This is a genomic window from Burkholderia ubonensis subsp. mesacidophila (assembly GCF_002097715.1).
GTDB classification, from domain to species: Bacteria; Pseudomonadota; Gammaproteobacteria; order Burkholderiales; family Burkholderiaceae; genus Burkholderia; species Burkholderia mesacidophila.
On record NZ_CP020739.1, the window covers coordinates 345,552 to 460,894 of the forward strand.

At 65.0% G+C, this 115,343-nt stretch carries 94 protein-coding genes and 4 pseudogenes (2 of these 98 cut by a window edge); 63 read left to right on the forward strand and 35 right to left on the reverse strand.

Translation table 11 applies throughout. The features are described 5' to 3' along the window. The 19 genes from B7P44_RS33845 to B7P44_RS33935 all read left to right on the forward strand — a co-directional run. On the forward strand, positions 1-37 hold the end of the coding sequence (locus B7P44_RS33845) for an NAD(P)/FAD-dependent oxidoreductase (protein WP_084910384.1). It extends 1,301 nt beyond the left edge of the window; 37 of the gene's 1,338 nt are visible here — the last part of the coding sequence; its start codon lies beyond the left edge, outside the window; the stop codon is at positions 35-37. Between the two features lie 226 nt (positions 38-263). Next, the gene (locus B7P44_RS33850; protein ID WP_084910385.1) at positions 264-941 is read left to right on the forward strand and encodes a TetR/AcrR family transcriptional regulator; all 678 of its coding nucleotides are present in this window, start codon (positions 264-266) and stop codon (positions 939-941) included. A 169-nt stretch (positions 942-1,110) separates the two neighbouring features. After that, positions 1,111-2,400, forward strand: coding sequence for an acyl-CoA dehydrogenase family protein (locus B7P44_RS33855; RefSeq protein ID WP_084910386.1), 1,290 nt, complete (start codon positions 1,111-1,113; stop codon positions 2,398-2,400). Between the two features lie 270 nt (positions 2,401-2,670). Next, the gene (locus B7P44_RS33860) at positions 2,671-3,420 is read left to right on the forward strand and encodes an electron transfer flavoprotein subunit beta/FixA family protein (RefSeq protein ID WP_084910387.1); all 750 of its coding nucleotides are present in this window, start codon (positions 2,671-2,673) and stop codon (positions 3,418-3,420) included. Between the two features lie 16 nt (positions 3,421-3,436). Next, positions 3,437-4,369 (forward strand): electron transfer flavoprotein subunit alpha/FixB family protein, encoded by a 933-nt coding sequence (locus B7P44_RS33865; protein ID WP_084910388.1) that lies wholly within the window; start codon positions 3,437-3,439, stop codon positions 4,367-4,369. Between the two features lie 254 nt (positions 4,370-4,623). Next, positions 4,624-5,298 carry a histidine phosphatase family protein gene (locus B7P44_RS33870; protein ID WP_084910389.1) on the forward strand — a complete coding sequence of 225 codons (675 nt, stop codon included), beginning with the start codon at positions 4,624-4,626 and terminating at the stop codon, positions 5,296-5,298. 25 nt (positions 5,299-5,323) lie between these two features. Then, positions 5,324-6,355 carry a phosphotransferase gene (locus tag B7P44_RS33875; protein ID WP_084910390.1) on the forward strand — a complete coding sequence of 344 codons (1,032 nt, stop codon included), beginning with the start codon at positions 5,324-5,326 and terminating at the stop codon, positions 6,353-6,355. 59 nt (positions 6,356-6,414) lie between these two features. Then, on the forward strand, positions 6,415-7,179 hold the full coding sequence (locus B7P44_RS33880; protein ID WP_084910391.1) for an SDR family oxidoreductase: 765 nt from the start codon (positions 6,415-6,417) through the stop codon (positions 7,177-7,179). A gap of 7 nt (positions 7,180-7,186) precedes the next feature. Beyond that, positions 7,187-7,945, forward strand: a complete 759-nt coding sequence (locus B7P44_RS33885; RefSeq protein WP_084910392.1) for an SDR family NAD(P)-dependent oxidoreductase — start codon at positions 7,187-7,189, stop codon at positions 7,943-7,945. Between the two features lie 67 nt (positions 7,946-8,012). Beyond that, positions 8,013-9,275, forward strand: coding sequence for an acyl-CoA dehydrogenase family protein (locus B7P44_RS33890; protein WP_084910393.1), 1,263 nt, complete (start codon positions 8,013-8,015; stop codon positions 9,273-9,275). Positions 9,276-9,429: 154 nt separating this feature from the next. Beyond that, the gene (locus B7P44_RS33895) at positions 9,430-9,753 is read left to right on the forward strand and encodes a YdhR family protein (protein ID WP_084910394.1); all 324 of its coding nucleotides are present in this window, start codon (positions 9,430-9,432) and stop codon (positions 9,751-9,753) included. A 70-nt stretch (positions 9,754-9,823) separates the two neighbouring features. Continuing rightward, positions 9,824-10,720 carry a LysR family transcriptional regulator gene (locus B7P44_RS33900; protein ID WP_084910395.1) on the forward strand — a complete coding sequence of 299 codons (897 nt, stop codon included), beginning with the start codon at positions 9,824-9,826 and terminating at the stop codon, positions 10,718-10,720. A 300-nt stretch (positions 10,721-11,020) separates the two neighbouring features. Next, entirely contained in the window at positions 11,021-12,139 is a 1,119-nt protein-coding gene (locus B7P44_RS33905) for a branched-chain amino acid ABC transporter substrate-binding protein (RefSeq protein WP_407924054.1), read from the forward strand. 281 nt (positions 12,140-12,420) lie between these two features. Beyond that, positions 12,421-13,620 (forward strand): ABC transporter substrate-binding protein, encoded by a 1,200-nt coding sequence (locus B7P44_RS33910; protein WP_084910397.1) that lies wholly within the window; start codon positions 12,421-12,423, stop codon positions 13,618-13,620. Between the two features lie 45 nt (positions 13,621-13,665). Beyond that, positions 13,666-17,367, forward strand: coding sequence for a hybrid sensor histidine kinase/response regulator (locus B7P44_RS33915; protein WP_084910398.1), 3,702 nt, complete (start codon positions 13,666-13,668; stop codon positions 17,365-17,367). Between the two features lie 36 nt (positions 17,368-17,403). Beyond that, complete coding sequence (locus B7P44_RS33920) at positions 17,404-19,974, forward strand: EAL domain-containing protein (protein WP_084910399.1); 2,571 nt, start codon at positions 17,404-17,406, stop codon at positions 19,972-19,974. Between the two features lie 92 nt (positions 19,975-20,066). After that, positions 20,067-20,543 (forward strand): universal stress protein, encoded by a 477-nt coding sequence (locus B7P44_RS33925; RefSeq protein ID WP_084910695.1) that lies wholly within the window; start codon positions 20,067-20,069, stop codon positions 20,541-20,543. A gap of 117 nt (positions 20,544-20,660) precedes the next feature. Beyond that, positions 20,661-20,936, forward strand: a complete 276-nt coding sequence (locus B7P44_RS33930) for a DUF1488 family protein (RefSeq protein WP_084910697.1) — start codon at positions 20,661-20,663, stop codon at positions 20,934-20,936. Positions 20,937-20,966: 30 nt separating this feature from the next. Further along, complete coding sequence (locus tag B7P44_RS33935) at positions 20,967-21,206, forward strand: immunoglobulin domain-containing protein (protein ID WP_084910400.1); 240 nt, start codon at positions 20,967-20,969, stop codon at positions 21,204-21,206. Positions 21,207-21,266: 60 nt separating this feature from the next. Here B7P44_RS33935 and B7P44_RS33940 read toward each other — a convergent pair whose 3' ends face one another. Next, complete coding sequence (locus tag B7P44_RS33940; RefSeq protein ID WP_084910401.1) at positions 21,267-21,539, reverse strand: hypothetical protein; 273 nt, start codon at positions 21,537-21,539, stop codon at positions 21,267-21,269. Positions 21,540-21,797: 258 nt separating this feature from the next. On the opposite strand from B7P44_RS33940, the gene B7P44_RS33945 reads away from it, so the two are divergent. Next, a complete protein-coding gene (locus B7P44_RS33945; RefSeq protein ID WP_084910402.1) occupies positions 21,798-22,787 on the forward strand; it encodes a zinc-dependent alcohol dehydrogenase family protein in 990 nt (329 codons plus the stop codon). An 83-nt stretch (positions 22,788-22,870) separates the two neighbouring features. On the opposite strand, the gene fnr is transcribed toward B7P44_RS33945, so the two are convergent. From fnr to B7P44_RS33965, 4 genes are all read right to left on the reverse strand, one after another. After that, the gene (gene fnr / locus B7P44_RS33950; RefSeq protein WP_084910403.1) at positions 22,871-23,644 is read right to left on the reverse strand and encodes a fumarate/nitrate reduction transcriptional regulator Fnr; all 774 of its coding nucleotides are present in this window, start codon (positions 23,642-23,644) and stop codon (positions 22,871-22,873) included. Positions 23,645-24,097: 453 nt separating this feature from the next. Continuing rightward, the gene (locus B7P44_RS33955) at positions 24,098-24,931 is read right to left on the reverse strand and encodes a universal stress protein (protein WP_084910404.1); all 834 of its coding nucleotides are present in this window, start codon (positions 24,929-24,931) and stop codon (positions 24,098-24,100) included. Beyond that, positions 24,928-25,431: a universal stress protein gene (locus B7P44_RS33960; protein WP_084910405.1), complete on the reverse strand. Its 504-nt coding sequence runs from the start codon at positions 25,429-25,431 to the stop codon at positions 24,928-24,930. The genes B7P44_RS33955 and B7P44_RS33960 overlap by 4 nt, the downstream gene beginning before the upstream one ends. Before the next feature lie 216 nt (positions 25,432-25,647). Further along, positions 25,648-26,487 carry a universal stress protein gene (locus tag B7P44_RS33965; protein WP_084910406.1) on the reverse strand — a complete coding sequence of 280 codons (840 nt, stop codon included), beginning with the start codon at positions 26,485-26,487 and terminating at the stop codon, positions 25,648-25,650. Between the two features lie 260 nt (positions 26,488-26,747). On the opposite strand from B7P44_RS33965, the gene phbB reads away from it, so the two are divergent. The 3 genes from phbB to B7P44_RS33980 all read left to right on the forward strand — a co-directional run bounded on the left by phbB (position 26,748) and on the right by B7P44_RS33980 (position 30,457). After that, entirely contained in the window at positions 26,748-27,494 is a 747-nt protein-coding gene (phbB, locus tag B7P44_RS33970; RefSeq protein WP_084910699.1) for an acetoacetyl-CoA reductase, read from the forward strand. 11 nt (positions 27,495-27,505) lie between these two features. Further along, positions 27,506-29,317: a PHA/PHB synthase family protein gene (locus B7P44_RS33975; RefSeq protein WP_084910701.1), complete on the forward strand. Its 1,812-nt coding sequence runs from the start codon at positions 27,506-27,508 to the stop codon at positions 29,315-29,317. Positions 29,318-29,416: 99 nt separating this feature from the next. After that, positions 29,417-30,457: a zinc-dependent alcohol dehydrogenase family protein gene (locus B7P44_RS33980; RefSeq protein WP_084910407.1), complete on the forward strand. Its 1,041-nt coding sequence runs from the start codon at positions 29,417-29,419 to the stop codon at positions 30,455-30,457. A gap of 16 nt (positions 30,458-30,473) precedes the next feature. Here the strand turns inward: B7P44_RS33980 and B7P44_RS33985 are convergent, their stop codons facing one another. Together B7P44_RS33985 and B7P44_RS33990 are read right to left on the reverse strand one after the other, a co-directional pair. After that, positions 30,474-31,865 carry an MBL fold metallo-hydrolase RNA specificity domain-containing protein gene (locus tag B7P44_RS33985; protein WP_084910408.1) on the reverse strand — a complete coding sequence of 464 codons (1,392 nt, stop codon included), beginning with the start codon at positions 31,863-31,865 and terminating at the stop codon, positions 30,474-30,476. 192 nt (positions 31,866-32,057) lie between these two features. Further along, positions 32,058-32,249 (reverse strand): DUF2964 family protein, encoded by a 192-nt coding sequence (locus tag B7P44_RS33990; protein ID WP_084910703.1) that lies wholly within the window; start codon positions 32,247-32,249, stop codon positions 32,058-32,060. Between the two features lie 347 nt (positions 32,250-32,596). Between B7P44_RS33990 and B7P44_RS33995 the strand changes: the two genes are divergently transcribed. Next, positions 32,597-33,256, forward strand: a complete 660-nt coding sequence (locus B7P44_RS33995; RefSeq protein ID WP_084910409.1) for a dienelactone hydrolase family protein — start codon at positions 32,597-32,599, stop codon at positions 33,254-33,256. Positions 33,257-33,374: 118 nt separating this feature from the next. On the opposite strand, the gene B7P44_RS34000 is transcribed toward B7P44_RS33995, so the two are convergent. Next, complete coding sequence (locus B7P44_RS34000; protein ID WP_084910410.1) at positions 33,375-33,572, reverse strand: hypothetical protein; 198 nt, start codon at positions 33,570-33,572, stop codon at positions 33,375-33,377. A 280-nt stretch (positions 33,573-33,852) separates the two neighbouring features. On the opposite strand from B7P44_RS34000, the gene B7P44_RS34005 reads away from it, so the two are divergent. Further along, on the forward strand, positions 33,853-35,046 hold the full coding sequence (locus B7P44_RS34005) for an NnrS family protein (RefSeq protein ID WP_084910411.1): 1,194 nt from the start codon (positions 33,853-33,855) through the stop codon (positions 35,044-35,046). A 33-nt stretch (positions 35,047-35,079) separates the two neighbouring features. Here the strand turns inward: B7P44_RS34005 and zwf are convergent, their stop codons facing one another. After that, a complete protein-coding gene (gene zwf / locus B7P44_RS34010; RefSeq protein WP_084910412.1) occupies positions 35,080-36,555 on the reverse strand; it encodes a glucose-6-phosphate dehydrogenase in 1,476 nt (491 codons plus the stop codon). A gap of 193 nt (positions 36,556-36,748) precedes the next feature. Between zwf and B7P44_RS34015 the strand changes: the two genes are divergently transcribed. Both B7P44_RS34015 and B7P44_RS34020 read left to right on the forward strand, forming a co-directional pair. Beyond that, entirely contained in the window at positions 36,749-37,327 is a 579-nt protein-coding gene (locus tag B7P44_RS34015; RefSeq protein WP_084910413.1) for a TetR/AcrR family transcriptional regulator, read from the forward strand. A gap of 95 nt (positions 37,328-37,422) precedes the next feature. Then, positions 37,423-38,298: an SDR family NAD(P)-dependent oxidoreductase gene (locus tag B7P44_RS34020; RefSeq protein ID WP_084910414.1), complete on the forward strand. Its 876-nt coding sequence runs from the start codon at positions 37,423-37,425 to the stop codon at positions 38,296-38,298. A 68-nt stretch (positions 38,299-38,366) separates the two neighbouring features. On the opposite strand, the gene B7P44_RS34025 is transcribed toward B7P44_RS34020, so the two are convergent. After that, a complete protein-coding gene (locus tag B7P44_RS34025; RefSeq protein ID WP_084910415.1) occupies positions 38,367-38,906 on the reverse strand; it encodes a DUF6622 family protein in 540 nt (179 codons plus the stop codon). 251 nt (positions 38,907-39,157) lie between these two features. Here B7P44_RS34025 and B7P44_RS34030 point away from each other — a divergent pair, with 251 nt between their 5' ends. From B7P44_RS34030 to B7P44_RS38010, 7 genes and pseudogenes are all read left to right on the forward strand, one after another. Further along, positions 39,158-39,706: a hypothetical protein gene (locus tag B7P44_RS34030; RefSeq protein ID WP_084910416.1), complete on the forward strand. Its 549-nt coding sequence runs from the start codon at positions 39,158-39,160 to the stop codon at positions 39,704-39,706. A 177-nt stretch (positions 39,707-39,883) separates the two neighbouring features. After that, positions 39,884-40,966, forward strand: a complete 1,083-nt coding sequence (locus B7P44_RS34035; RefSeq protein WP_084910417.1) for a sensor histidine kinase — start codon at positions 39,884-39,886, stop codon at positions 40,964-40,966. A 1-nt stretch (position 40,967) separates the two neighbouring features. Next, positions 40,968-41,699, forward strand: coding sequence for a LytR/AlgR family response regulator transcription factor (locus B7P44_RS34040; protein ID WP_084910418.1), 732 nt, complete (start codon positions 40,968-40,970; stop codon positions 41,697-41,699). 144 nt (positions 41,700-41,843) lie between these two features. Then, positions 41,844-42,089 carry a FeoA family protein gene (locus B7P44_RS34045; RefSeq protein WP_084910419.1) on the forward strand — a complete coding sequence of 82 codons (246 nt, stop codon included), beginning with the start codon at positions 41,844-41,846 and terminating at the stop codon, positions 42,087-42,089. Further along, positions 42,086-43,936, forward strand: a complete 1,851-nt coding sequence (gene feoB, locus B7P44_RS34050; protein ID WP_084910420.1) for a ferrous iron transporter B — start codon at positions 42,086-42,088, stop codon at positions 43,934-43,936. The genes B7P44_RS34045 and feoB overlap by 4 nt, the downstream gene beginning before the upstream one ends. Beyond that, positions 43,933-44,256 (forward strand): DUF6587 family protein, encoded by a 324-nt coding sequence (locus tag B7P44_RS34055; protein WP_084910421.1) that lies wholly within the window; start codon positions 43,933-43,935, stop codon positions 44,254-44,256. Before feoB ends, B7P44_RS34055 begins: the two co-directional genes overlap by 4 nt. A 46-nt stretch (positions 44,257-44,302) precedes the next feature. Then, positions 44,303-44,482: pseudogene (locus tag B7P44_RS38010) on the forward strand (2-isopropylmalate synthase); the annotation flags it as partial. Here the strand turns inward: B7P44_RS38010 and B7P44_RS34065 are convergent. Both B7P44_RS34065 and B7P44_RS34070 read right to left on the reverse strand, forming a co-directional pair. Beyond that, positions 44,403-45,461 (reverse strand): LysR family transcriptional regulator, encoded by a 1,059-nt coding sequence (locus tag B7P44_RS34065; RefSeq protein ID WP_084910422.1) that lies wholly within the window; start codon positions 45,459-45,461, stop codon positions 44,403-44,405. The pseudogene B7P44_RS38010 and the gene B7P44_RS34065 overlap by 80 nt on opposite strands. Before the next feature lie 113 nt (positions 45,462-45,574). Continuing rightward, the gene (locus B7P44_RS34070; RefSeq protein WP_084910423.1) at positions 45,575-46,348 is read right to left on the reverse strand and encodes an AraC family transcriptional regulator; all 774 of its coding nucleotides are present in this window, start codon (positions 46,346-46,348) and stop codon (positions 45,575-45,577) included. A gap of 98 nt (positions 46,349-46,446) precedes the next feature. Here B7P44_RS34070 and B7P44_RS34075 point away from each other — a divergent pair, with 98 nt between their 5' ends. From B7P44_RS34075 to B7P44_RS34085, 3 genes are read left to right on the forward strand one after another with little or no spacing between them, the layout of a single operon-like run. Beyond that, positions 46,447-47,928, forward strand: a complete 1,482-nt coding sequence (locus B7P44_RS34075; RefSeq protein ID WP_084910705.1) for an efflux transporter outer membrane subunit — start codon at positions 46,447-46,449, stop codon at positions 47,926-47,928. A gap of 42 nt (positions 47,929-47,970) precedes the next feature. Further along, a complete protein-coding gene (locus B7P44_RS34080; protein WP_084910424.1) occupies positions 47,971-49,089 on the forward strand; it encodes an HlyD family secretion protein in 1,119 nt (372 codons plus the stop codon). Next, positions 49,086-50,669 carry a DHA2 family efflux MFS transporter permease subunit gene (locus B7P44_RS34085; RefSeq protein WP_084910425.1) on the forward strand — a complete coding sequence of 528 codons (1,584 nt, stop codon included), beginning with the start codon at positions 49,086-49,088 and terminating at the stop codon, positions 50,667-50,669. Before B7P44_RS34080 ends, B7P44_RS34085 begins: the two co-directional genes overlap by 4 nt. A gap of 50 nt (positions 50,670-50,719) precedes the next feature. Here the strand turns inward: B7P44_RS34085 and B7P44_RS34090 are convergent, their stop codons facing one another. The 6 genes from B7P44_RS34090 to B7P44_RS34110 all read right to left on the reverse strand — a co-directional run bounded on the left by B7P44_RS34090 (position 50,720) and on the right by B7P44_RS34110 (position 56,579). After that, entirely contained in the window at positions 50,720-51,529 is an 810-nt protein-coding gene (locus B7P44_RS34090; RefSeq protein ID WP_084910426.1) for a TlpA family protein disulfide reductase, read from the reverse strand. 162 nt (positions 51,530-51,691) lie between these two features. Continuing rightward, entirely contained in the window at positions 51,692-52,897 is a 1,206-nt protein-coding gene (locus tag B7P44_RS34095; protein ID WP_084910427.1) for a sugar transporter, read from the reverse strand. A gap of 45 nt (positions 52,898-52,942) precedes the next feature. Then, on the reverse strand, positions 52,943-53,566 hold the full coding sequence (locus B7P44_RS36950; protein WP_133118006.1) for a hypothetical protein: 624 nt from the start codon (positions 53,564-53,566) through the stop codon (positions 52,943-52,945). Positions 53,567-53,708: 142 nt separating this feature from the next. Continuing rightward, positions 53,709-54,743, reverse strand: a complete 1,035-nt coding sequence (locus B7P44_RS34100; RefSeq protein ID WP_084910428.1) for an extracellular solute-binding protein — start codon at positions 54,741-54,743, stop codon at positions 53,709-53,711. Next, positions 54,740-55,555, reverse strand: coding sequence for an ABC transporter permease (locus B7P44_RS34105; protein WP_231716856.1), 816 nt, complete (start codon positions 55,553-55,555; stop codon positions 54,740-54,742). Before B7P44_RS34105 ends, B7P44_RS34100 begins: the two co-directional genes overlap by 4 nt. Then, positions 55,539-56,579 (reverse strand): ABC transporter permease, encoded by a 1,041-nt coding sequence (locus tag B7P44_RS34110; RefSeq protein ID WP_231716857.1) that lies wholly within the window; start codon positions 56,577-56,579, stop codon positions 55,539-55,541. Before B7P44_RS34110 ends, B7P44_RS34105 begins: the two co-directional genes overlap by 17 nt. A gap of 142 nt (positions 56,580-56,721) precedes the next feature. Here B7P44_RS34110 and B7P44_RS34115 point away from each other — a divergent pair, with 142 nt between their 5' ends. The 7 genes and pseudogenes from B7P44_RS34115 to B7P44_RS34145 all read left to right on the forward strand — a co-directional run bounded on the left by B7P44_RS34115 (position 56,722) and on the right by B7P44_RS34145 (position 66,400). Then, the gene (locus B7P44_RS34115) at positions 56,722-57,795 is read left to right on the forward strand and encodes an AraC family transcriptional regulator (RefSeq protein ID WP_162296946.1); all 1,074 of its coding nucleotides are present in this window, start codon (positions 56,722-56,724) and stop codon (positions 57,793-57,795) included. A gap of 407 nt (positions 57,796-58,202) precedes the next feature. Beyond that, complete coding sequence (locus B7P44_RS34120) at positions 58,203-59,627, forward strand: response regulator c-di-GMP phosphodiesterase, NosR family (protein ID WP_084910432.1); 1,425 nt, start codon at positions 58,203-58,205, stop codon at positions 59,625-59,627. A gap of 59 nt (positions 59,628-59,686) precedes the next feature. Further along, positions 59,687-61,456 carry a histidine kinase gene (locus B7P44_RS34125; RefSeq protein ID WP_084910433.1) on the forward strand — a complete coding sequence of 590 codons (1,770 nt, stop codon included), beginning with the start codon at positions 59,687-59,689 and terminating at the stop codon, positions 61,454-61,456. Positions 61,457-61,704: 248 nt separating this feature from the next. Further along, on the forward strand, positions 61,705-63,174 hold the full coding sequence (locus B7P44_RS34130) for a UbiA family prenyltransferase (RefSeq protein WP_407924049.1): 1,470 nt from the start codon (positions 61,705-61,707) through the stop codon (positions 63,172-63,174). Between the two features lie 18 nt (positions 63,175-63,192). Next, positions 63,193-64,362, forward strand: a complete 1,170-nt coding sequence (locus tag B7P44_RS34135) for a hypothetical protein (protein ID WP_084910434.1) — start codon at positions 63,193-63,195, stop codon at positions 64,360-64,362. Beyond that, on the forward strand, positions 64,359-64,700 hold the full coding sequence (locus B7P44_RS34140; protein WP_231716858.1) for a small multidrug resistance protein: 342 nt from the start codon (positions 64,359-64,361) through the stop codon (positions 64,698-64,700). The genes B7P44_RS34135 and B7P44_RS34140 overlap by 4 nt, the downstream gene beginning before the upstream one ends. A gap of 467 nt (positions 64,701-65,167) precedes the next feature. Further along, a pseudogene (locus B7P44_RS34145) lies at positions 65,168-66,400 on the forward strand (trypsin-like serine peptidase). A 647-nt stretch (positions 66,401-67,047) separates the two neighbouring features. Here the strand turns inward: B7P44_RS34145 and B7P44_RS36955 are convergent. Further along, positions 67,048-67,356 carry a hypothetical protein gene (locus B7P44_RS36955; protein ID WP_157721136.1) on the reverse strand — a complete coding sequence of 103 codons (309 nt, stop codon included), beginning with the start codon at positions 67,354-67,356 and terminating at the stop codon, positions 67,048-67,050. Between the two features lie 62 nt (positions 67,357-67,418). Between B7P44_RS36955 and B7P44_RS34150 the strand changes: the two genes are divergently transcribed. Continuing rightward, on the forward strand, positions 67,419-69,197 hold the full coding sequence (locus B7P44_RS34150; protein ID WP_084910436.1) for a M61 family metallopeptidase: 1,779 nt from the start codon (positions 67,419-67,421) through the stop codon (positions 69,195-69,197). A 438-nt stretch (positions 69,198-69,635) separates the two neighbouring features. Here the strand turns inward: B7P44_RS34150 and B7P44_RS34155 are convergent, their stop codons facing one another. Further along, on the reverse strand, positions 69,636-70,073 hold the full coding sequence (locus B7P44_RS34155; RefSeq protein ID WP_084910437.1) for a glycine zipper domain-containing protein: 438 nt from the start codon (positions 70,071-70,073) through the stop codon (positions 69,636-69,638). A gap of 389 nt (positions 70,074-70,462) precedes the next feature. Between B7P44_RS34155 and B7P44_RS34160 the strand changes: the two genes are divergently transcribed. From B7P44_RS34160 to B7P44_RS34170, 3 genes are all read left to right on the forward strand, one after another. Continuing rightward, entirely contained in the window at positions 70,463-71,059 is a 597-nt protein-coding gene (locus B7P44_RS34160) for a cysteine hydrolase family protein (RefSeq protein WP_407924050.1), read from the forward strand. A gap of 655 nt (positions 71,060-71,714) precedes the next feature. Further along, positions 71,715-73,157 carry an alkaline phosphatase family protein gene (locus B7P44_RS34165; RefSeq protein ID WP_157721137.1) on the forward strand — a complete coding sequence of 481 codons (1,443 nt, stop codon included), beginning with the start codon at positions 71,715-71,717 and terminating at the stop codon, positions 73,155-73,157. A 373-nt stretch (positions 73,158-73,530) separates the two neighbouring features. Further along, the gene (locus B7P44_RS34170; RefSeq protein ID WP_084910440.1) at positions 73,531-75,729 is read left to right on the forward strand and encodes a TonB-dependent siderophore receptor; all 2,199 of its coding nucleotides are present in this window, start codon (positions 73,531-73,533) and stop codon (positions 75,727-75,729) included. 154 nt (positions 75,730-75,883) lie between these two features. Here B7P44_RS34170 and B7P44_RS34175 read toward each other — a convergent pair whose 3' ends face one another. From B7P44_RS34175 to B7P44_RS34190, 4 genes are all read right to left on the reverse strand, one after another. Further along, positions 75,884-76,447, reverse strand: a complete 564-nt coding sequence (locus tag B7P44_RS34175) for a flavodoxin family protein (protein WP_084910441.1) — start codon at positions 76,445-76,447, stop codon at positions 75,884-75,886. Positions 76,448-76,628: 181 nt separating this feature from the next. Beyond that, the gene (locus B7P44_RS34180; protein WP_231716859.1) at positions 76,629-78,764 is read right to left on the reverse strand and encodes a peptidase domain-containing ABC transporter; all 2,136 of its coding nucleotides are present in this window, start codon (positions 78,762-78,764) and stop codon (positions 76,629-76,631) included. A gap of 47 nt (positions 78,765-78,811) precedes the next feature. After that, positions 78,812-80,071 (reverse strand): HlyD family secretion protein, encoded by a 1,260-nt coding sequence (locus B7P44_RS34185; RefSeq protein ID WP_084910443.1) that lies wholly within the window; start codon positions 80,069-80,071, stop codon positions 78,812-78,814. 49 nt (positions 80,072-80,120) lie between these two features. Continuing rightward, the gene (locus tag B7P44_RS34190; RefSeq protein WP_084910444.1) at positions 80,121-81,452 is read right to left on the reverse strand and encodes a TolC family outer membrane protein; all 1,332 of its coding nucleotides are present in this window, start codon (positions 81,450-81,452) and stop codon (positions 80,121-80,123) included. Positions 81,453-81,991: 539 nt separating this feature from the next. On the opposite strand from B7P44_RS34190, the gene B7P44_RS34195 reads away from it, so the two are divergent. From B7P44_RS34195 to B7P44_RS34220, 6 genes are all read left to right on the forward strand, one after another. Continuing rightward, positions 81,992-82,957: a fimbrial protein gene (locus tag B7P44_RS34195; protein WP_157721138.1), complete on the forward strand. Its 966-nt coding sequence runs from the start codon at positions 81,992-81,994 to the stop codon at positions 82,955-82,957. Between the two features lie 694 nt (positions 82,958-83,651). Next, the gene (locus tag B7P44_RS34200) at positions 83,652-84,227 is read left to right on the forward strand and encodes a fimbrial protein (RefSeq protein WP_084910445.1); all 576 of its coding nucleotides are present in this window, start codon (positions 83,652-83,654) and stop codon (positions 84,225-84,227) included. A 107-nt stretch (positions 84,228-84,334) separates the two neighbouring features. Further along, positions 84,335-85,093, forward strand: a complete 759-nt coding sequence (locus B7P44_RS34205) for a fimbrial biogenesis chaperone (protein WP_084910446.1) — start codon at positions 84,335-84,337, stop codon at positions 85,091-85,093. A gap of 386 nt (positions 85,094-85,479) precedes the next feature. Beyond that, positions 85,480-87,864, forward strand: a complete 2,385-nt coding sequence (locus B7P44_RS34210) for a fimbria/pilus outer membrane usher protein (protein ID WP_231716860.1) — start codon at positions 85,480-85,482, stop codon at positions 87,862-87,864. 329 nt (positions 87,865-88,193) lie between these two features. Beyond that, complete coding sequence (locus B7P44_RS34215; protein WP_084910448.1) at positions 88,194-88,871, forward strand: response regulator; 678 nt, start codon at positions 88,194-88,196, stop codon at positions 88,869-88,871. A gap of 90 nt (positions 88,872-88,961) precedes the next feature. Then, the gene (locus B7P44_RS34220) at positions 88,962-92,024 is read left to right on the forward strand and encodes an ATP-binding protein (protein ID WP_084910711.1); all 3,063 of its coding nucleotides are present in this window, start codon (positions 88,962-88,964) and stop codon (positions 92,022-92,024) included. A 68-nt stretch (positions 92,025-92,092) separates the two neighbouring features. Here the strand turns inward: B7P44_RS34220 and B7P44_RS34225 are convergent, their stop codons facing one another. Beyond that, positions 92,093-92,527, reverse strand: a complete 435-nt coding sequence (locus B7P44_RS34225) for a DUF1090 family protein (RefSeq protein WP_084910449.1) — start codon at positions 92,525-92,527, stop codon at positions 92,093-92,095. 304 nt (positions 92,528-92,831) lie between these two features. On the opposite strand from B7P44_RS34225, the gene B7P44_RS34230 reads away from it, so the two are divergent. The 3 genes from B7P44_RS34230 to B7P44_RS34240 all read left to right on the forward strand — a co-directional run bounded on the left by B7P44_RS34230 (position 92,832) and on the right by B7P44_RS34240 (position 97,942). Next, on the forward strand, positions 92,832-93,953 hold the full coding sequence (locus B7P44_RS34230; RefSeq protein WP_088511407.1) for an ISAs1 family transposase: 1,122 nt from the start codon (positions 92,832-92,834) through the stop codon (positions 93,951-93,953). Between the two features lie 337 nt (positions 93,954-94,290). Then, positions 94,291-94,497 carry a hypothetical protein gene (locus tag B7P44_RS34235; protein ID WP_407924051.1) on the forward strand — a complete coding sequence of 69 codons (207 nt, stop codon included), beginning with the start codon at positions 94,291-94,293 and terminating at the stop codon, positions 94,495-94,497. 382 nt (positions 94,498-94,879) lie between these two features. Continuing rightward, complete coding sequence (locus B7P44_RS34240) at positions 94,880-97,942, forward strand: ATP-binding protein (protein WP_084910451.1); 3,063 nt, start codon at positions 94,880-94,882, stop codon at positions 97,940-97,942. Positions 97,943-97,953: 11 nt separating this feature from the next. Here B7P44_RS34240 and B7P44_RS36960 read toward each other — a convergent pair whose 3' ends face one another. After that, a complete protein-coding gene (locus B7P44_RS36960; RefSeq protein ID WP_133118004.1) occupies positions 97,954-98,322 on the reverse strand; it encodes a hypothetical protein in 369 nt (122 codons plus the stop codon). Positions 98,323-98,766: 444 nt separating this feature from the next. On the opposite strand from B7P44_RS36960, the gene B7P44_RS34245 reads away from it, so the two are divergent. Then, positions 98,767-99,054, forward strand: coding sequence for a hypothetical protein (locus B7P44_RS34245; protein ID WP_084910452.1), 288 nt, complete (start codon positions 98,767-98,769; stop codon positions 99,052-99,054). A gap of 529 nt (positions 99,055-99,583) precedes the next feature. Here the strand turns inward: B7P44_RS34245 and B7P44_RS34250 are convergent. The 3 genes and pseudogenes from B7P44_RS34250 to B7P44_RS34260 form a co-directional block, all read right to left on the reverse strand. Continuing rightward, a complete protein-coding gene (locus B7P44_RS34250) occupies positions 99,584-100,765 on the reverse strand; it encodes an ISNCY family transposase (RefSeq protein ID WP_084910453.1) in 1,182 nt (393 codons plus the stop codon). A 435-nt stretch (positions 100,766-101,200) separates the two neighbouring features. Next, a pseudogene (locus B7P44_RS36965) lies at positions 101,201-101,329 on the reverse strand (IS6 family transposase); the annotation flags it as partial. Positions 101,330-101,449: 120 nt separating this feature from the next. Further along, positions 101,450-103,036, reverse strand: coding sequence for a glycosyl hydrolase family 18 protein (locus B7P44_RS34260; RefSeq protein WP_084910454.1), 1,587 nt, complete (start codon positions 103,034-103,036; stop codon positions 101,450-101,452). Positions 103,037-103,818: 782 nt separating this feature from the next. Between B7P44_RS34260 and B7P44_RS37690 the strand changes: the two genes are divergently transcribed. The 4 genes from B7P44_RS37690 to B7P44_RS34275 all read left to right on the forward strand — a co-directional run bounded on the left by B7P44_RS37690 (position 103,819) and on the right by B7P44_RS34275 (position 106,239). Further along, entirely contained in the window at positions 103,819-103,953 is a 135-nt protein-coding gene (locus B7P44_RS37690; protein WP_221625178.1) for a ribbon-helix-helix domain-containing protein, read from the forward strand. Positions 103,954-104,052: 99 nt separating this feature from the next. Then, positions 104,053-104,481, forward strand: a complete 429-nt coding sequence (locus tag B7P44_RS34265; protein ID WP_017335769.1) for an Xre family toxin-antitoxin system antitoxin — start codon at positions 104,053-104,055, stop codon at positions 104,479-104,481. Next, on the forward strand, positions 104,478-104,951 hold the full coding sequence (locus B7P44_RS34270) for an RES family NAD+ phosphorylase (RefSeq protein WP_084910455.1): 474 nt from the start codon (positions 104,478-104,480) through the stop codon (positions 104,949-104,951). The genes B7P44_RS34265 and B7P44_RS34270 overlap by 4 nt, the downstream gene beginning before the upstream one ends. Before the next feature lie 274 nt (positions 104,952-105,225). Beyond that, on the forward strand, positions 105,226-106,239 hold the full coding sequence (locus B7P44_RS34275; RefSeq protein WP_084908730.1) for an IS110 family RNA-guided transposase: 1,014 nt from the start codon (positions 105,226-105,228) through the stop codon (positions 106,237-106,239). 312 nt (positions 106,240-106,551) lie between these two features. On the opposite strand, the pseudogene B7P44_RS34280 reads toward B7P44_RS34275, so the two are convergent. Together B7P44_RS34280 and B7P44_RS34285 are read right to left on the reverse strand one after the other, a co-directional pair. Then, a pseudogene (locus B7P44_RS34280) lies at positions 106,552-108,033 on the reverse strand (ISNCY family transposase); the annotation flags it as partial. A 365-nt stretch (positions 108,034-108,398) separates the two neighbouring features. Beyond that, the gene (locus B7P44_RS34285) at positions 108,399-109,820 is read right to left on the reverse strand and encodes a S53 family peptidase (RefSeq protein WP_157721140.1); all 1,422 of its coding nucleotides are present in this window, start codon (positions 109,818-109,820) and stop codon (positions 108,399-108,401) included. A 1,001-nt stretch (positions 109,821-110,821) separates the two neighbouring features. On the opposite strand from B7P44_RS34285, the gene B7P44_RS34290 reads away from it, so the two are divergent. Further along, a complete protein-coding gene (locus B7P44_RS34290) occupies positions 110,822-112,039 on the forward strand; it encodes a hypothetical protein (protein ID WP_133118003.1) in 1,218 nt (405 codons plus the stop codon). Positions 112,040-112,074: 35 nt separating this feature from the next. Here the strand turns inward: B7P44_RS34290 and B7P44_RS34295 are convergent, their stop codons facing one another. The 4 genes in view from B7P44_RS34295 to B7P44_RS34310 are tightly spaced (at most 13 nt apart) and all read right to left on the reverse strand, a layout consistent with a single transcriptional unit that may run on beyond the window. After that, positions 112,075-113,046 carry an alpha/beta fold hydrolase gene (locus B7P44_RS34295; RefSeq protein ID WP_084910458.1) on the reverse strand — a complete coding sequence of 324 codons (972 nt, stop codon included), beginning with the start codon at positions 113,044-113,046 and terminating at the stop codon, positions 112,075-112,077. Between the two features lie 6 nt (positions 113,047-113,052). Further along, entirely contained in the window at positions 113,053-113,472 is a 420-nt protein-coding gene (locus tag B7P44_RS34300; RefSeq protein ID WP_084910459.1) for a PaaI family thioesterase, read from the reverse strand. A gap of 13 nt (positions 113,473-113,485) precedes the next feature. Beyond that, complete coding sequence (locus B7P44_RS34305) at positions 113,486-115,303, reverse strand: fatty acyl-AMP ligase (RefSeq protein WP_084910460.1); 1,818 nt, start codon at positions 115,301-115,303, stop codon at positions 113,486-113,488. After that, a protein-coding gene (locus B7P44_RS34310) for an amidohydrolase family protein (RefSeq protein WP_084910713.1) crosses the window boundary here: on the reverse strand, positions 115,300-115,343 show its 3' portion. 943 nt of this gene lie beyond the right edge of the window; the window shows 44 of its 987 coding nt (coding positions 944-987); the start codon falls outside the window, past its right edge — the gene reads right to left on this strand; its stop codon occupies positions 115,300-115,302. The genes B7P44_RS34305 and B7P44_RS34310 overlap by 4 nt, the downstream gene beginning before the upstream one ends.

Genomic DNA, 115,343 nt, shown 5'->3' on the forward strand with positions numbered 1-115,343 from the left:
TGTGAATCGCAAGGCGCGCGCCGCCGCGCGGGGGTAGCAATGCGCGCGCCGGCTGGGTGCACGGAACGGACGACACTGGTCATCAGGCCAGCTGGCTCCCGGCCTGTCGAAACGAAGGAGAACCGAGCGCCCGGACAGGCCGACGGGGTGTAAGCCGCTTGTTGGAAAATGCGACCGGCATCGGGTATAGTCATCTGCGCCCGCCGAAACGCGGGCGCCTTGATTTCGACGAGGCCGGAACGCCACCATGACGACGGAAAGCGATGACAGTGCCTATTGAGCAGCGCAGCAGCAGGAAACCGCGCACATCGAGCGCAGCAGCATCCGCAGCGAACGGTACCGACGGTTTGCGGGCCCAGGGCCTGCGCACACGCAACACCATCATTCGCGTTGCCAGAAAGCTCCTGCTCGACGGCGGCCCGCTGGAATTCTCGCAGCGCGCGGTCGCCGCCGCCGCGGGAATCAGCGTCAGCAACCTCCAGTACTATTTTCCGACGCGGCCGGCCGTCTTGCGGGCGGTCATCGCACCGGTCGTCGAAGGGTATCTGAACGACCTGAAGCAGGCGATCGACAACGACACGTCGCCCCACGCTGCGCTGGATGCGATCATGAAGCGATCGCTTCGTGATGCGAAAGACATCAAGTACACGACATTGTTCAGGCACTTCCTGTCGTTTGCAGCGACCGATCCCGAGTGCGCCCAGCTGCTCAAGGAATGGTACGACACGCTGTCGCACGATCTCGCCCAGCTGATCCGCGCCGTCAATCCGGCATGCGGTGCAGCCGAGAGCAGGCAAATCGCGTCGCTGCTCATCGCGCTGGCCGACGGGCTGGCGCTGCAATACGGCACGGGGCGCGACGCGCAGCCGCCCGAGGCGCGCTACATGGAGACCGCGCATTACCTCGTGTACGGGAAGCCGCCGAGCGCCAAAGGCAAGTAGCGGTCGAGCGCGTCGGCGGCATCCGCAAGAGACAGGGGAATACCCTGTCTTTTTTTTCGTTCTCGTGTTTGTCATCATGACCTATGTTTGGTAGTAAGTACTAGGCTTGGAATGGCCGGCGGCATCCGCTATCCGGCCGTCATGCTTCCATGTGAGGAGGAGAACCGAGATGATTCGTCTGAATAAATCCGTGGGCTTGCCGACGGTCGGGCTGACCGGTTTCGAGACGCCGCTGACCGAAGAGGAAAGTGCGATCCAGAGCACGGTGCACCGCTTCGCGCGCGACGTGCTGCGGCCGATCGGCAAGGAGCTCGACCGCATGTCGCCCGAGGAGGTGATCGCGCCCGGATCGCCGTACTGGGCCGCGATGATGGAGAGCGCGAAGCTCGGGCTCGATCCGCAGCTGATCGCGCAGTTTCCGCCGGAGGTCGCGATCCGCATCGAATCGCTGATCGGCGAGGAGCTCGGCTGGGGCGATTCGGGCCTCGCCGTGTCGCTCGGCGCCGCGACCATGCCGCTGATGATGGCGCAGTCGGTCGGCAACCCGGAACTGATCGACATGTGTACGGGCAAGGTCGGCTGCTGGATGAACACGCAGCCCGATCGCGGCTCGGACGCCGCGATCCTGTATCGCCCGGAACTCAGCGCCAACGGCAAGCAGCCGACCGGCAACGTCACCGCGAAGGTCGGCGCCGACGAGATCGTGATCAACGGCCAGAGCTCGGCATGGGTGTCGAACGGCTCGGTCGCGCAGGTCGCGCTCGCGTACATGGCGGCGGACTACGGCGACGGCTTCTACGGCAGCGGCGAACAGGGCGCGTTCACCCACGGCATCGGCATGATCGTTCCGCTCGACCTGCCGGGCGTGTCGCGCGGCAAGCCGCTCGACAAGATCGGCCAGCGCGCGTTGCCGCAGGGCGAGATCTATTTCGACAACGTCAAGGTGCCGAAGCGCTTTGCGGTCGCGCTGAAAGACGAGTACCTCGGCAACCTGGCGTCGACCTGGTCGTACGGCGGCACGCACATGTGCCAGGTGTTCGTCGGGGCGGCCCGCGCGGCGTTCGAGCTTGCGCTCGCGTATTGCCACGAGCGCAAGCAGGGCGGCGCGCTGCTGATCGACCACCAGATGACGCATCTGCGCCTGGGCGAGATGCTGCGCCGGCTGGAGATGGCGCGCGCGATCGCCCGCCGCAGCCTCGCCTTCTCGCGGATGGCGCCGCAGGGCCACCCGTACGCGACCGCGCAGGCCAAGGTGAGCGTGACCGAGGAAGCGATGAAGATCACGCATGAAGCATTCCAGCTGTTCGGCGGCAACGGCACCACGCGCGAATTCCCGATCGAGAAGCTGTTCCGCGACGTGCGTTCCGCATTGATCGAAGACGGCGAGAACTACGTGCTCACGTCGCGCCTCGGCGTGCTCGCAGGCAAGCTCTATCAGGAAGGTTGGGCGCGCGAATAAGGACCGCGCGTTCGTGGCAGGGCTTCCGGCCGGTGCGAAGCCGGAGCCCTGGTGAATAAGATCAGGAATTCGTAGTAACTGGCGATTCGCCGTGTTCGCGCGGCTTGGCATCGCGCGTCTGCGCAGGACGTTTTCGTCAGGCTCCGCCTTCCCGGGACGACTATTCGCCGAGCACCGGAACGGCCGCGCGCAATCGCTCGCGTTTCCTGACGCTGGAGCAGGCGCGGGCGGCGGACGAACCCGATCGACGCAATTGAATCAGGAGAAGCGATGAAAGTGCTGGTGGCGGTGAAGCGCGTCGTGGATGCGAACGTGAAGGTGCGCGTGAAGGCGGATGAATCGGGCGCCGATCTCGCGAGCGTGAAGATGTCGATGAACCCGTTCGACGAGATCGCCGTTGAAGAAGCGGTGCGCCTGAAGGAAGCGGGCGTGGCGACGGAAATCGTCGCGGTGTCGGTCGGCGTCGCGCAAGCGCAGGAAACGCTGCGCACGGCGCTTGCGATCGGCGCGGATCGCGCGATCCTCGTCGAATCGAACGACGGCGTCGAGCCGCTCGCCGTCGCGAAGATCCTGAAGGCGCTGGTCGACAAGGAGCAGCCGCAGCTGGTGATCCTCGGCAAGCAGGCGATCGACGACGATTCGAACCAGACCGGCCAGATGTTGGCTGCGCTGGCGGGCCTGCCGCAGGCGACGTTCGCGTCGAAGGTGACGATCGCCGACGGCCGTGCGACCGTTGCGCGTGAAGTCGACGGCGGCGCGGAAACGCTGTCGCTGACGCTGCCGGCCGTGGTCACGACCGACCTGCGCCTGAACGAGCCGCGCTACGTGACGCTGCCGAACATCATGAAGGCGAAGAAGAAGCCGCTGGACACGGTGAAGCCGGAAGACCTCGGGGTCGACGTTGCGCCGCGCCTGAAGACGCTGAAGGTGGTCGAGCCGCCGAAGCGCGCAGCCGGCGTGAAGGTGCCGGACGTGAAGACGCTGGTCGAGAAGCTGAAGACCGAAGCCAAGGTGCTGTAAGAGGGAGCGGAAAGAAATGACGATTCTGGTGATTGCAGAACACGACAACGCGTCGATCAAGGCCGCGACGCTGAACACGGTGGCGGCGGCGCAGAAGATCGGCGGCGACATTCACGTGCTGGTCGCGGGCCACAACGCACAAGCCGCTGCGGATGCGGCGGCGAAGATCGCAGGCGCCGGCAAGGTGCTGCTGGCCGACGCGCCGCAACTGGCCGCAGGCCTCGCGGAAAACGTCGAGGCGACCGCGCTGAACATCGCGAAGGATTACTCGCACATCCTCGCGCCGGCGACCGCCTACGGCAAGAACATCGCGCCGCGCATCGCGGCGAAGCTCGACGTCGCGCAGATCTCGGACATCACGGCGGTCGATTCGGCCGACACGTTCGAGCGGCCGATCTACGCAGGCAACGCAATCGCGACCGTGCAATCGAGCGATCCGGTGAAGGTGATCACGGTGCGTGCGACGGGCTTCGATCCGGTTGCGGCCGAAGGCGGCAGCGCAGCGGTCGAGAAGATCGAAGCCGCGGCAGACGCAGGCAAGTCGCAGTTCGTGAGCCGTGAAGTGACGAAGCTGGACCGTCCGGAGCTGACGTCGGCAAGCATCATCGTGTCGGGCGGCCGAGGTCTGGGCAGCGGCGAGAACTACACGAAGGTGCTGGAGCCGCTGGCCGACAAGCTGCAGGCGGCGCTGGGCGCATCGCGCGCCGCGGTCGACGCGGGCTACGTGCCGAACGATTATCAAGTTGGCCAGACCGGCAAGATCGTCGCGCCGCAGCTGTACATCGCGGTCGGCATCTCGGGCGCGATCCAGCACCTGGCGGGCATGAAGGATTCGAAGGTGATCGTCGCGATCAACAAGGATCCGGAAGCGCCGATCTTCAGCGTCGCGGACTACGGCCTCGTCGGCGATCTGTTCACGCTCGTGCCGGAGCTGGCGGCCGCGCTCTGACCGCACGCGCGACGCGTGCAGTCGTGACGTCACCGGTCGGGTGCGGCGCAACGAAAGGCGAGCCGCAGGTTGCGAGCCCTGTCATGAAAACGGTTCCACGCGTCGTGCCGATCGACTTCCAGCCGCTCACCCCAACGCTGCTCCCGACCGGTCACTCGGGAATTCACATCATGAATACTGGTCGATTCAACAAATAAATTTCAAAAATGCACGCCCGGCCGCTAATCTGAACGCCACACTTGGATGAGCATGCGATGGCTGAACTCTATCTGGTACGGCACGGACAGGCGTCGTTCGGCACGGAGAACTACGACCGGCTCTCCGCGCTCGGCGAACGGCAAAGCGTCTGGCTCGGCGAATACTTCGCGCAGCAGGACATCGTGTTCGACCGCGTGATCTGCGGCACGCTGGCGCGCCACGCGCAGACGGTCGACGCGATCCTGCGCGGGATGGGCCGCGAGGACGTCGGCTGCGACCGGCATCCGGGCCTGAACGAATACGACTTCGAAGGGCTGTTCGCCGCGGCCGCCGCCGACTATCCGGAGCTCGCGCGGCTCGCGGCCGGATCGATGAAGGAGCATTTCCGCGCGCTGCGGCAACTGCTGCAGCTGTGGTCGGAGGACATGCTGAGCGGGCCCGTGCCCGAAACGTGGGCGCAGTTCCAGCAGCGCGTCGCCGACGCGCGCGCCGCGATCCGGCAAGGCGGCGGGCAGCGCGTGCTCGCGGTGAGCTCGGGCGGGCCGATCGCCGTCACCGTGCAGCAGGTGCTCGCGGCGCCGCCGTCGAGCGCGATCGCGCTGAACCTGCAGATCCGCAACAGCGCCATCTCGCAGTATTTCTTCAACGCCGATGCGTTCAACCTGGCGTCGTTCAACGGCATCCCGCATCTGCAGGACCCCGAACGACATGCCTTCCGGACCTACGGCTGACCCACCTCACGGAACGATCGCGACGATGACGAACTCACCGCAGCAACTCGATATCGCCAGGCTGACGCAGTATCTGGAACAACACATCCCCGGTTTCGAGGGGCCCGTCGACGCGGAGAAGTTCGCCGGCGGCCAGTCGAACCCGACCTTCCTGCTGAACGCGAAGAGCGGCCGCTACGTGCTCCGGCGGCAGCCGCCGGGCGAGCTGCTGAAGTCCGCGCATGCGGTGGACCGCGAATTCCGGATCCTCACCGCGCTGTCGGGCACCGCCGTGCCGGTCGCGCGTCCGTATCACCTGTGCGAGGACCGCGACGTGATCGGCAGCCTGTTCTACGTGATGAGCTACGAGGACGGACGGATCTTCTGGAGCCCCGCGCTGCCCGACCTGCCTAAGGCTGATCGCGCGATCTGCTACGACGCGGTGCTGCAGACGATGGTCGCGCTGCACGAGGTCGACGTCGACGCGGCCGGCCTGTCCGACTACGGGCGTCCCGGCAATTATTTCGAGCGCCAGATCGGCGTGTGGACGAAGCAGTATCGCGCGGCGGAAACGGAGCGGCTCGACGCGATGGAGACGCTGATCGACTGGCTGCCGAAGGCTTGCCCGGCCGACGCCGGCCGGCCGGCGCTCGTGCACGGCGACTTCCGGATCGACAACCTGATGTTCGAGCGCGACAGCTACCGCGTGAAGGCGGTGCTCGACTGGGAGCTGTCGACGCTCGGCAATCCGCTCGCCGATCTCGCGTATTTCTGCATGTGCCTGCGGCTGCCGTCCGCCGGCAACGTGCCGGGGCTCGCAGGCGAGGATCGCGACGCGCTCGGCATTCCGCACGAAGCGCAGATCGTCGCGCGCTATTGCGCGCTGCGCGGCATCGCGCCGATCGAGAACTGGCATTTCTATCTCGCGTTCAGCTTCTTCCGGCTCGCCGCGATCGCGCAGGGCGTGAAGGCCCGCGCGCTGAAGGGCAACGCGTCGAGCACGAAGGCGCGCGAAGTCGGCGAAATGGCGGGGCGGCTCGCCGAGGAAGCCGTGCGCGTGATCGACGCCCATCGCTGAACGACCTGAAGCCGACGCGGCACGCGCCGCGCGCACATACATACATGGAGGAGCAATAAATGGCAACGAATCTGTTCGACCTGACGGGGAAGATCGCGCTCGTGACCGGCGCGAGCCGCGGGATCGGCGAGGAAATCGCGAAGCTGCTCGCGGAGCAGGGTGCGCACGTGATCGTGTCGAGCCGCAAGATCGACGACTGCCGCGCGGTCGCCGACGAGATCGTCGCGGCGGGCGGCAAGGCCGAGGCGCTGGCCTGCCACGTGGGCCGGATGGAGGACATCGCCGCCGCGTTCGAGCAGATCCGAGGCAAGCATGGGCGCCTCGACATCCTCGTCAACAACGCCGCCGCGAATCCGTACTTCGGCCACATCCTCGATACCGATCTCGCGGCCTACGACAAGACCGTCGAGGTGAACATCCGCGGCTATTTCTTCATGTCGGTCGAGGCCGGCAAGCTGATGCGGGCGCAGGGCGGCGGCGCGATCGTCAATACCGCGTCGGTGAACGCGCTGCAGCCGGGCGACCGGCAGGGCATCTACTCGATCACGAAGGCGGCGGTCGTCAACATGACGCGCGCATTCGCGAAGGAATGCGGGCCGCTCGGGATTCGCGTGAACGCGCTGCTGCCGGGACTTACGAAGACCAAGTTCGCCGGCGCGCTGTTCGACGATCCGTCGATCTACGAAACCTGGAAGGCGAAGATTCCGCTGCGCCGTCACGCGGAGCCGCGCGAAATGGCCGGCACCGTGCTGTACCTCGTGTCGGACGCGTCGAGCTATACGAACGGCGAGTGCATCGTCGTCGACGGCGGCCTGACGATCTGAGCGCGCGATGAGGCTCGACAGCTACGCAGGCCAGGTCGCGCTGATCACCGGCGCCGCGAGCGGCTTCGGCGCGCTGCTGGCGAGCGAGCTCGCGGCGACGGGCGCGCGGCTCGTGCTCGGCGACCTGAACGCCGACGGGCTCGAACGCGCGGCCGCGCCGCTGCGCGCGGCGGGCGCGGAGGTGGTCGCGCAGCGCTGCGACGTGCGCGTGGAGGCCGACGTCGCCGCGCTCGTCGGTGCGGCGGTTGCGCGCTTCGGCCGGCTCGACGTCGGCGTGAACAACGCGGGCATCGCGCCGCCGATGAAGGCGCTGATCGACACCGACGAAGCCGATCTCGACCTGAGCTTCGCGGTCAATGCGAAGGGTGTGTTCTTCGGGATGAAGCACCAGATCCGCCAGATGCTCACGCAGGGCGGCGGCGTGATCCTGAACGTCGCGTCGATGGCGGGCCTCGGCGGCGCGCCGAAGCTGGCCGCCTATGCGGCGTCGAAGCACGCGGTCGTCGGGCTCACGAAGACGGCGGCCGTCGAATACGCGCGCCGCGGCATCCGCGTGAACGCGATCTGCCCGTTCTACAGCGCGACGCCGATGGTGACCGACAGCGACATCGGCGACAAGCAGGATTTTCTCGCGCAAGGCGCGCCGATGAAGCGCCTCGGCCGGCCGGAGGAAGTGGTCGCGACGATGCTGATGCTGTGCGCAAAGGAAAACGCCTACATGACCGGCCAAGCCGTCGCCGTCGACGGCGGCGTGTCGGCCCTCTGAGGACGCGATCAGGGTTCCGATCAGTCGATAGCCGGGAAATTCACCCCCTCATTTCAGGACCAGAAACATGAACTTCGAATACTCGCCCAAAGTCAAGGAAATGCAGGCGCGCCTGCTGGCGTTCTTCGATCAACACATCTATCCGAACGAGCATCGCTTCGAACAGGAGGTGGCCGCGAATCGCCGCGCGGGCAATGCATGGGTGCCGACCACGGTGATCGAGGAACTGAAGCCGCTGGCGCGCGAAGCGGGCCTGTGGAACCTGTTCCTGCCGCGCTCGTCGCGCGCGCCGGAAGGCCTGTCGAACCTGGAATACGCGCCGCTCTGCGAGATCATGGGCCGGGTGCCCTGGGCCGCGGAAGTGTTCAACTGCTCCGCGCCGGACACCGGCAACATGGAGACGCTCGAACGCTATGCGTCCGACGCGCTGAAGGACCGCTGGCTCGAGCCGCTGCTGCGCGGCGAGATTCGCTCGGCGTTCCTGATGACCGAGCCGGCGGTGGCGTCGTCGGACGCGACCAACATCGAATGCCGGATCGAGCGCCAGGGCGACGAGTACGTGATCAACGGCCGCAAATGGTGGTCGTCGGGCGGCGGCGATCCGCGCTGCGCGGTCTACATCGTGATGGGCAAGACCGACCCGGATGCGGGCCGCCACGAGCAGCAATCGATGATCCTGGTGCCGGCCGACACGCCGGGCATCACCGTGCTGCGCCACCTGCCGGTGTTCGGCTACGACGACGCGCCGCACGGCCACATGGAGATCGACCTGAAGGACGTGCGCGTGCCCGTGTCGAACCTCCTGCTGGGCGAAGGCCGCGGCTTCGAGATCGCGCAAGGCCGCCTCGGGCCGGGCCGCATCCACCACTGCATGCGCAGCATCGGCATCGCCGAGCGCGCGCTGGAGCTGATGTGCAAGCGCCTGACGTCGCGCGTCGCGTTCGGCAAGCCGCTCGCGCAGCACAGCGTGTGGCACGAGCGCATCGCCGAAGCGCGCTGCATGATCGAGCAGGCGCGCCTGCTGACGCTGAAGGCCGCGTACATGATGGACACCGTCGGCAACAAGGTCGCGAAGGCCGAGATCGCGATGATCAAGGTGGTGGCGCCGAACATCGCGTGCCAGATCATCGACTGGGCGATCCAGGCGCACGGCGGCGCCGGCGTGTCGGACGACTTTCCGCTGGCGTACGCGTACGCGCTCCAGCGCACGCTGCGCTTTGCCGACGGCCCGGACGAAGTGCATCGCGCGGCCATCGCCAAGCTCGAACTCGCGAAGCACCTGCACCGGCTCGGCGGCGTGGCCGACATGCCGGTCACGCGCGGCGCATAACGCAGGTGGCATGCGAGACGCCCGACTGTATCGGTCATGCCGGCGCGATAACGCAGGTTTATTTACAATCCGGTCGATGCGATGGCGCCTGGGCGCCGTCGCATGACCGGTTGCGGTCAGCGGTAGACGTCCCACTTGCAACGGAGGCATCGCCATGATCACTGAAATCGTCTTCTTCAAGCTCGAGCCGGACGTGGATGCCGCCACGCTCCTGGCGCGTTACGAAACCACGGCGGCGAAATGGGCGCAAAACCCCGACTTGCTGCATAAATGGTACTTCCACGACGAGGTCGCCAACGAAGGCGGCGGAGTGTATATCTGGCGTACCCGCGAGGCGGCCGCGCGATGGCATGGCGCCGAATACAGGGCGATGGTCGAAAGGGTCTATGGCCATCCGCCTGAGATTCGCGTGCTCGACACCCTCATCCATGTCGATGCGGCGCAACAGAAGTACGAAATCGTCGACAAGACAGCCTGACTCGATTGAGCGTCCCGGCATGGACGCCAGCGCGGCGCACGCCTTAAGATGCCGGCGAGGAGGCGACGCGATGCGTTTATCGAAGCTGGACCTGAACCTGTTCGTCGTATTCGAGGCGATCTACGACAAGCGCAACCTGACGCGCGCGGCTGAAGTGCTGAGCATCACGCAGCCGGCCGTCAGCAATGCGCTCGCGCGGATGCGCAAGGCGCTGAACGACCCGCTGTTCGTGAGCACGCCGGCGGGCATGAAGCCGACGCCGATGGCCGAGAACATCATCGGCCGCGTGCGCGAGGCGCTGCAGCTGCTCGACTCCAGCGTGCACGAGGGCGACGTGTTCGATCCCGCGTCGTCCACGCGCGTGTTCCGGCTGAGCATGAGCGACCTGACCGAGGCGCTGGTGCTGCCGGCGCTCGGCGAGCTGCTGCAGCAGCAGGCGCCCGGCATGCACGTGCACAGCTACTACACCGATCGCCGCGAGGTGGCGACCGCGCTGGCGAACGGCTCCGTCGACATCGCGGTCGACGCGCCGCTGATCGACGATCCGTACCTGCACCAGGCGCAGGTCGAACGCGACCGCTACGCGTGCATGATTCGCGAAGATCATCCGTTCAAGGGCGAGGTGCTGACGCTGGACGACTACCTGGCGATGGGGCACATCCACGTGTCGAGCCGCCGCACCGGCGCCGGCCACGTCGACGCGGAACTCGCCCGCCTCGGCCGGCGCCGCAACATCCAGATGCGCGTCCAGCACTACATGGTCGCGCCGCTGATCGCGATGCGCGGCGATCTCGCGCTGACCGCGCCGGTCCGGCTGCTGCGCCGTTATCCGGCGCGCATTCTCGAACTGCCGTTCGAGTTGCCCGCCCTCGAATACTGCTGCTACTGGCATCGCAGCGCCGACCGCGACCAGGCCAACCAGTGGCTGCGCGAACAGTTGATCCGGTTGATGCGGGACGTCGGCTGACGAAGCCAAAAAGGCAAGCGTATTGAAGATGCGGCCTTTCATGCGCCATTTGAGCGGATTTAGCCGTTATTTCATTGCCGTTTCATGACGCGGCTCAATCGACGCGAGTCAGTAGAGCGCCGGTCAATTATGTTCACTTGACACATTTCCCGCCGGAGCGAGAATTCTGAGATTGCCGGCGCCGTTCCGAGATAGATGGCGGGCGTCAATCGGCAATCCATTGAGACGCAGATCAAAGCGTCGTCCACATTTTAGGAAACAAAGATGAGACAACAAAAAGCGCTCAAGACGCGCAAGCACATGCTGATCGGAGTTGCGGCCGTTCTGTCGTCGGTGGCTGTCGCCGATGCGATGGCGGACCAGACTGTCCGGATCGGCAGCGTCGAACCGCTGACGGGCGGGATTGCCCACCTCGGCAAGGACAACGAGAACGGCGCGCGTCTCGCCATCGAAGAGATCAACGCGAAGGGCCTCACGATCGGCGGCCAGAAGATCACGCTGCAGCTCGACGGCCAGGATGACGCCGCCGACCCGCGCCAGGCGACGCAGGTCGCGCAGAAGCTCGTCGACAACAAGGTCGTCGCGGTGATCGGCCACCTGAACTCGGGCACGTCGATCCCGGCGTCGAAGATCTACAGCGACGCGGGCATCCTGCAGATCTCGCCGTCGGCGACCAACCCGACGTACACGCAGCAGGGCTTCAAGACGACGTACCGCGTCGTCGCGACCGACGCGCAGCAGGGCCCGGCGCTCGCGGCCTATGCGCAATCGAAGGGCATCAAGAGCGTCGCGGTGGTCGACGATTCGACCGCCTATGGCCAGGGCCTCGCGAACGAATTCGAGAAGAAGGCGAAGGCGCTCGGCCTGAAGGTCACGTCGCATGACGCGACGAACGACAAGGCGGTCGACTTCCGCGCGATCCTGACCAAGATCAAGGGCGAGAACCCGGACGCGATCATGTACGGCGGCATGGACGCGACGGGCGGCCCGTTCGCGAAGCAGGCGAAGCAGCTCGGCCTGCGCGCGAAGATCTTCTCGGGCGACGGCGTGTGCACGGAGCAGCTGTCCGACCTCGCGGGCGAAGCGGCGTCGAACGTGGTCTGCTCGCAGGCCGGCGCGGCGCTCGAGAAGATGCCGGGCGGCGCGGCGTTCCGGGCGAAGTACGAGAAGCGCTTCGGCCAGGTCATCAAGTTCGATGCGCCGTTCGCGTATGACGCGGTGTACATCATCGTCGACGCGATGAAGCGCTCGAACTCGACCGATCCGGCGAAGATCCTGGCCGCGATGCCGGCGACGAACTACGCGGGCGTGATCGGCACGACGAACTTCGACGCGAAGGGCGACCTGAAGCACGGCGTGATCTCGCTGTACGGCTACAAGAGCGGCAAGAAGACCTTCCTCGACGAAGTGAAGATGTAAAGCGGCGTTCGCCGGCAATCCGCGCGGATTGCCGGCGATTCATGTCCGCACGCACCGGTGCGGCACGGCCCGGCGACGCCGTCACCGATTCAAAAAGAGAAATAAAAAGTCGAATCGGCAATTGGAATGAAATTATGGGCGGCTTGCATTCCGTCCCGCTGACTTGCAGTCGCATTTAATGCCACCTATATATATTTCGTAAGCGTTTCCTGTCGCGCGGGCATGCGGCGGGCACATCGCCGGACAGGTCGTTGTCACCGTGTGCCGAAGAGGAACGTAGCATGGGCGCCAGTGCGTTTTCGGCATGGTCTTTTTCCGTTCGCGCGAGCTGGCGAGGAACGCTGCTGGTCGCGTGTCTCGTCGCGATGCCGGCCCCCACCGCGTGCTTCGCGGCGGACCCCGGCGTGACCGACGACGCGATCCGCCTCGGCATGGTCAACGCGCAGACGGGCGGCGCGGGCGGCCTCGGACGCGGGCTGCGCATCGGGGCGCAAGCCGTGTTCGACGATGCGAACGCGCGCGGCGGCGTGCACGGCAGGAAGATCGACCTCGTCGTCGCCGACGATCGCTACGAGCCCGACCGGACCATCGACGGCACGCTGGAGATGATCGAACAGCGTCACGTGTTCGCGCTGTTCGGCTACATCGGCACGCCGACGACCATGGCGGTGCTGCCGATCATCAAGGACACCGGCATTCCGCTCGTCGGCGCGCTCACCGGCGCGATGGCGCTGCGCAAGCCGGTGATTCCGGAGCTCTTCACCATCCGCGCCAGCTATGAGGACGAGACGCGCGCGCTGGTCGACCATTTCATCGCGCACGACGGCGCAAAACGCTTCGCCGTGTTCTATCAGGACGACGCCTTCGGGCTCGCGTTGCTGGCGGGCACGCGGCTGGCGCTGCAGCGTCATGGCCTGGAGGTCGTCGCGACGGGCACCTTCCGGCGCGGGACGACGGCGGTCGACACGGGTCTCGCGTCGGTGCTGGAGGGCCGGCCGGACGTCGTCATCATGGGCGGCCCCTATGCGCCGATCGCCGCGTTCATGCGCGACGCGCGCCGCGAGGGCCTCAAGGCCCGGCTCGCGGCGGTGTCCTTCGTCGGCACCGACGACCTGCTGCGCCTCGTGGGCGCCGACGGCGAGGGCATGCTGATCTCGCAGGTCGTGCCGCTCCCGCAGAGCGACCGCGACGTGGTCCGGGACTGCACACGGCTGATCGAGCGGCATTTTCCGGGGGAGCGCGCGGGCGTGGCGAACCTCGAGGGCTGCATCGACGCGAAGATCATGCTGATCGGACTCGAACGCGCGGGCCCGTCGCCGACCCGGGCGACCCTGATGCAGGCGCTCGAATCGATCCGGCACCTCGACCTGGGCGGTCTGGTGGCCGACCTGGGCGCGGACCATCATCAGGCGCTGAACGCGGTGTTCCTCACCGAAATCGCGCACGGACAGCTCACGCCCCTGGACGCGCCGGCCAGGTAACGCATTTGGATGGCCGCGCGGGCCATCCCGATCCCGGAGGGGTGCATGGACATCAAGGCCAAGCTTGTCGCCAGCACCAGCCTGATGCTGCTCGGCGTGCTGGCGATCTCCGCGACCAGCCTGCTTGCCGTGCACGGCATTGCCTCCGGCGTGCGCACGCTGACGACGGAATCGCTGCCGTTGCAGGTGCGCAGCAACGAACTCCAGCGCGCGTACGCCGAGCTCGCGGCGGATTTCAGGCGGCTCGAGCAGGCGCAGGACGCGTACGAGCAGGAAGACGCGACGTCGGCGATCGAAACGCAATTGCAGCGGATCGCGACCGTCACGGCCGCCGTGCGCGCGATCGACATGCACGCCATCGACGAACCGTACGACCACCTGCAGGCGATGCTCCAGTCGATGAACGAAGGCGTCGGCGAGCGTCTGCGGGACAAGGCGCAGCTCGACGTGGACAGTTTGCTGGTCGCGCGCGCCCAGGCACGGAGCGAGGCGTTGCTGACGGCGATCGGCAAGGAGACCGAACGGATGGACAGCCAGGCCGACACGGCGGTGAGCGACGCGCTGGCGGCCAATATCGCGTTCAACCGGACGATTCATGCGCTCGACCAGGTCCGCGCGACCGTCAAGGACATCATCACCCTCGTCGATAACGTCGACGACGCGCCGAACCGATACCGGCTCGCGCCGCTGCGGGAGCGGATGAAGGCCGCCTTCGACGGTGTGCGCAATGCGATGGCGCTCGCTGCGCCGAACGTCGATGCCGGTGCGACGCGCGATGTCGCGAATGCGCTCGAGCGCGTGGCGGCCGATATCCTCGACGGCAACGAGAGCCTCATCGCACTGCGCGGCAGGATGTTCGCGGAGCCGGCCGCCGCCGCGCGCTACCACGCAAAGGTGGACCAGGTCTCGAAGGCGCTCGATGCGCTGGACATGAAGCTGGCGGAAATCGTCGATCCGTTCGCGTTGCGGATCGTCAAGGCGCGACAGCGTCTCGATGAAGCGATCGCCTTCCAGCGGCGAGCGGCCCGGATCAATTACCTGTCGGCGGTCGTCAAAGGGGGCGTCGAGGAATTGACGGCAGGCGTCCGCATGGTCGCGCAAAGCGAAGGCACGCAACAGCTCAAGCGTGCCGATGACGAGATACAGGAGGATATCGGCAACCTTGCCGCCTCGACGAACGCGCTGCGGGAGGCGCTCGTCGCCAACAGGCAGGGCACACTGGGCCGCGCGCAGGGTGTGGCTCCGCTGGCCGCGGAGCTGATCGGAGCCGCACGCCACGTCCTGGCGGTGAAGTCGCACATGCTGTCCAACGACGCGAGCATGCAGCGCATCGTCGCGGAGGTCGACACGACCGCGAATCGCCTCGCGGCCGATGCGGAACAGGAGGTCGTGCGCGTCGACCTGCAGCAGCGCGGGATCGTGTCGCGGGTCTACCGCTCGATGGCGGTCGCGGTCGCCATGATTGTCGCCGTGGCGCTGCTGCTCGCCGTCTTCGGTCTCGCGATCAGCCGTCGCATCGGCACGTCGATCTCGCGCCCGCTGTCGAACCTGACGCGCACGATGGCGCGCATTCACGGCGGCAGCGACCTGTCGCTGCGCGTGCGTCACCAGGGCACCGACGAAGTCGCGACGCTGATCGCCGGCTTCAACACGATGCTCGATGAAATCGAACGGCGCGACGTCGAATTGCAGGCCGCGATCGCGGCGGCGGAAGCCGCGAATTCGGCGAAGTCGGAATTCCTCGCGCGGATGAGCCACGAAATCCGCACGCCGATGAACGGCGTGCTCGGCATGACCGAACTGCTGCAGCGCACGCGGCTCACCGCGAAGCAGCGGAACTTCGTCGACACCGTGTATCGGTCCGGCCAGACGCTCCTGACCATCATCGACGACATCCTGGATTTCTCGAAGATCGAGGCCGGCAAGCTGGTGCTGGAGCACGTCGCGTTCAACCTGTACCAGCTGCTCGACGACGTCGTCTCGCTGCTCGAACCCACCGCCACGCGCAAGGCGCTCGCGCTGCGGTTCCGCAAGCAGGGCCCGGTGCCGGAATGGGTGCGCGGCGACCCGGTCCGGCTGCGGCAGATCCTGACGAACCTGGTCGGCAACGCGATCAAGTTCACCGAGCGCGGGCAGGTCGAGCTGGCCGTCTCGTATTCGGACCACGGCCTCGTCACGTTCACGATCGCCGACAGCGGCATCGGCATCGCGCCGGACGTGTCCGCGCAACTGTTCAAGCCGTTCCAGCAGGCCGACAGCTCGACCGCCCGCAAATATGGCGGGACCGGGCTCGGGCTCGTGATTTCCCGCCAGCTGGCCGAGATGATGGGCGGCGCGCTCGGCGTCGAATCCGCGCCCGGCCTCGGCTCGGTGTTCACCGTGACGGCGCGGCTCGAGCCGGCAGGCGGCGCGGCCGGCGCGCTCGAGGGCGCCAGACGGTCGCTGGCCGGGCTGAAGGTGCTGATCGCGGACGACAGCGAGACCGATCGCCGCGTGCTCGTCGAGCATGCGATCGAATGGCAACTGCGCGTCGCCACGGCCAGCGGCGGCGATGACGCGCTGGCGCAGCTGCGGGCCGCCGCTGCCGACGGGCAACCGTTCGACCTGGCGATCGTCGATGTGCGGATGCCGGGCATGGACGGCATCTCGCTCGTGCGGCATATCCGCCACGATCCCGCGCTGCGCGCGCTCCGGATCATCACGCTGACCGCGTTCGAGAGGATGGACAGCATCCAGGTCGCGCACGAGCTCGGCATCGACGCCCGCCTGACCAAGCCGCTGCACGGGGCGGACCTGTACGCGTGCATCGCGTCGGCGATGCGCGTGACGCCGCCCCGGCTGCCGTCGGCGGCGCCGGTCTGCGCCGACGCCGAGCCGGACGACGGTCCGCCGCGCGGCGCGGCGTCGGCGCGGGTGCTGCTGGTCGAGGACAACGCGGTCAACCAGCAGATCACGCTGGCGATGCTGGAAGACACGGGCTACGACGTGGCGGTGGCCGAGAACGGCCGGCAGGCGCTGGAGCGGCTGGCGAACGAACGGTTCGACGTCGTGCTGATGGACTGCCAGATGCCGCTGATGGACGGTTTCGAAGCGACGCAGTTGCTGCGGCGGCGCGAGGCGGAGACGGGCGCGCCGCGCCTGCCCGTGATCGCGTTGACGGCCAATGCGATCAGCGGCGACCGGGAACGGTGTCTCGCCGCCGGCATGGACGACTACCTGAGCAAGCCGTTCCGTCGCGACGCGCTGCTGAAGCTGCTCGCACACTTTTCCCGCGACGCTGCGCCGGCAGCGATCGCGGTGGCCGCGAGCGACGACGCAATCGACGCGGCCATCGACGCGGCGAGCGCCGCCACGGATGCCGATGCGGATGACGCGGACGACGACGCGAACGTGATCGACCGCAACGCGCTCGACGCATTGCGCGCGCTGCAGCGGCCCGGCCGCCCCGACGTCCTGACCCGGATCATCGACCAGTTCACGCTCGATGCGCCGCGGCTGATCGGCGATATGCACGCGGCCGTCGCGGCGGGCGACGCCGTCGCACTCAAGATTGCCGCGCACACGCTGAAATCTAGCAGCGCGAATGTCGGCGCCCACCGGCTGTCGGCGCGTTGCCGCGAGATCGAGCAGTTCGCGCGCGCCGCCGAAGTCGCCGCGGCGGCGGACCTGATCGCGGGCACGGACGCCGAATTCGGGCGGGCGCAGGCCGCATTGAGAACGGAACGGGTCGCCGGATCGGCGGCTTGAGCAATGGGAGCAACGGGAGAAGGAGGGAACCCAGTCGTGAACGATCGAAATTCCGCTGCGCCGGTGATCCTGGTCATCGACGACGACGTAATGACGCGCCTGCTGGTCGTGGAGACGCTCGAGCCCGACGGCTTTCGCGTCGAGGAAGCGGCGGCGCCGCAGGCCGGCATCGATGCGTTCCTGCGTCATCGCCCCGACCTGGTGCTGCTCGACGTCGAGATGCCGGGCGGCGACGGCTTCGAATGCTGCCGCCGGCTGCGCGCGCTGCCGGAAGGGCGACGCGTGCCGATCGTGATGCTGACCGGCAACGACGACGACGCGTCGATCGCGAGCGCGTTCGACGCCGGCGCGACCGATTTCGTGTCGAAGCCGATGCGCTGGAAGCTGCTCGGCTACCGGATCCGCTACCTGCTGCGGGCCGCCGCCACGCTCGAACGGCTGGCCACCGCCGAGACCAGCCTGACCCATGCGCAGGCGCTCGCGCACGTGGGCAACTGGGAGTGCCAGGCCGGCCGCGCGGACGGCTACTGGTCGCCGGAGCTGTACCGGATCCTCGGCCTCGACGCCGACCGCACGCCGCCCACCTTCGACCGGCTGCTGCAGGCCGTGCCGGCCGACGAGCAGCCGTTGCTGATCCAGTCGTTCACGAGCCTGCGCACCGAAGGCGCCGCGTTCTCGCTCGAGCATCGGCTGATGCACGCGGACGGCACCGAGCGCCACGTGCTGCACCAGGCGGAATCGAGCCGCGACCCGAACCACGCGATCATCCTGCGCGGCATCGTGCAGGACATCACCGAGCGCAAGGCGCAGCAAGGGCGCATCGAATACCTGGCCAACCACGATGCGCTGACCGGCCTGCCCAACCGCAACCTGCTGAGCGACCGCATGGAGCAGGCGCTGTCGCAGGCGCGGCGCACGGGGCAGATGGTCGCGGTGATGGTGCTCGACCTGGACCGCTTCAAGCACGTCAACGACACCTTCGGCCATTCGGTCGGCGACGCCCTGCTGCGGGCCGTCGCGGCGCGCCTCAAGGCGGCGGTGCGCGACGGCGACACGGTCGCGCGGCTCGGCGGCGACGAGTTCGTCGTGATGCTGGTCAACCTGTCGACGCCGGCGGATGCGGACGCGATCGCCCGCAAGATGCTCGGCACCTTCGTCGCGCCGTTCACGTTCGACACCCATGACCTGCACGTGACGACGAGCGTCGGCGTCAGCCTCTGCCCGGTCGACGGCGCCGACACGGAGACGCTGCTGAGGACGGCCGACGCCGCGCTGTATTGCGCGAAGGAGCGCGGGCGCAATTGCTACAGCTTCTACACGCGCGAGCTCGGCGCCCGGGTGGACGAGCGGGCCGAGCTCGAGAACGCGCTGCACCAGGCCGTCGCGAACGACGAGCTGGCGCTGTACTACCAGCCGAAGGTCGATCTCAAGACCGGCCAGATCAGCGGCGTCGAGGCGCTGATTCGCTGGCGGCGTCCGGGCGTCGGCGTGATTCCGCCCGACCGCTTCATCCCGATCGCGGAAGAAACCGGGCTGATCGTGCCGATCGGGGAATGGGTGTTGCGCACCGCGTGCGCGCAGGCCGTCGCGTGGCAGCGGGAAGGGCATCCGCCGATCCCGGTCGCCGTCAACCTGTCGGCGCGCCAGTTCCGGCAGCAGAACGTGGCCGACAAGGTGCGCGCGACGCTCGACGAAACCGGCCTCGCGCCGGCGTGGCTCGAGCTCGAGCTGACCGAGAGCGTGCTGATGCAGGACCGCCGTGCGATCGTGCATACGCTGCGCGAACTGAAGGCGCTGGGCGTCGTGCTGTCGCTGGACGACTTCGGCACCGGCTATTCGAGCCTGTCGTATCTGAAGGACCTGCCGTTCGACGTCGTCAAGATCGACAAGTCGTTCCTGAGCGACGTGACCACGAGCGCGGAAGGGGCGTCGCTGACGCGCTCGATCATCGCGATGGCGGAGTCGCTGAACATGGAGACGGTGGCCGAAGGCGTGGAGACGGAAGCGCAGTTGTCGTTCCTGAACCGGCATCGCTGCCATGCGATGCAGGGCTACTACTTCAGCCATCCGGTCACGGGCGCGGAAATCGCCGACATGCTGTCCGTCGGCGCGGAACTGCCGGATCATTGCCGGCGGCGCGAGCTGCTGCACCGGACGCTGCTGCTGGTCGACGCCGACCGCTCGGTCCTGCAACTGCTCCGGCGGGCGCTGAGCCGCGACGGCTACGAGATCCTCGGCGCGACCGCGCCCGACGATGCGCTCGACCTGCTCGCGCAGCATCGCGTGGGCGTGATCGTGTCGGACTTCCGCACGCCGGCCCGGTCCGGCGTCGACCTGCTGCAGCGGGTCAAGGCGCTGTATCCGGACGTCGTGCGCATCCTGTTGTCCGGTTATGCCGATGCGCAGTCGATCAGCGACGCGGTCGGCGCGGGGTCGGTGCAGAAGCACCTGACCCGGCCGTGGGACGTGGCGCTGCTGCGCAAGCACATCGCCGAGGCGTTCCGGCAATTCGAGCGCGGCGACGCGATGGTGTCGCCGCCGCAGGGCGGGACGGGCGCGGACGCCGCGCGCGACGGTTCGTCGCGGCAAGCCGTCCGCGATACTTGACGGACATCAACGTTCGAACCGCGCCGCCGCCGATGATGGTGACAGAGCCGGACGCGATGCAAGCGACCGGCCATTCACCCAGCGAGGTTCGCATGTACACCAATATCATGGTTGCCGTGGACGGCAGCACGTCGTCGAAGCACGCGCTCGACGAAGCCCTGAAGATCGCGAAGCTCAGCGGCGCCCGCCTGTTTGCGGTCTACGTCGTCGACAAGTCGATCCTGTTCACCTATGCCGGCCGGATCGATCCGGACGCGCTGATCGAGGAAGCCCGGCGCGACGGCGTCGCGGTGCTGCGCGACGCCGAGCGGGTCATTGCGCAGGCGGCGGTGAACGGCGAAACGGAACTCGTCGAGACGGAGAGCATCGGCGAGGACATCGCGGAGCGCCTGCAGCGCTACGTCGACGAGCACCACGTCGACCTGGCCGTGGTCGGCACGCACGGGCGGCGCGGCTTCCGGCGCATGGTCGTCGGCAGCGTCGCGGAGCGCTTCCTGCGCGGCTCGAAGTGCCCGGTCCTGCTGATGCGCAGCGATGACGCGCCGCGTGCAGCGGCCGCGGCGGCGTAGCGCACGGCCCGCCGCCCCGAGCGGGCCGATTGACCGAGGTCAACCGCGCGCGGGCCGGCGAATCCACGCTTTCGGCAACAGGCGGCCGACGCCGTGCCGCCGAACCAGGTGAGCATCATGCAGATCTCGTTTCCTGTCGACCCCCCTGCGTATTGCGGGCCGGACCTCGTGCTGGCCTTTTCGGCGCTCGTCGAGGGCGGCCGCGTGCGGTGCGCGATCACGGCCGAGGCGCTCGAGGATCATTTCGGCGCCGCTTCGCCGCGCGAACAGGATCTTGCCGACGCGTTCGCGCGCCATCGTCCCGCGATCGAGCAGGCGGCGCGCGACATGCTGGAAGCGATCGGCGGACGGCCCGTCCTGCTTCACAGCGGGGTTTTCCGGTTTTATGCGTGAACCCGTCGCGGGATCGGCGAGGAGGCAGGGATGACGCTTTCAGGCGAGCTTCACGAAGCGGACTGGTCGGTGGCGATCGAGACCGTCGCCGCCGACGGGGGCGGCTACCAGTGCCGGATCCATGTGACGCACCGGTCGCCCGATGGCGGCTGCGAACGCGTGTTTGCGCATGGCCGGATCTTCGCCACCGAGCGCGCGGCGGCGCTGGAAGGGTTGCGAACCGGCATGACGTGGATCGAGATGAAGCGGTCGGACACGTTCACGGTCTGACGCGCATCGCCTCGCTGCGACGCGGGCCAACGGCAACGCGCCGGCGTCCGGCGTCCGGCATCACGCCGCTTCGAGCATCGCGAGCTGCAGTGCCTGCGCGAAGCGGGCCAGCGTCGCGATCGACCCCGTCACGCTTTCGTAGCGCTCGCGGCCGATCATCGCATCGAGCGTGACGAGCATGCCGGCGTCGCGCGCGAGCGCGACGAGTGCCAGCGTGTCGGGCAACGCGGGCGACCCTGCGGCAGGCGCCGCGGACGGCGCGGCGCAAGCGGTTGCATCCGTCTGGTACGTGGCCTGATAACCCGATTCGGAACGAAACGTAGCGTGAGACATCGTGCTTCTCCTGGTCGCCCTGCGTCGTGGTGTCGCCGTGTATCCAGTATCGTTGGCGCCCCGGGGCGCTTCAATCAGGCGACCCCGAAGTTATCGTAGGAATCGCGCGGGCGCGATCAGCGGATTCCTACATGCGGCGTGCTTGGCCTGACCGGATGACGAAACCACCTCGTCGAGTTGCGCCGGGCCCCTAGCCTTGACGCGGATGCGGCGCGCATGATGGAAGGCGTGCGGGGGCGATCGAGCAGGGAGGACACGATGCTTGCGATGATCTTCGATGGCGGCGCGCCGCAGTTGCGCGAGGCGCGCGTGCCGGACCCGTCGCCTGCGGCGGGGCAACTGCTGATCGACGTGCACGCGTGCGGGGTGTGCCGCACCGATCTCCACGTGGTCGACGGCGATTTGCCCGATCCCCGGCTGCCGCTGATACCGGGGCACGAGATCGTCGGCACGGTGGCGGCGCTGGGCGACGGCGTGACGGGTTTCGCCGTCGGCGACCGGGTCGGCGTGCCGTGGCTCGGGCATACCTGCGGCCAATGCGCGTATTGCGTCGCCGGGCGGGAGAATCTGTGCGACGCGCCGGGCTTTACCGGCTATACGATCGACGGCGGCTATGCGGAGCGCACCGTGGCCGACAGCCGCTATTGCGTGCACCTGCCCGAACGCTATTCGGACCTTCAGGCGGCGCCGCTGCTGTGCGCCGGCCTGATCGGCCATCGCACGCTGCGCATGGCGGGCGACGCGCGCCGGATCGGCATCTACGGGTTCGGCGCGGCGGCGCATCTCGTCGCGCAGGTCGCGCGGCTGGAGGGGCGGCAGGTGTTCGCGTTCACGCGGCCCGGCGATGCCGCCGCCCAGCAGCTCGCGCGACGGCTCGGGGCGGCGTGGGCGGGCGGCAGCGACGAGCCGCCGCCGGAAGCGCTGGACGCCGCGCTGATCTTCGCGCCGGTCGGCTCGCTTGTGCCGGTCGCGCTGCGCGCGGTCGACAAAGGGGGCATCGTCGTGTGCGGTGGCATTCACATGAGCGACATCCCGGCCTTTCCGTATGCGTGGCTGTGGGGCGAGCGGCGCATCGCGTCGGTGGCGAACCTGACGCGCGCGGATGCCGCGGCGTTCATGCGCGTTGCCGACACGATGCCGCTGCAGATCGAAGCGGTGCGCTATGCGCTGACGGACGCGAATCGCGCGCTCGACGACTTGCGCGCGGGGCGCGTGTCGGGCGCCGCGGTGCTCGCTACGCGCGGCTGATCGGCGCAGGCTTCGTTCGGGGTGGGGGGCGCGCGGCCGGTTGTGCGCCGGCCGCTTCGGTACGTTTCGCGCAACGTGCGCGTTCAGACGCTCGCGAGGCCGTCCGCGTCGACGATGCGGATCTGCTTGCCCTGCGCCGCGAGCATCCCTTTGCGCTGGAACTTCGACAGCATGCGGCTGACCGTTTCGAGCTTCATGCCGAGATAGCCGCCGATTTCGTCGCGCGTCATCCGCAGCACGAATTCGGCGGACGAGTAGCCGCGCACCTTGAAGCGCTCGGAAAGGTTCAGCAGGAACGCGGCGACGCGCTGTTCGGCCGTCATCGTGCCGAGCAGCAGCATCAGGCCCGATTCGCGCACGATCTCGCCGCTCATCATCTGGTAGACGTGGTGCTGCATCGTCCGCACCTCGTGGCACAGCTGTTCGAGCTGGCCGAACGGGATGATGCAGACGGTGCTGTCCTCGAGCGCGATCGCGTCGCCGTTGTGACGGCCCGCATGCAGGCCGTCCAGCCCGAGCGGCTCGCCGACGATCTGGAAGCCCGTCACCTGCTCGCCGCCGTCGCGATGCATCACGATGGTCTTGAACGAGCCGGTGCGCACCGCGTAGATGCTGTGGAACGCGTCGCCCGAGCGGTAAAGCGCCTCGCCGCGCTTCACGTGACGCGTCGTGCAGATCATCGCATCGACGCGCGCGAATTCCGCCGGCGTCAGCGCTTGCGGCATGCAGACGTTGCGCAGCGCGCAGGACGAACAACGGGATGCGGTGCGCTTCGGCTGGTCTTCGCGGGTAACCGGGTACAGCGGCGTGACGGGGCGGGAGGGCGTGGCCGTCACGGCATCGGCATGGCTCAGCATGATCTGCTCCAGTTCGTTGGGTCAGCGGCGATCGGGACCCGGGTAGGGTCGCGTCGTTCGTATTGCAAGCGGCGTCGATGGTCCGCCGTCTTCGTGAAAGAAAATCCGTGCCGGTTTCACCCGCTTGAGCGATGCCGCCGTCCGGGTTCCAGGACGCGCGTGGCTATCCGGCTAGAACGGTGGTGAGTATGGAGCCTCCGGCATCCGGGCGAAATCAGCGTGGATTGAAGATGCGGTAGGCAACGTGGAAGCCGTGTAGGGGGATTCCTACAGGCGTGCGGCGTCATGCCGCAGGGAGGGCGGCGGCGAGGTCCTTGACGCATCGCGGGAAGCGACACCCGGAACGCGTCCGGATCGTCGAACGGCGCGTGCCGCGGCGAGTCGTCGCTGCGGCGCGCCGTCGTGCGGCAAGCGGAAGGCGGGGCGGCCCGATGCGGCTGCCCCGCGCCCGGGTCAATGCGACATCAGCACCGGCACCGTCATGGTTTCCAGGATAGTGCGCGTCGCGCCGCCGAGCACGCGTTCATGCATCCGCGCGTGGCTGTACGCGCCCATCACGATGAGGTCGGCGTGCAGGTCGCTGGCCCGGTTGAGCAGCGTCGCGCCCGAGCCGATGTCGCCTTCGCGCGGCGTCGTCGAGAACGACGCGCGCACGCCGTGGCGTTCGAGGTACGCGGCGACGTCGACGCCCGCCGGCGTCTTGTCCGGATCGGGGCGCTTGCGCGCGATGGTTTCGACGTTGACGAAACGCGCGCGCATCAGCAGCGGCATCGCGTCGGCCACCGCCCGCGCGGCCTCGCGGCCGCCGTCCCAGCCGATCAGCACGTTTTCGCCGAGGGTCCGTACCCGGCCCGCGTACGGCACGACGATGGCCGGGCGTCCGCTGGCCATCACGACGTCTTCGATGAAATGGCTGGCGATGTACGTCATGCGGTCGTGCGGGTTCAATTGGCCGAGCACCAGCAGATCCGCATGACGTGCATGCAGGATCGCGGCTTCGGTCGCGGGGCCGGCGGGCGCCCGCCATTCGACGCTGCGCCCCGCGCGTTCGGCCGCTTCGAGGAAGCGCGCCTCAGCCTGCTTGCGGCGTTCCTCGCACAGGCGCTCGTACACGCCGAGCTCGAGCGGCTCGCCGGGCCGGAACAACGGTTCGAGCAGGTCCTGGCAGACCACGTACAGGCCGATCAGGTGCGCGTTCCAGCGTCCCGCGAGATCGAGCGCGAGTTCGACGCGCGCGTGGCAGCGCGCGCTGTCGTCGAGATGGACGAGCAGGGTCTTGTAGCTCATGACGGCTCCTTGTCGGTCGGCGCCGCGACGGTTTCGGCGGCAGGCTTCGGCGCGCAGCGCGCCGGAATCAACAGGACGGGGCACGTGGCGCCGCGCAGCACGCGCTCGGCGACGCTGCCGAGCACGAGGCGCCGGAAGCCGCGCCGGCCGTGCGTGCCCATCACGATCAGGTCGGCGCCCGTTTCCCGCGCGACGATCAGGATGCGGTCCGCGATGTCTTCGCCGTCCGGCTCGACGTTGGCGATTTGCGGCGTGCCGGACACGCCGCGCCCGGCCATCCGTCGCGCGGCGTCGTCGGTGACGCGCAGCCCTTCTTCGCGGAACGCGTCGATCAGGATCGACGGATCGTAGCCGAGCGGGTCATAGGCCGGCACGAAAAGGTCGACGACGTAGACGGGCGTAAGCCGCGCACCCGCCTCGGACGCGAGGGCCAGCGCGGCATCGAGTGCATGCGACGACGTTTCGCTGCCGTCGAGCGCGACGAGAATGTGCGAGTACATGGCGGTTCCCCTGGAGCGGCGCGGATGCCCTCATCATCGGCGCACGCGGGGCAATCGCGCTGATCTGGATCAAGCACTTCGGCCGTCGCTGCCGAGCCTGCCGGGCGACGCGCGATTCGCTCGCGCGGTACGGAGGAATGCTTATCGATGCAGGCATTTGACACCGATATGTCGAGACCGCCGGGCGGCGCGATCGACGCGCCCGCATCGACCCGCTCAGTGCGACATCAGGACCGGCAGCGTCATCGACTTCAGCACGGTGCGCGTCACGCCGCCCATCAGCAGCTCGCGCCAGCGCGAATGGCCGTAAGCGCCCATCACGAGCAGATCGGTGCCGGTCTCGTACGCGCGCGACAGCAGCATGTCGCCGATCGACGCGCCGGCGCCGCACTCGATGTCGAGCACGTTGACGTCCGATGCGTGCCGCGCGAGCATCAGCGCCGCATCCGCGCCCGGGATGCGCACGCCGGCGTCCGCGTGATTGCCGTTGCCGACGGTGATGACCGTCGTGCGCTTCGCCCGCTCGATGAAGGGCATTGCGTCGTGGGCGGCGCGCACGGCCTCGCGGCTGCCGTCCCACGCGACGAGCACGCGCTCGCCGAGCGTCGGATACTCGCCCGCATACGGGACGAACAGCACCGGCCTGCCGGCCGACAGCACGAGGTTCTCCTGGAACTGGTCGTCGATGTAGGTATCGGGATCGTCCGGATCGCCCTGGCCGACGATCACGAGGTCCGCATGGCGCGCCTGGCGCGGCACGACGAAGTTGGCGCGCGCCTCCGCGCCGATCCAGTTGCCGGACACCTTGGCCCGTGCCGTTTCCGCGTGAAACAGCCGCTCGAGCGCGGCATGGCATTGATTGCGCCGTTCGTCGCGCTCGCGGAAATAGTTGGCGGAACCGGCCATCACGTAGAACGACGTCAGTTCCGGCGTATAGACTGAAAACAGGCCGGTCAGATGCGCGTCGAAACGCCGCGCGAGCCGCAACGCGAACTCGAGGCGCGAATGCGCGCGCCGGCTCGCGTCGAGATGCACGACGATGCTCTTGTAGCCCATTGCGGTCGCTCCATCGACGGTGGATCCGTCAGTGCAATCCAGTCTACGAAGCAGCGTGCCGGTGCGCTTGACTCAGATCAACGGCGCCCGTGCGGCATCGACGCACAGTGGCGGGGCCGCCGCGCCGGGCGCCGGCCGGCGGCATGGAACCTGATCCCGATCAACGGACCGGACCGAAACGGGGACGATGATGAACGATGTCAGCGTCACACCGCTCGATGGCTGCTGCGCGGACGGTGACGCGCCACTGGAGCGTGTCCATGCGAAATGAGCGTGTCGCATTCGTTACCGGCGGAATGGGCGGCCTCGGCGCCGCGATCAGCCGCCGCCTGCATGCCGCCGGAATGACGGTGGCGGTGTCTCACTCCGAACAGAACGATCACGTCGCGACCTGGCTCACGCACGAGCGCGCCGCCGGCCGCATCTTTTACGCGTTCGAGGTCGACGTCGCCGATTTCGACTCGTGCCGGCAGTGCGGAAAGCGCGTGATCGACCAGCTCGGGCGCGTCGACGTGCTGGTCAACAACGCGGGCATCACCCGCGACGCCACGTTCGCGAAAATGACGAAGTCGCAGTGGGACGCAGTGTTGCGCACCGACCTCGACGGCCTGTTCAATATGACGAAACCGTTCGTCGGCGGGATGATCGAGCGCGGTTTCGGCCGCATCGTCAACGTCGGCTCGGTGAACGGCTCGCGGGGCGCATACGGACAGACCAACTACGCGGCCGCGAAAGCCGGCGTGCACGGCTTCACGAAAGCGCTGGCGCTCGAACTCGCGAAACATGGCGTGACCGTCAATACCGTGTCGCCGGGCTATCTGGCGACGCCGATGGTCGAGTCCGTGCCGAAGGACGTGCTCGACGCGAAGATCCTGCCGCAGATTCCGGTCGGCCGCCTCGGGGCGCCCGACGAGATCGCGGCGCTCGTCGCGTTCCTGTGCTCGGACGAAGGCGCGTTCGCGACCGGTGCCGATTTTGCCGTCAACGGCGGGATGCATATGAGGTGAAAGTCATCGCCATGCACGATTCTGCCGCACCCCATCCCGCGGCCCGCGACGCGGCCTCTACTGCCGACGCGCGCCGCCAGCCGCGCGCGGACGCAGGCAAGCGCCCCGATGCGACGCCCGCCGAGCAATGGAGCCGCGCGGTGCACGGGAGCCTCGCCGCGATGACGTTCGGCCTGTCGCCGGTATCGCTGGCGCTCGCCGTGGTCGACTGGGGCGCGCATCTCGCGGTGTCGCCGGGCAAGTGCTTCGAGCTGGCGACGCAGGCGTCGCTCGCGGCCGCGTCGTGGCCGGCCGGCGCGTTCGCCGCTCGCGACGACAGCGACGACAGCGATCTCGCGGTGCATGCGGGGGAAGCCGATCCCCGTTTCGCCGCGCCCGCGTGGTCGAACTGGCCGTTCCGGCTCTATCGCGACGGCTTTCTCGCGACCCAGCGCTGGTGGCAGGAGGCGACGCGGGGCGTGCCGGGCGTCGAGCGGCATCACGAGGAGCTGGTCGGATTCGCGGCGCGGCAGTGGCTCGACGCCTGTTCGCCCGGCAATTTCGTCGCGACCAATCCGGTCGTGCTCGAAGCGACGGCCCGCACGGGCGGCGCGAACCTCGCGGCAGGCATCCGGCACTGGCTCGAGGACGCGCATGCGACGGCCGAGCGCATGCGCGGCTTGCATGCGCGCAACGCGCCTGCGTACCTGCCGGGGCGCGACGTGGCGATCACGCCGGGCCGGGTCGTATGGCGCAATGAACTGTGCGAACTGCTGCAGTACGAACCGATGACGCCGGCCGTCGCGCGCGAGCCGATCCTGATCGTGCCGTCGTGGATCATGAAGTACTACATCCTCGACCTGCAGCCGCACAATTCGCTGATCCGCTTCCTGGTGCAGTCGGGCCACACCGTGTTCGCGATCTCGTGGCGCAACCCGGGCGCGGAAGCGCGCGACCTCGGCCTCGACGACTACGTGCGCGACGGCTTCCTCGCGACGCTCGACGCGGTGCGCGCACGGTGCGGCGAGGCGGTGCACGCGGTCGGCTACTGTCTCGGCGGGACGCTCGTCGCGATCGGCGCGGCGGCGCTGGCCCGCGACGGGCAGCGCGACGCGCTGCGCTCGATCACGCTGCTCGCTGCGCTCACGGACTTCAGCGAGCCCGGCGAGCTCGGGCTGTTCATCGACGCGAGCGAACTGGCGGCGCTCGATGCGCTGATGTGGCGGCAGGGCTATCTGGACGGCGCGCAGATGTCCGCCGCGTTCCAGCTGCTGAACGCGCGCGACCTGATCTGGTCGCGCATGATGAGCGAGTACCTGCTCGGGCGGCGCACGAAGCCGAACGACCTGATGTCGTGGAACGACGACACGACGCGCATGCCGTACCGCATGCACGCCGAATACCTGACGCAGCTCTTTCTCCACAACGACCTGGCGGCCGGCCGCTACTGCGTCGACGGCCAGCCGGTCGCGCTGTCGGACCTCGCGGCGCCGATGTTCGTCGTCGGGACCGAACGCGATCACGTGTCGCCGTGGCGCTCGGTCTACAAGCTGCACCTGCTCACGCACAACGCGCTGACGTTCGTGCTGACGGCGGGCGGCCACAACGCCGGGATCGTGTCCGAACCGGGCCATCCGGGCCGCCACTATCGCTGCGCGACCCGCGAGCCGGATGCGGCCTACCGGAGCCGCCACGATTTCCTGAGCGATGCGGCCGTGGTCGACGGATCGTGGTGGACCTGCTGGCGCGACTGGCTGCGCGCGCGGTCGACCGGCGACGTGCCGGCGCGCATGCCGGATGGCGGATTCGGACCGGCGCCGGGCACTTACGTCCTCGAAGCTTGAGCGGGCGCGCCGCCGCTTGATGCGGGTCAAGCAGGCCGGCCCGCGCGTCTCCTACATTGTTGAGCGCAGGGGCAACGCCCCATCGACGGAGAACACCCAATGAAAGCACTCATCTATCAGGGCCCCGGGCGCAAGGCGCTCGAGGAGCGGCCGATGCCGGAACTGCAGGCGCCGACCGATGCGATCGTCAGGATGACGCGTACGACGATCTGCGGCACCGACCTGCACATCCTCAAGGGCGACGTGCCGTCGTGCGAACCGGGCCGCATCCTCGGTCACGAAGGCGTCGGGATCGTCGAGCGGGTCGGCGCGGCGGTCGACACGCTGAAGCCGGGCGATCACGTGCTGGTGTCGTGCATCACGTCGTGCGGCCGCTGCGACAACTGCCGCCGCGGCCTGTACTCGCACTGCGCGACGGGCGGCTGGATCCTCGGGCACCGGATCGACGGCACGCAGGCCGAATTCGTGCGGATTCCGCACGCCGAGACGAGCCTGTACCGGGTGCCGTCCGGCGTGGACGAGGACGCGCTGGTGATGCTGTCCGACATCCTGCCGACCGGGTTCGAGTGCGGCGTGCTGAACGGCAAGGTGCAGCCCGGCTGTTCGGTCGCGATCGTCGGCGCCGGCCCGATCGGGCTCGCGGCGCTGCTGACCGCGCAGTTCTATTCGCCCGGCCGGATCATCATGATCGACCCGGACCGCAACCGGCTCGAGGTGGCCCGCCGCTTCGGCGCGACCGATTGCGCCGACGGCCGCGCCGGCGACACGGTCGCGGAAGTGATGAAGCTGACCGACGGCGTCGGCGTCGATTGCGCGATCGAGGCGGTCGGCATTCCGGCGACGTTCGAGATGTGCACGTCGATCGTCGCGCCGGGCGGCGTGGTCGCGAACGTCGGCGTGCACGGCGTGAAGGCGGACCTGCACCTCGAGAAGCTGTGGGATCGCAATATCGCGATCACGACGCGGCTCGTCGACACCGTCAGCACGCCGATGCTGCTGAAGACCGTGCGCGCGGGTCGCCTCGATCCGAAGCAGCTGATCACGCACCGCTTCTCGCTCGACGACGTCGGGCAGGCGTACGACACGTTCGGTCGCGCGGCGGAAACGCACGCGCTCAAGGTCATCATCGAAGTGGCCTGAGCGGCCGGCCGGCGCGTCACGCGGCAGGGACGCGCGGCAGCGCCGCGGCTTCGTCGAGGTCGACGGTCTGCCGATAGGTCGGCACTTCGCACGGCCAATGCAGCCGTTCCTCGATGCGCCGGCGCAACGCATCCGCGGCGGCCGGTTCGCCGTGGGTCACGAACGTGCGGAGCGGGGGCTGCTGCATCGCGCCGAGCCACTGCAGGATCTCCTCGTAATCGGCATGGGCGGACAGCGTTGCGATGGTCTCGACCTGCGCGCGCACGCGCACGTATTCGCCGTGGATCTTCAGGGTCGGCTCGTGCGCGGCGAGCGCGGCGCCGCGCGTGCCGGCGGCCTGGTAGCCGACCAGCGCGATCGCGTTGCGCGCGTCGGGGGCGTAGCGGCTCAGGTGATGCAGCACCCGCCCGCCCGTCGCCATCCCGCTACCGGCGATGATCACCATCGGGCCCGGGTGCCCGGCAATCGCCTTGGATTGATCGACCGTGCGCACCATCGTCGCCGCATGGCCGAGCGCGTCCGCCTCCGACAGGGTCAGCCGGTGCTCGAGGACGTGATGGCGATAGACTTCGGTCACGTCCGTCGCCATCGGGCTGTCGAGATACACCGGGACGTGCGCCATGCGGCCGGTCGCCTTCAGCCGCGCGATGTAGTGCAGGATCTGCTGCGCCCGGCCGACTGTGAAGCAGGGCATCACGACCACGCCGCCCCGCGCGAAGGTCTTCCCGAACAGCGCGGCCAGTTCGCTTTCGGGGTCCGAATCGGGATGCAGGCGGTCGCCGTAGGTCGATTCGACGACCACGTAGTCTGCATGGGCCGGCGGCGTCGGCGCGCGCATGATCGGGTCGTTGCGGCGGCCGAGATCGCCCGAGAACGCGAGCACCTTGTGATTCCAGTGCATGACGATGCTTGCCGCGCCGAGGATGTGGCCGGCGGGCAGCAGCCGGAACGACAGCGCGCCGCCCAGTTCGACGCATTCGTCGAACCCGCGCGGGCTCAGCAGGCGCAGCGCGCGCAGCGTGTCGTCCACCGTGTACAGCGGCCGCGCCGGATGATGTTTCGAGTAGCCGTGGCGGTTCGCGAAATCGGCTTCCTCCTCCTGCAGCCGCGCGCTGTCGCGCAGCATGATTTCGCACAGTTCGGCGGTCGCCGCCGTGCAGTACACCGGGCCGCGGTAGCCGGCGCTCGCCAGGACCGGCAGGTAGCCGCTATGGTCGAGGTGCGCGTGCGTGAGAATGACCGCGTCCAGCGTGTCGGGCGGGAACGGCAGCGGGTTCCAGTTGCGCAGGCGCAGGTTCTTGGTGCCCTGGAACAGGCCGCAATCGACGAGCACGCGCCGGCCGCCATGCTCGACCAGGTATTTCGAGCCGGTGACGGTTTCGGTCGCGCCAAGGAAAGTCAGTTTCATCGCTCGCCTCACGGGAAATCGCGACAGGTGATGGTTCGATTACACCGGGAACGCAGGCCAGGCGATTGACGGAAATCAGAGACAGGCCGGGCGCGTCAGGTGTCGCATCGGCATGCTCGACACGGTGAATCCCGCGTTGTCGTTGACGAGCAGCCTGAGGTCGAGGTGCAGGATGCTGCGTGCTTGCGCCCGCTATCGCTCGTCCCGCGCGGTCGGGTTGAGCAGCGTGACGAACGCGGCGATGCCCGCCACCAGCGCGACGATCGCAAACGCGAATACCCGCTGGTTGTCGAACAGCATGCCGTGCACGATGCCCGCCAGTGCGCCGAGCGTGACGAACACGAAGATCGTTGCGAGCACGATCCGGGATTGCTTGCGTATCATGAAGTCCTCCTGACTGGCGGCCTCCGGATGCCTGGCGGCCGCGCGATTGAGGTCATGATCGCGTGCGGGGACGCGGCGCGGTTGATCTGTATCAACGGACGAAAACGGCCGGCGCACGCCTGCCGACGTGCGTGCGCGCAGCGCGCCCATCCGCGGCTGACCTGGATCAATTTCGCCCCGTTTCGTCCGACCTACCGTGACAAGTATCGACGGCAACCGCAGGCGAACGATCGTGAAGACCGATGCCGATTTGCGAAGGAATGCGGGACAGGCGTCGCGCGTGCGCGAAGCGGCCGCCCGGGTGAAGGTCGCGTAGCCGGCGCGGTGCGCGGCAAGCGAGGTGTGACATGCAGGCACGCGAGATCGCGATCCCGATCGACCGGACCCGGCTCGACGGCGTGCTGACGCTGCCGCAGGGCGCGCGCGGCGTCGTCGTGTTCGCGCACGGCAGCGGCAGCAGCCGCCTCAGCCCGCGCAACCGTGCCGTCGCGCAGACCCTGGTGAAGGCCGGACTCGCGACGCTGCTGTTCGATCTGCTCGATCACGACGAAGAGCAGGTCGACTGCGTCACGGCACTCTATCGCTTCGACATCGATCTGCTCGCCCGCCGCCTGTGCGCCGCGATTGCGTGGATACGCGCGCTGCCGGAATGCCGGCCGCTGCCGCTCGGCCTGTTCGGCGCGAGTACGGGCGCGGCCGCCGCCCTCGTCGCGGCCGCGCGCGAACCGGCCGTCGGCGCCGTCGTGTCGCGTGGAGGCCGCCCCGACCTGGCCGGCGATGCGCTCGAGCGCGTGGCCGCGCCGACGCTGCTGATCGTCGGCGCGCGAGACGAACAGGTGCTGCATCTCAACCGGCTGGCGGCCGCGCGGCTGACGTGCGAAACGGTGATCGAAATCGTGCCGGGCGCAACCCACCTGTTCGAGGAGCCCGGCGCGCTCGACGCCGTCGCGCGGCTCGCCGCCGCATGGTTCATCCGCTGGCTCGCCGGCGATGCAGAGCATCGATAGAGGGGGATCGCGATGTATCGGCTGTTTCATCGTTTCGAACGACTGGCGTTCGGCATCGTCACGCAAACGCGGCGAAGGTGAACCGCGCATGCGCGCCGGCTCCCGGCGCGCGGGAACGTCAATGACGACGGTCGATCGTCTCCAGCATCGAGCGTCCGTTTTCCGTCAGATGGGCCCGCCGGCTTTCCGATGCGAGCAGCTCCAGCGCGACGAGCTGGCGTTCGACGAGCGACGTCAGGTCGCCGAGATCGAGGCCGGCCGGCTCGGCCGTGTCCTCGATCAGCAACAGTGCGGCAAATTCATGCGGGCTCAGCATGTTCGTCTCCTGAAGATGAAGTCGTCGGCATCGGAGGCATGGTGGGCGCGCATTGGCCGCTCCCGCTTTCCGCGGCCATCGAGGCGGTCATGCCGCGTGTATCAAAGCTAGGCATTTTGATGCGGTGTCGCGACGTGCATTTTGTCGCACGCGGCGTGCGCGCTTGACGTGGATCAGACATTCGCACGGGATGCCACTGCGGCCCGTAGGGAGACCGGCTCGAATCGATCCTGATGGCACTAGGATGGACTGAACGGACCATCCTCCGCCGGAGAAGGACATGAAGATCAGCGAACCGATGAAGCCAGCATCGACGCCCGACACGCTGCCCGTGCTGCAGCTCGGCCTGCGGCCGTTCTATGCGGGCGGCGCGTTGTTCGGCAGCGCGGCGATTGCCGCGTGGCTTGCTGCCTGGCACGGCGCACCGGTCGCGGGACGCGCCGCGTCGATGACGGGGTTGATGTGGCACGTGCACGAGATGATCTTCGGCTTCGTGGCGGCGATCGTCGTGGGTTTCCTGCTGACCGCCGTGCGCGCCTGGACGTCGCGCGAGACGCTGCGCGGCGCGTCGCTCGGCGCGCTCTGGCTGTTGTGGGCGGCGGGGCGCTTGCTGGTGTGGTCGGGGCCGGAGCCGGTTGCGGCGGTCGTCGATTCGCTGTTCCTGCTGCTCACGGCGATCGTGCTGCTGCGCGTGCTGGTCGCCGTGAAGAACCGGCACAACGTGTTCCTGCCGGTGGCGCTGGCTTTGTTCGGTGGACTGAATGTGCTGTTTCACGGCTACGCGATGGCGGGCCGTGACGATCTCGCGCTGCGTGCCGCGTATGCGGCAACGGGGCTGATTCTGTTCTTCGTCGCGGTGATCACCGGGCGGATCGTGCCGATGTTCACGACGAACGCGATTCCGGGTTTCACGATCCGGCGCTTCAGGTTTGCGGACGCGCTCGCCGCACCCGCGGTGCTGCTGACGCTACTGGCGGACGCGGCCGGCGTGCCCGACCGGATTCTGATCGCCGCCGCAGGCATGACCGCGCTGCTGCACGCCGTGCGCATCGCCGGCTGGCGGTCGTGGCGCGTGGGCAATCGGCCGATCGTCTGGATTCTCCACGTGTCCTGCCTGTGGATTCCGGTCGGATTTGCGATGCTCGCGCTGTCGGTCGCCGGCGTCGTGCCGCATTCGCTGGCGGTTCATGTGTTGACGGTCGGGGCGATCGGCGGCGCGATCATCGCGATGGTGACGCGCACCGCGCTTGGCCATACCGGGCGCAAGCTCGTCGCCGGGCCCTGGGAACGGCTGTGCTACGGGCTGATGATCGGCGCGACGCTGCTGCGCGCGTTCGGGCCGCTGATCCCGGGCACGCCGTACGGGTTCTGGCTCGATGCTTCCGGCGCCTGCTGGATCGTCGCGTTGCTTGCGTACACGATCCACTACGTGCCGATCCTGGTCTCGCCGAGAGCCGACGGCCGCGCGGATTGACGGCGGCCGCATGGCGGGCCGCCGTCGTTCAGGTCAGGCTTCCTCGGACCACGACATGTTGTCCCGCGCGAGCAGCGCGGACGATGCCGCCGGCCCGAACGTGCCCGACGTATACAGCCGCGGCCGGTCGCCGAGCTGCTGCCAGCCGTCGAGGATCGGCTCGACCCACGCCCAGGCGGCCTCGAGCTCGTCGCGGCGCATGAAGTGCGTGAGACGCCCGCGGATCACGTCGATCAGCAGCCGCTCGTAGGCTTCCGCGCGGCGCTCCGGAATGGCCTGCTGCAGGTCGAGGTTGAGGTTCACCGGCACCATGTTCATGCCGCTGCCCGGTTCCTTCGCGAGCATCTGCAGCTGGATCGATTCTTCCGGCTGCAGCTGGATCACGAGCCGGTTGCTGTAGTGGCGCGGGCCGCTCGGGATGATCGAGAACGGCATGTCCGCGAACTCGATCACGATTTCCGACTGGCGCTTCTGCAGCCGCTTGCCGGTGCGCAGGAAGAACGGCACGTTCGCCCAGCGCCAGTTGTTGATGTGCGCGCGCAGCGCGACGAAGGTTTCCGCGCGGCTGTCCGGCGGCACGTTGTCTTCCTCGAGGTAGCCCTTGACCGGCTGGCCGTCGATCGCGCCCGCCGTGTACTGGCCGCGCACCGTGTCGCGCGCGATGTCCGACGGCGACATCGGCCGCAGCGAGCGCAGCACCTTCAGCTTCTCGTCGCGAACCGCATCCGGATCGAGCGACACGGGCGGCTCCATCGCGACGATGCACAGCAACTGCAGCAGGTGGTTCTGCACCATGTCGCGCAGCGCGCCGGTATGGTCGTAGAAGCCCGCGCGGCTGCCGACGCCGACCGTTTCCGCGACCGTGATCTGCACACTGCGGATGCAGGGCGCCTGCCAGAGCGGCCCGAAGATCGGATTGCCGAAGCGCAGCACCATCAGGTTCTGCACGGTTTCCTTGCCGAGGTAGTGATCGATCCGGTAGATCTGCGATTCGTCGAAGTGCTTGCCGACCGCATCGTTGATGGCCTTCGCGGACGCGAGATCGTGGCCGAGCGGCTTCTCCAGCACGACCCGCGAGCGGGCGTCGACGAGGTCGGCGGACGAGAGGTTGTCGCAGATCGTCGTGAACAGCTCCGGCGACGTCGACAGGTAGAACACGCGAATCGCGTCGCTGCGAGTCGCTTCCTTGAGCCGCGCGTAGTCGGCCGCGTCCTGCACGTCGATCAGCACGTAGCGGAACAGGTCGAGGAAGCGATTCCACGCCTGCGGGTCGAATGCCTTCTCGTCGATGAACGGCCGCGACTGCTCCTCCATGAACTTCAGGTAGCCGTCGATGCCCCAGTCGCGGCGGCCGACCGCGATGATCCGCGTTTCGGGCGGGAGGTTGCGGTGCAGATGCGCCATGTACAGCGCGGGCAGCAGCTTGCGGGCGGCGAGGTCGCCGCCGCCGCCGAAGATGATCATGTCGACGGGCTGATCGGCTGCGGTCTGTGTAGGCTGATTCGTCATGGGTGGTTCGCTGTGTGAAACGGTGGGCGTTGAACGAACGTCGAAGGCGCCGATGCGGCGGTGCAACGAAAACCCTAATAGTGCACGCTTTTGCCGGATCGCGTGCGAGGTCGCCATCGATGCGCGACGGCGCTTGCGCGATCCCGGCGAGCTCGCTTATGATTGAGCAATCACTCATTTAAGGCGGCAAATCTTGGCACGACCCCGCAGTCTCGACAAGCACGAAGCGATTCTCGCCGCGGCGGCCGGCGAGCTCGCCGAACACGGCGCGGCCGCGACCACCGCGCGCATTGCGCGGCTGGCGGGCGTGGCCGAGGGGACGGTGTTCACGTATTTCGACACCAAGGATGCGCTGCTGAACGCGCTGTACCTGCACCTGAAGGCCGACCTGCGGGGTGCGATGATGACGGGCTTCCCGGAGGACGGCCCCGCCGAGCCGGCGATGCGCCACGCGTGGAACGGCTACGTGTCGTGGGGCGTCGCGAATCCGGACGGGCGGCGCGCGCTGCGGCAGCTCGAGGTCAGCGGACGCATCGACGACGCGCATCGCGCGGCGGGCGCCGAGGGATTCGGTCCGATCCAGGCGGTGTTGCGCGAACGGATTGCCGCGTCGGGCACCTTGCGGCCCGACGAGGCGCTCGCGTTCTGCGGCGCGTTGTTCACGTCGATCGCGGAAACGACGATGGAATCGGTCGCGCGTGATCCGGCGCGGGCCGATGCGTATCGCGAGGCCGGCTTTCGGGCGCTGTGGGCGGTGTTGCACACGCTGTGAACGTGCGGTGCGTCTTGTGAATCGTCGACGCATCGCGCTTATTAATGAGTGAGTAATCATTCATTGCTTGTGGTGTCATTTTCGAGGAGTGGAACATGTCGAAAGTCTGGTTGGTCACCGGGGCCGCGCGCGGCCTGGGGCGGTCGATTTCGGAGGCGGTGCTTGCGGCGGGCGACCGGCTCGTGGCCGGCGCGCGCGATCCCGCGCGGCTTGCGGATCTTGCCGAGCGTTACGGTGAGCGGCTGTTGCCGGTCTCGCTCGACGTCACCGACGAAGCGGCGGCCGCGCGTGCCGCCGCTGCCGCGCGCGAAGCCTTCGGGCGCATCGACGTGCTGGTCAACAATGCGGGCTACGGTCATACGGCGCCGTTCGAGCAGATGAGCGCCGACGATTTCCGCGCTCAGATCGAGACGAACCTGTTCGGCGTGGTCAACGTGACCCGCGCGGTGCTGCCGACGATGCGCGCGCAGCGCGCGGGCCACATCTTCCAGGTGTCGTCGGTGGGCGGGCGGACATCGACGGCCGGCCTGACCGCGTATCAGGCGGCGAAATGGGCGGTCGGCGGATTCAGCGACGTGCTGGCGAAGGAGGTCGCGCCGTTCGGCGTGCGCGTCTGCACGCTCGAGCCGGGCGGGATGCGCACCGACTGGGCCGCCGAGGCGAAGCGCGGCGTCGACGACATGCTGCCGGACTACCAGCCGTCGGTCGGGCGCATTCTCGACTTGCTCGGTGCGTATGGCGGCAATGAAGTCGGCGATCCGGCGCGGATCGCCGCGCTGATCGTCGAGCTGTCGCGCCGCGACGACGTGCCGATGCGGCTGTTGCTGGGCGGCGATGCGGTGTTCGTCTGCGAGCAGGCCGAGGCGCAACGTGCGGACGAGGCGGCGCGCTGGCGGGACACGTCGCTGTCGACGCAGTTTCCGGATGCGAAGTTGCCGGAAGGCCTGGAGGCGCTGAAGGGGCTCGAGTGACGGTGACCGTCCGGCCGCTCCGAGTCGGGGGAGGCCGGACGAGGGCCTGGCAAACAATGCCGGCGGCTTCAGGAATCGCGCGTGACGGTCCCGTCGTGATTGCGCGCGCCGTTCGCGTATCGCATCGCGCGCGCGACGACGTTGAGCGCGCGGCCGAGCGGCATGCCGACGAGCAGGCCCCAGACGGCGAACGCGGCGAGCGCGAACCCGGTTGTCGCTGCCCAAGGCTGTGCGGACGCGACAGCGTAGTGCAGGTACGTTTCGACCGCGAACGTGAGCATCAACGTCGCGAGCAGGCTCGCGTCGCCCGGCAGGCGCACGAGCAAGCCCGCCGGGCGGACGACGAATTCAAGCCGCCAGCGGCGCGCGTGAAGCCAGCCGCACGCCGCGCCGACGGCAAGGGCGGCGAGCGCGATGATGCTGGTGTCGGGGCCTGCCCCCGGAAACAGGGCCCTGAGGCTCGTGACGCCCAGCATTGCGAACACGAAGGGAAACAGCAGCGTTCTCGACGGCGACGCTTCGCGCGGGAAGCAGCGCCTCACGCCGAGATACACTAGCGCGCAGAACAAGAGATAGACGTAGCTCGGTACGGAAAGGAACGGTTGCATGGTCGGAGTGCTCGCGATCGGTGGTGACGAACCCACGATAGCGGCCAGCGGACGCGCCTGCCGCGCTTTGCGACGAAGCGCGGGTTCGGCGCGATGAACGGCCGCCGCGTCCGACGAACGTGCGTCCTTCCGTCAGCCGGCTCGATCGCTTGATGCGGGAGCGGCCCTTGCTGTGCGGGCGCCTCATGCGAACCGGGTGCGTTGTCAGGGGCCGTGCGGTTTTGAAAACAATATGAATTTGTCCACACGTAATGAAGAAATTGCTGCTTGCTGCGCTCATGGTTGCGCAGTCGATGGGGCTGCCCCGTGCAAATGCCGCTGATGCCGAAGAGGGCTTTGGGACATACGAAACCGCGGATTGGCAGACCAGGTTTGCGGCGTGCGAGAAAGCCATTTATGAGCGGAACTGGTACACCTACGACCGTGACCTTCTGCGCAAAGGCGGCTTGAGCACACAACAGGCGGAGACTGCATTCGAGGCCATGAATGAAGCCAACATGCGCGAGATTTTCTTCCACGCGATGGCTCAGGGTGTGGACCGCGACGCGTATTCCATCAAGTTGAAACAGGTGGATGACGCCGACTACGCGATGTTCGAAAGAGACGAGGCCGCCGCCGTGCGCGAGTTCAAGCGCCTTGCGGACTACTGCCTCTTCCGGGTGTACCCGGCGCTGATTGCCTACAGTTCCGATTTCGCGGAAGTGGACAAGGCGATTCATGCCACTTCGATTCCGGAGGAGATGAAACAGGCCGCCAAGGCCGAGTTTATGAAGAAGGCAACAAAGGCCGCGGCCCAATAGGCAGTTTGCGGTCACGGCGTGCCGAACGGTGGCAATCGCAACCGGAGTCCCGCCGCCCGTCGGCTCGTCGTGCGTTTGGTCGCGCCTGCGCGCCGTTCGTCTCATGCGTCGCCGCCCATGCACGTTCGACGTTAAGGTTACGCATCGCATTCGTTTGCATTCAACCCGTTCGACACCATGCAAAGCCGGCTCCATTCGATCTTCTCCGGGCGGCCGCCCGAGCCCGCCGCGCCGACGCCGTGGCGCGGGCTGCCGGCGCTCTTCGGCCTCGTGCTGTTCAACTGCGCGGTCGGCCTCGGTTTCTGGGCGAGCCGGCGCGATGAAGGCGTGCTCCCGTACCTCGTGGTCGCGAACGGCATCGGCCTGTGCGCGCTGCTGTTCAGCATCGGCCTGGACAAGCTGTCGCGCGGCCGGCTCGCGACGCTGCCGAAACTGCTGATCGTCGTGCCGGCGAGCGTCCTCGCCGGGTTCGAGATCGCCGCGTCGACGATCGGGCACGTGCCGCATCTGCTCGGGCACGCGAGCGTTCGGGCATGGCTCGCGTACGCGTCGTCATTCGCCGTCACGTGCGCGGCCTACGCCATTCTTTCGTTGTTCCTGCAGACGGCGCGCATGCGCGCGTCGCTCGAAACGCAGCGCCGCGAAGCCGCGGAAGCGCGCCAGGCGGAGACGGCCGCGCGGCTCGCGCTGCTGCAGGCGCAGGTCGAGCCGCATTTCCTGTTCAACACGCTCGCGAACGTGCAAAGCCTGATCGAGCGCGATCCGGCGCGCGCGTCGACGATGCTCGACAGCCTGAACCGCTACCTGCGCGCGAGCCTGAGCCGCACGCGCCGCGCGACGTCGACGCTCGGCGACGAAATCGAACTGGTCGACGCGTTGCTGAAGATCGCGTCGATTCGGCTGGGCGAGCGGCTCGCGTATTTGATCGACGTGCCGATGCCGCTGCGCGGGCTGGCGTTTGCGCCGCTGCTGCTGCAGCCGCTCGTCGAGAATGCGTTGCGGCACGGCATCGAGCCGTCGCTCGACGGCGGCGAGATCCGCGTCGTGGGCACGCGCAGCGGCGACAGGCTCGAACTGAGCGTGATCGACACCGGCGTCGGTCTCGGCCACGGCGGCCCCACGCTGCACGGCGGCGTCGGGCTGGCGAACGTCGCCGCGCGCGTCAAGGGCCTCTACGGGGAGCGCGGCCGCATGGCGGTCGGCGGCACGCCCGGCGCCACGCGGGGCGTGACCGCGACCTTGCTGATTCCGATCGACTGACATGCCGACCGCACTGATCGCCGACGACGAACCGAACCTGTCCGACGCGCTGGCCGCGCGCCTTGGCCAACTCTGGCCCGAGCTCGAGATCGTCGCGCTGCCGCGCAACGGCGTCGATGCGCTCGCCGCGCTCAACGCGCATCGTCCCGACATCGCGTTCCTCGACATCCGGATGCCGGGCATCGACGGCCTGAAGCTGGCGAGCATCGTGCCGGACGTGCACGTCGTGTTCGTGACCGCGCACGACGAGCACGCGGTCGACGCGTTCGATCGCGCGGCGGTCGACTATCTGCTGAAGCCCGTCACGGACGAGCGGCTCCTGCGCTGCATCGCCAGGTTGCAGCGCGGCGAGCCGGTGCGCCGTTTCGCGCCGGCGCCGGCCGACAGGTTGGCCGCGACGGAGTCGGCCCCGATTCGCTGGCTGACCGTCGGCGTGAAGGACACGACCCGGCTCGTTTCGATCGCCGACGTGCTGTATTTCCAGGCGCTCGACAAATACACGGAAGTCGTGACGCCAACGGATCGGCACGTGATCCGCACGCCGCTCAAGGAATTGCGTGCGCGCGTCGATCCGGATCAATTCGCCCAAGTGCATCGCAGCGTGATCGTCGCCTATGCGGCGATCGATCGCATCGAGCGCGACCTGTTGGGCCGCCTGCGCATTCATCTGCATGGCTGCCGCGATGTGCTGCCGGTCAGCCGGGCCTATGCGGGGCGCTTCCGGCACATGTAGGGATGCGCGCTCTGCCGCCGGCCACGCCGGAGCAGACCTGCTGCTAAATGCCGCAGGCTTCGAGCCAAACGCGCCGACGCCATCTTGCTGACGTCCATATAATGAGAACCATTTGCATTCTCTTGTAGTGGACTTCAGCCAGTCATGCGCCTTTCGAACCTGACGAAACACACGCCTGCCATCGTCGAGCAAGTCGACGATGCCCAGCCGGACGACCCGATTGCACAGCGCCTGCGCGATCTCGGCTTCGTGCCCGGCGAGCCCGTGCGCGTGGTCGCGCGCGGACCGTGGGGGGCCGATCCGATCCTGATCCAGATCGGCTCGACCCGCTTCGCGCTGCGCCGCGCGGAAGCGGAGCGCGTCAGCGTTCAGGAGGCGGGTCGTTCATGAGTTCCGCTGCGTTGCGTGTCGCGCTGGTCGGCAATCCCAACTGCGGCAAGACCGCGCTGTTCAACCAGTTGACGGGCGGCCGCCAGAAGGTCGCGAACTACGCGGGGGTCACCGTCGAGCGCAAGGTCGGGCGATGTGTCGCGCCGTCCGGCCGGCAGATTCAGGTGCTCGACCTGCCCGGTGCCTACAGCTTCGATTCGACGAGCCCGGACGAGCGCATCACGCGCGACGTGCTGCTGGGCCGCCATCCGGGCGAAGCGCCGCCGGATCTCGTGGTCTGCGTGGCCGACGCCACCAATCTGCGCCTGCACCTGCGCTTCGTGCTCGAAGTGCAGCGCCTCGGCCGCCCGGTCGTGCTGGCGCTGAACATGATGGACGCCGCCGAGCGGCGCGGCATCCGCATCGATATCGCGGCGCTGGAGCGCGAGCTCGGCGTGACGATCGTCCAGACCGTGGCGGTCCGGCGCGGCGGCGCGAGCCGCCTCGTCGACGTGCTCGATCGCGAGCCGGCGGGCAAGCGCGACACGCCGCCCGCGCCGGATCCCGGCAGCGGCCCGGATGCGGTCCACGCGCGGGTGCGCGCGCTGCTCGCCGCCGCGGTCGAGATGCCGCGCGCCACCGACGCGCGCGATGACCTGATCGACCGCTGGGCGCTGCATCCGGTGCTCGGGCTCGTCATTCTCGCGGCCGTGATGTTCCTGGTGTTTCAGGCGGTCTATTCGATCGGCAAGCCGATGACCGACGCGATCGGCGACGGCTTCGCATGGCTCGGCACGCTGGCCGGCGCGTGGCTGCCCGACGGGCCGCTGCGCGGTCTCGTCACCGACGGGCTGCTCGGCGGCCTCGGCACGGTGGTCGGCTTCCTGCCCGAGATCCTGGTGCTGTTCCTGTTCATCCTGGTGCTGGAGGAATCGGGCTACCTGCCGCGCGCCGCGTTCCTGCTCGACCGCGTGATGGTGTCGGTCGGTCTCACCGGGCGCTCGTTCATTCCGCTGCTGTCGAGCTTCGCTTGCGCGATTCCCGGCGTGCTCGGCACGCGCAGCATCACGGATTCGCGCGACCGGCTGGCGACCATCCTCGTCGCGCCGCTGATGACGTGCTCCGCGCGGCTGCCCGTCTACGCGCTGCTGATCGGCGCGTTCATTCCGTCGCAACGCGTGCTCGGCGTGTTCAACCTGCAGGGCATCGTGCTGTTCGCGCTGTATGCCGCCGGAATCGGCGGCGCGATGCTGGTGGGGTGGATCATGAAGAAGCTGCGCGGCCATGCGGGCGAGCACGCTTTGCTGATGGAGCTGCCGTCGTATCGCCTGCCGCGGCTGCGCGACGTGGCGATCGGCCTGTGGGAGCGCGGCTCGATCTTCATGAAGCGGCTGACCGGCGTGATTCTCGCGCTGACCGTGCTGATGTGGTTCATCTCGACGTTTCCGTCGCCGCCGGCGGGCGCCGTCGGCCCGGCGATCGACTACACGTTCGCCGGCTACCTGGGCCGCGGCCTGCAGCACGTGTTCGCGCCGCTCGGCTTCAACTGGCAGATCAGCCTGTCGCTGATTCCCGCGTTCGCCGCGCGCGAGACCGCGGTCGCGGCGCTGGCGACCGTCTATGCGGTGAGCGGCGGCGATGCCGACATCGCGGGCGTCGGTCATGCGCTCGCCGCCAACTTCTCGCTGGCCAGCGCGTTGTCGCTGCTCGTGTGGTTCGCGTTCGCGCCGCAATGCATGTCCACGCTCGCGGTGATTCGCCGCGAGACGCGTTCGTGGCGCATCGTCGCGTGCTCGTTCGGCTACATGTTCGCGATGGCGTACGCCGCGTCGTTCGCGACCTATCAGATCGCGAGGGCGCTGTCGTGAGCGCGAGCCTCGGATGGCAGTACGCGGTGATCGCGGTGCTGGTGGCGGCCAGCGCAGGGTTCGTGTTGCGCCGGCTCGCGCCGCAAGTGGTCGCGCGTTGGCAGCATGGGGCGGCGCGCGCGCTGATGCAGCCGGCGCGCCCTCGCGCAATGCGCTGGCTCGGGCGCCGGCTGATGCCGAAATCGGCGGCCGATGGCGGGTGCGGCGATGGCTGCGGCACCTGCGGCGGGTGCGGCGCCGGCAACGAAGCGGCGCCGGCTGAACCGGGCGCGCAGCCGCTGCGGTTTCATCCGCGCGAGATGCGGCGGCGCCGAGCGTGATTGACTGCCGCGATGGCGCACGGCCGTCGGCATCCTGTTTCCCACGCTCGCCGGGCTGGCCGGCGCGAACGTGCGCGGCATCGCGTTCGGCTTGGCTATCGACGCGAACCCGACGACCGCATCGCTCCGTGCGGTGATCAGCGGCGTCAACCGCGCGTATGCGCGCGCGGACGAGGCGGCGCAGGCGACGTCTTTTGCCGTGCGGCCTGCGGTGAAGCCGGTCGCGCAAGCGATTGGGCGACGGCCGCGTCGGGATGGTCCGGAGCGGTCGCGTCGCCATCGCGGTCGGCTGTGTCGCCGTGCGTCCCGGCGAGCGCGTCGCGCAGTTCGATCTTCATGAAATCCACCCACGCGCGCGTCTTCGCGTCGAGATGCCGGCGCGACGGATACACCAGAAACACGCCAACCTCGTCCGACCGGTAGTCGGGCAGCACGCGCACCAGCGCGCCCGAACGCAGGCCGTCGTCCGCGACGAAATCCGGCAGCAGGCCGATTCCCGCGCCTTCGCGCACCGCGATCGCGAGCGATGCGGCGACGTCGGCCGTCATCGCGGGCTCGAACGCGATTGTTTCCGACTTGCCGCCGTTCGATAGCGTCCATGCGCGCTCGAGATACGCGGGCGCGACAAGCTGCAGGCAGCGATGGCGCGCGAGCGCGCGCGGCGTGTCCGGCATCCCGTGGCGCTCGACATAAGCGGGCGATGCGCACAGCACGCTGTCGATCCGCCCGACGTCGATCGCGACCTGATCGGAGCTCGGCAGGCTCGGCATCGCGATCACCGCGACGTCGTAGCTGTTGCGGATCAGGTCCGGCAGATGCGGCGCGAGCGTCAGGTCGACGCTGACGTCCGGATAGCGCGCCTGGAAGCGCGCGACGAGCGGGATCACGAAACGGTTCGCGATGCTGGCGCTGCAGTGCGCGCGCAGCCGGCCATGCGGATGCAGCCGCGCGCCGCGGGCCTCGCGCTCGCTCGCGTCGACGGCGAGCGTGATGTCGCGCGCGCGGGCCAGATAGCGTTCGCCGGCTTCGGTCAGGCACATCGAACGCGTCGTGCGATTCAGCAGCCGGATGCCGAGACGCGTCTCGAGCGCGGCGATCGTCCGGCTGACCTGCGCGGTCGTGATGTCGAGCCGTTTGCCGGTCTCGGTGAATGTCCCTGCATCGGCGAGCGTGACGAAAACCTGCATGCTTTGAATCAGATCCATCGGCGTCGCGGGCGCCCCGCGCGGGTGTCGTGCGATGCCGCTACTGTAGCGGGCGGCACGTCGCGCCGCGCGCGCGCATCGGCGATCGATCGTCGCGAAACGGACAGTGGCGCTCAGCGCCGCCGGAAGTACTCGCTCGGCGGCACGCCGAGCGCCTTGCGGAACATCGCCGCGAACGCGCTGGGGCTGTCGTAGCCGTGCTCGAGCGCGAGTTCGAGGATCGGCGTGCCGGCGGCGAGGCGCGGCAGGCTCAGCAACAGCCGCGCATGGCGGCACCATGCGCCGTGCGTCATGCCCGTCTCGCGCTTGAAGGTGCGCGCGAGCGTGCGCTCGTTCATGTGCGCGTCGCGCGCCCACGACTGCAGCGTGACGACCGATGACGGCTCGTTGATGAGTTGCGTGCACAGCGCGGCGAGCGCCGGATGGCGCGGCATCGGCACATGCAGCGACAGCAGCGGTGCGATTTCGATTTCGTCGAGGATCAGCGCGAGCACGCGGCCCGAGCGATGCGTGAGGTCGTAATCGGCCGGCAGTTCGCACGCGGTCACGATCAGCTCGCGCAGCAGCGTGCCGACTTCGATCACGCGGCATTCGCGCGGCAGGCTCGGCCGCACTTCGTGCGCGACGAACACCGTGCGCATCTGCACGTCGCCCGCCATCCGGATCTCGTGCCGCGTGCCGCCCGGCACCCAGACCGCGCGGCCCGTCGGCACGACCCAGCTGCCGGCGTCCGCTTGCACGAGCATCACGCCGGAAATCGCGTGGATCAGCTGGCCGTGCCGGTGCGAATGCGGCGGATACGCGAGGCCGGCCGCCGCGTCGGATGCGATGACGGCGATCTGCCTGTCCTTGTCCTTGCGCTCGAGCGCGCTGAAGAATTGATCCAATTGTCCTTTTCTCGACGACGAATGCGCTTTGCGCGCGAGATCGACTGAATGGGTCGAAATTACCATAGGCCCATCGTTTGTTCGACAGCCAATGCACGATGCGCGCCTCGTTATTCCTTTCGCTTTCCTTCGATTCAGCCGTCGCTGCCGCGTCCCGCGGGCCGCGCGTCGCGCTCGCGCTGCTGAGCGCGGCGACGTTGGCCGCGTGCTCGGTCGGCGAGCCGTACCGGCCGCCTGCGACCGACGCGGCGCGTACGGCCGCGTTCGACGCGGCGGCCGATGCGCCCGTCGCGCCCGGCGGCGAGCTGCCCGACCGCTGGTGGCAACTGTTCGACGATCCGGCGCTGGACGCGCTCGTGCGCGAAGCGCTTGCGCAGAACCGCGATCTCGCCGTGGCCGCGGCGCGCGTTGCACGTGCGCGGGCCGTGCTCGACGAAGCGGGCGCCGCGCGCCTGCCCGACACGACGGCCGGCTTCGGCGTCGACTACGGCAAGCACGCGCCCGACCAGATCGTCGCGAGCGCGAAGGGCGCCGATGCACGCACGCGCTGGGGTTTCGCGCCGTCGTTCGCGGTGTCGTGGGAAGTGGATTTGTGGGGGCGCGTCGGCCATCTCGTCGATGCCGCGCGCGCCGATACCGAGGCCATGCAGGCCGCGTCGGATGCGATGCGCGTCGCGGTGGCCGCCGAGACGACGGCCGCTTATGCGCAGGCGTGTGCGTACGGCGAGCGGATCGACGTGGCCGAGCGCTCGATCGCGATCGCCGACCGGCTCGCCGCGCTGACCGCGCGGCAGCGCGCGCACGGCCTCGTGTCCGATCTGGAAGTCGCGCGATCGCGCGCGTTCGCCGACGACACGCGCGCCGAACTGCCGGCGCTTGCCGGCGCGCGCCGCGCCGCGCTCTTCGAACTGGCCGTGCTGACCGGGCATGCGCCCGGCGCGATTCCTGACGCGGCCGCGCGCTGCCATGCGACGCCGGCGCTGGCGCGACCGTTCCCGGTCGGCGACGGCGCCGCGCTGCTCCGGCGCCGCCCCGACCTGCGCGAAAGCGAGCGCAGGCTCGCCGCGTCGAACGCGCGGATCGGCGCCGCAACGGCCGAACTGTATCCGTCGATCGTGCTCGGCGGCTCGGTGAACTGGCTGTCGACGTCGGGCGATCCGTCGTCGCTCGGCGACAAGTACGCGATCGCATGGGGTGTCGGGCCGCTGATCACGTGGCGCTTTCCGAATCTCGCGGCGAGCCGCGCGCAGCTCGCGCAGGCGCGCGCGGACGAGGCCGCCGCGCGCGCGTCGTTCGACGCGCGGGTGCTGCGCGCGCTGAAGGAAACCGAGCAGGCGCTCGCGCGGTATGGCGCCGAGTGGCGCCGCAAGTCCGCGCTCGAAACCGCGCGCGCCGAGCACGCGCGCGCGTATCGGCTCGCCGAACTGAACTACGACGCGGGCGCGCTGGATTTTCTCGGCGTGCTCGACGCGCAGCGCAGCCTCGTCGCGGTCGATTCGGCGCTCGCCGCGTCGACGCAGCAGGTCGCGCTCGATCAGGTCGCCGTCTTCAAGGCGCTGGGGGGCGGCTGGCAGCCCTAGCCGGCCGTTCGTGAATCCGCACGCAAACCAACTATTCCGCATATGAGCACCACTGCCGTACCCGAAAAAAATGCCCGGTTCGCCCGGCGCCACTGGATCGCCGCGGGCGCCTTCATCGTCGTCGTCGCGCTCGCCGTGTTCGGCTGGCGCTGGTGGACGGTCGGCCGCTTCATCGAGCACACCGACGACGCGTACGTGCGGGCCGACATCGTGACCGCCAGTTCGCGCGTGGCCGGGTACGTCGCGCGCGTCGCCGTCGACGACAACCAGCCCGTCAGGCGCGGCGACGTGCTCGTCATGCTCGACGACCGCGACTATCGCGCGAAGGTCGACGATGCACAGGCCGCCGTCGACGCGGCCGATGCGACATTTCAGGCCGAAGAGGCCGCGGCGGCGACGCTCGACGCGCAAGTCGGCCAGCAGCGCAGCGTGATCGAGCAGGCGCAGGCCGACGCGGCCGCCGCGCGCGCCGAAGCCGCGCGGCGCGACGCCGACGCGCTGCGCTATAAGCAGTTGCTGGCCGAATCGGCCGCGAGCGGACAGCGCTGGGAGCAGGCGCACGCCGATGCGCTGAAGGCACGCGCGGAACTGGCCCGCGCGAGCGCGGCCGTGCGCGCGCAGGGCGACCAGCAGACGGTGCTGCGCCGGCGCCGCACGCAGAGCACGGCCGCGATCGAACAGGCGCGTGCGCGGCTCGCCGCGTCCCGGGCGAAGCTCGCGCTCGCGCGACTCGATCTCGAACACACGGTGATTCGCGCGCCGCGCGACGGCACGATCGGCCAGCGCGCGGTGCGCGCGGGCCAGTACGTCGAGGTCGGGATGCCGCTGCTCGCGGTCGTGCCGCTGCGCGACGTGTATGTCGTCGCGAACTTCAAGGAGACGCAGCTCGGCGCGATGCGCGACGGCCAGCCGGTCGAGATCGACGTCGATACCTACTCGGGGCGCACGCTGCGCGGCCGCGTGCTCGGACTCGCGCCGGGCTCGGGCGCCGAGTTCGCGCTGCTGCCGCCCGACAACGCGACCGGCAACTTCACGAAGATCGTGCAGCGCGTGCCGGTGAAGATCCGGCTCGATGCGCCGCCGTCCGGCCTCGTGCTGCGGCCGGGCATGTCCGTGATCGCGCGCGTCGACACGCGCGGCGCGCCGGGAGCGGGCTCGTGACGGCCGCGGCGGCGCACGCCGCGCAACACGAAGCCGTCTCGCTGCGCGCGTGGGTCGCGGTGCTCGGCGGCGTGTTCGGCTGCTTCATGGCGGGGATGAACGTGCACGTGACGAACGCGTCGCTGCCCGACATCCGCGGTTCGCTCGGCGCGAGCTTCGAGGAAGGATCGTGGATCTCGACCGCGTATCTCGTCGCCGAGATCGTCGTGATTCCGCTCACCGGCTGGCTCGTGCAGGTGTTCTCCGCGCGCCGCGTGCTGCTCGTCGGCGCGTCCGGGTTCCTCGCGTTTTCCATCGCGTGCTCGGTCGCGCCGACCATCTCGTCGATGATCGTCGCGCGCGCGTTGCAGGGCGCGTTCGGCGGCGTGCTGATTCCGCTGTCGTTCCAGCTGATCGTCACCGAGCTGCCGCCGTCGCGGCATCCGCTCGGCATGGCGCTGTTCGCGATCGCGAACAACGTCGCGCAGGCGGCCGGGCCGTCGCTCGGCGGCTGGCTCACCGACATGTATTCGTGGCGCTGGATCTTCTATCTGCAGATTCCGCCCGCGATCGCGCTGATCGCGGCGATCGGCTGGGCGATCCGGCCCATGCCCGTGCAGCTGTCGAAGCTGCGCCAGGCCGACTGGTTCGGGATCGCGACGATGGCGATCGGGTTGAGCGCGCTGCAGATCGTGCTGGAGGAAGGCGGGCGCAAGGACTGGTTCGCGTCGGACCTGATCGTCGAGCTGTCGATCGTCGCGGCGGTGGGGCTGGTCGCATTCGTCGCGATCGAGCTGCGGCGCAAGGAGCCGTTCATCAACCTGCGGCTGCTCGGCCGCCACAACTTCGGGATCGCGAGCCTGATGCAGTTCCTGTTCGGCGCGGTCGTGTTCGGCGTCGTCTTTCTCGTGCCGAACTATTTCGCCGAGCTGCACGGCTACAGCGCGCGCGATATCGGTCTCGCGATGATCCCGTATGGGCTCGTGCAGTTCGTGATGTCGTTCCTGACGCCGCCGCTGATGCGCCGCACGAGCCCGCGAGCGACGATCGTGCTCGGCTTCGTGCTGGTCGCGGCCGGCTGCCTGATGAACATCCATCTGACCGCCGACGCCGCGTCGAACGTGATCGTGCCGTCGCTCGTCGTGCGCGGGATCGGGCAGTCGCTCGTCGTGATCGCGCTGTCGGTGATGGCCGTCGACGGAATCGAAAAGGCGCAGCTCGGGTCCGCGTCAGGCGTGTTCAACATGGTGCGCAACGTCGGCGGCGCGATCGGCATCGCGGTGGCGAGCCAGATCGTCGTCGAGCGGCAGAAGCTCCACGCGATGCGGATCGGCGAGGCCGTCACGCCGTTTTCGGAAGCGTTCCAGGAACGCATGGCGATGCTGGCGCGACTGCTGGCGCGCATGCACGTGCCGCGCGCGGACGCGTTGCCGGGCGGTGCGACTGGCGGCCCGCACGAACTGGCGCTCGCACTCGTCAACCAGCGCGTGATGCGCGAGGCGCTGCTGATGGCGTACAGCGATACGTTCCTGATCGCCGGGGTCGCGATGGTCGGGTGTACGGCGGCGGCATTCGTGTTGCGGGGGAAGAAGAACGGGTGACGGGGAGACTGGCCTGCCTGACGACAGCCGTCACCGGCGGCCAACGAGCGTCACTGGCCGAAGCGTTGTGTCACGGCGTCCTTCAGCCGCGCGGCGGTCAGCTCGCCCATGTGCGATTCGACGAGTTCGCCTTTCGCATCGAAGAAGAGCGTCGTCGGCAGCCCGCGCGAGCCGTACGCATGCATCGCGTGCAGCGAAGGATCGAGCAGCACGTGGTCGAAGCGCAAGCCTTGCTGTTCGAGGAACGCTCGCACCGCCTGCGCGTTTTCGCCCTGGTTGAGCATCAGGACCGTGACGTCCGGATGATCGCGCTGCGCTTGCTCGAGGATCGGCATCTCGCGCCGGCATGGCGGGCACCACGTCGCCCACAGGTTCACGACGACCGGCTTTCCGGCAAAGCGCTGCGGCAGCACGGGCGTTGCATCGAGCGCTTCGAGCTGGATCGTGGCGAACGGCGGCGCGGTGCGCTGCAACGACGCCAGCATGCCCTGCGCGATGCCCCACGCGACGAGGCCGGCCGCCATCCCGGCCAGCACGGGGCGACGCAGCGCCGGCAGGCGGCGCAGTCTCCAGCCGGCGAACACGAGCGCGGCCGCGAGGCCGATGCGCCAGTCGAAGCCGCCGTCGCCGAGCGCGACGATCGACCGGGGCGCGGCCACGTACTCGGACCACCACTGCGCGACATAGCCGACGCGTGCGGCGATCAGCCCGAGCAGCAGCGTGTCGAGGATCAGGCTCGACGCGGTCTTGTGCAGGCCGTCCGGCGGGCGGCGCTGGATGAAACGGGCGACGAGCCACGCCAGCAGCGCGGCGACGGCTACCGCGACGACGCGGATCGAGAAGGGACCGATGCTCAACATGGGAAAGACAGGGTGGGAGGGTGGATGATCGACCGGTGGGGGTGAAGCCGTCGGCGTTTCGACCCGACGTCATGCACGCCGGTTCCCTTCGCGACACGGGCGACGCGTTTCGTATCCGACGGCGGGCGCACGGCGCGAGGTGCGCCGCGCGCATCCGTTGCGCTACGCGGTGGAGCCGGGATTCGGCGCCGCCGTTCTCGCGGTATGCACGCGCAACGCCAGCCAGCATACTCCCACGCCGAGCCCGCCGACGATGCCGCCGAACGTGCCGACCCACGCGAGTCCGAAATCGCTCGCGATGTGGTTGCCGAGCAGCGCTCCCGCGCCGATCCCGACGTTGTAGAGCGCGGAAAAGATCGAGACGGCGAGATCGGTCGCGTCCGGCGCCAGTTTCAGCACCCAGGCCTGCATCGCGAGGCCGAAGCAGATGATCGCGCCGCCCCAGACCACGGTGTGCACCGACAGCGTGACGAAGCTGAGCGCGCTGGGGAACAGGATCAGCAGGCAGGATGCGATGACGACGATCGACGCCAGCAGGAATTGCGCTGGCCGGCGCGGGTAGAGGCGGTTGAAGCAGAGGGCGGCGGGAATGCCCGCGCCGCCGAACAGGATCAGGATGGTCGTGATGCCGCTTTCGCTCGCATGGCTGACGTGCTGGAGGAACGGCTCGATGTAGGTGTACGACGTGAAGTGCGCCGACACGACGAGAATCGTGAGCAGGTAGAGCAGGATCAGCGTCGGGTTGCGCAGCAGGGCGGGCAGGCTGGCGAGCGAGCCCGTCCGCTGGCTCGGCAGCGGGGGCAGCGTCGCCCGCAGCATCAGCAACGCGGCTGCCGCCGCGCCGGCGATGAGCAGGAAGGTCGTCCGCCAGCCCAGCGTCTCGCCGATCACGCGTCCAAGAGGGATGCCCGCCACCATCGCGATCGATGTTCCGGTGGCCAGCAGGCCGAGCGCGCGGCTCTTGTTCTGCGGGGGCGCCAGCCGCACCGCCAGCGAGATGGAGATCGACCAGAAGATCGCATGCGCGCACGCGATGCCCACCCGGCCGAACACCAGCACCGGAAAGCTCCACGCGACGCCGGTGATGACGTGGCTGGCGATGAACAGCACGAGCACCCCGGCCAGCAGCTTGCGGCGTTCGACCGTGCGGGTCGCCAACGTCAACGGCAGGGACGTCACGGCCACGGTCCACGCATAGATCGTCAGCATCAGGCCGACGTTGGTCGGCGGCATGTGCAGGCTGTCGCCGATCGCGCTGAGCAGGGCAACGGGGACGAATTCGGTGGTGTTGAAAATGAAGGCGGAGAGCGTGAGTGCCCATACGCCCCACCACGAATGTTCGGAGGAGACCGGTTCAGGCGTCGACATGCTGGGTTCAGGCAAGGATCGGGAACCGCCGATTATCGCGTATAACTATTGCAATGCAGCATCGGGCGGCGCGCCGCAGCCTGACCCCATGAAACGGGGGGACATCAAAGCCGCTTCGACCGCCAGTGCAGGCGCGCGGAAGGCAACGGCTGCGGCGGCCTTGCGCTCACGTCGTCGGCGAAACGGCTCGCGGGGCATGTCACGCTCGACGAGCGTGCCGGGGCCTTTCTCTGCGCCGTCGATTTCGAGCCGCCGCCAGCCGCGCCCTTTCTGCGGCGGCGGCGACCATTCGGCGGAGTTCGGCTCGTCGGTGTCCAGATCACGTTCATACAGTTCAGCATTGACGTCATTCCCCGTGTGGTTGTTGAGTCCTCGCGCCGCCGGCCGGCGTCGATCGGCATGGAATAAAAGGCGCCGTGAGCACGTCCCGTCAGGGAAGCGCCCGCAGCGAAGCCACCGGCCAAATGAGAGAGCCAACCGGAAAATTGGCGGTGGTGTGAAGCGCGGAAAGAGAAAGCGGCCCTCGACGGGATCATGGTTGTCGAAGGCCGAAAGCCCGTCTGGCTTATCCGAGGCACGCGGCTGTAGCGGAATCGCGTGTCCAGACGGGACTCCTGGGGAGTCCGGGATGCGCGAGGCGTTACGCGAAGCAAATGCGTGATGCGTCATATATTGCGTTGTCGAAACAATTTGCGACGTCACTACGGATACCGAATCAATATGAGCCCGGCAAGGCGCGTTGAATCCCGATCGAGCGATGGCCCGCCGACCGGACCTCGAGACCGGCCGGTCGGCGGACGTGGCAACCGCATCAGCCTTTCAGCTTGACCCATACCTTGTCGCGCAGCGCCATCGCGGCCGGCGAGCAGATCTTCATCGGCTTCAGGCGCTTCTGGAACTCGGGCGGCGGGTTGATCGTCGGGTCCTTCTGCAGCTCGGGCGTCAGGAACTGCGTCGAGCCGACGATCGCATCGTGGTAACGGTTGAAGTTCGATGCCTCGGCAATGTTGCGCGGCTCCATCATCCAGTTGATGAAGCGATACGCGTTGTCGCGATTCTTCGCCGCGTTCGGGATGACGAAATTGTCGACGTATTGATGCACGCCTTCCCGCGGATACATGAAGACGATGGTCGGCAACACCTTGTGATACTTGGCCGCGTCGGCGCTCCAGTCGTGATTCATGATGACCTGCTTCGACTGGAAGCGTTCGACCACGCCGTCGTTCGCGTAGGCGAGCAGCGACGGCTTCTGCTTCTCGAGCACGGCGAGCACGCGCTTCGCGTCTTGCGGGTTCTCCGAGCATTCGTCCTGGCCCAGATACCAGGAGGCGGCCATGTACAGCTCCTCCTGGACGTTCAGCGCGACGATCTTGCCCTTCAGGTATTCCGGCGGCTCGAAGAAAGTCTTCCACGTGTCGGGCAGCACCCCGTTCGGGACGCGCGACGTGTCGTAGACCAGGCCGGTCGTGATCACCTGGTACGGCATGCCGTAGTCGCGATTCGCATCGCCGACCGGATGCGCGTACTCGGGCCGGATATTGCGGGCGTTCGGCAATTTGGCCTTGTCGAGCTTTTCGATCAGGTTCTGCTTGCCCAGCATCGACACGTAAAGGTCTGAAACGATCACGACGTCGTAGTCGCTGCCGCCGGCCTTCATCTTCGTCGCCACCGCGGCATCGCTGTCATACGCGGTGAGCGTGACGTCGATCCCGGTTTCCTTCTTGAACTTCTTGAGCAGCTCCACCGGGTAATAGCCCGGCCAGTTGCCGAAACGCAGGACTGGCTCGGCATGCGCGGTTTGCATCATGGCCATGCCGGCCAGGACGACGGTTGCTACGATCTTCATTCACCTTGCTCCAGGATTGACAGTTGTTGTTCGCTGTTGGCCGCCCGCGAGAGCCAGACCGACAGCAGCGCGGCGCCGAACGAGAAGACCAGCACGATCGTCGCAAGCGCATTCACGTTGGGTTTGACGCCCCGGGTAATGAGGCCGTAGATGTACATCGGCAGTGTCGTCGTCGCCGTCCCCGACAGGAAGTACGTCGTCACGAAATCGTCGATCGACACGACGAACGCGAGTGCGAAGCCGGCCGCGACCCCCGTGCGGATCAACGGCCAGACGATCTGCCGAAACACGCGCCAGCGATTGGCGCCGAGATCGGCCGCGGCCTCGAGATACGACGGGTCGATCCTGGACAGCGAGCCGCGAATCGGCAGATACGCGAACGGGAGGCAGAACACCGCGTGTCCGAACACGATCGTCCAGAAGTTGAGCTTGACCGCCACGATCGAAAGCAGGATGAGCGTGCCGAGCGCGAGCACGATCTCGGGCACGAGCAACGGCGACGCGACCAGGATCCCCGCGAAGCCCGCCGTTCGCCGCGCGTTGTTCCACAAATAGAGTGCGGTGGGAATGGCGATCAGCGACGACGTCGTTGCCGCAAGGGCGGCGATCGCAAAGGACGTGCGGGCGGCTTCGAAAGCGGCGGCGTCGCGCAGCACGGTCACGTATCCGCTCAGCCCGAATCCTTGCCACACGGTCGCCGATCCGCCGTTGTTGAAGCTCAGCGCGACCAGCGCGACGATCGGTGCGTACAGGAACAGGAAAAAGATCCAGGCACCCGTGCGCAATCCCGGAAACTCACGCACATTGCGCACGCTGGCCTCCGGTCCCTGCTTTCACGAGCAGACGCTTCGCCAGCACGCAGAGCAGCACCAACGCGTACATCGCCATCGCCAGGGACGCGCCGAGCGGCCAGTTGTGCGCGTCGCCGAACTGGAGATTGATCAGGTTGCCGAGCATCATCGACTTCGCGCCGCCCAGCATGTCCGGAATCAGGAACGCGCCGAGCGACGGCACCAGCACCAGCATGCACCCGGACACGATGCCGTGCCGCGCCGACGGCGCGATGATCTGCGTGACCACCGTCCAGGGTGTCGCACCGAGATCGAACGCGGCGTCGACGATGTTCCAGTTCATGTGTTCCAGGCTCGTAAAGATCGGGAGCACCATGAACGGGATGAACGCGTAGACCAGGCCGATCACCGTCGCGATGTCGGTATACAGGATCGTGGGAACGTGGGTGCCGAACAGGCCGCCGAGCACCGTCGAGATGACGCCGCCGCTCCTCAGAAGCAGGATCCATGCATACAGGCGGACGATCAGGCTGGTCCAGAACGGCACGGTGACGAAGATCAGCAGCCACGTGCGCCGACGGGCGGGTTGCATCGCGATATAGAGCGCGGCGGGGAAACCGAGCGCGAGGCACCCGATGGTTGCGGCGATCGACAGTGCGAAAGTCCGGACGGCGATTGCTGCGAGTGCCGCGTTGAACGCCCAGTTGCCGTCGAAATCCTGCTCGAACAGAATCCGCCGATAGGCGTCGGCGCTGAAACTTCCCCAGCGCACGCCGCCCCATTCTTCCGGCGCGGAAATCGACGCGAATGCGATGACGGTCGTCGGCAGCACGACACCTGCCACGAGCAGCAGCAACGCAGGCGCGGCCAGCGACTGCCCGAGCCATGCGGAATTCACCCGGAACCGGGGCAGGAATGCAAAATCGGTCGCGCTCAGTCGAGGCCCGGTCGCCCCGGACACATGCTCTCTCATAACACGTTCGGCCCGCTTTATTATGCTTCGCAACAGGGTTCGTTCGTTTCGCCCCGGGGGTTTTATATTCAAATCATGCCGATCGTACTTTTGCGGTTTTACCCGGGATAGTCAATAGGCACTTGACGACAATCATAGGCATTTCACGACAAACTGAATCTATACTCTCGTGAAATCCGGCACCCGATACCGACGCATTCGGATGGAACACGCGATGAACGGCTCGATGGATTCAACACTGGACCATGTCGATGAAATTCAAACTCCGGTTTCGCTCCACACCGTCTCGATCGTCGTCGACCTGCTTGACGAGGCCGGCGTCGCCGCGGAGGAGGTGTTGCGCGGCGCCGATCTTTCCGTTCAACAGCTCCAGAACGACGAAGTGTCGATCACGTTTGCGCAGGAACTCGCCGTGCTGGAGAACGCCAAGCGCCTGTCGCAGGACCCAGCGCTCGGCTTGAAGATCGGGCAGGCGATACACGTGTCGATCGGCGGGGTGCGCGGCTACGCGATGCAATGTGCGCCGACCTTCGGCGAAGCGTGGCAATTCGCATGCGACCACCCGCTCACCGGCGAGTCGTATTTCCGGATGAGAGTGGAGGAGCACGGGGATCTGGCGTCGATCGTCGTGGACGGATATCGCTTCAGCGAGAACTTGCGGCAATTGAATACGGAAATCTGCGTGGCCACGATCCGGACCGAGTCGGAAGACATGCTCGGCTATCCGGCTCCGTTTACGAAAATTGAATTTTCGATGCCAAAATCAAAAGTCTCGAAACGAACGTTCAAGAGGATATTCGGCTGCCCCGTCGAATTCAACGCGCCGCATACCCGGGTCATTTTTCCGGCCTGGCTGCTGATGTCGAAGCTCCGTTTCTCGAATCGGGCGGTCTTCCGGCAACTGTTGCCGCGCTGCAATCAACTGGAATGGCAACTGGCCAATCACACGAAGCAGTCGATCACGGCGAGGGTGACCCAGCTCCTCTATCAATCGTGGGCCAGGTACCGGAGCCTGAATGCGGTCGCCGACGCGCTCGGCATGAACGCGCGTACGCTGCAGCGCCGGCTCGAGATCGAAGGCGCGAACTTCAACGCGCTGGTGAAGAGCGTGATGATCGATCTTGCGAAGAACTTCCTGCAGAACCCGGCGATCGCATTGTTCGACGTCGCCGAGAAGCTGGGCTATTTCGACGTCGCCACGTTCAGCCGGGCGTTCGCCCGCATTTCGGGCGAGAAGCCCGGCGCTTACCGGAAGATGCTGTTGTCGGGGCAGCGGGAGGGGTTGTAGCAAGGGCGCGGCTGGCTGGCCCGCCGACCTTGAATCCCGGCAATGACGTTTCGGATGGCTTTCGGAAATGCCCGAACAAGGCACGCGCAAAGCTGCTTGAAATTTCGGGATCGAATTCATAGCATTGTCGAAAGCCATGCTGGCCGGCGCCACAAGCAGGACGTCACCGAATAAAGACAGGAATAGCAAGCCGCAGCCTGCCGCGCACGTCGCGCATGTTCGCATTCCGGGGAATCATGAACGCGCCATCCACGGCGCAACGGCAGCCTGAGGCCGTCGTTCCGATCTCCCTGCAACCGGCGCAGGCTAACGCGCGCCGGACATTGATCCGCGTTTCCCCTGATGCAGAAACGGCGGCGCAGGCCGATGTTGCAGGCAAGGCGTGAGAATTCAATACGAGGGCCATCATGACGACGCCGGCAACGAACAGCACAACAGGCGGCAGCAGTCTCGCACCCGATGCAGCAGTCGACGCGACGCAGCCGGCCGACGACTCGCCCGCCGTGCCCGTGATCCTGCTCGTCGACGACGAGCCTCCGGTGCTGTCGGCGCTCAAGCGCCTGCTCAGGCCGGCGCGCTATGAAGTGCTGACCGCCGACGGCGGCGAGACGGCGCTCGAGATCCTGGCGTCGACCGAAGTCGACCTGATCGTATCGGACATGCGCATGCCGCACATGAGCGGCGCGACGTTCCTTGCCCGCGCGCGGGCGTCGTACCCCGACACGATGCGCATCCTGCTGACCGGCTATTCGGAAATCGACTCGGTGGTGCAGGCGATCAACGAAGGCAGTATCTATCGCTATCTGAACAAGCCGTGGGACGACCACGACCTGCTGCTGACGATCGAACAGGCGCTCGAGCAGCAGCGCCTGCGGCGCGAGGCTGCGCGGCTGACGGCGCTCACGCAGGCGCAGAACGACACGCTGCGCCGGTTCAACACGGAGCTCGAAAACCAGGTGCGGGCCCGCACCGAGGAACTCGGTCAGGCAGTGATGTTCCTCGAAGCGGCGCAGCGCGACCTGAAAAGCAATTTCACGGCGATGGTCCAGATCTGCGCGAGCATGATCGAGCTGCGCTGCGGGGCCGCCAGCGGGCAGTCGATGCGCATCGGCGAAATCGCGCGGCATCTCGCGTTCGCGTCCGACATGTCCAGCCTTCATGCGCAGGACGTCTATTACGCCGGGCTGCTGCACGGGATCGGCAAGCTGTCGTTGCCCGACGAGCTGCTGCACAAGCCGATCAGCCGCATGACCACGGACGAGGCGCGGCTGTTCCAGCAGCATCCGCTGCGCGCGCAGATGGTGCTGACGCCGGTTGCGCAGCTTCACCAGGTTGCGTCGATCGTGCTGCACCAGTACGAGCGGTTCAACGGCCGCGGCACGCCGAACGGCCTCGCGGGCATCGATATTCCGCTCGGCTCGCGGATCGTCGCGGTCGCGCGCGATTTCGAGGGGCTGCGCCTCGGCGAGATCGGCCCGCCGCATTCGGTCGAACAGGCGCTCGACGTCCTCAAGTCGCAGGCCGGCGTGCGCTACGACCCGCAGATCGTCGAACGTTTCGTTGCGCTGATGAAAAGGCCCGCGACATTGGGCATCGCATCGTCCGTGTCGGAAGTGAAATCCGGGCAGCTGTGCGAAGGGATGCAGCTCGCGGACGACCTGCGCACGCATCGCGGCGTGCTGCTGATGACGAAGGGCAGCGTGATGACGACCCATCAGATCGACCTCGTGCGCCGTTTCGAAGCACGGGAAGGGACGCCGTTCGACATTCTGGTGCTCGCGGCCCCGAGCGCGCCGAAGCCAGCGCCGGCGGCCGGCGGCCCGGCCGGGTGACGGCGGCACGACCTGCCGCACTGCGCGGCAACGGCACCTTCACCTGACCGGGCGCGACCATGCAAGGCACCTACCATCTGTCGCTCGTCCTGCTGTCGCTCGTCATCGCGACGCTGGCCTCCTACACGGCGCTCGACCTGGCCGCGTTCATTTCGCTGCTCGACAAGCCGGGGCTCAAGCGCGCGTGGCTGAGCGGCGGCGCGGCCGCGATGGGCACCGGAATCTGGTCGATGCATTTCGTCGGGATGCTGGCGTTCTCGCTGCCGATTCCCCTCGGCTACGACCTGCTCGAGACGGGCGTATCGCTGGCGATCGCGGTGCTCGTGTCGTACTTCGCGCTGAGCGTGGTGACGCGCGCCAAGCTGACGCGTTCCCGGCTGCTCGCCGGCGGCGTGCTGATGGGGGGCGGCATCGCCGGCATGCATTACACGGGCATGGCCGCGATGCAGATGCAGCCGGGCATTCGCTACGATTCCGCACTGTTCGCCGCGTCGATCGGCATCGCCGTGCTGGCGTCGACCGCCGCGCTGTGGCTCGCCCAGGCGCTGCGCACGCGGAATGCGGGATTTGCGATCGCGCGACGCGCGGGCGCGGCCACGCTGATGGGCGTCGCGATCAGCGGCATGCATTACACGGCGATGGCGGCCGCGCATTTCGCGCCGGACGCGCGTTGCGGCGCCGCGAACGGCATCGACACGCCGTGGCTGGCAACGACGGTCGCGCTGTTCACGCTGGCGATCCTGATCGTGACGCTGATGATCTCGCGCTTCGACGCGCGCACGATGTTCCTGCGCGGCATCACCGACATGCTCGAGGACCTCGTGCAGCTGCGGACGGCCGAGCTTGAACACGCGCTGCGCCGATACGAGCTGACGACCGAGACGCTGCAGCGCACCCGCGTGCACATGGCGCGCGAGATCGAGGAACGCAAGGCGGCGCAAGCGCGCCTCGAACAGGAAAAGGACGAGCAGCGGCGCCTGCTGCACGAGCTCGAGGAAACCCACGTGCAACTGCTGCAGTCGGAAAAGCTCGCGTCGATCGGGCAGCTCGCGGCCGGCGTCGCGCACGAGATCAACAATCCGATCGGCTTCGTCAGCGCGAATCTCAATACGCTGAAAACCTGGGTCCACAGCCTGCTCGACGTGGTCGCCGCGCACGAAGCCGCGATGCCGCGGCACGACGCGCAAACCCGTTTCGCACTGACGGCCGCGGGACGTGCGGCGGACATCGACTATATCCGCGGCGAGATCGCGACGCTGATCGACGAGTCGATCGACGGCACGATGCGGGTGCGGCGCATCGTGCAGGACCTGCGCGACTTCTCGCGTCCGGGCAGCGACGAATGGAGCGTCGTCGACATCCACGCGGGCCTCGATAGCACGCTGAACGTCGTTCACAACGAACTCAAGTACAAGGCCGACATCGTGCGCGAGTACGGCGACGTGCCGCATGTCGAATGCCTGCCTTCGCAACTGAACCAGGTGTTCATGAACCTGCTCGTCAATGCGGCGCAGGCGATCCCGGGACGCGGCGTCATCACGATTCGCACGACGTGCGACGGCGACCACGTGACGATCGCGATCAGCGATACCGGAAAGGGCATGCCGCCCGACGTCATGCGCCGGATCTTCGATCCATTCTTCACGACCAAGCCGGTCGGGCAGGGGACCGGGCTCGGGCTGTCGGTGTCGCACGGGATCGTCGAGCGTCATCGCGGCGTCATCGAGGTGGCAAGCGAGCCGGGGCGCGGCTCGACGTTCTCGATCCGGTTGCCGGTCCGGCACGAGCGGGACGAGGCGCATGCCGCCGTGCTGCGGGATGAGGTGTGAATGCCTGGTTACGTCGCCCTAGAGCGCAACTAACGGTCTAGTCGCCCATCATCCGCCAACCGCGCCCCGGATTCCCGGTGCGCGCTAAAGGCGCGCCAGTTAGCGGATGGAATGGTATTCCGAAACGTCACAGCGGATTGTGTTACATGCTGTATCATTCCGAGCCGTCAAGAAAATGAAGCGTGCGAGGAAACGAGTCTCACGCCAGCAGTACGTCATGGCGATTATTAACGTATCGCGATGAATAATTGATTCAAACAACACTAATAGTATTGAAAGTGCGTGAGACCAGAGATTTACCGCTTGTCGTCGATCTCGACGGCACGCTGACAACAACCGACACGCTGGCCGAATCCGTGATCCGTGCCGTCCGGCGCAAGCCGGCGAGCCTGCTGCGATTTCCGTTCTGGCTCGCCAGCGGCCGCAGCACGTTCAAGGCCAGGATTGCCGAGCAGGCCGATCTGCGCGTCGAGCATTTGCCTTATCGGGAGCCGTTGGTCGAATATCTCGAACAGGAGCAGCAGCGAGGCCGCAAGATCATCCTCGCGACGGCCGCGCATCGCTCGATTGCGGAACGCGTCGGCGAGCATCTTGACCTGTTCGACGAAGTCATCGCGACCGATGGCGAGACCAACCTGAAAGGCGAAGCGAAACTGGCGAGCATTCGCAAGCACGTCGGCGAGCGTTTCGTCTATGCGGGCGACAGCAAGGCCGATCTTCCTGTCTGGGCCGCGGCGCAGGGCGCGATTCTCGCGGGCGCCGCACCGGCCGTGACCGCGACGATCCGCGACACCGTTCGCGTCGAACGCGAATTCACGAACGAGTGCGTCAACGTCGCGACCTGGTGCAAGGCGCTGCGCGTGCATCAATGGCTGAAGAACCTGTTGCTGTTCGTGCCGTTGCTCACGGCGTTCGCATTCTTCGACGCCGACAAGATCCGGACATTGGTGCTGGCGTTTTTCGCGCTGTCCCTTGGCGCGTCCGCGACCTACATCGTCAACGATCTGTGGGATCTCGACAACGACCGCCGTCATCCGCGCAAGCGCAATCGCCCGTTCGCGAAAGGCACGCTGTCGATCGCGCAGGGGATAGGCGGCTGCGCCGTCCTGCTGACGCTGGCATTGGCGCTCGCCTGCGCGGTGTCGGCGCAATTCGCGGGGATGTTCGCCCTGTATCTGATGCTGACCTCCGCGTACAGCTGGCGGCTGAAGTCGATCGTGCTGCTCGACGTCATCGTGCTGTCGCTGCTGTACACGCTGCGCATCGTCGCCGGCGCCGTGGCGGTCGGCATCGCCGTGAGCCACTGGCTGCTCGCGTTCTCGGTCCTCACGTTCCTGAGCCTCGCGCTCGTCAAGCGCTGTTCGGAGCTCGTGCTGCTGCGGCAGAGCGACAAGCGCGAATCCGCCGGCCGCGACTACCGGGTCGGCGACCTCGAAGTGCTGTGGCCGTTCGGCATCGGCGCATCGCTGGCCGCGGTGGTCGTGTTCGGACTCTTCATCAACGCCCCCGAAACGGCTGCGCGCTATGCGTCACCGCAATTGCTCTGGCTCGTGCAGATCGCGATGATCTATCTGTTCGGCCGGCTGTGGGTCACGACGGTGCGTGGGGCGATGCACGACGACCCGATCGTGCACCTGCTCGAGAATCGCGGCAGCCTCGGGGTGCTGCTCGTGATGGTGACAATCGTGCTGGCTGCGCATTTCCTGCCGATCCTGTAAGTGGAACATTCAATACCCATGACGGAAAAGAATCGAAAAAGAGTCGCGGCGTTCTGCCGTTTCGCGATCGTCTACGTGATGCTGTTCATCTGCGCAGGCAACATCACCAACAGCATGCTGCTGAAATGGGGGTTCCGCGACGACCAGGGCGGGGAATTTGCGACCAGCTACAGCCTGGTCGGCATGATGAACGGCGACGCCCCGAAGCCCTTCGTCTATCGCTCGTCGTTTCCGAAGGCCGCGAAATGGCTGGCCGAGCGGCTCGATCCGGACAAGCAGCAGAAAATCTACCGGTCGATCACGCGCCACGATTCGCTGCGCAATGCCTATTTCACGGGCGTGCCGAGCGAGTACTGGACGCCGGTGGTCGCGATCACCTATCACCTGACCTACATCGCGATCGTGTTGTCGGCGCTGTTCGCGCTGCTGCTGGTCTACAAGCTCGCGCGCCTGCACGGACTGAGTTTCGGTCAGTCGGTCGGCTTTCTTGCCGCATTCAGCTTCATCTATCCGCTGACGTTCCAGCAAGGCGGGTACTACTACGATTTCTTCGAGATTCTCGGTGCGCTCGGTGCGTGCTATTTCCTGCTGCGGCAGCGCATGGTGGCGTGCACGTTGCTGATCGCGATCTTCTCGCTGAACAAGGAAACGTTCTTCCTCGTGCCGCTCGCGCTGTTCTTCCTGCATGACAGCGACGTCGCGCTGTCGAAGCGGTTCGGCTGGCTCGCGGTGCAGCTCGCGATCTGCTTCGCGACGCGCCACTTCATCATGCGCGGCTATGCCGCCAATGACGGGGACTTCGTCGCCTTCCAGTTGTGGAGCAACCTGAAATTCTGGGTGAATCCGGCGTCGTACCTGTCGTTCTACAACCTGATCGGCAAGGGGATTTTCACGCCGAGCCTGGAGAATCCGCTGATGCTGGTGCCGCTCGCAGTGTTCTTCCGCGCGGCGTGGCGCAATACGCCGGCGCGCTATCGCCGGTATTTCTTCGCGGCATTCGTTCCGGTGGTGCCGCTGTTCATGCTCTTCGGTTGCCGCGACGAGGCACGCAATTTCTCGGTCGTGTTTCCGGCAATCGTCCTGATCGCGCTGCACGGCGCGACCCGCTTCGACGCGATCTTCGGCGGCCGCGCAGCGGCCGACACGCCGCGCGTGCCCGGCGTTGCCGAAGCACGGGAGACCGCATGATGAACTGGCTGATTCTTGCCGCAAGCGGTGCGTTCGGCGGACTGGCCAGCGTGCTGCTGCGCGTCGCCGCGGTGCAGGGCGCGGCGGCCGCCTCTTCGGCGCTGTTGCCGTGGGTGCTGCGCGGCGCGGCGATCGGCGCATACGGCGTCGGGTTCGTGTTGTACGCGTTCGCGCTGCGCAAGGCGAATCTGAGTGTCGCTTATCCGTTGATGGTCGCGATTTCGATTCTTGTCGTGCTCGGCTTCACGGCGGTGCATGAACATGTGCTGCGTCCGACCCAGGTGGTGGGCGCGCTGGTCATTCTCGCCGGTATCTGGATGGTGACCCGGTCTGCGTAAGGCAAGCAACGGTAGGGTGGGCAGCGCGCGGGTGTCTGCATGACCGGGCGCGCGCTGCCACCCGTGGCGCGCGACTCGGATGCGGCGCACTGCCCGTCATCTGCGCATCGACATCCACTGCACACACTTCATTCGAAAAGCCCACCGTATGGGGGCGAAGTCTGTCGACCGTGACTGCAGCTCCCGCCGTCAGTCCGACATTCACGAGAAAGCCTCGCCATAATTACAAAAAATAATAAGCCTTATGAAATCATATGATATGGACAAAATTAAAATAAGGATGTAGATTTTATTTGCGCCATTCCGGCAAATTAAAAGGCCTGTTACGCGGCGCCACATCATCGATAAAAATTAAATAAAGAATTAAAATCGATCAATTCGGCACCCGACTCCCTGAGAACAAAAAAGAGGGCGCGCCGGAAGCCTCTTCCACACGACGTCCTCGCAATTCGCTTAATTCGCCCGGCATAATTTCATGCAAGCTGAGGGGCGCCTCGACGTTCGACAGATATTTCGAATCTCAGAAAAATCATCCATAAATTCAAAAGGGGATTCAAATGAACGGTTTGTTCAGGAAGGTCGCTTTTGCTGCGGCTGGTTCGCTGATCTCGACCGGCGCCGTTGCCCAGCAAATCACGGCAAAAGGAGAGGTGACGCAGGTCACGTTACCGGAGCACGGCCTGCAAGTTGCCGCGATCGATTTCAAGAACGCTCTGCCGATGCCGCTGCCGAGGCCGGTCGTGGCGCCGCCCTCCGTGATGGATGCGCTGATGTACAACGCCAGACCGGCTCTTGGCGTGCCGGGTTACGCGCGAGGCGGCACGGGAGACGGCAAGCAAAGGCCGGTCCAACTGGTGGCGCCCGTCGATTTGAGTCAGGCCGGGGTCCAGCCGCAGGAATTCGGATCGTCGAATCAACCGTACACCACCAGCCAAGTGAATGCAAACGGCGACAATACGCAGTATTACTATCCGTTCCGCGCGGCCGGCAAGCTGTTTTTCAACATCGGCTCGTCGACCTACCTGTGCTCTGCATCCCTTATCAAACCGGGAGTGGTCGTCACGGCCGCGCACTGCGTGGCGAATTTCGGTCAGCGGCAGTTCTACTCGAACTGGGTATTCGTTCCCGCCTATAACAACGGGGCCGCGCCCTATGGCACGTGGAACGCGGCATCCGCCACGGTCCCGACGTCCTACTACAACGGCACCGATCCATGCGCCGTCGCCGGCGTCGTCTGCCAGGACGATGTGGCCGTGATCGTGCTGGCCCCGCAGGGCGGATCGTATGCGGGCAATCGCGCCGGATGGTTCGGCTATGGATGGAACGGCTATGGCTACAATCCGTCGGGACTCGCGCTGATCGACCAGCTCGGCTACCCGGTGTCTCTGGATAGCGGCGTCCTCATGGAGCGCAACGAATCGCAAGGATTCGTGTCCTCCGGCAACTCGAACAACACGATCATCGGATCGCTGATGACCGGGGGTTCGAGCGGCGGCCCGTGGCTCGTCAATCTTGGCATGCAGCCGGCACTCAACGGCACGGGCTTCGGCAATGCGGCCGCGCACAATACCGTGGTCGGCGTAACGAGCTGGGGCTATACGGATACGACGGTGAAACAGCAAGGCGCGTCGTCGTTCACGAGCGGCAACATCGTGATGCTCGTGAATACCGTGTGCACCAGCACGCCGGCAGCTTGTTGAGCGCAGTCCCGCGGAGTGCGCCGCGCGTGGTCTCGCGTTCGTCGTGCAGAGGCACGGCGGTACGGGCCGCTTCCCGCGGCGCATCCTCTCGGCGGTTCCGCATCAGGATGACAGTCTGCCCCGGCGAACTGCCCGACGGGCGGGTGAATCGTCATCGATACGCAAGCGAATCCTCGAAGCAATCGCGTCGATCGAACACGCAATCACGAATAATCGATCGACCCGATACACGTATCCGGTAACCCGCGTTCCCGGTCATAAAAAAATGACGTCAGCCGGATTGCAGATGCATGATGCGGCAAGCAGGGCGTGCTACGCTTTGACATGTCGTTTGCGAATATTTCGCGCCGCTCGAAAATTACATGGATGATTCAATCAAATGCGCTGCGCGCCGATAATGCGGAAAGCATCGGCAATGGATGCGACCCCAGATGAATGAAGGGCGAGCGGCGGATTTCATAGAACGACGATACCGGCTGCCGCACTGAAGGCGAAGGCCGCCGGTATAAAGTCGCGGAAAAAAATATTGTCTCCGGGGTGAAGCTCATGGCGTGGCAATGTGCATTCCGTCGCCGGTTGTCGGCGCTGAAGTCAGATATCCCGTCAAAGCACGCCGGAGCGCAACGATGAATGCGCCGCGCGGTGCATTACCGCTTGGCGCGCAAAGTGTCGGATCGGCACCGCGCCCGCTCTCCGAATCCATGCTCGTCGGCCAGTCGCCGGCGCTCCTGCAGTTGATCCAGATGGTCGACCGCGTCGCGCCGACGCGCCATGACAACAAGAGCGCGGCGGCCGCGCTGCCGGGCGTCAGCCGCAAGTTCGTCGAGCGCCGGCTGAAGGCGCGGGCCGCCCGTCACGCCGGGCGCACATACGTTGCGGTTCCAGGGCATCGCCGACGCGGCCGTGCCGCTGACGGTAGGCGACACCTTCTGGTACAGCACCGGCAACATGCTCAACCCGGTCGATCCTTGCGCGCTCGGCATGCCGCGCCGTCGGCCATCTCTAGCGAGGTCGCACAATGAAAGTTCACTACGAAGTCACGCTTGATCCGGCGCGCCACGAACTGGGCGTCGAACTCACGATCGACGGCGTACCGCCCGGCGAGCTGGTGCTGGCGACGCCGACCTGGGTGCCCGGCGACTACGCTTTCGAGCCGTACGGCCGCGATGTGTTCGACGTTCGTGCGACAGACGGGGCGACCGGCGCGGCACTCGACGTGCATCGCCGCGGCTGGCCCGCCTACACGGTCAAGGTGCCGGCGCGGGGCGCATCGGACGGCAGGGTGACGATCCGCTATCGCGCCGCGGCCGCTTCGGTCGATATGAGCGAGGCATGCGGCGTGCTCGGCGACCTGAACGGCGTGCTGCTCGGCACACGGTATCTGCGGGTGACCGCGCACGACGGCCGCTGTACGGTGCGCTATCACGTGCCCGACGGGTGGGCGATCCATCACCCGTCGGGCGCGACGGCGCTGCCCGACAGGAACTGGGAATACGATGGCTATGCGCGCTTGCTCGATACGCCCGTCTCGGTCGGACGCTTCGACACGATCACGCGCGAGGTGCGCGGCACGCCGTTCCATCATGTGTTCCTGACGCGCGCGCAGGGTTTCGACGCGAACGTCGGCAGGTTCGTCGACGATCTGTGCAAGATCGCCGACGTGTATCACGACATCTTCGGCGGCTTCCCGTTCGAGGACTATACGTACGTGCTGTCGTTCAATCCGAACGACGCGTGGGGGCTCGAGCATCTGACGAGCACCATGGTCGGGCTCGATCCGTCGACCTTCTACGACAGCGATCAGTACAACGTCAGCCTGCGGGTCTGCGCGCACGAGCTGTTTCATGCGTGGAACGTCCGCCGCCTGCGGCCAGCGACGCTCGGCCACCTCGACTTTGAACACGGCAGTTTCAGCGAGGGCTTGTGGGTCGCGGAGGGCTTCACGCGCTATTACGAATTCCTGTCCTGTACGCGCACCGCCGTCTACACGCCGGCGCAGTTCCTGAGCGCGGTTGCCGGCTACTACACGCACCTGGCCGCGCTGCCGGCCTATCGCCACGTGAGTCCAGCCGACGCGTCGGCGGCGTCCTACCTCAATCACAACAAGTATCCGGGCCGCGCCAACAGCGCGATCGACTATTACGACGCGGGGATGGTGATCGCATTCGAACTGGATGCGGCGCTGCGCGTCGACACCGACGGCGCGCAATCGCTCGACACCGTGTTCGCCGCGTTCTACGAGGCTTTCGTGGGCAAGGGCGCGGGTTACACCATCGACGACATCTGCGATTTCTTCGAGCGCTGCCAGCCCGGCCTCGGCAATCGAATGAGGACGAAGGCCGTCGAGCCGGCGAGGCTCGCGCTGCCCGAAAGTTTGCGCGCGCTCGGCTTCGACGTCAGTGAAGGGCAGGTGCCGTATTTCGGCGTGATTCTCGCGGGCGACGCCGGACCCGCCGTCTACAGCGTCCTCGACGGCAGCCCGGCCAGCCGCAGCGGGCTCGCGGCCGAGGACACGATCGTCGCCGTCGACGCCTACCCGTTCTCGCTGGAAGCGCTGAACGGCGCCGTCCGGCAGGGCGCCGACGTCACGCTCGACGTGCTGCGCGGCAACCAGTCCCGTCGTTACACGATCCGGCCCGGCGAACGGACCACGCTGGTGGGCCTTCGCTGGACCGGCACCGCACGTCAGGCCGCGTTGATCTCGCAATGGCTGAACCAGCCGTTCGCGCCGGCGGCGGGCCAGTCCATCCCGCTCGATTTCTACGAGAACTTCCACGGCATCGAGACCGTGATCTGAACCGCATCGAGGACAACCACATGGTGACAAGCGAGCAGATCGAACAGATCTGCTCGCAACTTCAGCCGCATTTCGTTCGGACTGCGGCCGATTCGCGACGGGTTCGCCGACCTGACGCGCGGCTGCCGGATCGAGGCCGTGTTCGAGGCGACGGAGATTCACGTGTCGGGACAGGTCGGCTCCGCCGCGCTGCTCGGCACCCTGACGATCGTGTTCGACAACGGCGATCCGACGCAGGTCGTGCATTCGCGCGAGATTGGGAGTTTCGTGAAGAGGGCGGGACGACGAAGATCAGCCGGATGCTGTGGAACAAAGCGCCATCGTGAGCGGTGCCGGCGCGTAGCGCGTGGCAAACATCGAAGTCGCCGAGCCTCGCGGGGAGCGGCTCGGCGGCCGGTTCTGCACCGGATGCGTCGGCGCGCTACGCCAAAGCCGCAATCAGTAGCCGTAGTAGCGGTAGTAGTCGTAGTCGTCGTCGCGATGGTGACGACGCTGCTTGTAGCGACGCTCGCCGCGATCGTTGTCGCGGTTGCGCGAGTTGCGATCGAGGTTGCCGCCGACTGCCGCGCCGAGGAGGCCGCCCGAGCGGCCCCCCATCGCTTGACCCGCCACGGTGCCGGCGCCGCCCCCGAGCGCGCCGCCGATGATCGCGCCTGTCTGCTCGTCACGCTCCGCCGTTACCGCACCGCCGGCGCCGCCGCCTGTCGCGCCGCCGATCACCGCGCCGGTGCGGCCGCCGAGCGCGTCGCCGACCGCCGCGCCGGCGACCCCGCCGAGCGTGCCGCCAATCGCATTGTTCAAAGCGTCAGCCGCTGCCGGCAGTGCAGTCGCGCCGGCGAGCGCGACGACGAGGGTAGGGACGATCTTCTTCCACATGCCCGGGTTCTTCCATGTTCGCAATCTGTTGTCGAGGGTTGGTTATGGCAGGGCGCCTGAATCGATCCGCGTCGATTCGAGCCGTGTGCTGGGTGCTGGGTGTTGGACACGTACATTTCACTTTGCTTTCGGCGAAAAATAGCCCCGGCCCCGGCGCTGGCTTCTTCATTGTCATAACAAGACAAGATGTTTGCGCGTCGGGAAGGCAGGGATTGCGCGGAACCAGAACGTTGCCGCCCGGCGAATTTTCCTCGCGAAGTGATTGCACGTCGCGTGTGAATAATGGTCTGATTTGGGTGTCGAGCAGCTTCCTGCGAGGCTCGAATTGATTTGAAATTTCCACCAAGCGACACATGCGCTCAATACTTCCTTCTCCCGGCACCGTACTCTTGCTGATTGACCTGCAGCGAGCGATTGACCATCCGAGCTGGGGAGAGAGAAACAATCCTGATGCGGAGAAGCAAGTTCGCCGATTGCTTGTCCATTGGCGCAGCCAAGGTTGGCCGGTATGGCATGTCCGGCACGACTCCACGCACCCGGAGTCTCAGTACCGGCCGGGCCAGCCAGGACACGAATTCAAACCGGAGGTCGCTCCGGTGGCCGGCGAACCCGTCATTCCGAAACAGACGAACAGTGCGTTCATCGGGACCGACCTGGAAGACCGGCTTCGGGGCGGCGGCCACGATGCGCTGGTCGTGGCCGGCGTCATTACGAACAATTCGGTCGAGGCGACCGTTCGCATGGCCGGCAATCTCGGCTTCCGCACCTGGCTTGTGGCCGACGGCTGCTTCACGTTCGCCCGGCCCGACTGGTACGGCACGCCCCGCAGCGCCGAAGATGTTCACGCCATGTCGCTGGCCAACCTGGATTCCGAATACTGCACCGTCGTTACCGCGGATGCGCTATTGGGCATTTCCAGCAAAGGCAGTGCGGCCGGTGCGCAGCGCCGTTCCGATGGCGTCGGCGCCGAACTGCCGGAAAGATGAAAGCGCGTCGCCCACATCCGCCAGAGGCACAACTTTCTCAAGATATCGCATTAAAAAAGCCATTCTCTTTTGTAAAACGTTTGCCGAATTGGTGGTGTCCGAACAGGCGATGGCAAGTGGAGTCGATCAATTTTATTAGACATATGTTTTTCTTGTGCTTTCCGCGAAGTGGACTAAAACAAATCACATCGATTGCGCTGAATCCGGCGCCTCGATAATCCTCCGATTATTTGAAGTTATCAAATATCTGAATATTGACAAAAATCTCCTCGCACAATCATCAATTTAAATAATCAATAAAATCGATGAGCTGTCGAGGAGCCGTCATGCAATTTTCCATTCCGGGGAAAGCGGCCAGCATTTCCACATCCGTGGGCAAATGCAACCCGAAAGCACGTCGGCACGACGCGCCATCGTGATCGGGCAAGACGGGGCGGAGCCGCAACGAGTCGCCAAGCTGTCCGCGGGCGGCTCGCAAGTCATGGTTAATTTTCTCCGGGGCTTCGTCACGACGACTGGAGCAGCGTGTCCGTACGCACTGTCGAGAACGGCGCTGGTTCGATACTTCGGACCGCAGTTCTGGAGGCGTGAACGTGTGACGAGACAAACGTCAATCGAAATCGACCGTTGCGGCACGTTTACCTGGAGAAAGATCATGCGAAAAATCGATCACGTCGTGGTGTTGATGCTCGAGAACCGATCGTTCGACCATATCTTCGGATTCCGCCCGAACGTCAACGGACTCAAAGGGAGCGAATTCAATCTGCTTGATCCTTCCGTGCCGGCATCGGCCGCGAATCCCGCATTTGCGGTGGACAGCAGTGCGCCTTTTGCCGTTCTCGCCGGAAACGGCCCGGGGCATTCGGTGAACGCGACGAATTACCAGCTTGTGAACGACAAGGCCGGACCCAGCGCGGCGCTGCCGCCTTCCAATGACGGGTTCGTACGAAACTACCGGGACGAGCTGACTCACGACCACGTGCCGAACCCGTCGCCGGACACGCTACACGTCGTGATGCAGTCTTTTTCGGCCGCCAGCCTGCCGTCCATCAACGCGTTGGCCGACGCGTTTTGCGTATGCGACAACTGGTTTGCGGAAGTGCCGGGGCCGACCCAGCCCAACCGCTTCTATATGCATGCGGCGACGTCGGCGGGATTCGCGCTGAACAACTGGAAGCGCGTGCTCGACATCCGCACGATCTACAACGCGCTCGAAGACGCGGGTTGCACGTGGGCCACGTATGCGTTCGACAGCAATGAAGTGCTCGAATTTTCCAGGGTGAGCGGGAAGAAGGAAAACTTCAAGCTGTTCGACAACGCGTTCAAGACCGATGTCGAGACGGGCACGCTGGCGAATTACTCGTTCATCATCCCGCGCTTTTTCAATTCGAAGGACGCGGCCGCGCCAACCGGCGGACTCGCGAACTCGCAGCACGCGCCTCAGGATGCCCGGTACGGCGACAATCTCGTGGCCGATGTGTACGAAGCATTGCGCGGCAACCCGGATATCTGGGCGACAAGCGCGCTGATCGTCACCTACGACGAGCATGGCGGCTTCTATGACCACGTCGCGCCGCCGTCGCCCGTGCCGAATCCTGACGGGCTGAAATCGCCGATGGTCGGTGACCCGTCGTTCGCGCCGACCTTCGCGTTCGACCGGCTCGGGGTTCGCGTGCCGGCGGTGATCGCGTCGCCGTGGGTGAAGGCGCAGCGTGTCGATTCGACGCGCTACCAGCACACGTCGGTGCTCGTCACGCTGAACAAGATGTTCGGTCTCGGCGCATTCCTCACCGAGCGGGACGCGAGCGCCAACAGTTTCGACGCCCTGTTCGACGAAGTGGACGAGGCACGCACCGATACGCCGGCCACGCTTCCACGCGCGGCCTTGCCGCCGATTACCGTCGCCGCCGACGATCCGCGGCACCCGGCGAACCAAGCGCTCGATCCCGACCAGCGCGACATGCTGATGAGGATCTACCACCTGACCCAGGCGTCGCAGCCCGCAACGCTGACGGCCGCCTCGCTTCCGGTGACGCAGGGTGACGCGCACGACTTCATCAGGGCAGCCTACCAGCGCCATTTCGGCGTCGCGGGTTGATCGTCGGAGAACGCGCGCCCCGGGCGGGCTTCGCGCCGATCTGCACGATCGCTTTCAAGCGTAGCAAACCTATGTGGTCGGAGATCGGAGTGCTGATCAAGCCTTGGGCGACCCGTGGGAGGCGTCTCGCCAGGCCCGGTTCATCGATGGATTGATCGTCACGTCCGAGAAACAGAGACCGCACACGCGATGAAGGCCGGGCCGATTGCAGCATCGCGCAGCCGGCGCACCGAGCGTGCGGCGACCGCCCGCACGCTGGCAAGTTCGCCCTAAAGACAATGCAATGTCCGGCCGATATTATCCAGGCGCTTGAGAATCGCGCGCATCGACCCGCGCACGACAAGCGCGACAAAACAGGGCGGAGTATTGAAGGATGGCGACGGGAACGGGGGCGGTGCGACGCGCAATTGCGATCGCTGCCGGAGGAGCGTTGTGTGCGGCGGCGGGCGGCGCACACGCGCAGGCTGCGCAGCCGGCGAACGAAATCGCGGCGACGCGGGCCGATGCGGCGGCGACGATGCTGCCGAAGATCGACGTGAAAGGCGCGGCGAGCCGATCGTCCATCGGGCTCGTCGGGCTGCGAACCGCCATCGGAACGAAGACCGACACGCCGGTTGCCGAAATTCCGCAGACGACCAACATCGTTACCGCGCAACAGATCGAGATGACCGGCGCGACCGATCTGAACCAGGCGCTGCGATACGTGCCGGGTTTCGCGTCGTTCGGAGCAGACAGCCGTACCGACTGGTACGCGGCGCTGCGCGGCTTTACGCCGACCTTGTTCGTCGACGGCGTGCCGGCGCCGAATGCGGCAGTCATCGCGAACTGGCGCGTCGATCCGTATACGATCGACACGGTCGCCGTGCTGCGCGGGCCGACGTCGATGCTGTACGGCGCGGGCGAGCCCGGCGCGATCGTCGATGTGCAGACGAAGCGCGCGGACGGCGAGCGCGTCCGCGAAGCGGGCGTGCAAACCGGAAACTACGCGCGCAAGCAAATCATGCTCGACGTTGGCGACAAGATCGACCCGGACGGCAGGTATGCGTATCGTTTCGTCGGCATCGCCCGCGACGGCAATGCGCTGACCGGTCCGAATGCCGACCGGCGCGTCGCGCTGGCTCCGTCGTTTCGATGGCGGCCGGCGGCTGACACGTCACTGACGTTTTCCGCGTCGTTTCTGCAGGACCGCGGCGACATTTCGTCCAACTTCCTGCCCGCGTCGGGCACCGTATTGCCGAATCCTAACGGCCGCCTGTCGCAGGACATCTACATGGGCGACCCGGCGTTCAACGACTATCGGAAGAAACAATGGTCGCTCGGCTACAGGCTGGAGCACAGCGTGAATTCGATGTGGACGCTGCGCCAGGACGTGCGCTGGTCGCGCCTGTTGCTGGACGACGCGACGGTGTTCGGAAACGGCCTGGCGCCCGGCAGCACGACGAAGATGACGCGTTTCGCGGGGCGGTTCCAGCTCGACTATAGCCGGCTGGATGTCGACAACCACGCGCAGGCGCGCTTCGGCACGGGACCGCTCGAGCATACGCTGCTGCTCGGCTTGCAGTACGACCGTCAGACGACCACCAACCGCGTGTGGCTCGCGCTGGCGCCGGCGCTCGACCTGTACCACCCCGTCTATCGGCCCGTCACGGCTGCCATCTTCTCCGGCCCGACGTCGCTGACGCACGTCGACCAGTTCACGGCGATGAACGCGTTCGGCGCGTACGCGCAGGACCAGGTCAGGTGGAATCGCTGGACGCTGACGCTCGGCGGCCGCGAGGATCGGGTGAATGCGCGGTTTGACGACCGTACAGCCGGCATGCGGACGGCGCAGGACGTCAGCGCGTTCTCTGCGCGCGTCGGGCTCACCTATCAGGGCGACGCGGGATTGTCGCCGTACGTGAGCCATTCGACGTCGTTCAATCCGGTCATCGGCGTGAGGATGTCAGGCGGCGGCTTGCCGAAACCGACGCGTGGCACGCAGACGGAAGCCGGGCTGCGCTGGCAGCCGGCCGGCAACAATCTGATGCTGAGCGCGGCCGTCTATCAGATCGATCAGACGAACGTCGTGACGCCGGCGCCGGTGAATCTCGATTCCACCGGCACATCGTCCGTGCAGACCGGTGAAGTGCGTTCGCGCGGCATCGAGCTGAACGCGGTCGGGAAGGTGAGCCGCGAGCTTTCGATCGTCGCAGCGTATGTCTATCAGGACGTCAAGAACGTGAAGGCGAACGACGCGTCGCTGAACAACTGGCCGGTGGCCGTACCGCTTCCACGGCAGATGGCGTCGCTATGGGCCGACTGGACGTGGCACGCCGGTGCGCTGTCGGGCCTTGGGATCGGCGGCGGGGTCCGTTACCGGAGCGCATCGGCCGGCGCGCCGGACAACTCGCTGAAGGTGCCGGGCTATACGCTATACGACCTCGCGATGCACTACGACGCGCGTCACTGGCGTTTCGCGTTAAACGTCGCGAACGTGTTCGACCGGCGTAACGTCAGCGGCTGCCAATCGTACGCCGTCTGCGTGTTCGACAACGAGCGGACCGTGCTGGCCAGCGCGAAATACAACTGGTAATCGGAATATGGGGCCGTTCGAATTTGCTCGATGTCGACCGCTGCTCTCTAGAGAGATTCGACGAATCCTCGGTGACCGGGCGCCCGAACTGTCACCGCGCTTCAGCATGAAACGGCGACCGCCGGGCTATCCTCCAGTATTTTCAGCGACGGCGTTATGCGCGATTCCAGCGCTTCGCTGCCTCCGCGACACGCTCGCCAAGCGCTTCCGCTGTCTTCCGGTCGCTTTCCAGGATGGTGTCGCCTCCCTCATCGGCGTTTGCCTGAGTCATCGCGCCCAGGAACGAGCCCAGCCGGTTGAGGTCGTCGACCGACCCGGTGCTGCTGTTATTTCCGGGCATGAGACCGAGACTGATCCACAACATATGATGTTGCGCCGCGAAGAGAGCAAGTTGCTGGAGCGTCGCGAGCTTGTCGCCGCTTTGCGATGCAGATACCGTGAAGCCGGCCGCGAGCTTGTCGCGCCACTTGCCCCATTGCTTCGTTGACGCGTCCATGAAGGTCTTGAACTGCGCGGATACGCTGCCCACGTAAGTCGGCGAGCCGAAGATCATCGCGTCGGCGTCATTCTCGAGATACGACCAATGCTGATCGATTTCCTCGACCGGGATAAGCCTGACGACGGCGCCCTCGATTTTCTCGACGCCGCGAGCGACGGCTTCGGCGATAACAGACGTGTGACCATAACCACTGTGGAAGACGACGGCTACGTTGACCATGGATAACTCCTTGTCGGGTTGAAGGAACAGCGGATATGTTACCGCACAAGTAACACATATATTGGCAAGCCAATGCTGTGCGTGACGCGTCCACCTATGTCGACTCCCGGTGCCCAAAGCGTCAGCGCGGGGGCATTCGGTTCGAATTGCCGCTACGAAACCTTTCTGATTGTTGCAGGCGCTAGCTGCACGAGAAAGCTGACGCGTCGTGATCCTGTTCGCGCGCGCATCCGTGCTCCAGCACGATCACCCGGTCCGCGCTGCGGATCGTTTCCGGCCGGTGCGCGATGATGATCCGCGTGATGTTCATCGCGCGCACCGCATCGTTGATCGACCGTTCGCGCTCGACGTCGAGATGGCTCGTCGCCTCGTCGAGCACGAGAATCGCGGGCTTGCGATAGAACGCGCGCGCGAGCAACACGCGCTGGCGCTGGCCACCCGATAGCGACGAACCCATGTCGCCGACGAGGCTCTGATATCCCATCGGCATCGCAACGATGTCGTCGTGGATCTGCGCGAGCCGCGCGGCTTCGTCGATACGCGCCTGCTCCGGCTGCGGATCGAAGAAGCAGATGTTGTCGGCGATCGAGCCCGCGAACAGGATGTCGTCCTGCATCACGCAGCCGATCAACTCGCGATGCTGATGGAGCCCGAGCTTGCGGATGTCGACGCCATCCACGCGTACGCTGCCGTGCTCGGGCGTCAGCAGGCCGAGCAGCAGTTTCGCCATCGTCGTCTTGCCCTGGCCGGACGGCCCGACGAGCGCAACTGATTCGCCGGGCGCGATCGACAACGAGCAGCCGTCGAGTACCCACGGCTCCGTTTCCGCGTAGCGGAAGCGCACGTCGCGCACGTCGATTGCGGGCGGCGTCGTACAGCCCGCATCCGCCGATCGGGCGACTTTTCCCTCCATGTCGGATTCGACGTCGGTCAGCACGATGTCCGCGAGACGCTCTCCGTGCAGGCGCAGCATCCTGAAGTCGATCAGCGTGCCGATAAGGCCCGAGCCGCGCGCGATGAACTGGTCGGCGAAGCTGATGAACGCGACCAGCATCCCGGCCGAGAACTGGCCGTCGAGAACCTGCTTCGCAGCCAGCCACACGAGCACCACGCGGCCCGCGCCGGCAATCACGCCCTGCGCCGTGGAGAAGCCGATCGACAGCCGCTCGATCGCGACGTGTTTGTTGGTGCTCTCGACGACGGCGTTCGCATAGGTGGCGACGCGCGCTTCCTGCTTGTTCGCGAGCTTGATCGCCTGCACGCCGCGGATCGATTCGAGCAGGTTCGACTGCGCGCGCGCCGCGTACACGATCTGTTCCTCGTTTGCCTGCCGGAACGGCCGGTACGCGATCCAGCGGATCGCGCCGTATGCGGCGAACAGGCCGAGCACGAGCCACGTCAGCGTCGGGCTGTAGACGAACAGCATCGCCAGCGTCACGATCGCCATCACGCCGTCGAGCAGCGCGCCGACGAACTGCGTGGTGAGCGTGCTCTGGATCGTGTTGATCGCGCCGAAGCGCGACACCACGTCGCCGATGTGACGCTGTTCGAAGTAAGTCATCGGCAGCCGGAACAGGTGCGAGCAGACGTTCGCCGTCCACTGCACGCCGAGCAGGCTCGAAAACCACGTGACAACCCACGAGCGCAGGGCCGACACCGCGTGCTGGAACAGCACGACGAGCAGGAATCCGACTGCGAGCAGCGTCAGAAGATCGGCGTCGGCCGACACCAGCACCTGGTCCATCACCCACTGCATGTAGAACGGCGTGACGATGCCGAACACTTCGAGCGCCGCCGACAGCAGCAGCACCTGTGCAAACGCCGCGCGGATGCCCGTGACGCTGCCGACGAGCTTCGCCATCGAGATCGATTCGCGCGCTTTCGTGCGCGTGAAGGACGCCGACGGCATCAATTCGAGCGCAACGCCGGTGAAGTGGTCGGACACCTCGGCGAGCGGGACGTCGCGCTCGCCGCGCGCGGGATCGTGGATCGTGATCTTGCCGCGCGACATCGACTTCAGCACGACGAAGTGGGTCATGTCCCAGTGCAGGATGCAGGGGAGGCGCAGCTTGTCGAGCTCGTCGAGTTCGAGCCGCAGCGCGCGCGATGTGAGGTCGAGACGGGAGGCGATCAGCATCACGTCGTTGAGTGTCGCGCCCTTCAGCGACGGGCTGAAGCGCCGGCGCAGGCTGACGAGGTCGAGATCGTGGCCGTGATAGCTCGCGATCATCCCGACGCACGCGAGCCCGCACTCGGCCGCCTGCGTCTGCAGCATGACCGGCAGGCGGCGGCGCCAGCCGAATTGCAGGGCATCCATCCATTTCATCTTTCAACGGGCTCCGTAACGAATGCGTGAGGTGCGTCTCATGCCGATGCGCGGCGGCCGAGCGCGTACAGCGGCTCGAGCACCCACTCGATCAGCCGGCGCTTGTCGATCAGCACGTCGGCCTCGAGCGCCATGCCGGGGCGCAGCGCTTCGCGCTTGCCATACGCGAGGATGTCCTGGCGATCGAGCGCGACGACCACGCGGTAAAGTTGCTCGGGCACATTGGTCTGCCCGGTCAGGTTCGCGACCTCCTGCGGCGACAGCGCGGTGCGCGACACCTCGGACACGCGCCCGAACTGCTGGCCGAACTTCTGAAACGGGTAGGCCTGGTAGCGCAGCACGACCCGCGCGCCCGGGCGCACGAAGCCGATCGCCCGGCTCGGCACCATCAACTGCGCCTCGAGCTGCGCGCCCTGCGGCAGCAGCGACACGACCGACTGGCCCGCGTTGACGACTTGCCCCGGCTTCGCGAGCAGGGCCGCGACGACGCTCGCCTGCGGCGCGCGCAGGATCACCGAGCGGCGCGCCTCGTTCTCTGCGATCGATTGGTCGACGTCTGCAAGCTTGCGTTCGATGTCGTTCTGCTGGTTGCGCGTATTGAGCGGCAGCTCGCGCAATTGCTGGCGGATCTGGTCGAGCTGCTGCTCGACGTCGAGCCGCTGGCGCGCGAGATCCTGCAAGCGCGCCTGGGCGTCGAGCAGCGCGGTTTCCTGCTGCTCGACCTGGCTGTTCGACGCATAGCCCTGTTCGCGCATCGACTGCAGCTTGCCGAGCTGCCGCTGCGCGAGCTCGATTTGGCGTGTGCGCTGAGTTTTCTGCAATGCGATCTGTGCAAGCTGGTCGTTGAGCGCCGCCGCGCGTGACCGCAGGCCGCGATTCGCCTCGTCGCGTAGTTGCGACTGGCTGGCGAGATCTGCCTCCAGGCGCGTGCGCTGGAGCGTCAATTGCTCGCCGACGCGCTGGCGTGTACCGCCGAGCTCGGTCGCAACCTCCGCCGATACGGCCATCAGCTCGGCGCCGGCCGCGACGGTCTGCCCTTCGCGCACGCGCGTGTCGGTCACGGTGCCCATCAGCGGAGGCGCGACCGTCAGCAGCCCCTTCGCGGGCAGAAGCTGGCCGGTGACGCGCTCGCGCTTCGTGTACGTGCCGAATACGAGGAACGCGACGACTGCGAGCGTCGTCGCCGTCGCAACGGCGATCATCAGCCAGCGCCACGGCGGCGAATACAGGCTGACGGTGCCCATCAGCTTGTGCCTGGTCGCGTCGAGCGCTTCCTGTCGAAACAGCGAATCAGTCATGTGCGGCTCCCGGAAGCGGCGAACAGGAGGAAGGGGGGGGCGTGCATGGTCAGCCACTCGTGCGGCATGCAATCGCGGCGACGTCCGCGTCGCCGAGTGTGCCGAGCGCGGCCGACAGTTGCAGCCGCGCGCGCAGATAGCGGTAGCGTGCGCCCGCGAGGTCGCGCATCGCCTCGAAGTAGCGCTGCTGCGCGTTCAGTTCGTCGATCTGCGTGCGCAACCCGACTTCGCGGCCGAGATGGGTCGATTTCACCTTGCTGTCGGCCGACGCGAGCGCACGTTCGCGCGCGCGCATGAGCGCGATGCCGTTGGTGATGCCGAGATAGGCGGTGCGCGCGCGTTCGCGCGCCTTGCGACGCGCATCGTCGAGCGCGTCGCGCGACTGGTCGCGCCGGCGGTAGGCTTCACGGGTCGCCGACAATTGGCCGCCGCCCGCGAACAGTGGAATCGTGACCGTCACGCCGATCATCGACGAACGCGTCTTCGACGTCGTGCCGAACACCTGATCCCAGTCGTTTTCGCCGGCCCCGCGACTCCAGTTGGTGCCGTAGCTCGCCTGCAGGTTGACGACCGGCAGGTTCGCGCCGGTCGCCGCGATCACGTCGGCCTGCGCCTGCTCGGCCTGCTTCCCGGCGAGGCGAACGTCGACGTTGTAACGAGCGGCCTCGTCCATCGCGGCCGCGAGATCGACGGGCGGCGCCTGCGGCGCGCACCGCCATGCGATCGGCGCGATCGCGTCGGCCGCGAGGCCCGTGAGTCGCCTCAGCACACCGCTCGCGATTTCGAGATCGTTCTGCGCGCTGACTTTGCGCGCGAGCGCGTCGTCGAGATTCGCGCGCGCCTCGTCGACGTCGGTACGCGTGCCGTCGCCGATCCGCAGCGCGGCTTGTGCCTGGTCGAGCTGCCGCTGGAACGCCTGCCGCGCGGATTCGGCGGCCTGCAGCACTTCGCCGCCGTACAGCACGTCGAAATACGCGTCCGACACGTCCGTGATCAGCGTTTGCCGCGCCTTCTCGAATTCGATGTCGGCCTGGTCGGCGAGCGTACCGCCGCGCTTGAATTCGGCGACCCGGGATACGTCGAAGATCGGCTGCGTAATCGTGGCCGACACGCTGTGCCGGCGAACGGCGGCTGCATATGGCGCGCTCGGTTGATCCTGCTTCGTGTAGTTGCCGTCGATCTGCGCGCGCGGCAGCAATCCTGCGAGCCCTTGCCAGCGCTTTTCGCGGCCAGCGAGCTGCGCGTTGCCCGCGGCCGCGATGCCCGCATCGAAGCCCCGCGCGGCCTCGATCGCGTCGAGCAGATCCGCGGCCTGCGTGGGGCATGTGATGGACAGCGGCACAAGCGCGACCGTCAGGCGAATTAAAAATTTGAGGGTCATTCTATTTGGTTGCGCTTCGACCGAGATGCGTATGTGTTCGTTGCGGCTACTGTCACGTCGACTGCGCGCTCGGTTTCGCGTCAGTCAGCATGTGCAGCACTGTCAGTTGCTGCATCGAATTCACGGAGCAAATTCCAAAATTGGCCTTGTTCTGCTCGACGGCCCGAGATTGTTAATTTTCTGGATCTTTAAAAAAATGTCTTAATGCAATGCAGGCAATCGACGGATAGTTTCCGTGTGGCGCATCTGCAGTCATCGGAACTGGCGTCGCGTTGGCGTATGTTCCTCGCGGTGAACTATGCATTAATTTTTGCCGCTGCAGTGAATGTTGGCGCCGGAATCGTACTTGTCCTACGTGAATATATAGCACTTCAGTACATGTCTTATTTGTCGTGTATCGATGGCGCGTTAGCATGTTCATGATCTTATGTGTGCAGTGGCGTGAGCACACGCGCATAAACATCTTTCACGGGAGATCTACCTTGTTCCGAATTAGGAATTACCTGTCCGCGAGATTGCTGGAAATGTTACCGCCCGAGATGGCGACCACTTGGTGCATTCAATTGTCTGGAAACACCAATGCGAAATCCCGTCATGGCATGAGCATGATGCACGCACCAACGCTTTTGTTGGCGGTAAGTGCATTTTGGCCATTAGTTGCGCAATGTGCTCCTGCGATTACGGCATTCGATGCGGAAAGAATAGCCGCGCCGTCGAATACGGCAATTGGTGTTGTGCTTGCCCGGAATTACTTTACGACACAGCAGCTTTGCGAGAAAGACGTTTGTGAAGTAACTGGTGCTACTCTTTATAATAAAGCGGTTCCATGGAATACGGCGGATGGACCAGATGTCGAAACGTCGGTAAGTGGATTGTCGGTGCGTGTTTTGTTAGATGGAGTGCCGATGAAGAGGGCGACGCGGCAGACGGTGCGAAACATGGTTGAGGTTCAGTTATTTCGAGACAATAAGACTCCGAAAAATGGGACACTCAAGCCAGGCACTGTGAGCCGATATTTCATAATAAATTACGGCGGTCTATTGGGAAGTTCTACCGGAATTAACCTTGGTGCTGATGTCAATTTTATTAATGGAACATGCTCCGTTCCGAATCAAACCGTCAACTTGCCCGATGTTTCTCGAACGAGCTTTCGGGGCGTCGGCTCGACGGTTGGGGGCCGATCTTTTTCGCTTCGATTGACCAACTGTCCGGCAGGTTATAACCGAGTCGGCTATCAGGTATCACCACTGAATGGTCCCATAAGCGGCATCCCGGGTGCACTGAATCTGCGGCCCGACTCGACCGCGAGCGGGGTCGGAATCAAGCTGAGCGACGCCAAGACCCAACTACCGCTCGTGTTTGATCGTTCGATCGCGACCCCTTACAACGGTAGCGCGGCGGCGCAGATCGACATCCCGTTGAATGCGGAGTACGTACAGACCGAGGAAAAGATCACCGGCGGAACCGTGCAGGCGGGCGCACTCGTGCTGCTTGACTACCAGTAGCAGTAGCGGCCGTACGTCCGCGTCGACGTGGCGATGTTCATCGGGCGGGCGTGTCGTTCCAACCCACCTGTCACAGTATCGTTCACCATTTCAATGGGTGTGTAGCTCCCATGGGCGTCGCCATCTGAGCCGAATGAGCGCATCGCTCGTCCCGATCGACGAGGATCGCGACAACTGCACCCATTCGCGCCTCCTCGTCAATCGAATATACGGGGCTGGAAAATCGATTTAAGCGCGTCGGTTATTTTGATTGTCGTGAGCGCGATAATTTTCTGGATGCGCCTCGGCGGCAGATTGGATTTTTGTCCGATGTCGTTTGGGTTGGTTATGATTTGATTGTCAATAACACGCATCACCGATCGCCGGGCGATTGCGATAAATTCAATTCGTGCGGGTCTCGCACACTAAACTCATCTCGGCTTCAAAAGCGCATGCGTTGTACCTTCCCGCATTACTCATGCTCGCGCCTGAAGAAGGTGTGGCCTGAGGTGTGCCTGCCTCGCGGGGTGATGTTACCGACAGAATTCGTACAAGTACGAGAATGCGATTTGGTGAGTTCGTTCTTGTCAGATGGTCACGGTTTCATCAGATCCGGATAATTGTACTTGAAATGTGATCCGTAATTTTATGGTTATGGATTTAATTTCCAAAAATCATTTAACTTCGACTGTTTCACCATATTTGAGGTAATCACATGCAAAAGAAAATCAACATCGCGCGTATCGTTCAGGGCATGGCGGCAGTGGGTATCGTCGCGGCGATGTCTCCCGCAATGGCGGCCGACGGCGAAATCGCGTTCAGCGGCAAGGTGCTGGCAACCACCTGTTCGATCGGTGCGGGTGGCGGCGCAACGGGCAACAAGAACATGACCGTAAAACTGCCCAGCGTATCCGCAGGCGCACTCGCGAGCGCAGGCAATGTGGCGGGGCGCACGCCGTTCTCGATCGTGCTGAGCGGTTGCACGGGCGATTCGACGAAGGTCTCGACCGTGTTCGAGGCCGGCGATACGGTCGACGCGGGTAGCGGCCGCCTGAATCTTGTATCGGCCGGTGGGACCGACACGGTGGCGACGAATGTCCAGATCAATCTGCTGAACGACAAGCAGCAACCGATCGCTGCGGGCTTCGCGTCGGGGCAGCAGAACTCGCAGGTCGTGACGCTGACCGACGGTGGCGCAACGCTGAATTACTTCGCGGAATACTACGCCACCGGCAAGTCGACCGCCGGTTCGGCAAACTCGCGAATCCAGTACTCGCTCGATTACCAGTAACTCGTCAATCGGCCGCATGGCGCAGCGCCGGGCGGCATTCATCCAATCCTCATGTCGGCCGCCTCCACGCGGAGTGAGCGTCGACGCTCAATTCCAACGGGAGACCTATGAACTGGAAGCTACCGAAGGCGACGGCCGCGTTCGCGTTGTTGGCAACGTTATGGATGGGGGGGGCGCAAGCCAGCGTCGTGATTACGGGAACCCGCGTGATCTTTCCCGGCGACAGCCGTGAAGTGACGGTGCGCCTGATGAACGATGGCGATGCGCCTGCGCTGGTTCAGGCATGGATCGATACCGGCAACGAGAAGGAAGCGCCGGAGAAAATTTCGGTGCCGTTCGTGCTGACGCCTGCAATGTTTCGGCTCGACGCGGGTAAAGGACAATCGCTGCGGCTGATTCAGACGCAGGAATCGCTGCCCGCTGACCGCGAATCGCTGTTCTGGCTCAACGTGCTGGAGGTTCCGCCGAAAGCGAGTGCGAACGATTCCGCGAACAAGGTTCAACTCGCGTTCCGTTCAAGAATCAAGGTGATGTATCGCCCGAGCGGTCTGGCCGGGCATCCCGAGGCGGCAGCGGATCAGTTGAAGTGGACGTTCGCACGCCAGGCGGACGGCAATGGATATGCATTGAAGGCTTCCAATCCGTCGCCGTACGTCGTGAACCTCGGCGTGATCGATATCAACGTAGGCGGCCAAAAGCATGAGCTGAAGCCGAATTTCGTGCGGCCGGGTGAAACGGCGGAGTTTCCGCTGCCGGCGGGTGTGGCTGCGCCCACAAGTGCCGTCGTCGATTACGGCTATATCGATGACTGGGGGACTATCAAGCCGACCAAACAGATCACGGTTGGACGCGCGGCGCACAACTGATTGACTGCGGCGTCCGGGATCGCGGTAGCTTGCGCGGCGAGTCGAAGCCGATTTCTCGTGACTTGTTCGGAGGCCGTTCGGCAACGTTGATCGATATTGGGGAATTTTTTCTGCGGAGAAATCCACTGATAAATTCGTAGAGCAAAATAAATAAAAAATCGACCATGAACCTACATTTAAAAACGAACGAAAGCGCACTCCGTATGCCACGTCAGAATGTACTCTATTCGATGGTGCTGTCCGCTCTTGCCGGCTGGACAGCCCACGCGAATGGCGCACCGGTACATTCGGACGTGCATGCCGAATCGCAATCTGTGGCGACGCAGGTGGCGAGCGTGGAGTTCGACAGTGGGTTCTTGTCTCGCGATGCCCGCGGGCAGGTCGACGTGTCACGGTTTGAAAAGGGCAATACGACGACGCCCGGCACGTACGGCGTCGACGTATACGTGAACGAAAACCTTGCCGCGACGATGCAAGTCACATTCCGCGCATCGGCGCAATCGGTCGACGCACAGCCGTGCTTCGACGAAGCGCAATTGGAAGCGATCGGTGTCGATGTGGGGCGGCTCGCGCCGAGCGTGCTGTCACGGCTGCGCGACGATCGCGCGTGCGTCGAAGTGGATAGCGCGATTCCCGACGCGCGTGCGGCGTTCGAATTCGGCGAGCAGCGTCTGCGCCTCAGTATTCCGCAGACGGCGCTGCGTCGCATCCCGCGCGGCTACGTCGGCCCTGAGCGGTGGGACAACGGCGTGACCGCTGGCATGCTGAACTACAACGCGAACGTATATAGCCGCCGCAGCAGCGGCGGCCCGACGCTCACGCAGGGCTACGTCGGGCTGACGAGCGGCGTCAACATCGGCGCGTGGCATTTTCGTCACGAGGGCTCGTATAACTGGTCGACGGGCGGTGGCGCACGCTATCAGGACATCGCGACCTACGCGCGGCGCGACCTCACCGCGCTGAAGTCGCAGCTTACCGTCGGCGAATCGTATACGTCGGGCGAGCTGTTCGACTCGACGCAGTTTCGCGGGGTGCAGCTCGCGTCGGACGACCGGATGCTGCCGGACTCGGTGCGCGGCTTTGCGCCTGTCGTGCGGGGCGTGGCGAACAGCAACGCGCAGGTGAAGATCAGTCAGAACGGGATGACGATCTACGAAACGACGGTCGCCCCGGGCGCGTTCGAAATCGACGACCTGTATCCGACCGGCTATGGCGGCGACCTGATCGCGCAAGTGACCGAAGCAGACGGCTCGGTCCATCAATTCAGCGTGCCATATGCGGCTGTGCCGATGTCGTTGCGGCCGGGTATTCACCGCTACAGTTTCGTCGCGGGTACGGTGCGAGACACGCAGAGCGACCGCAATCCGCTGTTCATGCAGGCGACGTGGCAGCAGGGCCTGACGAACATGGTGACGGCGTACACCGGCGCGACCGTCGCGCAAGGATACCTGTCTGGCATGATCGGCGCCGCGCTCAACACGCGATTTGGCGCGTTCGGTTTCGACGTCACGCAGGCAAGCACGTCGGTGCCGGGCATGAAGCGCTTCAGCGGCACCAGCGCGCGCATCAGTTATGCGAAGTCGATCACGCAGACGCAGACCGACATCGCGCTTGCGGCGTACCGCTATTCGACGAGCGGCTTCTTCGGGCTGAACGACGCGATGCTCGTGCGGGAGCGCGTCGCGAACGGCGGGCCCGTCGATTCGGTCGCGCGGCAGCGCAGCCGTACGTCGCTGACGGTCAACCAGGCGCTCGGCGAACGCGGGGGGCGACTCGGGCTCAGCGCATCCGCAACGAATTACTGGAACCGCGGCGGCACCGACGTCACCTATTCGGCGACGTACTCGAACACGTTCAAACGCATTACCTATGGCGTGTCGGTGCTGCGTCAGAAAAACAGCATGGGCCGCAGCGACACGCAGTACTACGTGAGTGCGACGATCCCGCTGGGCCGCACGTCGCCCGTGACGGCCACGACGAGCTTCTCGCACAGCACGAGTGGCCAGAACCTTGCGCTCGCGACGATCTCGGGTTCCGCGGGCCGCGACGACAACGTGTCATACAGCGTCACGGCGAACCGGGCGTCGGGCAACGGCAACACGAGCAGCGACGGCAGCGGCAGCGTCGTCTATCGCGGCGCGTTCGGCGAGCTGTCGGCGACGGCCGGCGCGGGATCGGGCTATCAGCAGGGCTCGATTGGTATCCGTGGCGGGATGGTCGCCCATCGCGGTGGGCTCACGCTGTCGCAGCCGCTGTCGGAAACTTTCGCGATCGTCAAGGCCGCCGACGCGGCGGGGGCGCGCTTGATGAACTCGCCGGGCGCGCGTGTCGACGGGCGCGGCTACGCGATCGTGCCGTTCCTGACGCCGTATTCGCTCAATTCGGTCGAGCTCAACCCGGAAGGACTGTCTACCGACGTCGAGTTGAAGGCGACCACGCAGCAGATCGCGCCCCGCGCGGGCGCCGTGCCGCTGATCGAATTTTCAACGGCGTCGGGCAAGTCGGCGGTGATCGACGCACGGCTCGGTGATGGCGGCGCACTGCCGTTCGGCGCGGCGGTTGTCGATGCACAGGGCAACGAAGTCGGCGTCGTCGGTCAGGGAAGTCGGATCTTCGCACGCGGGCTCGATGACAAGGGCATGTTGACGGTGCGATGGAACGACGCAGGCGACCAGATATGCTCGATTCAGTACACGCTGCCCAATGCAAAACACAGCTCGGCTAAGCGTGGCGTGCGCCAGCTCTATTCGACGTGCGTCGCAGGCCAGTAATGCTTGGAGCACGACGCCCGACATTCGATGCGGGAACGGGGCGGTCGGGCGAGACACATGAAAATGAAAGGAACGCTCGCCTGCATCGTTCGGCGGGCCTCCCTCCCACGCGCTGCAAAGGCGCTTTCGATGGCGCTTGCCGGTCACGCCCCAGGCAGATTCGATGTGCCAGTCGACACAGTTGGTGAAATCGCACCTGCGTTGTCCTGTTGTCGGCCACATTCCAATCAGCGGATCGAATGTAGCTGTTCTTCCACCTGACGGCACGAGCACGTTCGTCGGTCGAGTCGACGAACGGGATACGTGCCCGAAATCAAGGAAACGGAATCATGAAAGAGTTCTTTCTGCGCGTGATGGTGGCGGACGATCATCCGGCAGCGGCACTTGGGATTGCACAAGCGTTTGAGAGCAACAGTACGATCAAGATCGTGCAGACCGTTTCCAACTCGACAGAGTTGGTCGCGGCCCTTGATGGTCATCCAAGTGATGTGCTGGTGCTCGACTACGTGATGCCGGGCGGCAAGTACGGCGACGGACTTGCGCTGCTGTCATTTCTGCAGCGCCGCTATCCGGCGCTGCGCATCGTGACGATCACGATGCTCGACGACCCCACCATCCTGCGAGCGATTAGAAGCCAGGGGGTGAATGGTATCCTGAGCAAGTCCGATGCGCTATCGCACATTATCGGGGCTGTACATGCCGCATATGTGGGCGCGCATTACGTATCGCCATTCATCAAGAGCCTGCTTCAAGACGACACGGACTCAAAGCCCGTTGTGCGGCCACTGTCTCCGCGCGAGATCGAAGTGATTCGTCTTTTCTGCGCCGGGAATACAGTGAACACGATCGCCGAACAGCTTCATCGTAGCAAGCAGACCATCAGTTCGCAAAAGGCAAGCGCAATGAAGAAGCTCGGAATCACGCGCGATATCGATCTGCTCCGCTATGCCGATGCGGTAATATTTCCCAATTCGCCCGCGTCGAGCACGCCACATACAGGGGAATAGCGCATGCGGATCCTGCGCGATTGCCCGGAGTTCGAGCGACACCACTGACTCGCTCACCTATCGCAGATTGAGCCATTGCGGATGATACGCATGCAGGAAAAACCGAAGCAGCACGGAGCCAGGATTGCAGCCGCAGGCCGCAAACCATTCGAACCGGACCGGGTCCGGCGTCAGCAGCAATTCCTGTTGTACGGCAGCGGCGTGGCAATCACCGTGTTCATCCTGGCGTGTATGGTGCTCATCGCGCGGCTCGAAATACTCGGCCACTTCACGCAGGTGCGGGGGGAGTTTCTGAAGCGGGAGGCTCGGCTGCATGCCGAGTTGATGTCGACACGATTGTTGTTCGGTCAATTCGTCAACACTGCACAGGGGCGCTGGATAGCCGCAGAGCCGGTCCCGCGCGAAGTATTGCAGAAGTTCGCCGACGACCACGGTCGCTTGATCGGATACCGGCTCGGCCATGCCTGGTTCGTCGGAATAGCCGATGTCACGCCGGAGCATCCTGCGAGTCAGTATGCGCGTTATCTTTCGGTGGCTCTGCCGCATTTCAAGATCGCGGCGACCCAGGCTCCGGTCGACAAAGGTCTATCCGGTTATATGGTCGCGACGAACGAAGAATTCCTCGGCATTTTCGATTCCGAACTCGTCGAGCGTGCGCTCGATCTGCCTGACGGGTTTTCGTTGAAGTCGCTGATGCGACAAGTCGCGCCATCGAACGTGGATTTCACTGAGGAACATCAAGGTAGTGCGGACAAGAACGCCATCCTGATCGAAAGCCGCATTGATCCGCTGCTGGGGCGCCGTGTACTGCGCTTTGCCCAGCGCCTATACGATGGCAAGGGGCAGCAGTTCGCTTGGGCAATCATGAACTGTCGCGAGCGTATCGGCGAAATTCTCGCATCGCAGTCCGGCGACGACAGATATGCGCTGATCGATGCGCGTGCCAATTTTCTGGCAGGTGCGGAGCCGAGCCGCGAGATGATAGCCAATGCGATCGACCATGCGCGCATTCCGTATGGAGATCACGTGGCCGTACACCGCGTCGGCACCCGTTTCGTCATCGGGGACTACTTGCCAAGCTCCGATCTCATGTTGATGGCTACTTTCTCGTGGCGGAGCGTCGCGGCTGCAGTCTTCGAGCCACTCAGCCTGACGGCCGGACTTGGGTTGATTGCCATTTCGATTCTCTGGATCGGAATAGTCCGCTTCGATCGGCGGGCACTGCGTCCCGCGAACCGCCGGGCGATTCGATTGATCGAAAGCGAGGCACTCAACCGCACGTTGATTCGTGCGGCTCCGGCAGGAATTATTTTGCTGTCGATGGCTGACGGCGAGACGATGGTGCGCAACGATGCCGTTCTCCAATACGAAGACAACAATTCGGGTAAGTCGCTTGGCAAACGAATTTGGCGTGCGTATCAGGACGGAACGCGGGCGCCGGATGCACCGCGCTTCATGATGCGGGAGTTGGCCTTCGACGTGGCTGGCCAACGGGCGGTCTATTTTGCCGTGAACATCGTGCGAACGCGATATCGTGGCGTCGATGTGCTTCTTTGCACGTTGGTCGATATCACTGTCCGAAAGCAGATGGAGGAGAAGCTGCGCGAGGCGCGTGAGGCGGCCGAGTATGCAAACAAGGCGAAATCGACGTTTCTTGCAACGATGAGCCACGAAATCCGTACGCCGCTCAACGCGATCGTCGGCAACCTTGAATTGATGGAGCGTGCTCGGATGTCCGCGCCGATGCGGCGCCGGCTCGGGACGATCATGTCGTCGTCGGACGCGTTGCTGCGCGTGATCAACGACGTGCTTGACCTGTCGAAGGCCGAATCCAACCAGATGGTCCTCGAGCACATTGCGTTCGATTTGCGCGCGTTATTGCGAGACGTCACCGCGATCTTCCAGCCGCTCGCAGATGCGAAGCATCTGACGCTCACATGCCGTCTGTCCCCGGCGTTGGCCGATGGCTATGTCGGTGATCCCGTGCGGCTGCGGCAGATCGTCACGAACCTCGTCAGCAACGCGATCAAATTCACGCAGCACGGTACGGTGACGGTAGACGCGCGGCTCTCGCCGATCGCGGCGGGGAACCCACGTGTCGAGATCGTCGTCAGCGACACGGGGGTCGGCATTCCGAAGGAGAGTATGTCGACGCTGTTCGACGTCTATATTCAGGCCGACGCGGCGACATATCGACGCTTCGGGGGCACTGGGCTCGGGCTGCCGCTGTGTAAGCGTATCGTCGAGCTGATGGATGGAGAACTGTCCGTCGACAGTCGTCTCGGCGAAGGCTCGAATTTCGTTGTCACACTACCGCTGCCGGATGCGCCGCCTGGCTGGTGCACGGAGCTGCTGGATATCGACACGTGCTCGGACCCGGCGTTCGTATTCGATATCGACGCCGAACCGGTGGCGGACGAAGCCGGCGAGGAGGGAGGCGACAGCGATGAGCCGATACGTGTGCTGGTCGCCGAGGATCATCCCGCGAGCCGCGCACTGCTGCGCGACCAACTTGACGTACTGGGTTACGACGCGACGATCGTTACCAACGGCATCGAGGCGATGCGAGCGTACTTCGAACGGCCGTACGATATCGTGTTGACCGATCTCGGGATGCCGGAACTCGACGGTTTTGCGCTGTCGAATTTTCTCCGGGAACAGGGCGCAGGGGTGCCGGTGATCGCGATGACCGCCCATGCGACCGACGAAGACCGCCAGCGTTGCGAGAAAGTTGGCGTCGCGGAGGTTGTGCTGAAGCCGCTATCGATCGGCGCACTCGATGCGGCGTTGCGGCGGCATGCGGGACGCGATGCCGTTGCGCCGACGTTGCAGGGGAGCTCGGTACGCCAACTGGAAGTTACCGACGAGATTCGCCAGACGCTACACACGGCGACACAGCACTCGCTCGTGATAATCAACGCAGCGCTGACGAGCGGCGACATGGACGCGGTCCAGATCGAGCTCCATTCGATGCGAGGAGGCTTCGCGCTGGTCCGCGACGTCATTGCACGGGATGCGTGCGCGCGTGCTGAGTCGACCCTGCGTGACAATGGCCCAGGTGAGCTTAAACGAATCTGGCCTTCAATCGAAGAAGCGATTGTCCTGGGGCTAAGGCGTCTTGCGAGTGGAGGTGCGCAAGTCGATTCTCCATGAAATCGGTGTGCGTCTCTGCCGGCGCTGCTGGTGTGGGTACGCGCTTCACCAGCGGTGACCGGGCCGTATCAACGCTTCAGCGTGCCGAGGTCGGCTTCCACTTCGCGCAAGTCGCTTGTTTTTTCACGCAGCTTATCCTGCTTCCTGGCGAGTATCCGCCGCTTCTTCGCGATCTCCTTCGCATCCGCTGACGCTTGGGCTTCACGCAGGCGTTCCTCTGCGCGACGTACGTCATCCTGTGCGCTGCGCACGTTGCGTCGCTTGTCCCTGAGCTTGCGTTCGGTGCTGGCAAATTGGCCTGCGCCCGCGCAACTCGCTTCGACATGCGCGAGTGCGGCCTGCTTGCCGATCACCTGATGCGCATTGCCGTATCGCTTCGCATTGTCGATCTGCGCCTGGATTGCCTGGAGCCGTTCGGCGCAATTACGCTTGCTCGCGATCGCTTGAGAGCCTGTGGGCAGGATGAATGGAATGGCAGCGGCAATCAGGATCTTTTTCATCATGAGCAATTTCGCGGGTGTGTCATTGCCGATGGGGTGGTGTGCGTATAGCCACTTGTACTCCCGATCGGGACCTTCGACGCGACGGCATGGCAACCGATCGACGTGTGGGCCGCCATTAGAACAGCAGCATTCGTGGCGGTAAATATGACATGTATGAAACCGTATTCGCGAGTTACTAGTGCCCAGGGCAATCGCACGAAATGTGTAAATCGTTAAAGAAGGCTTCCGTTTGCTTGAAAGCCTGTCCGAAGCAGGATGTAGTGACGGTTTTTCCCCCGGAGAGAAGCCCGTGCGACAGTCCGTTTTGCAGCAGGATGTGTTGAGTATCGAAGAAGCATTCGGAGGTTTGACGGATCCACGTAGCCGGCCGTCTCCCCATGATTTGCGGGAGATCCTGTTTGTCTCGCTGTGCGCGATTCTGTCGGGGGCAGACAGCTGGGTCGCGATTCAGATCTGGGGCGAATCGAAGCTCGACTGGTTGCGCCGGTACGTGCCGCTGGAGCGCGGGATTCCATCGCACGATACGTTCGGTCGGGTATTCGCGGCACTTGATCCGCTGGAATTCGAAGCCTGTTTCGTTCGCTGGATGCGCGGACTCTGCCCGGCGCTGGCCGATGAAGTGGTCGCCATCGACGGCAAAACCGTGCGAGGCTCACGCAGCGCGAACCAGCATGGCATCCACCTCGTCTCGGCATGGGCAAGCCAAATGGGCATGTCGCTGGGGCAAGTGCGGATCGCCGACAAGAGCAACGAAATCACGGCCATCCCGGCATTGCTCGACGTACTGCTGCTCAAGGGCGCAATCGTCACGCTCGATGCGATGGGGTGCCAGCGCCAGATTGCCGAGCGTATCGTCAAAGCAGGCGGGGACTACGTGCTGGCGGTCAAGGACAATCAATCGACGCTGCTGGAGCGGATCCGCTATGCACTTGAGGCCATCGAGCGTGTGCCGCACGCCTATCAGGACCACACCACCGAACATCAGGAAATCGACAAGGATCACGGCCGTATCGAAACGCGCCGGTGTATCGCCAGTGATGTCCTAGCGTGCTGGGAGCCTGATCCGGACTTATGGCCCGGCCTGCGTTCGATCGTGATGGTCGAGGCCACTCGGGAAATCGGCGATACCAAGACGACCGAGCGGCGTTACTACGTGTCGAGCCTGCCTCCCGACGCAGCGCGAATTGCGCAGGCCGTGCGGGCGCATTGGCGTATCGAGAACAGCATGCACTGGGTGCTGGACATGGCCTTCGGTGAAGACCAATGCAGGGTTCGCGTCAACAACGCCGCCCAGAACTTTGCGATCCTGCGGCGCATCTGCCTGAACCTGCTCAAAGCGGATACGACGACGAAGGCCGGCATCAAGAATCGACGGCTCAAAGCGGGAGTCAATGACGCCTACCGCGTCGCCGTTCTCCGTTTGTGACAGTTCATGCGATTGCCCGTTACTAGTGCCTAAGTTCCGGAATTTCGAATTCGTCCAATAGTGCTGCGGCTCTAACAATCCTAAGATGGGGACTTTGTTGAGAGTCAAGCCTGCATTGGTTCATCATGCGCGCGTCGAGTGCCGCTCCCGGAAACCGAGTTTGTAAGAGGCGACTCGGACAGTAGATCGAAAATGGATCTGTGAGCGCACGTCGTACTTGGCTGCAATCGACCGGGTCAGAAATCCAGATCCTCAAGAAGCGATGGTTCGGTAAGCGCAAGTAATAGGACGGGGTTGACTCCCCTCATGGTGGATTAGCCCCGGAGGAGATATTTCCATGCGCGACAAAACCATGCGCGACAAAAAGAAGATACTGAATTTACTGTTGGAATTCGCGTCACTTCCCGAGAAATCAAGAAGAAAGTTTCTTATGGAAATGAACGAGTACCTGATGATGTCGCACGTACAGAGGCGACACGCGATCTACGAGTGGGAGCAAGGGGCCAGAATCCGCGATGGGTCTGCGAATCAGCAATCACGTTGACCATCTGAGGGGGATCGCATTGGGAGCAATCAAGCAACCAAAATGTTTCATCGTGGGCATGTGACGAAGATCGTGCGCGCTCATCCCGGCTGTCGGCCCATCGGCATACCGTGTCTCCCATTCTGTTGGCGTCTACATGCTTCGTGAACATGGATCATGTTCACAACAGAACACGAGCGCGCGTAACGACCAAAATATCGGTCAAGTTCGAAATTGCGGTCTCGGCGGATTTGACATGTACGATATGCTTCGCGAGACACGAACGGTCGAGCGGATATTTGGCATATTGGCAATCACGTCTTTCATTAGGTCGACAACACGCCGGACGCCATATCAGCTCACCATTGTTTCACTGCGCTCGTGGCTTCCGTCATGACGCATCATGCCAAACAGTCCCCTCCAAACCTTACGCCGCTACCAGAGCATCTCAGTGTTCGGCGGTGGGATCATCGTTACATTGTTGATTCTGCTCGCCAGCGGGCTCGGCATGGCGTGGATCGTCTACACCTATGCCGAAGGGGAGCGACGCACCTATTTGAGCGGGCTGGAGCAGACACTGAACGCGATCCAGGTGAGCGAGACGTCGTTTCGTAACAGCGTCACGAACGTGCAGCTCATCTGGCGGGAGGTGGGCAATGCGCCGGAGTCCATGCTCAACGAATTCTTCAACAGCGGTCAGCAATTTGCGACCAAGCCTTATTCGTCGCTCGTACTCGGCGTGCCGGAGCAAACCGCCAATCGTATCGAGGTCGCGCGATATCTATCGATGTCGGTGCTGTTGGCGCGCATCTGCGCGGCCAGTTCGATCATTCGAGGGTACACGCTGGAGGGTTATCACTACAGTACGCGCACGGGCGCATTCGCGCTGGTGCCGAACCGGAAGCACGATTACCCGGCCCTGGATTTACCGGAAGGTCGCGCTCGCGTGCTCGATGCGTTGCGCATCCATTTCGATGAGCCATCTCGGAGCGCCGATGGCTCCCGCCCGCAGGTGCGTTGGCTGCCGCCCTTCATTAACCCCGTGTCGAGGCAGTCGAGGATCAGGATCGCGGCCGAGGCGCATGATCATGGCAAGCCATTTGCGGTACTGGTAACCGAATATCCCCCCGCCCATCTGCTGTCGTGGCTCGACGATTACCGTCCCGCAGGCGCCTTCTATATTACGACGTCCGATGGCGGGCTGGTCTCGATGGATCCGACGATCATGGGCGATACCGAGCGTGTGCAGCGCCTGCTGCGGCTGAATCGGATGCGTAGTGAGGCGTCGCCAGGCGCTCCCATGTTCAGTGACGGCTTCTTGCTGTTTCGCGATCAGCTGGGCTCGACCGGCTGGACGCTCACGTACGCGCTGTCATGGGTCGGCATCGTGCATGGCGTGGCATGGCCTGCTGGAACGGTCGCGGCGGCGACACTGGTGGCGCTGGCGGTGATGTGGACGCTGCTGCTGCGCTTTCACAGGCGCGAGTTCGTGCCGCTTTATTCCCGGTCGCAGCGCGTATTCGATAGCGAGGCGCTGTGCCGCAGCGTCATAGAGATGGCGCCGATCGGACTTGGTTTGATTGCGCGCGATGACGAGCACTTCATGCTCGTGAGCCATGCCCTGACAGAAATGGTCGAACGGATCGGCGGCGAATATCACGTGCTGTCGAGCCAGGTGGTCGGTGCGTGGCGGGTAGGCGACGCGGATTGCAAAGTGCTTGCCGGCGACATCCTGTTGCCCGGTGCGGAAGCGGCAAATCCTCACCTCGAGTTCATGGCGTGTGGTGGACGCTATCAGGGCAGGGAGGTGCTGATCGCCGCGTTCGTTGACGTGACTGCAAAGCGGCAGCTGTTGCAAAAACTTGAAGAGGCAGTTCGCGCGGCCGATTCGGCAAATGCGGCGAAATCGTCGTTCCTTGCAGCGATGAGCCATGAGATCCGCACGCCGCTGAACGTGGTCCTCGGGAATCTCGAGCTTCTCGAGCGCTCGTCACTCGATGCGTCCCAGCAGGGCCGTCTGCGCGCGCTACGTACGTCTGCAACGAACCTGCTCGCCGTCGTCAGCGACATATTGGATTTCTCGAAGATCGAAGCCGGCTCGATGTCGGTCGAATCGATCGAATTCGATGTGATCGCAATGATCGAGCGTGAGCTAAATGCGTTCTCGCCAGTCGCGAGGGAGAAGGGGCTGCAGTTATTTTGTGAAATCAATGCATCCGCCGCTCAGCGAATGCGCGGCGACCCGACACGCCTGGCGCAGGTATTCGGCAACTTGCTGAGCAACGCGATCAAGTTTACTCACGCGGGCAGTGTTACAGCGCGAGTCAGCGTGACCGCGGATGGCCGCGAGGTGTCGGAAATCGTGATCGAGATCGAGGATACGGGGATCGGCATCTCCGCCGAGCATATGCTCAAACTGTTCAAGCCGTTCTCACAAGTTGACATGTCCATCACGCGGCGCTTCGGTGGAACAGGCCTTGGACTCGCGCTGTGCGGCCGGCTCGTCACGGCGATGGGCGGACGAATCTCGGTTGCGAGCGAGCCGGGCGTCGGAAGCTGCTTCACGGTGCGGCTTCCACTCGGAATGGACGTTTTGGCATTCGACGCGCGACGCGCGACGAACGGTCGAATTCTGACACTCGTTGCCTCACATCCTGAGTGGCGCGATTTCGTACTGCCGCATCTGACGTCATGGGGCTTCGACGTCCGCATCCAGGACGATCCGCTCGATGTACAGGACCACGACGTTGATCGGCTTGGCACAGTGATACTGTTCGGCGATCCCGACATGTGGCCGCATGTAGACCTCGACGGCGTGTCCAGCGGCACGCGAACTATCCTGGCGACGCGCGATGGCCCGCTTGAGCCGTATTACGTTGGCGACATAGTTCGCGTGTCATGTTATTCACTGAGTGGTTTGTACTCGGCGCTGATGCAAAGCAATGATGGGGGCCGTGAGTTCGGGAGAGATTTCCCAGTGGAACGTCCTTCCCGGAGGCCCGACGCCTCCGCGCATTATGCGATCGGCGGTACATTGCGGGTGCTCGTGGCGGACGATCAGATCGTCAACGGTGCGCTGCTCAGCGAGCAATTGCACGCGCTTGGTTGCATAGTTGCCGAAGTTGGCTCGGCGCAGGCTGCGCTCGATTCATTGGCCACCGACAGTTGGGACGTGGTGCTGATCGGCGCCGACCTTCCCGACATGTCGGCGCTTGCGCTTGCCGAGGCCGTTCGCGATCGCGAGTTCGCCGGCGATGTGTTAGTTGTGACGTCACACCTGTTGCCGGAAGACAAGCGCCGCTGCGTGCAAGCTGGCGTGCGCCGCGTTTTGACGAAGCCGGTGACGCTCGCGCATCTGCACGGCGCGCTTGCGACGCGGCGACGAGGCATTGGGGACCATCGTTTGCACGGGGCCGACCCGCCGGCAGAACGACTTGGCCCCGAAAAGGTGTTGCACGACGAATAATCGCAAATCTGTCATACCGGGCCGCAGGTTATCTCGCCGCCCGCCGCGTGCGATACAAAGGTCGCCCGGGCCGTGACGCGAATTTGATCCGCTATGCCGACGAAGATCGCGAGACCTAACGGGTGATGGGTTGGTCGAGCGGGGCGTGTACTGTGACCGGTAGAATCCGCGCGTTGCGCGATCACAGTACAGCGGTCCTCTACGTTCAGCGCTTGTTGACTGGACTCATCGTTTCCCTGAACAGAGTGCTGAACCGTGTGGCGGCAGCGATACTTGGCCGAGCGGCGCAGGTTATAGAGACGCGATGACGACAGGTGCTGCAGCCGCACGAACCGTTCGTCGCCATAGACCTGATACGTGCGCCGCAACACGGCCACCATGGCGGGCCCCGAGAGACGGCCGTACTAGCGCTCGGCCTCGGCCAGCCCAGATCCGCCTCCGTGTAACGCCTGGCAAAGGCGTTCGAAGATGCGCTATTGGGACGGGGCAGTGTCTTGAAATGCAACCAGCGCAACACCTGCCTCGTGACATGCGCACGGCTGAATCATCCGACAGATGATCAACCATCCCCGATAGCCTGCCGCCCATCGGCAGTCAACACTCCGGCGAATTTCCTTCGCTCCAGGCTCATCGCCCGGTGGAAACGCGCGGTTACAGGCTCATTTGCCGTTGGACAGCGTTGTTGGCTTCGCAGTCAAATTCGGACCAGTCCAATTGACGCTTGCTTCGGTGACTCATTACATTGCAATGGTGCGGCAGTCGACGTATGGACAATACCGGAATTGATAAGGTCCGCACATGTCATCAATAGAGGATTGCATAACATGCGTGAATTGAAGGTTTCTGAAGCAAAGCAGATTTCGGGTGCCGGCCTGGTGATCGCCGGCGACATCTCCGGCAACTCTGGTACGTCATGGGATGAGATCGCCGGCGGCGCCTCCGGTACGTCAATCAATGGCGGTGTCGGCATTGGTATCGGTGCCAACGTGACGATCAACGGTCGCCCCGTTCCTCCCACAAGCTCGGGCAAGAACGGCGTTGGGGTGAGCATTGGACATTCGGGGTTCGACGTTTCGAAATTCACCAGCTCGTTTTTCAAGTTCAAGTTCTGATTCGGGGGCGTTGAACCCGAAATTCAAATAAACAGATAGAGGTGTCGTGAGGGCAGCGATTCGCTGCCCTTTTTTTTGAATTGCGAGATGTTCGACGCTCGGCATGATGCGATGCCGCAAGCCAAGTGAGGGAGCGTAGGCGTGATGATCGGGCGCCGATCGGCGATGCGCCGTCGGAACCAGGAGTGCCTGCGACGCAGGCATCTGGAAAATCCGTCGAGGGGGGGGGAATGAGTTGTTAAATTTCAGGCTGTACGTGGAATCGAGATGCGTGGGCGCTTCAAAACCTCGACGCCGTGGACGCGGCGCGTGTGGCATTCGATGCGAATACGAGCAGCATCGGCTACAGTCGGGCGAGCCGCATGGATTGGCCGCATGTAACGAAGATTATCCATTCTTGGCTATTTAACATAAGCTAAAGAAATTTTTTGGGGTGTCAAAGCCATTCTCAAATGTCCGCTTTCTGGCTATTTAAAAATGTCCGATTTTTCAGTTGATTTGGCTTGCCTGTTTTTCCTCGGTTTGATCGTCACGCGGTGTCGAAGGAAGGCGTCTGAACGGGCAGGGCGCTGACGTCTGAGCCACGGTCCTTCGCAGACCGACGGCCAGGTTTGCGGGGTGGCTTTGTGGTTTGCCGGTGTTGAGCCAATTCCACGATCACGCCATCCAGATCGGCCTGCGTGAACTCGCGTGGTTTCTTCGTACCCGCCCGACGTTCAGGCTTGCGCACCGCGATGCCTTGATTCGCGCGTGACGGCGATCCGGAAGCACGTCGGTTGTCGCGCTGCGCCTGGATCGCTTCAGCCACTTGCAGCGCGTGACTCAGACGCTTGTGCTCGACGACCGCACCTTGATCGACCTCCGCCAGCTTGTCGTACTGCCGACAGGACAGCACTGCACCGTCGGCCCGGATCTCGATGCGCCCGTCCGGATACTCCCACACGTCGATATACCGGTGAATCAGCGTGCGGTTGGCCGGCGTGTCGTCCAGCAGATAGAGCACCCGGTCGTACAGCACCGTCAGCGACTTCGAGACGCGACGCGTCTCGCGCCAGGTCAGCAACTGATCCAGGTCCTCGTCGTCCCGCAGTGGCCGGTGTGCGTCGAAGTCGCTACGCGGCGGCTTCGCGAACTCGAAATAGCTGAACGTCGATTCCGTCGCCGTAAAGTGCAGCATCATCAACCGGCTCGTGGCGTCGTCGACGTACACCAGCAGCGTGCATTGCGGCGCCCGCTCCTCGAACCACCGATGCTCGCTGCCGTCGATCTGGATCAGCTCGCCCAGGCACGCACGCCGCGCCCGCGGCTGGTAGACCTTCGGCGGCCGCTGCCGACGCGGAATCCACAAGCCCGCGTCATACATCCAGCGTCGGACCGTTTCCTTGCCAAGTCGGATGCCGTGACATTCCCAGAGCTTCTCGCAGGCTAGCGTCGGCCCGAAATCAGCGTAGCGCTCCCGAATCAGCGCAATCGCACGCGCGCGCAGATCGACGGACAGTTCCCGATTGCTCGGCCGCCCGCGCTTGGCTGAAACCAGTCCGGCTGGACCCGCGGCCTCATAGCGCCGGCACAACCGGCTGATCTGCCGTTCACTGAGCTCCAGTCGCTCAGCCGCCTGAAAACACCGCAGGCGGCCTTCAACAACCGCCTCGATGACCTTGACCCGCTCGAGTTCGCGCATGCTTGCCGTGATCAACTCACGTCCGTTCATGGTTCGCCCCTGGTCGATGCCTCACGAAAGCGTGCACTTCAACCAAGGCAGGAATCGGACATTTCTAACGAGCCCAAATCGGACATTACTAAAAAGCCGTGACATTGCAGCGGCTGGACGATCGGTGTCTGACGCGTGCGCGATAAGTGGACCGTCGAGCTGTGGGATGGAACGTCTCTCCATGCCGTCGTCGACTCGCCGGTTGCAGCGGTCAGGCTCCATCGGGAACTGGTCGCTGAGCCGGACTTGACCAGGTCCGACGATCTTGACTACCAACAGGACACGAGTGGCTGATCAGTCATTGAGATGGAAGCCACGGATCCATTACCGTGTGTCGCCGGGCGCCATGCCTGGCCACTCGATCTCATCGACCAAGTATCCTCGATGGCGCAGAAGCGCAATCAACCCATTGGGCCCGCCAAATTTGTCGCATCAGCGCCGGATCGTTTCGCAGCTCACCACGACACCGCGCAGGCTGATCTGGAAGCGGAAATACCACCGCACGGCCTGAGCAATGGTGGCCGCAGGAAACCGGCGTGCACGATAGAGCGAGGTCGTTTTCATGTCGTTATCCTACGCCAACGTGACAATGCCGGTGCGTCGTTAAAAGACCGCGTACCTTGAGCGAGGGATTGGGCACGCGGACCGGCATGCTGGACTCCAGCTAAAAATGCTTTGCTAGCATTAACGGTTCGGCGTCACCCCGGTGGGCTTGGTGGCGGCGGTGGCGCTGCGCAACTCGCCCATGGTGGACAGCAGTGAGCCTTGCATATCGTCGCCATCCAATGACCAACTGAACACGCCGCCCAGCTGCTGGGCTTTGACATAGCCCAGCTTGGTGCGGATCACATCCGGTGTGTCATAACTCCAGAACTGCGTGCCGTCATAGCTCCACAGCTGCTTGGTGACGGGATGCACATAACGCGCGCCTGCGCGGCCCCCCAGCACACGATAGTCCTCGTAACCCGCCTCGTAAGTGCCGGGCGCGGGGCCGGTGGCGCTTTGATACAGGCCATTGCCATTAGGGCCGGCGGCCACGCCGGTCCAGCCGCGGCCATAGAAGGGGATGCCCACATTGATGCGGTTGCGGGCCAGGCCAGCGCTGACCAGGGCATTCACCGCGTCGTCGATATCATAGAACTTGGCGTCGTTCTGGGCCGGATTAGCCGGATCCGGGTAGAGGTTGGACTGGAAGTTGGTGGGGCCTTGCGCTTCCCAGCCGCCATGGAAGTCATAAGACATCACATTGGCCCAGTCCAGGTAAGCGCCGTAGTTGCTCGGTTCGGTATTGCGGATTTTGTCCACTCCGGCGCCCAGCGCGGCGGAAAGGTAATAGCGACGCTTGTTCTGCTGGCCCAGCGCATCCAGCTGACGGCGGAACTCCGCCAGCAGCAGGGTGAAGTTTTGCTTGTCCGCCGCGCTGTAATGATTGGTGGGCAGGCCACCGGCCACCGGGTATTCCCAGTCGATGTCAAAGCCGTCAAACACGCCCAGCGCCACACCCTGTCCCCCAGCGTTTTCTTGTTGCGGCAGGTTGCCCTTGATGTAGAGGTTGATGCAGGAGGAAACCAGCGCCTGGCGGCTGGCGTCGCTGGCGGCTACGGTGGAGAAGTTCTTGGACCAGGTCCAGCCGCCCAGGGAGATCAGCACCTTGAGCTGCGGATTTGTCAGTTTCAGCTTACGCAGTTGGTTGAAGTTGCCGCGTAGTGGGGTATCCCAGCTGTCTGCCTGGCCGTCCACGGACTCCGCCGCGGAGACGGCGCGCTGGTAATCCGCCCAGGCGTCGCCGCCATCGCCATTGCCGCTTTCCGCCACCGTGACCATGCCGCACTGGCCGTTGGCGTAGACATTGCCAAAAGCGTAGTTGAGCACGGTGAGTTTTTTATCGCCGCCGCTGGCCGCCAGGTTTTTCACAAAGTACTGGCGCTGATAAATGCCCCATTGGGTGAAATAAGAGCCCACGTTGTAGCCCACGGTGGGCGTGGGTTCCGGCGGCACGCCGCTGCCTGAGCCGCCGCCGCTGATAGGCGCGCATGAGTTGGCGGCGCGCTGCTGCCAAACGCCCTGTTGGCTGGCTGTAGGCGTTTCCCCGCGCGTCCACCATTGCGCTTGCCAGGTTTGGCCATTGTACAAGGCGTAATCGCCCGCGTTATAGGTCTGGCTGGATTGCCAGGCGCTGCAGCTGGGCAGGGCATAGGCCGCAGAGCTGGCCACGATGAGGCTGCTCGCGCCGATCAGGGGCAGGCACAGGCGGTGAATCGAACGTTGCATTACATTCTCCTTTGCTTTACGGCGGATGCCGGTGATGAAGCCTGGCTTACTTTGGTATGTATTTGGTATTAAATTGGTATCAGTATTGGCCAGGATTCGGGAAATGCAAGGAGAATTTCGGGGCGCTTCAGAAAATCTATGGTCACCCCTTTTTTGCAAGACTGATTTCGATGTCGTTGTTGGCTTGCGTAAATCTATTCGGCGTCGTTTAGGGGAATGACTCCCCGCGCCACGACGAGATTCGCGCCTGGCGGTCCTAAAAACGGAAGCAGTCTGGTATAGGTGCTTGGAGAACGATTATTTAGAAAAATCCGTCTTGATCGGCTGCAGATGTCAGGGTAATCGATATCCCGAAAAATCCGGCGATGACAATGTGATAACTGTTAAGTCAACCTGAATACGCTGTTGAAGCGCATCGTATTCTTGAACATCGGCACGGATATGCATTTAAATGCGTAACAATGTCCACGGCGGGGCCCTGCGCGAGATCCGCGCTCGCATCGCTCTCCATACCCGAAGCAGGGCGCGGAGGGCTGCGAGTCTCGTTGAGACGTCGCAGCCCGAGCACGCGCTCGAGGGCTGGTTCGACCCCAGCTCATTGCGCGGCTCACGGCCGCCGACGTCGCTACGTGTGTCGATCTGCTCACACTGATTCGCAAGCGGCGTCAGCGCTGGTATCGCGCGGCGCTGTACTTCGGCCCGCCCGGCGCGCACCTGGCAAACCACGGTCCGTGACGGCGTTACGAGGATGGAGTAGGAGGCACCACGGGCATCACCCAGCAATGAGTATCAGCCTCCCGAGCGAGATGGCCGACGGCGTGCGGCAGCGGGTCGCCAGCGGCACCTATGCCACGTCAGAAGTAATGAATCCGCAACGCGCTGCGCTGCGCGGTCTCGCCGGCCACAAGCCGAAGTGACCGACCGCCATTCGATTCGGCCGCGCCGTGGCACCCTTGTATCTGGTATCATGTGAACTGCACTCTGGTATCAATTGATACTTTATGGAGGGATCCGACATGTTGCTTGTGACCCCTGAAGCGGTGGCCGACGTGATGGAGCTTCGGCCGGTACCGCATACGCTGGCGGAGCTCGAGGCCCGTGTGCGCGACGGCCTGCCGAAGGCCGCGCTGAAGGCCGGCGTTGAGCACGCGACCGACGGCGCCGATGCGCGCCGCGCGCTGCTGGCGCGCATCATCCCCGAGGCAACCTACAAGCGTCGGCGCGACCGACTCACGCAGGACGAATCCGAGAAGACCGAACGGCTAGCGCGAATCGTCGCGACCGCGGCGTACGTGTGGGATGACGCAGACGCGGCCCGCCAGTTCCTGGCTGCACCGCACCCGGAGCTCGAGGGGCGTGCGCCGCTGGACGTCGCGCTCACCGAGCTCGGCGCGCGTCGCGTCGAGGAAGTGCTGTGGAAGCTCTTCTACGGGCTTCCGGCATGAAGTTGTACCGCATCGCCGACACGCGGCACACGATCTGGAGCGGCACCGGCGCGATGCTGATCGGCGGACGCTTCAACAGCCCGGGCCGTCCGGTCATTTACGCGGCGCTGACGTTCGCGGGCGCCATGCTCGAGGTGCTCGTCCACGCGCGTATCGGCAGGGTGCCAAAGACGCACGCATGCGTCGAGTCGACCGTGTCCGATGACGTGAGCATCGAACGACACACCGCCGAATCGTTGCCCGAAGGGTGGGACGCCCCGGCGCAGCAGATCGCCCGTCGATTCGGCGACGCATGGCTGACGGAAGCGCGCAGCGCGATCCTGGTAGTGCCGTCGGTCGTCGCGCGCGCGGAATACAACGCGCTGGTGAATCCCGCACACCCGGACGCCGTACGGATTGTAGTTGCGGAACCGCGGCCGGTCGTATGGGATGAACGACTGTTTGTCATGCCGGCGGGCGGCGCATCGTAACCCGGCTGCGTGGCACGCGGCGCGACGCCGCGCGCGAAATTCGCGATCGGCGACGGCGACGCGGACGTCAGCGTTCGTGACGTTGACTGCAACCGTCCAATATCAATCAGACCCCACCAATGTCAAAGCCATTCTCAAATGTCCGCTTTCCGGCTATTTAGATGGAATGGTCGCCTCCCGCCACATCGGCCGTTCCGGCACCTAACGATGCGTCTGGGTTCGGGTACGGATGTGCGACAGTGCCTTGTCCGTTCTTCCGTTAAGGAGAGTTTCAATGGAGCCCACGACGATTGCCATCGACCTGGCCAAGCGCGTTTTCCAGATCCACTTTGTCGATACGGACGGCGCGATTCATAGCAAGGTGCTCAAGCGCGTCCAGATGCTGCCGTTCTTCGCCAACCGGCCAGCGGCCCGAATCGTCATGGAAGCCTGCGGCAGCGCGCATCACTGGGCCCGGCAACTGACGGCGCTTGGGCACGAAGTCCGACTCATTGCGGCGCAGTTCGTGCGTCCGTTCGTCAAGTCGAACAAGAACGACGTCGCGGACGCGGCCGCGATCTGGGAAGCGTCCCAGCGACCGGGTATGCGCTTCGTGGCGGTCAAATCGGCGGATCAACAGGCGATGTTGGCGCTGCACCGAATGCGCCAGCAACTGGTCCGGATTCGCGTCATGCAGGTCAACCAACTGCGCGGACTGCTCTATGAATTCGGCGTCGTCTTGCCACAAGGTCGACGCCCATCGATCCAAGCCGCCCAAGCGGCGATCGCAACGCTGACCGATCAATTGCCCGCGATGCTGATCGATAGCCTCCGGGATCAACTGTCTCGGCTTCATCTGCTCGACGACCAGGTTCAACGTATCGAGCAGCGCATCATCGAATGGCGACACGGTGACGAAGCATGCCGGCGGATCTCGGAAATCCCGGGCGTGGGCCCATTGACGGCAACTGCAGCCGTGTCGGTTATCGGTCAAGCGAAAACCTTCCGGTCTGGACGGGAGTTTGCGGCTTACCTTGGTCTCGTGCCGAGACAGAACAGTTCGGGCGGCAAGGTCCGGCTTGGCGGCATCAGCAAACGCGGTGACGTCTATCTGCGCACGCTGCTGATTCACGGCGCCCGAGCCGTGATCTCGAGTTCGAAGCATCTGCCGGCGCACATGCGCGATCTGCAGGCACGGCGTCCCACCAACGTGGTGGCGGTTGCGTTGGCCAACAAGATGGCTCGAACGATCTGGGCATTACTCGCTTACGGTCGAACCTACCAGCCCGCGACATCGCTGCCGAGCTGAAGCCCCGTTCAACGAGCGTCAAACTCATTCCACGGTTGCACTGGTGATATTGAGCGATGGCAGGACAGGTTGGACCGCGCAAGGATAAGCCTGAGACATTTCTCGGACTTCGAGTCCGCTAGTTAGATTAGGAACCTTGCGGCGAAATCCATCGGGGCCGGCAGGCATGTCCTGCGATCGAGTCCGGATATAAGTCCGCAACCACCCTTCTCGCCTCGACCAAAATCGCCTTGCAAATGGGAGGCGACCATATAAGAAATGTCCGGTTTTACGGTTGGTTTGGCTGTCTGATTTGCTCCGGTTTGTTCGTTGCGCACTGTCGCAGGACGGCGTCTGAACGGGCAGGGCGCTGACGTCTGAGTCACGGTCCTTCGCAGACCGACGGCCAGGTTTGCGGGGTGGCTTTGTGGTTTGCCGGTGTTGAGCCAATTCCACGATCACGCCATCCAGATCGGCCTGCGTGAACTCGCGTGGTTTCTTCGTACCCGCCCGACGTTCAGGCTTGCGCACCGCGATGCCTTGATTCGCGCGTGACGGCGATCCGGAAGCACGTCGGTTGTCGCGCTGCGCCTGGATCGCTTCAGCCACTTGCAGCGCGTGACTCAGACGCTTGTGCTCGACGACCGCACCTTGATCGACCTCCGCCAGCTTGTCGTACTGCCGACAGGACAGCACTGCACCGTCGGCCCGGATCTCGATGCGCCCGTCCGGATACTCCCACACGTCGATATACCGGTGAATCAGCGTGCGGTTGGCCGGCGTGTCGTCCAGCAGATAGAGCACCCGGTCGTACAGCACCGTCAGCGACTTCGAGACGCGACGCGTCTCGCGCCAGGTCAGCAACTGATCCAGGTCCTCGTCGTCCCGCAGTGGCCGGTGTGCGTCGAAGTCGCTACGCGGCGGCTTCGCGAACCGGGCGTTATAGGCCGCCATGAAGGAGGGCGCATACGCGTTGGCGTCGGCCACCGTGCTGATCCCGCGTAATCTCAGCTCCTTGACCAGCCGGTCCTGCAAGGTCAGATGCGCGCGCTCGACCCGCCCCTTGGCCGGGCTGCTGTTCGCGCAGAACGTGTCGATGTTCAGCTCGTACATCGCCCGGCCGAAGTGCGTCACGCTGCTGCCGGTCTCATGCGCCTTGACACTGCGAAACACGCTGTACTTGTCGCTGTACAACGCTACCGGCTTGCCGTACCGCTCCAGATACGCGCGCGTCGCCTCGAAATAGCTGAACGTCGATTCCGTCGCCGTAAAGTGCAGCATCATCAACCGGCTCGTGGCGTCGTCGACGTACACCAGCAACGTGCATGGCGAAGCCCGCTCCTCGAACCACCGATGCTCGCTGCCGTCGATCTGGATCAGCTCGCCCAGGCACGCACGCCGCGCCCGCGGCTGGTAGACCTTCGGCGGCCGCTGCCGACGCGGAATCCACAAGCCCGCGTCATACATCCAGCGTCGGACCGTTTCCTTGCCAAGTCGGATGCCGTGACATTCCCAGAGCTTCTCGCAGGCTAGCGTCGGCCCGAAATCAGCGTAGCGCTCCCGAATCAGCGCAATCGCACGTGCGCGCAGATCGACGGACAGTTCCCGATTGCTCGGCCGCCCGCGCTTGGCTGAAACCAGTCCGGCTGGACCCGCGGCCTCATAGCGCCGGCACAACCGGCTGATCTGCCGTTCACTGAGCTCCAGTCGCTCAGCCGCCTGAAAACACCGCAGGCGGCCTTCAACAACCGCCTCGATGACCTTGACCCGCTCGAGTTCGCGCATGCTTGCCGTGATCAACTCACGTCCGTTCATGGTTCGCCCCTGGTCGATGCCTCACGAAAGCGTGCACTTCAACCAAGGCAGGAGGCGACCATTCCATCTAACGAGCCCAAATCGGACATTACTAAAAAGCCGTGACAACCAAAACTTCGCTAGTCGATATTATGTCAAGTCAAATAAACCCAAGCACGTCGCAATAGGCGGGCGCTGCGTCCATCTCCAGTCTCGCCGCCATGGATCAAGTCCATGACAGCGATGCCGACAAGCATGACGTAGCGCCGTCCCCGGCGCCACATCATGCATTTCACCCAAGCCTGCTTCCTCACTGATCCGCCGCCATCAAGCCGTCAAAGCTGCTGCGTACCGATCTCATGCCCATGTCGGCAGCGTAGCGAAGGCTAGTGACCACCTCGCGCGGCCAGCGCGGTCTGCAGGGCCTGGCCATCGACACTCCCCAGCCCCGTACAGGCGTCCCAGCCCGGTGCCACCGGGTAGCCTTTCACCTCGCCGAAGTTGTTGTTCACCGGGCCGGGTGCGCCGCCCACGACACGAAACGTCGAGGCCGGGAGACTGTAAAGGATGGCGTTGAGACTTCCTGCCGGAAAGCCGTTGTTCGCGTTGATCCGCGCGATAAGGCCCGCATAGAGCGGTGCGACCGCGCTCGTACCACCGACCGGTTGCGGCGGCCCACCGTTAATCACTTGCAGGTAGCCGCTGTTTTCGCTTGCGTTCCCTGCGATATCGGGCACACCCCGGCCAGCCTGCCCTGTACCCACTCGCTTGGGAAGCGCAACATCGGACTGAAAGGCCGGAATCGGAAATCGCGCACTCACCCCGCCTCCCGTCGCCCCCGGTCCGGCCGCACCGACGTCGTTCCAGACCCATTCTTCAAAGGAGGCGCCGTTCACATTGCCGATGGTCGTGCCACCGCAGGCGGACACCGACGGATCGCTTGCGGGATAGCTGGTTTGCGCCTGGGTCGGGCTTGCGATGCGGGCTCCGCTGTCGCCCGACGACACGAGCACGGTGATCTTGTTCGTGCCGGCGTCCTCGAACAGCATGGTGAACTGCTGCCACTCGCTGTCCGAAAAGCTCGGCTCGCCGAGGTCGTCGGGCCCCCATCCATAGCTGATGGACACGATACTCGGCGTCGGCTCCCCAGCCGTGGGATGAATCATCATCTGCAACGCATGAATCATGTTCTGGGGCTGCGCCCCGGCGAAGTAGACCGCGATCGTGGCCTTCGGCGCGATCGCACCCGCCACGGTAATGTCGAGGCCGGTCTCACCGTCGGACTGTCCGGAGTTTTGCGTGCCATCAACCGCGACGTCGACGATATGAAGAACGGGAGGACCGTCCAGCGCCTTCAAGGTTGCCGTGATGTCCGAGGTCGCATAGCCTGCCGGGCCTTCGGATGTCTCCATTTCGTACAGACCGATGGTCTGCCCTGCCCCATCGCCCGGCGGGAAATTGTAAAGCGTGGCGACCTGAGCGGGCGTCAAAGGCCGGGTGTTGGGAGGATCCATGCTCGCCCGCTTAAGTGCGGCCGACGCAGTCGAGAAATGCTTCGCGTGGACCTTGCGGTTTGTCAGGCCCACGACCGCCTCCACGTAGTCGGCGATCGTCGCCGGCAGGCCCACAGGGCCATCGTGACCGCGATATTCACCTCGTTGATATTGATAGTCGTTGAGTTGAACGCTGAAGGCCCTGTTCATTGCCGCGACCGTTCCGCGCACGATCACGGACCGCCGCGCTGCATCCGCTTCCTCGACACTGAGTCCCTCGCTGGCGGCAAAGGCTTTGACCGCGTCGAGCTCCATCGGGTCGGCCCCATGCCGGATGGCGAACGCGTCCCGGGTTGGACGTGCCGCCCCGCCACCATCACCCGTGCCCGCTGCCGGCTCGGCGCCGCCCTGCCTTCGTCGAAGAAGCAGGGTGACGGTTAGCTCCTGGGCACTATCCGTTGGCCTCAGTTTCGTATGCCCCGCAGGGTGAGGATGCTCGCTGCCCTTTATCAGGCGATATGCCGACGACGATGCCATCATGACCTCACAAAGTTGAATACGCTCATCTCCGGTTTCGACCGGTCCGACTCAAACCCGAAGCGAACAATCAATCACGCGGATTGCCGGTGTGCCTGAAGTGCAGCGATTTCGGCATGCATTCACCAGTGAAAATGGATATTGAAAACTCTAAAGGCCTTGAATTTGCCGCATCGTTTATTTGTCTGATTTTTTGTTTGCGTCGGATATTCGATGGGATGCGGTCAACGATCAACCTTTGCGTTTTCATTTTCACATATACGCTTCCGGTTCGATGGGGTGCGCCAAGTACCGATGTGCACGAGGCGAAGTGTGAAGAAAGCTTAGTGCGTCTGCCCTGCCAGTTCAAGACGAACGAGGAAACGTAATGTGTCGGTTATGAAAGAGAAAGGCGTTTGACCAGGCTCGACGGCCTGGCAGTGATACTGCAGCGCAATTTCGTGAAAAATGGTAACGGCGACGACGTTTGTTAATTAAATTAGATAGAAATACAGGGATTTCCATAAGCCACGGCATGTTCAAAAAAACAGCGTAAATCAAACAGAACATATTCGGGAAAGTGCTGACCTCATCGATCAATCTCAACAACTAGACTTCGTCGTAATCGCGCAACTTTTGCAGAACAATGAACGCGATGTGCCGATTAATAACATCGCGAACTGACATCATCGCTCCAACTCGATGAACCCTTCCTCGCAGATGTGCGAGATGCCATGTCTTAGTGGCAAGGATCGTGGGGTACAGATTCGTGTCACTTGAGTCGTGGAATACGAATCCACGTGGCGACGGGGAATGCCGAAATGAATAATGTGCGTGACAAAAACGAGGTTGAGACGAAAGGCGAGTTGAACGAGCTATTTGATTGTGAGTTCAAGGAGATCTTGCTGCTCCTCGATTATCTTGCCGGCAGAGCAGATAAGGATTTCACCATACCCTCGAACGGAACGGTAACCGGCAAGACAACCCACGAAATAATTAAAGAGGTATGGGGACGCGCCAATCGAGCGGGAGAATATCAGGAAGATGATGTTGCATTCCTGTTTGAAACAAAGAATTCATTGAATCGTCTGGCCTACCCGGCAAGCGGCATAACCATCGCTTATACCTACATGTTTGTAGAGGACGAGAAAATCCTGCCGGGGCCATTCCTGACGGATCCTGGCGGGACGCGCTATTCCAGGATAGGAGTGGCGAAAGATGCCTTTCCAGGGGCAGTCGCCCACGCCCGGCGCTTTCGCCGCCTCAAAGATCAAATGAGCTTGTGGGTAACCTTAATTACGGTGATTGCGGCAATTTTGCTTTCGATCGTTGCTTTCGGCGCCCAGGTAATATCGCGCTTCGAACAGGATCGGACAGCAAATATGAAGTCAATAGACGATCTCTACTCGACACTCGCAAAGCAAGGTGCGCCGATCGGCGATACAAAGCCGCCATTAAAACTGATCAAAGAGCATTGCGAATTGCCAGACCTCAACAACCAAACCTATCAAATCATAGAATTGTGCAACGAGTATTCATACAATGCGGCACGTTATGATGAAGCAATCAGGGGCGTTTCAGTGTACGGCGAAAGCTGGGCATTTCGGCTGCTCAGCTTTATGTTCGAGATACCCCCTGTAGCGAATGCACAAGAGAATGCGCGCTCCGTCGCCATCGTCCTTTCGACCTTCTCAAGCTACATCCTCCCGATTCTTTTTGCCGTGATCGGTTCGTTCGCAGCCTCAGCTCGGGGGATTTACGAAAAGATCAAGGAAGGTGTGCTGGCTCCGCGGGACAGAATCCTCGCATTGGTGCGTCTGCCTTTGGGGCTGATAGCAGGCGTTTCAGTTGGATTGTTCTTCGACCCCTCGTCCGTCGTCACGCATGTAAGCATGGGTTTGGGTCTCAGTTTATCCGCAGCAGCCATTGCTTTCGCAGCGGGCTACGGTGCCGAAACCTTCTTCAGCAAGATTGACACGCTCATCAATTACATGATCGGGGGAAGACGCAGCGAATGACCCGAATTGGCGCGGGAACGCGCAGTCGAGCACAATCACCCCGCGCCCTTCGCCCCCCACCAGTCCAGCAGCACTTCCGAAAACGCCGGACTATCCTCGAGTTCCGGCGAATGCCCCGCATGCTCGAAGAACGCATGCCAGACGGCGTGCGGCACCTGGCGTGCGATCGACAGCTTGTCGCTGTGCCGATGCGTGCGGTCGGCGGCGCCCCATGTGACGAGCGTCGGCTGCCTGACCGTGACCGCCGGCGGTGCGCGGTCGTAGAAATGCTGCCAGAGCGAGCCGAAGCAGCAGAACGCGCCCTGCTTGAACGCGGTTTCCAGCGACGGCGTGAACTCGCGATAGCGGTCTTTCGCCATCGCCCGCCGGAACCACGCGATCCCGATTTTCCGCGCGCCGAACGCGCAGGCAAGCTGCCCGACCAGCGGCGTCGCAAGAAGGTTGCGGGCGTCGACGTGGCGCGCCCAGCGGACCTGTTCGCTCCACGCGGGGCTCTGCCACAGCATCAGTTTCGCGATCCGCTCGGGTTCTCGCGCGGCGATCTGCAATGCGATGTGCGCCCACACGCACGAGAACGCGAGCAGATACGGTCCTTCGTCCAACTCGATCAGCATCCGCTCGATCGCCGAGCGGTAATCGTCGAACGAGAACCTGAAACCGCGCTTCGGCACCGAGAATCCGAACCCGGGCGGCTCGAAGCATACGACGCGCGCGGACGGCGCGAGCAACGCAATCAGCGGGTCGTAGTGTTCGATCACGCTTGGCGGATCGCATACCAGCACGATCGTCGGCCGCTCGCCGGACCGCTCGCCCGCGACGCGCACGCGAATGCTCGCATCGGGCAGCTCGCAGAAGCGGACCCCAGGCCTCGATCGCGCGGCCCAGTCGCGCTTGAGCCGCGCCGCGCGCATGCCGAGCCGCAGCGGGTCGAGCCAGGTCAGGTCGATTTCGGCCCGTCGTTCGCGAGCGCTCGCATGCGGCGTGTCCTTCAGATGGGGGGCGCTCATCGCGGTCTACTTCGTCGGCCAGAGGATCATCTGCGTGCAACGGAACGTCGCGAGCAGCTTGTCCGTTTCGCGATGCCGGACGGTCGCGTCCCAGACCTGCGTCATGCGGCCGCTATGGATCGCGCGCGCGTCGCAGACGATCACGCCGGCGCGGGCCGACCCCATGAAGTTGCTCTTCAGCTCGAGCGTGCTGAAGCTGGACGCGCCTTCCGGCAAGCTCGCGAGACACCCGTAGCCGCATGCGGTATCGGCGATGCTGACGATCGTGCCCGCATGGAGGATGCCGTGCGCGAGCACGGCTTCGCGAATCGTCAGCTCGGCGAGCACGTGGTGTTGCTCGACCTGGTTGACGACGATGCCGAGCAGGCCCGGCAGATAGTCGGCGCCGAATCGGTTGAAGTAGTCCGCGTCCAGTTTTTCTTGCATGCTGCGTTCCTCGTCAGTTGTTCCGGGTTTCGTTCGGCGCATCGAGCTGCGCGCGCCACTGCGTGATCACCGGCAACGTGTCGCTGAGAAACAGTTCGCGACAGGCGTGCCGCTGGACCTTTCCGCTGGTCGTCTTCGGTATCGCCGACGGCAACGTGAAGACGATGTTGTGCACCGCGATGCCGTGGTGCAGATTGATTGCATGACGCAGCCTGCCGAACAGCGCGTCGGGCGCATGACCGCTGGCATGCTCGCCGTCGCTGAACGCCTTCAGGTAGCGCGCCCGCAGCTCGCGCACGACGATCACCTGCGGCGTGGCGTCGGCCTCGAGCGCGAACACCGCGCATCCGCCGGGGCGGAACAGTTCGGCGTCGAGCGGCTCGATCGTCTCTTCGACGTCGTGCGGGTAATGATTGGCGCCGCGAATCAGCATCATGTCCTTCAGTCGTCCCGTGACGAAAAGGTCGGAGCCCGACCGATAGCCGTAATCGCCGGTGCGCAGGAACCGTCCGTCGTAGCCGGGCAGCTCGGCTTCGAAGGTCTGCTCGCTCAGCGCGCGATTGTTCCAGTAGCCGAGCGCGACGCTCGGCCCTTGCGCCCAGATTTCGCCGACCTGCCCGTCGCCGCACGGAACGCGGGTGTCGGGATCGACGATCAGCGTCAGGCTGTCGCCGGCTGCGTCGCCGCAGCCGATCGTCGCGCCCACGCGCTGTGCTTCCGGTTCGTGCGCCGGCTCCGCATCGTGCGCCGCGACCGGGATGACGAGGGGCTGCGATTTCAGTCCGCCCGTCATGAACAGCGTATGCTCCGCCAGGCCGTAGCACGGATAGAACGCCCGCGCATCGAAGCCGCAGCGCGCGAAGCGCTGAGCGAACGCGTGCAGCGTGCCGCGCCGGATCGGTTCGGCGCCGACGAACGCGACGTCCCACGAGCCGAGTTCGAGCTTGTCCAGATCGGCATCGGCGATGCGCATCGTTGCGAGCATCTGGTACGCGAAGTTCGGACCGCCGCTCGTCGTCGCGCGTCGCTCGCCGATCATGCGCAGCCAGCGCAGCGGATGCTTGAGGAAATCGACGTGCGACATCAGCGCCACCGGGAAACCCACGTAAAGCGGCTGAAGGATGCCGCCGATCAGGCCCATGTCGTGATACGGCGGCAGCCAGATCACGCCCTGGCTGTCGGCGTCATGCTCGAAGCGGCTCGCGATCAGCGCGGAGTTGTGCAGCAGGTTCCGATGGCTGATCATCACGCCCTTCGGCGCGCCGGTCGAGCCGGACGTGTATTGCAGGTAGACGGGCGTCCCGTGATCCACCGGCCGCGGGACGTAGCGCTCGACGGCATCGCCCAGCGTGTCGACCGTGACCCAGCGCAGGCTGCCGAGCGTGGACGAGCCGGCTTCGATGCAACCGGCGTCGCGGCGCACGGCCGTGGTCGACAGGATCGCGGCCGGTGCGCAATTCTCGACGATGCCGATCAGCCGCCGCAACGTGCGTTCCGCCTGCGCGGGCTCGACCGGATAGGCGGGCACCGCGACGACGCCCGCATACATGCAGCCGAACAGCGCGACGATGTAGTCGATCCCGGGCGGAAACAGCAGCAGCACGCGATCCCCGGGGCGAGCGACCTGTTCCAGCGCCGCCGCGACGACGCCCGCGCGCCTGTCCAGCTCGGCACAATCGAGATGCTGCTCCGCGCGATCGCCGCCCGTCACGAACGTGTAGACCCGCAGATCGGGCTGATGCGCGGCACGATATCGCGTCAGCTCGACGAAGTCTGCGAACGTGTCGACGGACGGTGCGCCATTGGATGTCGAGCGGTCGACATGGGTCATGGCGTCGGCTCCGTGGTCGGCTCGGCCGCGAGCGACTTGC

What these genes read in the sequence shown, in the direction of transcription:
- B7P44_RS33850 (WP_084910385.1), top strand. Translation starts at nt 264, where the DNA reads ATGACAGTGCCTATTGAGCAGCGCAGCAGCAGGAAACCGCGCACATCG.
- B7P44_RS33855 (WP_084910386.1), top strand. Translation starts at nt 1,111, where the DNA reads ATGATTCGTCTGAATAAATCCGTGGGCTTGCCGACGGTCGGGCTGACC.
- B7P44_RS33860 (WP_084910387.1), top strand. Translation starts at nt 2,671, where the DNA reads ATGAAAGTGCTGGTGGCGGTGAAGCGCGTCGTGGATGCGAACGTGAAG.
- B7P44_RS33865 (WP_084910388.1), top strand. Translation starts at nt 3,437, where the DNA reads ATGACGATTCTGGTGATTGCAGAACACGACAACGCGTCGATCAAGGCC.
- B7P44_RS33870 (WP_084910389.1), top strand. Translation starts at nt 4,624, where the DNA reads ATGGCTGAACTCTATCTGGTACGGCACGGACAGGCGTCGTTCGGCACG.
- B7P44_RS33875 (WP_084910390.1), top strand. Translation starts at nt 5,324, where the DNA reads ATGACGAACTCACCGCAGCAACTCGATATCGCCAGGCTGACGCAGTAT.
- B7P44_RS33880 (WP_084910391.1), top strand. Translation starts at nt 6,415, where the DNA reads ATGGCAACGAATCTGTTCGACCTGACGGGGAAGATCGCGCTCGTGACC.
- B7P44_RS33885 (WP_084910392.1), top strand. Translation starts at nt 7,187, where the DNA reads ATGAGGCTCGACAGCTACGCAGGCCAGGTCGCGCTGATCACCGGCGCC.
- B7P44_RS33890 (WP_084910393.1), top strand. Translation starts at nt 8,013, where the DNA reads ATGAACTTCGAATACTCGCCCAAAGTCAAGGAAATGCAGGCGCGCCTG.
- B7P44_RS33895 (WP_084910394.1), top strand. Translation starts at nt 9,430, where the DNA reads ATGATCACTGAAATCGTCTTCTTCAAGCTCGAGCCGGACGTGGATGCC.
- B7P44_RS33900 (WP_084910395.1), top strand. Translation starts at nt 9,824, where the DNA reads ATGCGTTTATCGAAGCTGGACCTGAACCTGTTCGTCGTATTCGAGGCG.
- B7P44_RS33905 (WP_407924054.1), top strand. Translation starts at nt 11,021, where the DNA reads ATGCTGATCGGAGTTGCGGCCGTTCTGTCGTCGGTGGCTGTCGCCGAT.
- B7P44_RS33910 (WP_084910397.1), top strand. Translation starts at nt 12,421, where the DNA reads ATGGGCGCCAGTGCGTTTTCGGCATGGTCTTTTTCCGTTCGCGCGAGC.
- B7P44_RS33915 (WP_084910398.1), top strand. Translation starts at nt 13,666, where the DNA reads ATGGACATCAAGGCCAAGCTTGTCGCCAGCACCAGCCTGATGCTGCTC.
- B7P44_RS33925 (WP_084910695.1), top strand. Translation starts at nt 20,067, where the DNA reads ATGTACACCAATATCATGGTTGCCGTGGACGGCAGCACGTCGTCGAAG.
- B7P44_RS33930 (WP_084910697.1), top strand. Translation starts at nt 20,661, where the DNA reads ATGCAGATCTCGTTTCCTGTCGACCCCCCTGCGTATTGCGGGCCGGAC.
- B7P44_RS33935 (WP_084910400.1), top strand. Translation starts at nt 20,967, where the DNA reads ATGACGCTTTCAGGCGAGCTTCACGAAGCGGACTGGTCGGTGGCGATC.
- B7P44_RS33940 (WP_084910401.1), bottom strand. Translation starts at nt 21,539, where the DNA reads ATGTCTCACGCTACGTTTCGTTCCGAATCGGGTTATCAGGCCACGTAC.
- B7P44_RS33945 (WP_084910402.1), top strand. Translation starts at nt 21,798, where the DNA reads ATGCTTGCGATGATCTTCGATGGCGGCGCGCCGCAGTTGCGCGAGGCG.
- fnr (WP_084910403.1), bottom strand. Translation starts at nt 23,644, where the DNA reads ATGCTGAGCCATGCCGATGCCGTGACGGCCACGCCCTCCCGCCCCGTC.
- B7P44_RS33955 (WP_084910404.1), bottom strand. Translation starts at nt 24,931, where the DNA reads ATGAGCTACAAGACCCTGCTCGTCCATCTCGACGACAGCGCGCGCTGC.
- B7P44_RS33960 (WP_084910405.1), bottom strand. Translation starts at nt 25,431, where the DNA reads ATGTACTCGCACATTCTCGTCGCGCTCGACGGCAGCGAAACGTCGTCG.
- B7P44_RS33965 (WP_084910406.1), bottom strand. Translation starts at nt 26,487, where the DNA reads ATGGGCTACAAGAGCATCGTCGTGCATCTCGACGCGAGCCGGCGCGCG.
- phbB (WP_084910699.1), top strand. Translation starts at nt 26,748, where the DNA reads ATGCGAAATGAGCGTGTCGCATTCGTTACCGGCGGAATGGGCGGCCTC.
- B7P44_RS33975 (WP_084910701.1), top strand. Translation starts at nt 27,506, where the DNA reads ATGCACGATTCTGCCGCACCCCATCCCGCGGCCCGCGACGCGGCCTCT.
- B7P44_RS33980 (WP_084910407.1), top strand. Translation starts at nt 29,417, where the DNA reads ATGAAAGCACTCATCTATCAGGGCCCCGGGCGCAAGGCGCTCGAGGAG.
- B7P44_RS33985 (WP_084910408.1), bottom strand. Translation starts at nt 31,865, where the DNA reads ATGAAACTGACTTTCCTTGGCGCGACCGAAACCGTCACCGGCTCGAAA.
- B7P44_RS33990 (WP_084910703.1), bottom strand. Translation starts at nt 32,249, where the DNA reads ATGATACGCAAGCAATCCCGGATCGTGCTCGCAACGATCTTCGTGTTC.
- B7P44_RS33995 (WP_084910409.1), top strand. Translation starts at nt 32,597, where the DNA reads ATGCAGGCACGCGAGATCGCGATCCCGATCGACCGGACCCGGCTCGAC.
- B7P44_RS34000 (WP_084910410.1), bottom strand. Translation starts at nt 33,572, where the DNA reads ATGCTGAGCCCGCATGAATTTGCCGCACTGTTGCTGATCGAGGACACG.
- B7P44_RS34005 (WP_084910411.1), top strand. Translation starts at nt 33,853, where the DNA reads ATGAAGATCAGCGAACCGATGAAGCCAGCATCGACGCCCGACACGCTG.
- zwf (WP_084910412.1), bottom strand. Translation starts at nt 36,555, where the DNA reads ATGACGAATCAGCCTACACAGACCGCAGCCGATCAGCCCGTCGACATG.
- B7P44_RS34020 (WP_084910414.1), top strand. Translation starts at nt 37,423, where the DNA reads ATGTCGAAAGTCTGGTTGGTCACCGGGGCCGCGCGCGGCCTGGGGCGG.
- B7P44_RS34025 (WP_084910415.1), bottom strand. Translation starts at nt 38,906, where the DNA reads ATGCAACCGTTCCTTTCCGTACCGAGCTACGTCTATCTCTTGTTCTGC.
- B7P44_RS34030 (WP_084910416.1), top strand. Translation starts at nt 39,158, where the DNA reads ATGAAGAAATTGCTGCTTGCTGCGCTCATGGTTGCGCAGTCGATGGGG.
- B7P44_RS34035 (WP_084910417.1), top strand. Translation starts at nt 39,884, where the DNA reads ATGCAAAGCCGGCTCCATTCGATCTTCTCCGGGCGGCCGCCCGAGCCC.
- B7P44_RS34040 (WP_084910418.1), top strand. Translation starts at nt 40,968, where the DNA reads ATGCCGACCGCACTGATCGCCGACGACGAACCGAACCTGTCCGACGCG.
- B7P44_RS34045 (WP_084910419.1), top strand. Translation starts at nt 41,844, where the DNA reads ATGCGCCTTTCGAACCTGACGAAACACACGCCTGCCATCGTCGAGCAA.
- feoB (WP_084910420.1), top strand. Translation starts at nt 42,086, where the DNA reads ATGAGTTCCGCTGCGTTGCGTGTCGCGCTGGTCGGCAATCCCAACTGC.
- B7P44_RS34065 (WP_084910422.1), bottom strand. Translation starts at nt 45,461, where the DNA reads ATGGATCTGATTCAAAGCATGCAGGTTTTCGTCACGCTCGCCGATGCA.
- B7P44_RS34075 (WP_084910705.1), top strand. Translation starts at nt 46,447, where the DNA reads ATGCGCGCCTCGTTATTCCTTTCGCTTTCCTTCGATTCAGCCGTCGCT.
- B7P44_RS34080 (WP_084910424.1), top strand. Translation starts at nt 47,971, where the DNA reads ATGAGCACCACTGCCGTACCCGAAAAAAATGCCCGGTTCGCCCGGCGC.
- B7P44_RS34090 (WP_084910426.1), bottom strand. Translation starts at nt 51,529, where the DNA reads ATGTTGAGCATCGGTCCCTTCTCGATCCGCGTCGTCGCGGTAGCCGTC.
- B7P44_RS34095 (WP_084910427.1), bottom strand. Translation starts at nt 52,897, where the DNA reads ATGTCGACGCCTGAACCGGTCTCCTCCGAACATTCGTGGTGGGGCGTA.
- B7P44_RS36950 (WP_133118006.1), bottom strand. Translation starts at nt 53,566, where the DNA reads ATGACGCATCACGCATTTGCTTCGCGTAACGCCTCGCGCATCCCGGAC.
- B7P44_RS34100 (WP_084910428.1), bottom strand. Translation starts at nt 54,743, where the DNA reads ATGAAGATCGTAGCAACCGTCGTCCTGGCCGGCATGGCCATGATGCAA.
- B7P44_RS34115 (WP_162296946.1), top strand. Translation starts at nt 56,722, where the DNA reads ATGAACGGCTCGATGGATTCAACACTGGACCATGTCGATGAAATTCAA.
- B7P44_RS34120 (WP_084910432.1), top strand. Translation starts at nt 58,203, where the DNA reads ATGACGACGCCGGCAACGAACAGCACAACAGGCGGCAGCAGTCTCGCA.
- B7P44_RS34125 (WP_084910433.1), top strand. Translation starts at nt 59,687, where the DNA reads ATGCAAGGCACCTACCATCTGTCGCTCGTCCTGCTGTCGCTCGTCATC.
- B7P44_RS34135 (WP_084910434.1), top strand. Translation starts at nt 63,193, where the DNA reads ATGACGGAAAAGAATCGAAAAAGAGTCGCGGCGTTCTGCCGTTTCGCG.
- B7P44_RS34140 (WP_231716858.1), top strand. Translation starts at nt 64,359, where the DNA reads ATGATGAACTGGCTGATTCTTGCCGCAAGCGGTGCGTTCGGCGGACTG.
- B7P44_RS34150 (WP_084910436.1), top strand. Translation starts at nt 67,419, where the DNA reads ATGAAAGTTCACTACGAAGTCACGCTTGATCCGGCGCGCCACGAACTG.
- B7P44_RS34155 (WP_084910437.1), bottom strand. Translation starts at nt 70,073, where the DNA reads ATGTGGAAGAAGATCGTCCCTACCCTCGTCGTCGCGCTCGCCGGCGCG.
- B7P44_RS34165 (WP_157721137.1), top strand. Translation starts at nt 71,715, where the DNA reads ATGCGAAAAATCGATCACGTCGTGGTGTTGATGCTCGAGAACCGATCG.
- B7P44_RS34170 (WP_084910440.1), top strand. Translation starts at nt 73,531, where the DNA reads ATGGCGACGGGAACGGGGGCGGTGCGACGCGCAATTGCGATCGCTGCC.
- B7P44_RS34175 (WP_084910441.1), bottom strand. Translation starts at nt 76,447, where the DNA reads ATGGTCAACGTAGCCGTCGTCTTCCACAGTGGTTATGGTCACACGTCT.
- B7P44_RS34180 (WP_231716859.1), bottom strand. Translation starts at nt 78,764, where the DNA reads ATGGATGCCCTGCAATTCGGCTGGCGCCGCCGCCTGCCGGTCATGCTG.
- B7P44_RS34185 (WP_084910443.1), bottom strand. Translation starts at nt 80,071, where the DNA reads ATGACTGATTCGCTGTTTCGACAGGAAGCGCTCGACGCGACCAGGCAC.
- B7P44_RS34190 (WP_084910444.1), bottom strand. Translation starts at nt 81,452, where the DNA reads ATGACCCTCAAATTTTTAATTCGCCTGACGGTCGCGCTTGTGCCGCTG.
- B7P44_RS34195 (WP_157721138.1), top strand. Translation starts at nt 81,992, where the DNA reads ATGGCGACCACTTGGTGCATTCAATTGTCTGGAAACACCAATGCGAAA.
- B7P44_RS34200 (WP_084910445.1), top strand. Translation starts at nt 83,652, where the DNA reads ATGCAAAAGAAAATCAACATCGCGCGTATCGTTCAGGGCATGGCGGCA.
- B7P44_RS34205 (WP_084910446.1), top strand. Translation starts at nt 84,335, where the DNA reads ATGAACTGGAAGCTACCGAAGGCGACGGCCGCGTTCGCGTTGTTGGCA.
- B7P44_RS34215 (WP_084910448.1), top strand. Translation starts at nt 88,194, where the DNA reads ATGAAAGAGTTCTTTCTGCGCGTGATGGTGGCGGACGATCATCCGGCA.
- B7P44_RS34220 (WP_084910711.1), top strand. Translation starts at nt 88,962, where the DNA reads ATGCAGGAAAAACCGAAGCAGCACGGAGCCAGGATTGCAGCCGCAGGC.
- B7P44_RS34225 (WP_084910449.1), bottom strand. Translation starts at nt 92,527, where the DNA reads ATGATGAAAAAGATCCTGATTGCCGCTGCCATTCCATTCATCCTGCCC.
- B7P44_RS34235 (WP_407924051.1), top strand. Translation starts at nt 94,291, where the DNA reads ATGCGCGACAAAACCATGCGCGACAAAAAGAAGATACTGAATTTACTG.
- B7P44_RS34240 (WP_084910451.1), top strand. Translation starts at nt 94,880, where the DNA reads ATGCCAAACAGTCCCCTCCAAACCTTACGCCGCTACCAGAGCATCTCA.
- B7P44_RS36960 (WP_133118004.1), bottom strand. Translation starts at nt 98,322, where the DNA reads ATGGTGGCCGTGTTGCGGCGCACGTATCAGGTCTATGGCGACGAACGG.
- B7P44_RS34245 (WP_084910452.1), top strand. Translation starts at nt 98,767, where the DNA reads ATGCGTGAATTGAAGGTTTCTGAAGCAAAGCAGATTTCGGGTGCCGGC.
- B7P44_RS34250 (WP_084910453.1), bottom strand. Translation starts at nt 100,765, where the DNA reads ATGAACGGACGTGAGTTGATCACGGCAAGCATGCGCGAACTCGAGCGG.
- B7P44_RS34260 (WP_084910454.1), bottom strand. Translation starts at nt 103,036, where the DNA reads ATGCAACGTTCGATTCACCGCCTGTGCCTGCCCCTGATCGGCGCGAGC.
- B7P44_RS37690 (WP_221625178.1), top strand. Translation starts at nt 103,819, where the DNA reads ATGAGTATCAGCCTCCCGAGCGAGATGGCCGACGGCGTGCGGCAGCGG.
- B7P44_RS34265 (WP_017335769.1), top strand. Translation starts at nt 104,053, where the DNA reads ATGTTGCTTGTGACCCCTGAAGCGGTGGCCGACGTGATGGAGCTTCGG.
- B7P44_RS34270 (WP_084910455.1), top strand. Translation starts at nt 104,478, where the DNA reads ATGAAGTTGTACCGCATCGCCGACACGCGGCACACGATCTGGAGCGGC.
- B7P44_RS34275 (WP_084908730.1), top strand. Translation starts at nt 105,226, where the DNA reads ATGGAGCCCACGACGATTGCCATCGACCTGGCCAAGCGCGTTTTCCAG.
- B7P44_RS34285 (WP_157721140.1), bottom strand. Translation starts at nt 109,820, where the DNA reads ATGGAGCTCGACGCGGTCAAAGCCTTTGCCGCCAGCGAGGGACTCAGT.
- B7P44_RS34295 (WP_084910458.1), bottom strand. Translation starts at nt 113,046, where the DNA reads ATGAGCGCCCCCCATCTGAAGGACACGCCGCATGCGAGCGCTCGCGAA.
- B7P44_RS34300 (WP_084910459.1), bottom strand. Translation starts at nt 113,472, where the DNA reads ATGCAAGAAAAACTGGACGCGGACTACTTCAACCGATTCGGCGCCGAC.
- B7P44_RS34305 (WP_084910460.1), bottom strand. Translation starts at nt 115,303, where the DNA reads ATGACCCATGTCGACCGCTCGACATCCAATGGCGCACCGTCCGTCGAC.